At 70.7% G+C, this 98,437-nt stretch carries 68 protein-coding genes (1 of these 68 cut by a window edge); 29 read left to right on the forward strand and 39 right to left on the reverse strand.

What is annotated here, in order from left to right:
* A protein-coding gene (gene aceB / locus ACIQNG_RS18615) for a malate synthase A (protein ID WP_401486176.1) crosses the window boundary here: on the forward strand, positions 1-679 show its final stretch. Its footprint begins 947 nt before the window's first position; 679 of the gene's 1,626 nt are visible here — the last part of the coding sequence; its start codon lies off the left edge, out of view; the stop codon is at positions 677-679.
* Positions 680-791: 112 nt separating this feature from the next.
* On the opposite strand, the gene ACIQNG_RS18620 is transcribed toward aceB, so the two are convergent.
* The 4 genes from ACIQNG_RS18620 to ACIQNG_RS18635 all read right to left on the reverse strand — a co-directional run bounded on the left by ACIQNG_RS18620 (position 792) and on the right by ACIQNG_RS18635 (position 6,862).
* Positions 792-2,972, reverse strand: a complete 2,181-nt coding sequence (locus ACIQNG_RS18620) for an NPCBM/NEW2 domain-containing protein (RefSeq protein ID WP_401486178.1) — start codon at positions 2,970-2,972, stop codon at positions 792-794.
* 112 nt (positions 2,973-3,084) lie between these two features.
* A complete protein-coding gene (locus tag ACIQNG_RS18625) occupies positions 3,085-4,119 on the reverse strand; it encodes an ABC transporter permease (RefSeq protein WP_401424956.1) in 1,035 nt (344 codons plus the stop codon).
* Positions 4,116-5,711, reverse strand: a complete 1,596-nt coding sequence (locus tag ACIQNG_RS18630) for a sugar ABC transporter ATP-binding protein (protein WP_401486181.1) — start codon at positions 5,709-5,711, stop codon at positions 4,116-4,118. The genes ACIQNG_RS18625 and ACIQNG_RS18630 overlap by 4 nt, the downstream gene beginning before the upstream one ends.
* 107 nt (positions 5,712-5,818) lie before the next feature.
* Complete coding sequence (locus tag ACIQNG_RS18635) at positions 5,819-6,862, reverse strand: substrate-binding domain-containing protein (RefSeq protein WP_401486183.1); 1,044 nt, start codon at positions 6,860-6,862, stop codon at positions 5,819-5,821.
* 271 nt (positions 6,863-7,133) lie between these two features.
* Between ACIQNG_RS18635 and ACIQNG_RS18640 the strand changes: the two genes are divergently transcribed.
* From ACIQNG_RS18640 to ACIQNG_RS18675, 8 genes are read left to right on the forward strand one after another with little or no spacing between them, the layout of a single operon-like run.
* Complete coding sequence (locus tag ACIQNG_RS18640; RefSeq protein ID WP_401424965.1) at positions 7,134-7,901, forward strand: SDR family NAD(P)-dependent oxidoreductase; 768 nt, start codon at positions 7,134-7,136, stop codon at positions 7,899-7,901.
* A 58-nt stretch (positions 7,902-7,959) separates the two neighbouring features.
* Positions 7,960-8,676 carry a FadR/GntR family transcriptional regulator gene (locus tag ACIQNG_RS18645; protein WP_401486185.1) on the forward strand — a complete coding sequence of 239 codons (717 nt, stop codon included), beginning with the start codon at positions 7,960-7,962 and terminating at the stop codon, positions 8,674-8,676.
* Entirely contained in the window at positions 8,673-9,818 is a 1,146-nt protein-coding gene (gene dgoD, locus ACIQNG_RS18650) for a galactonate dehydratase (protein WP_401424969.1), read from the forward strand. Before ACIQNG_RS18645 ends, dgoD begins: the two co-directional genes overlap by 4 nt.
* Positions 9,812-10,657: a hypothetical protein gene (locus ACIQNG_RS18655; protein WP_401486187.1), complete on the forward strand. Its 846-nt coding sequence runs from the start codon at positions 9,812-9,814 to the stop codon at positions 10,655-10,657. The genes dgoD and ACIQNG_RS18655 overlap by 7 nt, the downstream gene beginning before the upstream one ends.
* Positions 10,654-11,268, forward strand: a complete 615-nt coding sequence (locus ACIQNG_RS18660; protein WP_401486189.1) for a bifunctional 4-hydroxy-2-oxoglutarate aldolase/2-dehydro-3-deoxy-phosphogluconate aldolase — start codon at positions 10,654-10,656, stop codon at positions 11,266-11,268. Before ACIQNG_RS18655 ends, ACIQNG_RS18660 begins: the two co-directional genes overlap by 4 nt.
* Positions 11,265-12,230, forward strand: coding sequence for a sugar kinase (locus tag ACIQNG_RS18665; RefSeq protein WP_401486190.1), 966 nt, complete (start codon positions 11,265-11,267; stop codon positions 12,228-12,230). Before ACIQNG_RS18660 ends, ACIQNG_RS18665 begins: the two co-directional genes overlap by 4 nt.
* Positions 12,231-12,272: 42 nt before the next feature.
* The gene (locus tag ACIQNG_RS18670) at positions 12,273-13,157 is read left to right on the forward strand and encodes an SMP-30/gluconolactonase/LRE family protein (protein ID WP_401486192.1); all 885 of its coding nucleotides are present in this window, start codon (positions 12,273-12,275) and stop codon (positions 13,155-13,157) included.
* A complete protein-coding gene (locus tag ACIQNG_RS18675) occupies positions 13,154-13,279 on the forward strand; it encodes a hypothetical protein (RefSeq protein WP_401486194.1) in 126 nt (41 codons plus the stop codon). Before ACIQNG_RS18670 ends, ACIQNG_RS18675 begins: the two co-directional genes overlap by 4 nt.
* Positions 13,280-13,322: 43 nt before the next feature.
* On the opposite strand, the gene ACIQNG_RS18680 is transcribed toward ACIQNG_RS18675, so the two are convergent.
* The 9 genes from ACIQNG_RS18680 to ACIQNG_RS18720 form a co-directional block, all read right to left on the reverse strand.
* On the reverse strand, positions 13,323-13,640 hold the full coding sequence (locus ACIQNG_RS18680) for a SelT/SelW/SelH family protein (protein WP_401486196.1): 318 nt from the start codon (positions 13,638-13,640) through the stop codon (positions 13,323-13,325).
* On the reverse strand, positions 13,637-14,551 hold the full coding sequence (locus tag ACIQNG_RS18685) for a HipA family kinase (RefSeq protein ID WP_401486198.1): 915 nt from the start codon (positions 14,549-14,551) through the stop codon (positions 13,637-13,639). The genes ACIQNG_RS18680 and ACIQNG_RS18685 overlap by 4 nt, the downstream gene beginning before the upstream one ends.
* Before the next feature lie 52 nt (positions 14,552-14,603).
* Positions 14,604-15,917 carry a hypothetical protein gene (locus ACIQNG_RS18690; protein ID WP_401486200.1) on the reverse strand — a complete coding sequence of 438 codons (1,314 nt, stop codon included), beginning with the start codon at positions 15,915-15,917 and terminating at the stop codon, positions 14,604-14,606.
* A gap of 33 nt (positions 15,918-15,950) precedes the next feature.
* A complete protein-coding gene (locus tag ACIQNG_RS18695; protein ID WP_401486201.1) occupies positions 15,951-19,742 on the reverse strand; it encodes a hypothetical protein in 3,792 nt (1,263 codons plus the stop codon).
* 30 nt (positions 19,743-19,772) lie between these two features.
* Positions 19,773-22,073, reverse strand: coding sequence for a hypothetical protein (locus ACIQNG_RS18700; RefSeq protein ID WP_401486203.1), 2,301 nt, complete (start codon positions 22,071-22,073; stop codon positions 19,773-19,775).
* A gap of 32 nt (positions 22,074-22,105) precedes the next feature.
* Entirely contained in the window at positions 22,106-26,635 is a 4,530-nt protein-coding gene (locus ACIQNG_RS18705) for a DUF6603 domain-containing protein (protein ID WP_401486206.1), read from the reverse strand.
* Positions 26,632-28,155: a hypothetical protein gene (locus ACIQNG_RS18710; RefSeq protein WP_401486209.1), complete on the reverse strand. Its 1,524-nt coding sequence runs from the start codon at positions 28,153-28,155 to the stop codon at positions 26,632-26,634. The genes ACIQNG_RS18705 and ACIQNG_RS18710 overlap by 4 nt, the downstream gene beginning before the upstream one ends.
* A gap of 643 nt (positions 28,156-28,798) precedes the next feature.
* Complete coding sequence (locus ACIQNG_RS18715; RefSeq protein WP_401486212.1) at positions 28,799-29,638, reverse strand: hypothetical protein; 840 nt, start codon at positions 29,636-29,638, stop codon at positions 28,799-28,801.
* 344 nt (positions 29,639-29,982) lie between these two features.
* Positions 29,983-30,513, reverse strand: a complete 531-nt coding sequence (locus ACIQNG_RS18720) for a hypothetical protein (protein WP_401486213.1) — start codon at positions 30,511-30,513, stop codon at positions 29,983-29,985.
* Positions 30,514-31,104: 591 nt separating this feature from the next.
* Here ACIQNG_RS18720 and ACIQNG_RS18725 point away from each other — a divergent pair.
* Both ACIQNG_RS18725 and ACIQNG_RS18730 read left to right on the forward strand, forming a co-directional pair.
* Positions 31,105-38,427, forward strand: a complete 7,323-nt coding sequence (locus ACIQNG_RS18725; RefSeq protein WP_401486215.1) for a LamG-like jellyroll fold domain-containing protein — start codon at positions 31,105-31,107, stop codon at positions 38,425-38,427.
* Between the two features lie 190 nt (positions 38,428-38,617).
* Complete coding sequence (locus ACIQNG_RS18730) at positions 38,618-39,208, forward strand: DUF4765 family protein (protein WP_401425008.1); 591 nt, start codon at positions 38,618-38,620, stop codon at positions 39,206-39,208.
* A gap of 284 nt (positions 39,209-39,492) precedes the next feature.
* Here ACIQNG_RS18730 and ACIQNG_RS18735 read toward each other — a convergent pair whose 3' ends face one another.
* Positions 39,493-40,122: a hypothetical protein gene (locus ACIQNG_RS18735; RefSeq protein WP_401425010.1), complete on the reverse strand. Its 630-nt coding sequence runs from the start codon at positions 40,120-40,122 to the stop codon at positions 39,493-39,495.
* Between the two features lie 1,071 nt (positions 40,123-41,193).
* On the opposite strand from ACIQNG_RS18735, the gene ACIQNG_RS18740 reads away from it, so the two are divergent.
* Together ACIQNG_RS18740 and ACIQNG_RS18745 are read left to right on the forward strand one after the other, a co-directional pair.
* Positions 41,194-41,613 carry a roadblock/LC7 domain-containing protein gene (locus ACIQNG_RS18740; protein ID WP_401425012.1) on the forward strand — a complete coding sequence of 140 codons (420 nt, stop codon included), beginning with the start codon at positions 41,194-41,196 and terminating at the stop codon, positions 41,611-41,613.
* Positions 41,614-41,621: 8 nt separating this feature from the next.
* Complete coding sequence (locus ACIQNG_RS18745) at positions 41,622-42,041, forward strand: hypothetical protein (RefSeq protein WP_401425014.1); 420 nt, start codon at positions 41,622-41,624, stop codon at positions 42,039-42,041.
* A gap of 15 nt (positions 42,042-42,056) precedes the next feature.
* Here ACIQNG_RS18745 and ACIQNG_RS18750 read toward each other — a convergent pair whose 3' ends face one another.
* A complete protein-coding gene (locus tag ACIQNG_RS18750) occupies positions 42,057-43,454 on the reverse strand; it encodes an RNA polymerase sigma factor (RefSeq protein ID WP_401486218.1) in 1,398 nt (465 codons plus the stop codon).
* Between the two features lie 906 nt (positions 43,455-44,360).
* On the opposite strand from ACIQNG_RS18750, the gene ACIQNG_RS18755 reads away from it, so the two are divergent.
* Both ACIQNG_RS18755 and ACIQNG_RS18760 read left to right on the forward strand, forming a co-directional pair.
* Positions 44,361-45,980: an RICIN domain-containing protein gene (locus ACIQNG_RS18755; RefSeq protein WP_401486220.1), complete on the forward strand. Its 1,620-nt coding sequence runs from the start codon at positions 44,361-44,363 to the stop codon at positions 45,978-45,980.
* 176 nt (positions 45,981-46,156) lie between these two features.
* Positions 46,157-47,170, forward strand: coding sequence for a hypothetical protein (locus ACIQNG_RS18760; RefSeq protein WP_401486222.1), 1,014 nt, complete (start codon positions 46,157-46,159; stop codon positions 47,168-47,170).
* A gap of 264 nt (positions 47,171-47,434) precedes the next feature.
* Here ACIQNG_RS18760 and ACIQNG_RS18765 read toward each other — a convergent pair whose 3' ends face one another.
* The 7 genes from ACIQNG_RS18765 to ACIQNG_RS18795 all read right to left on the reverse strand — a co-directional run bounded on the left by ACIQNG_RS18765 (position 47,435) and on the right by ACIQNG_RS18795 (position 57,986).
* Positions 47,435-49,066 (reverse strand): chitobiase/beta-hexosaminidase C-terminal domain-containing protein, encoded by a 1,632-nt coding sequence (locus ACIQNG_RS18765; protein ID WP_401486224.1) that lies wholly within the window; start codon positions 49,064-49,066, stop codon positions 47,435-47,437.
* A 303-nt stretch (positions 49,067-49,369) separates the two neighbouring features.
* Entirely contained in the window at positions 49,370-51,496 is a 2,127-nt protein-coding gene (locus tag ACIQNG_RS18770; protein ID WP_401486226.1) for a family 20 glycosylhydrolase, read from the reverse strand.
* Between the two features lie 634 nt (positions 51,497-52,130).
* Complete coding sequence (locus ACIQNG_RS18775; protein WP_401425027.1) at positions 52,131-53,126, reverse strand: ROK family protein; 996 nt, start codon at positions 53,124-53,126, stop codon at positions 52,131-52,133.
* Between the two features lie 212 nt (positions 53,127-53,338).
* On the reverse strand, positions 53,339-54,253 hold the full coding sequence (locus ACIQNG_RS18780) for a carbohydrate ABC transporter permease (RefSeq protein ID WP_401425029.1): 915 nt from the start codon (positions 54,251-54,253) through the stop codon (positions 53,339-53,341).
* Positions 54,253-55,167 carry a carbohydrate ABC transporter permease gene (locus ACIQNG_RS18785; protein ID WP_401425032.1) on the reverse strand — a complete coding sequence of 305 codons (915 nt, stop codon included), beginning with the start codon at positions 55,165-55,167 and terminating at the stop codon, positions 54,253-54,255. The genes ACIQNG_RS18780 and ACIQNG_RS18785 overlap by 1 nt, the downstream gene beginning before the upstream one ends.
* A gap of 35 nt (positions 55,168-55,202) precedes the next feature.
* A complete protein-coding gene (locus ACIQNG_RS18790; protein ID WP_401486229.1) occupies positions 55,203-56,465 on the reverse strand; it encodes an extracellular solute-binding protein in 1,263 nt (420 codons plus the stop codon).
* Between the two features lie 720 nt (positions 56,466-57,185).
* On the reverse strand, positions 57,186-57,986 hold the full coding sequence (locus ACIQNG_RS18795; RefSeq protein ID WP_401486231.1) for a DeoR/GlpR family DNA-binding transcription regulator: 801 nt from the start codon (positions 57,984-57,986) through the stop codon (positions 57,186-57,188).
* A gap of 421 nt (positions 57,987-58,407) precedes the next feature.
* On the opposite strand from ACIQNG_RS18795, the gene ACIQNG_RS18800 reads away from it, so the two are divergent.
* The 4 genes from ACIQNG_RS18800 (at position 58,408) to ACIQNG_RS18815 (ending at position 62,236) form a co-directional block, all read left to right on the forward strand.
* Positions 58,408-59,340, forward strand: coding sequence for a 1-phosphofructokinase family hexose kinase (locus ACIQNG_RS18800; protein WP_401486232.1), 933 nt, complete (start codon positions 58,408-58,410; stop codon positions 59,338-59,340).
* A 153-nt stretch (positions 59,341-59,493) separates the two neighbouring features.
* Complete coding sequence (locus tag ACIQNG_RS18805) at positions 59,494-60,444, forward strand: SIS domain-containing protein (protein WP_401486235.1); 951 nt, start codon at positions 59,494-59,496, stop codon at positions 60,442-60,444.
* 51 nt (positions 60,445-60,495) lie between these two features.
* Entirely contained in the window at positions 60,496-61,332 is an 837-nt protein-coding gene (locus tag ACIQNG_RS18810; protein WP_401486237.1) for a ketose-bisphosphate aldolase, read from the forward strand.
* 100 nt (positions 61,333-61,432) lie between these two features.
* The gene (locus ACIQNG_RS18815; protein WP_401486239.1) at positions 61,433-62,236 is read left to right on the forward strand and encodes a DUF817 domain-containing protein; all 804 of its coding nucleotides are present in this window, start codon (positions 61,433-61,435) and stop codon (positions 62,234-62,236) included.
* Between the two features lies 1 nt (position 62,237).
* On the opposite strand, the gene ACIQNG_RS18820 is transcribed toward ACIQNG_RS18815, so the two are convergent.
* From ACIQNG_RS18820 to ACIQNG_RS18860, 9 genes are all read right to left on the reverse strand, one after another.
* Positions 62,238-63,059 (reverse strand): carbohydrate ABC transporter permease, encoded by an 822-nt coding sequence (locus ACIQNG_RS18820; protein WP_401486241.1) that lies wholly within the window; start codon positions 63,057-63,059, stop codon positions 62,238-62,240.
* On the reverse strand, positions 63,056-64,006 hold the full coding sequence (locus ACIQNG_RS18825; RefSeq protein ID WP_401486243.1) for a carbohydrate ABC transporter permease: 951 nt from the start codon (positions 64,004-64,006) through the stop codon (positions 63,056-63,058). Before ACIQNG_RS18825 ends, ACIQNG_RS18820 begins: the two co-directional genes overlap by 4 nt.
* Before the next feature lie 8 nt (positions 64,007-64,014).
* On the reverse strand, positions 64,015-65,334 hold the full coding sequence (locus tag ACIQNG_RS18830; protein WP_401425052.1) for an ABC transporter substrate-binding protein: 1,320 nt from the start codon (positions 65,332-65,334) through the stop codon (positions 64,015-64,017).
* 72 nt (positions 65,335-65,406) lie between these two features.
* Complete coding sequence (locus ACIQNG_RS18835; protein ID WP_401486245.1) at positions 65,407-66,879, reverse strand: hypothetical protein; 1,473 nt, start codon at positions 66,877-66,879, stop codon at positions 65,407-65,409.
* An 83-nt stretch (positions 66,880-66,962) separates the two neighbouring features.
* Positions 66,963-68,138: a mandelate racemase/muconate lactonizing enzyme family protein gene (locus ACIQNG_RS18840; RefSeq protein WP_401486247.1), complete on the reverse strand. Its 1,176-nt coding sequence runs from the start codon at positions 68,136-68,138 to the stop codon at positions 66,963-66,965.
* Positions 68,139-68,204: 66 nt separating this feature from the next.
* Complete coding sequence (locus tag ACIQNG_RS18845; RefSeq protein WP_401486249.1) at positions 68,205-69,506, reverse strand: MFS transporter; 1,302 nt, start codon at positions 69,504-69,506, stop codon at positions 68,205-68,207.
* Positions 69,507-69,697: 191 nt separating this feature from the next.
* Positions 69,698-70,585: an SMP-30/gluconolactonase/LRE family protein gene (locus ACIQNG_RS18850; RefSeq protein WP_401486251.1), complete on the reverse strand. Its 888-nt coding sequence runs from the start codon at positions 70,583-70,585 to the stop codon at positions 69,698-69,700.
* The gene (locus tag ACIQNG_RS18855; protein ID WP_401486253.1) at positions 70,582-71,526 is read right to left on the reverse strand and encodes a sugar kinase; all 945 of its coding nucleotides are present in this window, start codon (positions 71,524-71,526) and stop codon (positions 70,582-70,584) included. Before ACIQNG_RS18855 ends, ACIQNG_RS18850 begins: the two co-directional genes overlap by 4 nt.
* Entirely contained in the window at positions 71,523-72,155 is a 633-nt protein-coding gene (locus ACIQNG_RS18860; RefSeq protein ID WP_401486255.1) for a bifunctional 4-hydroxy-2-oxoglutarate aldolase/2-dehydro-3-deoxy-phosphogluconate aldolase, read from the reverse strand. The genes ACIQNG_RS18855 and ACIQNG_RS18860 overlap by 4 nt, the downstream gene beginning before the upstream one ends.
* A gap of 132 nt (positions 72,156-72,287) precedes the next feature.
* On the opposite strand from ACIQNG_RS18860, the gene ACIQNG_RS18865 reads away from it, so the two are divergent.
* Positions 72,288-73,067 carry an SDR family NAD(P)-dependent oxidoreductase gene (locus ACIQNG_RS18865; protein WP_401486257.1) on the forward strand — a complete coding sequence of 260 codons (780 nt, stop codon included), beginning with the start codon at positions 72,288-72,290 and terminating at the stop codon, positions 73,065-73,067.
* 464 nt (positions 73,068-73,531) lie between these two features.
* On the opposite strand, the gene ACIQNG_RS18870 is transcribed toward ACIQNG_RS18865, so the two are convergent.
* Positions 73,532-74,200 (reverse strand): GntR family transcriptional regulator, encoded by a 669-nt coding sequence (locus ACIQNG_RS18870; protein ID WP_401486259.1) that lies wholly within the window; start codon positions 74,198-74,200, stop codon positions 73,532-73,534.
* Between the two features lie 69 nt (positions 74,201-74,269).
* On the reverse strand, positions 74,270-75,550 hold the full coding sequence (locus ACIQNG_RS18875; RefSeq protein ID WP_401486260.1) for an amidohydrolase family protein: 1,281 nt from the start codon (positions 75,548-75,550) through the stop codon (positions 74,270-74,272).
* A gap of 85 nt (positions 75,551-75,635) precedes the next feature.
* Between ACIQNG_RS18875 and ACIQNG_RS18880 the strand changes: the two genes are divergently transcribed.
* A complete protein-coding gene (locus ACIQNG_RS18880) occupies positions 75,636-76,082 on the forward strand; it encodes a MarR family winged helix-turn-helix transcriptional regulator (protein ID WP_401486328.1) in 447 nt (148 codons plus the stop codon).
* A 423-nt stretch (positions 76,083-76,505) separates the two neighbouring features.
* Positions 76,506-77,723, forward strand: coding sequence for a serine hydrolase domain-containing protein (locus tag ACIQNG_RS18885; protein WP_401486263.1), 1,218 nt, complete (start codon positions 76,506-76,508; stop codon positions 77,721-77,723).
* A 106-nt stretch (positions 77,724-77,829) separates the two neighbouring features.
* Here ACIQNG_RS18885 and ACIQNG_RS18890 read toward each other — a convergent pair whose 3' ends face one another.
* Positions 77,830-78,735, reverse strand: coding sequence for a S1 family peptidase (locus ACIQNG_RS18890; protein ID WP_401486265.1), 906 nt, complete (start codon positions 78,733-78,735; stop codon positions 77,830-77,832).
* A gap of 1,247 nt (positions 78,736-79,982) precedes the next feature.
* Here ACIQNG_RS18890 and ACIQNG_RS18895 point away from each other — a divergent pair.
* Both ACIQNG_RS18895 and ACIQNG_RS18900 read left to right on the forward strand, forming a co-directional pair.
* On the forward strand, positions 79,983-80,174 hold the full coding sequence (locus ACIQNG_RS18895; RefSeq protein WP_401486268.1) for a hypothetical protein: 192 nt from the start codon (positions 79,983-79,985) through the stop codon (positions 80,172-80,174).
* A 34-nt stretch (positions 80,175-80,208) separates the two neighbouring features.
* Complete coding sequence (locus tag ACIQNG_RS18900; protein WP_401486270.1) at positions 80,209-80,847, forward strand: TetR/AcrR family transcriptional regulator; 639 nt, start codon at positions 80,209-80,211, stop codon at positions 80,845-80,847.
* A 202-nt stretch (positions 80,848-81,049) separates the two neighbouring features.
* Here the strand turns inward: ACIQNG_RS18900 and ACIQNG_RS18905 are convergent, their stop codons facing one another.
* The 3 genes from ACIQNG_RS18905 to ACIQNG_RS18915 form a co-directional block, all read right to left on the reverse strand.
* Complete coding sequence (locus tag ACIQNG_RS18905) at positions 81,050-82,624, reverse strand: phytoene desaturase family protein (RefSeq protein WP_401486272.1); 1,575 nt, start codon at positions 82,622-82,624, stop codon at positions 81,050-81,052.
* A 296-nt stretch (positions 82,625-82,920) separates the two neighbouring features.
* Positions 82,921-85,899: an FG-GAP-like repeat-containing protein gene (locus tag ACIQNG_RS18910; RefSeq protein ID WP_401486274.1), complete on the reverse strand. Its 2,979-nt coding sequence runs from the start codon at positions 85,897-85,899 to the stop codon at positions 82,921-82,923.
* 283 nt (positions 85,900-86,182) lie between these two features.
* On the reverse strand, positions 86,183-86,644 hold the full coding sequence (locus tag ACIQNG_RS18915; protein ID WP_401486276.1) for a hypothetical protein: 462 nt from the start codon (positions 86,642-86,644) through the stop codon (positions 86,183-86,185).
* A gap of 121 nt (positions 86,645-86,765) precedes the next feature.
* Between ACIQNG_RS18915 and ACIQNG_RS18920 the strand changes: the two genes are divergently transcribed.
* Positions 86,766-87,941 carry a serine hydrolase domain-containing protein gene (locus ACIQNG_RS18920; RefSeq protein WP_401486278.1) on the forward strand — a complete coding sequence of 392 codons (1,176 nt, stop codon included), beginning with the start codon at positions 86,766-86,768 and terminating at the stop codon, positions 87,939-87,941.
* A 636-nt stretch (positions 87,942-88,577) separates the two neighbouring features.
* Here the strand turns inward: ACIQNG_RS18920 and ACIQNG_RS18925 are convergent.
* A complete protein-coding gene (locus tag ACIQNG_RS18925; protein ID WP_401425097.1) occupies positions 88,578-88,805 on the reverse strand; it encodes a DUF6059 family protein in 228 nt (75 codons plus the stop codon).
* A gap of 328 nt (positions 88,806-89,133) precedes the next feature.
* Here ACIQNG_RS18925 and ACIQNG_RS18930 point away from each other — a divergent pair, with 328 nt between their 5' ends.
* The 4 genes from ACIQNG_RS18930 to ACIQNG_RS18945 all read left to right on the forward strand — a co-directional run bounded on the left by ACIQNG_RS18930 (position 89,134) and on the right by ACIQNG_RS18945 (position 93,852).
* The gene (locus tag ACIQNG_RS18930) at positions 89,134-91,809 is read left to right on the forward strand and encodes a LuxR C-terminal-related transcriptional regulator (RefSeq protein ID WP_401486280.1); all 2,676 of its coding nucleotides are present in this window, start codon (positions 89,134-89,136) and stop codon (positions 91,807-91,809) included.
* Positions 91,810-91,968: 159 nt separating this feature from the next.
* Positions 91,969-92,754 (forward strand): thioesterase II family protein, encoded by a 786-nt coding sequence (locus tag ACIQNG_RS18935; protein WP_401486282.1) that lies wholly within the window; start codon positions 91,969-91,971, stop codon positions 92,752-92,754.
* A gap of 37 nt (positions 92,755-92,791) precedes the next feature.
* Positions 92,792-93,019, forward strand: coding sequence for an acyl carrier protein (locus ACIQNG_RS18940; protein WP_401425105.1), 228 nt, complete (start codon positions 92,792-92,794; stop codon positions 93,017-93,019).
* Positions 93,016-93,852, forward strand: a complete 837-nt coding sequence (locus ACIQNG_RS18945; RefSeq protein ID WP_401486285.1) for a 2-oxo acid dehydrogenase subunit E2 — start codon at positions 93,016-93,018, stop codon at positions 93,850-93,852. Before ACIQNG_RS18940 ends, ACIQNG_RS18945 begins: the two co-directional genes overlap by 4 nt.
* Before the next feature lie 85 nt (positions 93,853-93,937).
* On the opposite strand, the gene ACIQNG_RS18950 is transcribed toward ACIQNG_RS18945, so the two are convergent.
* The gene (locus ACIQNG_RS18950) at positions 93,938-98,431 is read right to left on the reverse strand and encodes an SDR family NAD(P)-dependent oxidoreductase (RefSeq protein ID WP_401486330.1); all 4,494 of its coding nucleotides are present in this window, start codon (positions 98,429-98,431) and stop codon (positions 93,938-93,940) included.
* Positions 98,432-98,437 lie beyond the last annotated feature (6 nt).

Consider the following 98,437-nt stretch of genomic DNA (forward strand, 5'->3'; position numbering starts at 1 on the left):
CACCGAACTCCTCGTCCGCACCTGCCACAAGCGGGGCGCGCACGCGATCGGCGGCATGGCGGCGTTCATCCCCTCCCGCCGGGACCCCGAGGTCAACAAGGTCGCCTTCGAGAAGGTGCGCGCGGACAAGGACCGGGAGGCGGGCGACGGCTTCGACGGCTCCTGGGTCGCCCACCCCGACCTGGTGCCGATCGCCATGGAGTCCTTCGACCGGGTTCTCGGCGACCGGCCGAACCAGAAGGACCGGCTGCGCGAGGACGTCGACGTCAAGGCGGCCGACCTGATCGCCGTCGACTCCCTCGACGCCAAGCCGACGTACGCGGGCCTGGTCAACGCGGTGCAGGTCGGCATCCGGTACATCGAGGCGTGGCTGCGCGGGCTCGGCGCGGTCGCCATCTTCAACCTCATGGAGGACGCCGCCACCGCGGAGATCTCCCGCTCGCAGATCTGGCAGTGGAGCAACGCGGGCGTCGTCCTCGACAACGGCGAGCGGGTCACCGCCGAACTGGCCCGCAAGGTCGCCGCCGAGGAACTGGCCGCCATCCGCGCGGAGATCGGCGACGAGGCGTTCACCGCCGGGCACTGGCAGCAGGCCCATGACCTGCTGCTGACCGTCGCCCTGGACGAGGACTACGCCGACTTCCTGACGCTGCCGGCGTACGAACAGCTCAAGGGCTGAGCTTGCGGCCACCCGGCGGGCGGGTCCGGCACGGGTTCGGTCGAGGATCAAGAACATGCAGGCAGACCGCCTCAGAGCGGTCTGCCTGCTGTGGTGCTCGGGCGCCGAAGAACTATGGGCAGGTGTGGACGGCGCCCGCCCAGTCGGCATGGTCGGAGTTGCCGTTGTCGCCGGCGTTGGTGGCGACGAGGCGGATCCGGCTGTGGCCAGTGGTGTCGACGTCGATGAACGCGGGCTTGTTCGGGGTGACGGTGGGGCTGGTGTAAAGGGGGGTGCCGCCGTCGCCGAGGATCTTGAACTGAACGCTGCCGTGGTCCCCTACTTCGGCGTCGACGGCGCCGACGGCGGTGAAGCGGGTGCAGCCGACCTGGTCGATGGTGATCTCGGAGTTGGCGTGCGCGCCGATGCCCTTGGGGTAGGAGACCCCGCTGACCTTGATCCGCAGGCCGTCCGTCGCGGTGATGTCGTTGTTGGACCGGTCGCGTTCCACCGGGCCCCAGCCGTTGGTCTGCGCGGCCCAGGTGCGGTCGGAGGAGAAGGACCCTGATCCCTTCGCTGTACCGGTACAGGTCACCTTGGCATCCGCCCAGTCCGCGTGGTCGGAGTCGGTGCCGTCGGCGACACCGTCGACCGGGCTGAGTGCGCGCAGTTCAAGGACCTTCACCCCTGCGGTGGGGACGTTGAGGAGAGTGGGTGCCTGTCCGCCCGTCTTCGTGTCCGTGTAGGCGAGAAGGCGACCATCGCCGTAGACACCGAATTGGGCGCTTCCCTTCCCTCTCGCGTCGTCGTCGATTCCCACCTTGGCGGAGAACTGTGAGCAGGAGCCGCCGAGCCAGTAGTTCACGTTGGCGTTGGCATGGGTGCCCAGGCCCGTGGGGTAGACGGTGCCTCCGATGGTGAGAGGCGTGCCATCACCCGCGGCCGGACCGCCGTTGGTGGTGTTGAGTTCGACCGGGCCCCGGCCGTTGACCGCGTCGAGGGGCTTCAGGGAGCTGAGCTGGTGGACTCCTGCGCCGAGAGGCCCTGCGGCCAGAGATCCGGTTCGGCTGATCCGGAAGGCGACGACGTCACGTGCGGGAACGGTGGCGGAGATGTTCCCTGTCGTGGTGGAGGTGACGCCGCTCCACAGGTTCTTGAGGTGGTACGAGGTGGAGCCGCCCAGACCCGCCTGCGCCGCGGACGTGGTGATGCCGAGAGGGCTGTCACCGCGGTTGAGGAGCGCCACGGCGATGTCACCGTTCGCAAGCGGCTTGGCCCATACGTCAGCGTTTCCTGTTCGGGCGACTCGGCGTCCGGCGGAGCCACCCCAGCTCTGGTTGACCGCGATGATGTCGGCGTTGGTCAGGATGGACTTGGTGCCGGCCTTCATGGTGGTGGGGTCGTCGGCGAAATACAGCGGGCCGCCGCTGAAGGCCCACAGGGTGAACTGGGCGCGGTCTTCGTTGACGGGCCGGCTTTCGTTGATGCCGGCCTGGACGTAGTCCCAGTCGACCCATCTGTCAGGCGCGCTGCGGAAGACCTGGTGGGAGGCCGCGTCGATGAGGTCCAGCGTTCCCAGGTGGCTTGACCCCGGCACCGCGACCCCTCTGCGCCAGTCGGTCGTGAGGTCCTCGCCGGCTCGTGTGCTGTGTCCAAAGTCGCCGAAGTCGTGCGCGATGGAGTGGGTGGCGGGCAGGAACGAGTTCGGATTGATGTTGTACACGATGGGGCGGCCGGTGGCCTTGAGCGCGTCCCGCATGACAGCGAACCGCTGCTGCACGTATGCGAGATCCTTGGGAGCGGTGTTGTCCCGGTCGCACCAGTCGTACTTGAGCAGATCAACGCCCCAGGAAGCGAACGTGTTGGCGTCCTGCTGCTCCCGGCCCAGACTTCCTTCGAAGTCCGCGCACGTCTTCCGCAAGGGCGCGGCGTAGAGGCCGAACTTCAGGCCCTTGCTGTGGATGTAGTCGCCGAGGGCCTTCATGCCGCTGGGGAACTTGGCGGGGTCGGCCTTGATGTTGCCGCCGGCGTCCCTGCCTGCCGACCAGCAGTCGTCGACGCCGATGTACTCATAGCCGGCGTCCTTCATTCCGCCGGACGCGATGGCATCCGCGGCAGCCTTGATCTTGGCTTCGTCGATGTTGCAGCCGTAGGTGTACCAGGTGTTCCAGCCCATCGTAGGGGTGGTCGCCACCCCGGGCTGCGGAGCGGCTACGGCCGGGGACTGTCCGAAGGTCGCGGTGGCACTGACGGCGGTGGCGGTGAGCGCCGCGGCCGAGAGGATCGTCAGCAGCCGGGAACGAGGCGGAGACACTGACCGTGGGGAGGGGGGAAGTGGAGTCGCTGGGGTGAACATGGCTGGTCTCCTTGGGGTCTGAGGCGGTGCGGGGCGGACCGGATGGGGTGGATGGCTGGTGTTTGGTTCGTCAGGCGGGGAGGCCGATGGGGCGCTCGCCGTTGCGGCGTTGCTGGATGACGACGGCGGCGACGAGGAGGGCGCCTTGTGCGACGTTCTGCCAGAAGGAGTTGATGCCCTGGACGGTGAGGCCGTTCTCCAGGGCGCCGAGGAGGGCGACGGCGAGGAGGGTGCCGCCGATGCCGCCCTTGCCGCCCTTGAGGGCGGCTCCGCCGAGGGCGGCGGCGGTGATGGCCTTGAGTTCGAGACCTTCGCTTCCGGAGACGGGCTGGCCGGAGCCGGTGCGGGCGGTCAGCAGGATGCCGGCGACGGCGGCGACGGTGCCGATGAGGGCGTAGACGGCGATGAGGTATTTGTTGATGCTGATGCCGGCGAGGCGGGCGGCGGTGTCGTTGCCTCCGATGGCGTAGAGATTGCGGCCGATGTCCGTGTACTTGAGCAGGACGTGGACGGCGGCGGCGGTGAGGATGAGGATCCAGACCATGACGGGGAGTCCGGCGATCTTGCCGCGGCCGAGGAAGACGAAGACGTCGTCGTTGAGGACGTAGCCCTGGGCGCGGCCGTCGGACAGGAGCTGGGCGAGGCCCTTGTAGGCGGCGAGTCCGGCGAGGGTGGCGATGGTGGGATTGACCCGGCCGTAGACGATGACCAGGCCGTTGACGACGCCGATGGCCAGTCCGACCCCGACGGCGCCGGCCATGCCGGCGAGGGCGTTGGAGCCGGTGGTGGTGAAGACCATGGCGGAGACGACGGAGGCGACCCCGGCCTGGGAGCCGACGGAGATGTCGAGCCCGGCGCAGATGATGACGACGGTCTGCACGATGGCGAGCAGGCCGGTGATGGTCGCCGCCTCGGAGATCACCTGCATGTTCGACCAGCTGAGGTAGTTGTCGTTGAGGATGCCGAACAGGGCGAGCACGAGGACCAGGGCGCCGATCAGGCTGATGTTCTGCCCGCCGATCGAGGCCAGCAGCTTCGACCTGCGGCTTCCGGCGCCGTCGGTGGGGACCTTCACGTCCGGGGAGGGGGCGCTGGTGAGGGTCATGAGGTGGCTCCGGGGGCGCTGGTGCCGGCGAGGTCGCCGGCCATGGCAAGGGCGAGGAGGGATTCCTCGGTGGCTTCGTGGTGGGCGAGTTCGCCTGTGATCCGGCCGCTCTGCATCACGACGATGCGGTCGGCGAGGCCGAGGAGTTCGGGGAGTTCGGAGGAGATGACGAGGACGGCGACGCCCTCGGCGGCGAGGTCGGCGATGATCTGGTAGATCTCGGCCTTCGCGCCGACGTCGATGCCGCGGGTCGGCTCGTCGAGGATCAGGACCTTCGGCTTGCGGGCCAGCCAGCGGGCCAGGACGACCTTCTGCTGGTTGCCTCCGGACAGTTTGCGGACCTCGTGGTCGATGGAAGGGGTGCGCACCCGCAGCCGGTCGGTGAAGCGCTGGGCGAGTTCTCGTTCGGCGCTTCTGCGCACGAAGCGGAATCGGCGCAGCCGGCCGAGTACGACGAGGGAGGTGTTCTCGCGAATGGTCTGCTGCAGGAAGAGGGCCTGGGCCTTGCGTTCCTCCGGCGCGAGTCCGAGTCCGGCGCGGATGGCCCGGCGAGGGCGGCCACTTCTCAGCGGCACCCCGTCGAGGGTGGCGCTGCCGCTGCGGACCGGCAGGTCACCGACGAGGGCCAGGGCGAGTTCGGAGCGCCCGGCGCCGATCAGACCGGCCAGGCCGACGATTTCTCCGGCATGCACGCGCAGGTCGATGTCGGTGACGTCGTCGGTGGTGAGGTTCTTGACGTCGAGGACGAGCCGGTCGGTGGCCACCCGCTGCCGTACGAACATGCCGGCCAGGTCACGCCCGACCATCAGCCGCACCAGTTCGCCCTCGTTCGTGGTGCGCGCCTGCTGGACCCCGGCGAGGCACCCGTCACGGAGCACGGCGATCCGGTCCGCGAGCTGGAAGATCTCCTGCATGCGGTGGGAGACGTAGACGATGGCGATGCCCTGGTCCCGCAGTCGACGGATGAGGGCGAACAGGGCGTCCACCTCGTGCTCCGAGAGGGAGGAGGTCGGTTCGTCGAACGCGATCGCCTTGGGCGGGACCGCACCCGTCAGTGCGCGCATGATCTCGACCAACTGGCGCTGTGCCGGGGTGAGTTCGTGGCCCCTCAGACCGGGGTCGAGAACCTCGGCGAAGCCGAGCCGGTCCAGGTCGGCGGTGATCCGGCGGCGCAGTTCCCTGCGATCCAGCAGCCGGCCGGCCTTGCGGGGCAGGGCACCGGCGTAGACGTTCTCCGCGACGGTGATGTGCGGGATGATCTCCGGTTCTTGCGGAATGATCCGGATGCCCGCCGCGCGGGCGTCCGCCGGGGAGGAGAGCGAGACGCTCTCCCCGTCGATCAGCACCCGCCCCTCGGTCGGCTGATGGTCGCCGGTGAGGATCTTCAGCAGGGTGGACTTCCCGGCGCCGTTCTCCCCCATGAGGGCGGTGACCTGACCGGCCGGGAAGTCCAGCGTCACGGCGCTGAGCGCCTGAACGGCGCCGAAACGCTGGGTGACTCCGGCCACGCCGACCATGTGTGATCGCGCTGCGACGTCGGACGGCTCGTCGGAAGGGCCGGGGGGTGCGGTCGGGTGGGGCACATGGGTCATGGGTCGGTTACCTCGAAGGGGTCGTGCTCGTGTGGTCATGGGCACCCGTCGGCCGGGGGCGGGGCAGTCGGTCGGCGGCTCCGCGGGGAGCCGCCCGCCGATGCGCTTCAGTTGCACCTGAGGCCGCTGGACTTCCAGTCGGTGCGGTCGACCATGGCGGTGGGGGCGAATGCCTCCCGCGGGAAGTCCTTGCCGTTCTTGAGCTTGTCGTACATGGTCTGGACGGCCAGCGCGCCGACGTCCTTGCCATTGATGAACAGCGCGGCCTTCATGCCGGAGGGCTTGTCGGTCTGCCATTCCTTGCAGGCGAGGTAGGCGCCCAGCCCGACGCCGACGACGTTCGCGGGCTTGATGCCGGCGTTCTGCAGTGCGGTGACGCCGCCCATGACGTTCTCGTCGTTGCAGCCCCACACGACCCAGTTCTTGACCTTCGCGTTGGCGGTGACCGTGGCGGCGATCTTGTCCTGTGCGCCGGTCGGAGTGTTGTCGGTGGGGACGTCGATGGTCTTGACGCCGGGGACGGCGGCGGTGAATGCCTTCTTCGCCGCGTTGATCCGGTCGCCGCAGACGGTGACGTCCTGCTTCCAGGCGGAGATCACACGGGTGTCCGCCGCGTCGAAGCCGGCCTTCTTGAACTCCTCGGCGGCGCGCTTGCCGACCTCGGCGCCCATCTGCTCGCCGCTGAAGCCGATCCGGGGCACCAGATCCTTGGCGTCGCACTCAACGGGGTCGGGGCCGGAGGTGCAGATCTGGTCGTCCGAGGTCAGCAAGGGGACCTTGGCGTCCTTCGCGATCTGGGCGATCTGGGGGCCGACGGCCGGGTCGGGGACGACGATGACGAGTCCGCTGGTCTTCTGCGCGATGGCGGACTGCACCTCGGAGACCGTCTTGTTGGCGTCGTTGCCGAGGTTGACCACCTTGAGGCCGATCCCGAGTTCCGCTGCCTTCGCCTTGGCGCCGGCCGCCTCGGCGACGAAGTACTCCTGGTCACCCTGCTTCTGCAGATAGGTGATCGAGATCTTGCCGTCGGCCTTGCCGACGGTGTCCTGCGTGGTCTTCTCCTTGCCGGACGAGCATGCCGTGCTCACACCCAGCGTGAGCAGCAGTCCGATCGAGGCGGCCAGGGTTCGGCGGTGCGGGGTGCTGACCATTGCGGCTCCAGAGGATGAAGGGATGTGCACGGGAGGGGAGAAGGGGAGGTGGTGCCGGCAGCGGCTGCGCCCGGCAGGCATGGCCGGTGCCTCGTGGGGTTCGGACGCGGCATCGATCCGACGTGAGCGAGGACCTGGGGCCGGACGGCGGCGCACAGCCGTGCCGTGCACCGAGGCGACCCACGGTGGTCCTGGCCGGTGATCCTGTGAGCGCGGAGGCCCCCCTGTCAAGATGTTTGCATAATTAATGCCTACGGGTACGGTGTGCGGCATGACGAAGAGGACGGGCCGCAGATTCGAGGGCCACGTAGCGGTGATCACCGGCGCGGCCACGGGCATAGGCGCCGCGGCAGCAAGGCGCCTGGCCGACGAGGGAGCGTCGGTGATCGCCGTCGACATCGCCGACGAGGCAGGCCGAGCGACCGTCGCGGCCATCACGGAGTCGGGTGGCTCGGCCGAGTACCGGCACGGTGATGTGACGTCCGCGTCGATGTGGGACGGCCTCGCCCGGCACGTCGAGACGCACTACGGCCGGCTGGACGTGCTCCACTCCAACGCCTACGCGGTGGTCGTCAAGCCCGCGCACGAACTGACCGAGGCGGAGTGGGACGGCCAGTTGGACGTCACGCTGAAGGCCGCCTGGCTGGGGATCCGGAGCTTCGCCGCGGCGCTGCGCGACAGCGAGGGCGCCGTCGTGCTCACCTCCTCGGTACACGCCCTGATCGGGCTCCCCGGCCATCCCGCCTACGCGGCGGCGAAGGGCGCACTGTGCTCGATGGGCCGTCAGCTCGCGGTCGAGTACGGACCGCAGGTTCGTGTCAACACCGTCGTGCCGGGCCCGATCATGACGGCCGCCTGGGAGCGGGTGGCCGAAGCGCGGCGGGCCGACAGCGTGGCCGCGACGGTGGCGAAGCGGTTCGGTACCCCGGAGGAGGTCGCCGCCGCGGTCGCGTTCCTCGCCTCCTCCGACGCCTCCTACGTCACCGGCACCACCCTTGTGGTGGACGGTGGTTGGTCCGTCGTCAAGGATTCCTCATGACACGTACGAAGATCACCCCGCCGTCATGCCGGCCGGGTCCAAGAGGGGGGAGCCGGCCATGAATCAGCCGACACGCAACCTGCACCAGCAGATCTTCGACATCATCGGGCAGCGGATCATCGCCGGAACGCACGCTCCCGGCGACTCGCTCCACCCGGACCGGCTGGAGCAGGAACTCGGCGTCAGCAAGACCGTGCTCCGCGAAGCGCTGCGCGTGCTGGCCTCGAAGGGCCTGATCGACTCCCGGCAGAAGCGCGGAACGTTCGTCCGCCCCCGCGCCGACTGGAACCTCCTCGACAGCGACCTGCTGCGCTGGCAGGGCGCGAGCGCCGAGGACGAGAACTTCCTCACCAACCTCGGTGAGGTCCGCTCGATCGTGGAGCCGGCCGCCGCACGGCTGGCCGCACAGCGCCGCGACGACGCCGATCTCGCCGCCCTGGCCGACGCGTTGCGCCTCATGGTGGAGGCCGGAACCGACACGCACGCCTCGGTCGAGGCGGACCTCGCCTTCCACGCGTCCCTGCTCGCCGCCGCGCACAACGAACTGCTGACCCGTATGGAGGTGGTGATCGAGGCCGGGTTGCGGGTCCGCGACCACCTCGTCCACAGCGCCGACCAGTGGGCCGACCCCGTACCCGCGCACCGCGCCGTGCTGGACGCCGTACGCGACCGGAACCCGGATGCCGCCGAACGCGCCGTGCAGCACCTGCTCGCCCAGGCCACCGCCGATGTCGACGACCTGATCCACGACCCGGACCGGGGACACCACGCATGAAGATCACATCTCTGGAGACCTTTCTCGTCGCACCGCGCTGGCTCTTCCTGCGCGTCGCCACCGACGAGGGCATCACCGGCTGGGGCGAACCGGTCGTCGAAGGCCGAGCCGAGACGGTCCGCGCCGCCGTCCACGAACTGGCCGACTACCTGGTCGGCGAGGACCCCCTGCGTATCGAGTACCACTGGCAGGTTCTCACCAAGGGGGGCTTCTACCGGGGCGGCCCCGTCCTCTCCAGCGCTGTCGCCGGTATCGACCAGGCCCTGTGGGACATCGCCGGCAAGACGTACGGCGTTCCTGTGCACCAACTGCTCGGCGGCCCGGTGCGCGACCGGCTGCGGGTGTACGCGTGGATCGGCGGGGACAGCCCCGATCACGTCGCCGAACTCGCCCGTGAACAGCTCGACGCCGGATTCACCGCCGTCAAGATGAACGGCTCCGCCCAGATGCGCGCCATCGACACCCCCGCGCAGACCCAGGCCGTCATCGACCGGGTGGCCGCCGTACGCGAGGTGCTCGGGCCCGACCACGACGTGGCGGTCGACTTCCACGGCCGGATGTCGACCGCGATGTCCCGTCGGCTGCTGCCCCTGCTGGAGCCGCTGCACCCGCTGTTCGTGGAGGAACCCGTCCTCCCGGAGAACGCCCGCGATCTACGGCAGTTGGTCGACTCCACCTCCCTCCCCCTGGCGCTGGGGGAACGGCTCTACTCGCGCTGGGACTTCCGTGACGTGCTGAGCACCGGCATCGCCGTCGCCCAGCCCGACCTGTCCCATGCCGGCGGCATCTCCGAGGTCCGCCGTATCGCCGCTCTCGCCGAGATGCACGACGTGTCCATGGCTCCGCACTGCCCGCTCGGACCGATCGCACTCGCGGCATCCCTGCAGATCGGCTTCGCCACGCCGAACTTCCTCATCCAGGAGCAGAGTCTCGGCATCCACTACAACAAGGGGAACGAACTGCTGGACTATCTGCTCGACCCGACGCCGTTCCGCTTCACCGACGGCCATGCCGACCGGCCCACCGGGCCCGGTCTCGGCATCGACATCGACGAGAACGCCGTACGGCACGCCGCCGCGACCGGGCACCGCTGGCGCAATCCCGTCTGGCACCACAGCGACGGGTCGTTCGCGGAATGGTGAACCACGTCCCGCTCACCGCCGAGACCGACGCCGGACTCGGCGGCCGGTGGACCTCCCTCACCGCCGCCGGCCGGGAATGGCTCTGGCACCGGCCGGACCCCGCCCGTCACACCGTCAGACCCGGTGACAGCTTTGTCGACGCGGGCGGCCTGGAGGAGTGCGTCCCCACCGTCCGCGGCCTGCCCGACCACGGAGACGCCTGGTCCCGCCCCTGGCGGCGGGCAGGCGACTCGGACGTGGTGGAAACCCCCGACTTCGTCCTGCACCGGAGCATCGACCACCGCGCAGGCGCCGTACACGCCCGGTACCGGCTGTCCGCGGACCCTGGCTACCGCTTTCTGTGGGCCGCCCACGCACTGCTCGACCTCGGCGCCGGCGCCCGGCTCCACGCGCCTGCGGGCACGCCCACCCGGATCTTCCCGGAGGCCGCCCACCTGATCGACAGGCCCTGGCCGGACCATGCCCCGCACCTGACCGGACCGTGGCCCGCTCCGTACGGTCTCGCCCTGGACCGCTTCGGGCCCGCCGACGGCACCGCCGCCGGCGCCGTGCTCACCAGGTGCTCGGACGTGAGGATCACCGACGGTCCGGACACACTCCGTCTGACCCTCCACACCGGCGCCGATGTCCCCGTCTCGATCGGGCTGTGGCGCAACCTCGGCGGCTACCCGGCCGCCGCCCCCTACCGCAGTATCGGCGTCGAACCCATGCTCGGCGCTGTCTTCGATCTCGCCGAGGCGGGAGAGGGCGAAGCCGCCGTCGTTCCCCGCGGCGGCGAACTGTGCTGGGAGCTGCACGTCACCGCCACACGCGCCACACCTCACGAAAGCACCCCATGAAACTGACCCGACTGCCCCACCACACCCTCGCCATCGTGCGGGGACGTGACCGTGCCGCCGCGCTGCGCACCGTGCTCACCCTCGCGGAAGAGGGCCTCACCGCGACCGAGGTGCCCCTCACGACCACCGACGCCCTGTGGGTGATCGAACAGGCCCGCCGTGAACTCGGCCCCGACGCCCTCCTCGGCGCCGGCACCGTCCTGACACCCGGCCAAGCCGCCCGCGCGGCCGACGCGGGAGCCGGCTTCCTCGTCACACCAGGCGTGGTCGAGGGCCTGGGGACCCGACTGCCCGTGCTGATGGGCGCCATGACACCCACCGAGATCATCTCCGCCACCAGCCACGGAGCCCTCGCCGTCAAACTCTTCCCCGCCTCCCTCGGCGGCCCCGCCTACCTGACGACGCTGCGCGCCCCGTTCCCCGACGTCCCCCTCCTCCCCGTCGGAGGCATCGACGCCGCTGCCGCGCGCGCGTACCTCGACGCCGGGGCCGTCGCCGTCGGCGCCGGGGCACCCTTGATCGGCGATGCCGCCGACGGCGGAGACCTCACAGCACTACGCGCCCGAGCCGCGCAGTGGCGCTCGTCCCTCGCCGAGGCAGCGACCCTATGACCACCGCCTCCGGAATCGAGATCGTCACCGTCGGAGAGGCCATGGCCGCCCTGCGGGCCACCGGCCCGATCAGGCTCGCCCCGGCCATGGAGCTGTCCGTAGCCGGCGCCGAGGCCAATGTGGCCATCGGGCTGTCCCGGCTCGGCCACCGCGTCACCTGGGCCGGGTGCCTCGGCGACGACGAGTTCGGCGCCCTGGTCCTGCGCACCCTGCGCGCCGAACAGGTCGACGTCAGCCACGCCCGCACGGACACCGACGGACGGCCCACTGGTCTCCTGGTGCGCGAGGACGGGATCGGCGACCTCGCCAAGGTCCGCTACTACCGCAGCGGATCGGCCGGCTCGTCGGTCCGGCCCGACGACGTCCTTCCCGCACTCAGGCCCGGGGTGCGCATCCTGCACCTGACCGGAATCACCCCCGCGCTCAGCTCCTCGGCCGCACACGCCGCACGCGCAGCCGCCACCCGCGCCCGGGAACTCGGGACCCTCGTCTGCCTCGACGTCAACTACCGGGCACGCCTCTGGCCGGCCGGGCAGGCGCGCGAGGCACTGCTGCCGCTGGCCCGCACGGCCGACATCCTGGTGGCCTCCGCCGATGAGCTGCACCTGGTCCAGGACGACCCGTCACTCGGCGAAGAGGAAGCCGTCGGGGCCCTGCTCGCCCAAGGCCGCAGCGAGGTGGTGGTCACCCGCGGCGGCGACGGAGCGAGCGTCACCACCCCCGGCGGGACAGTCAGTTCCCCGGTCCGGCCGGTGCCCGTCAGAGATGTGATCGGCGCCGGTGACGCGTTCGTCGCCGGCTACCTCTCCGGCTTCCTCGACGGGCTCGGCGTCCACGAGCGACTGCACCGCGCCACCACCACCGGCGCGTTCGCCGTCACCACCCGGGGCGACTGGGAAGGTCTCCCCACCCGAGCCGACCTCGCACTGTTCGACAGCCCCGCCGGCACGACCCTGCGCTGACCCGCCGAGGGCGACCCCGCGCCGACCCACCAAGGAGTCCCCATGCACCAGGACCACCCCCCGGCGGGCATCTGGGCCCACGGCGACCACGAACTGGGCGAAGGCGCCCGCTGGGTCGACGGGCGGCTGGTCTTCGTCGACATCCTCACGGGACGCCTCCTCGAAGCCCCCGGTCCCGCCCCCTGCGCCGTGCGTGAACTGCTGCGCCTGGACGTCCCGCTCGGCGCCGTCGCCCCCGTTCACGGACGCCCGGGCCACTGGATCGCCGCCGCAGGGACCGGCATCGCCCTCATCGCCCCCGACGGACACACCGAGTGGCTGGCCCGCCCCGAGGACCACACCCCCGCCCCCACCCGGATGAACGACGGTGCCTGCGACCCCCACGGCAGATTCTGGGCCGGCAGCATGCCCTACGACGCCACCCCCGGCGCGGGATCCCTCTACCGCACCGATCGCGACGGCTCCGTCCACCAGGTCCTCGACGGCCTCACCATCGTCAACGGGCCCGCGTTCACCCCCGACGGCCGTCAGCTCTACCTCGCCGACAGCGCGGCCGGTGTCATCCACCGCTGCGCTCTCGACACCGACGGGAACATCACGGCCCGCGACGAGTTCACCCGCACCGCGTCCGGCGGCTCCCCGGACGGCATGACCGTCGACACCGACGGCCACCTGTGGGTCGCGGTCTGGGGCCACGGCACCGTCCACCGCTACACACCGGACGGCACACTGCTCACGACGGTGTCCCTGCCCACCCCGCAGCCCACATCGGTCTGCCTCCCGCCACACGGCGGCAGCCTGCTGGTCACCACAGCCCGCCACGCCATGACAGGCGACCCCGGCATCGCCGGATCGGTCCTCCACCTCCCCGTCGACGCCGCAGCGCCGCCAGCCCGCGCCTACGACGATGCAACCGGGACGTCGTGAACGAGTGCCCCGGCATGTTCCCCTACGCCGAGCGGTGTTCGGACGGGCAGGTGTCCGAGGACGTCGACGTCAAGGCGGCCGACGTGATCGCCGTCGACCCCCTCGACGCCAAGCCGACGTAGGCGGGCCTGGTCAACGCGGTGCAGGTCGGCATCCGGTTGGCGGTCACCCGTCGGGCGCGTCCGGCCCGTCGGGCGCGCCCTCCCCGCCCGCCGTCCGGTCCGAGTGGCCCAGGGAACGTCCCGGGGCCACCCGGTCACGGACGAGCCGCTTGACCGCCGTGGGCTCCGGGAAGCCCTGCTCGCGGCGGTCCCACACCGCCTCGCCGTCCACGCGGACGACGAAGACGCCTCCGGTGCCGGGCCTGAGCGCCAGTTCGGTCAGCTCGGCCTCGAAGGTGGTGAGGAGTTCCTGCGCCAGCCAGGCGGCACGGGGCAGCCAGCGGCACTGGGTGCAGTACTCGATCTCGACCCGGTGGTTCATCGCGGATGCACCGTCCCGTCGGTCTCCACGGACGGCCTGCCGTGCAGATCGGGAACCTGCTGGAGCCACTTGGGACGCCCGCGACGGGTGTGTGCCGCCCGGCGCTCCTCCTCGGCGGCGATCTCCGCGCGCGAGGGGAAGCCCGTGGGCAGCCACTCCCCCGACGCGCGGACCCGGGCGTGCAGGAAGGTGACGTAGGCCGCGCGGACCGCGTCCGGGGTGGCGAAGCCCGGCTCGTCCGCCAGCCAGTCGTCGGGGACCTCGGCGACGATCCGCCGCAGCAGTTCCCCGGTCACCCGGGGCGCCAGTTCCGCGTCGGCGGCCCGGAGGTCCGGGGCGTAGTGGCCGAGGGCGTGATGGCTCAGGTCGTAGCGCCTGGCCGGGTCGGTACCGCCCCAGCGGTGGTGGAAGACCAGCGCCGCGCCGTGGTCGATGAGCCACAGCCGGGGGCGGGCGGTACCGAACGTGGGCCAGACCATCAGGTTGGAGCTGTGGATCGTACGGTCCACGTTCGCCGTGAGCGCGTCGAGCCAGACGATCCGGCCGGCCTCCAGCGGGTCGACCCGGAACTCCCCGGCGACCTCCGGGGTGAAGTCCCGGGCACCCGGCAGATAGTCCATCCCGAGGTTGCGGCCCGCGCTGGCCCGGTGCAGTTCGCGGACCTCCTGGTGAGGCTCCTCCGCGGCGATCGCCGGGTCGAAGTCGACGAACACCAGCTCAGGGAAGCGCAGTCCCAGCGCCCGGGCCAACTCCCCCACGATCACCTCGGCGACCAGCGCCTTGCGGCCCTGTGCGGAGCCGGTGAACTTGACGACGTAGGTGCCGAGGTCGTCGGCCTCCACCACACCGGGCACGGAGCCGCCGGAGCGCAGGGGTTCGAGGTAGCGGGTAGCGGTGACCTCTCTCAGCATTTCCCCAGGCTATACGGCGCGGGTCCTTGCGGATCAGGATCGGGGTCGGCCCTCAGCCGTTTCCGACCCCCAGAGAGTGCCATTCCTTCAGTATCGGCCGACCGTTCCCTCTGACGGTGTTGACGGAGTAGGAATACGTCTGGCCTTTGCGGATGGGGAGGGTCAATGAGGTCGAGAAGCCCTGCGCGGAGCCCGGAACGTCCATGGAAACGACGGTGTAGGTCTGTGAACCCACAGTGATCGTGGCACGGGTCTCCCCGTCGCCCGGAGTCTGGAACTGGGTCCCCCTCACCACGAGGAAGCCATCGGTTTTCGCGGTGATCTGCGTACGAAACGGGGTCGAGATGTTTCCTTCCCCGACGCCCGGGGACTGAAGCATCGCGACCGGCGCCTCGGCGGTGATGCCCCAGGTGCCCCGGATGGTGAGACCGGCGGTGGTGATGGTGTCGGCCTCAAGGGTGCCGGGCGTCTCCATGTTTGTCACCGACACGCTCTTGGCGGCGAGTTGCTCGGTGTAGGTCCTGGCCAGAGTGGTCTTTCCGGTCACCTTCAGGGTGTCGGCGACAGCCACGCTCGCGGGTGTGAGGGCCGGGTCGGACACGGTGAGGGTGAGGGTGTCGTAGAGGAAGACGCTTGAGCCGCCGCCCTGGGTGCCGCTGAGGGAAGCGACAAGGATCAAGGTGGTGTCACGGGTGACCACCCCCTCCGGGACGATCCAGTTCTTGTCGGAGCCCTTGTAGAGCGCTGTGGTCTTTCCCTGGCCGTAGATCTCGAAATAGGTGCCGTTGCTCTCCCATTGGAGGCGGATAGAGGCCCCCTTAGCGAACTCGGTGGAGATGGCCGTCGGTGTGGCCGGAGCCGTGGCGATGAAGTTTCTGACGTAGAAGTCGGCCGGGTTCTTGCGCACCATGAGGGTGGTCTCCTTCGTCGTGAAGGTGCTGGGGTCCGGGGAGGTGCCCGAGGTTTCCTGGATGCGGACGGGGACGTCGCCGACGCGCTGGTTCACCGTGCCGTGGAGGGCGAGGGCGAGGTTGTCGGGGACGCGGGGGTGGGTGCCGGGAGTGCTGTTGTCGAAGATGAGGGTGGTGGAGTAGTTCTGGCCGGTGCCCGGGGTGTCCCGGAGGTCGGCGTTGCTGGAGGGCGTGGTGGTCGGCGACCAGGTGTTGGTGTTGACGGAGGCGGTCGGCGGGGCCGTGAAGAGGCTCGTCTCGCCGGGGCCGACGGGCACCGAGATCATGATGCGGCTGACGTACACCGCGGGGCCGGACGGCGCGGTGACGGCGATCGCGAGCTGCGTGTCGCGGGTGCCCGTGGGGAGGTGGGCCGGGGTGGGGGTGGCGGTGTAGGTGAGCAGGGCGGGCGGCATGTCGGTGTTCCTTCGGGGCGGGTGGCGGGTGCGTCAGGACGGGGTGGGGTCGGATGCCGCCCGCTGGGGACGGAGCGGCGCGCCGGCGTCCGGGGGGCTGTCGGTGCCGGCGTCGGTGACGAACTGGAGCCGGCCCTCGCGCAGGGTGTTGGCCTCGGGGCCGGTCGTCGGGGTGGGTGAGGTCTTGGCCAGTTCGTAGCCGGTCCAGGTGCCGGACGGGTCGGGTTCCCACCAGGACCAGGTGCCGTTCTGCTCGGCCGGGGTGGGGTGGGCGATCGCCTTGGCGTGGGCGGGCGCGGTGGCGCCCTCGGCGGGCGAGGGGGTGAGCGTGGTCAGCAGCGGACCGGCCCGGAAGGTGATCTCCAGCGCGGTGAGCGCGTTCTCGATGTGCTGCTGGGGCAGGTCGTACTGCTTGACCGGGAGGATGCCGGTGTGGGCGTGGATCGCGGCGCGCGGGTCGGCCAGGACGGTGAGGTCCAGGGTGTCGGCGGGGTCGAACGACAGGGTCGGGTAGTTGCCGGCCGGGGTGGTGGTGCCGACGGGGCCGATGACCTTGACGTAGTCCTGTGCGGGGGTGGCGGGCGGGGCGGCGGTGCTGTGGAAGACCGTGTGGTCGGATCCGGTGAAGTAGCCGATCACCCCGTCCTGGCGGGTGGCCTGGTCCCCGAGGCGGACGGCGAACCGGTGGGTGAGGAAGCCGGGTGGGGCGGCGTCGAAGGTCGCGGTCCATCCGCTGTCGTCGCGGGCGGGGCCGTCGAGCTGGAAGCGGAGCCGGGTCCGCAGCAGGGCCAGGGGGCGGCCGATGAGGAGGGAGAGGTGGGTGTCGGCGCGGTTGCCGAGGGGGTCGGTGGTCCACAGGGTCGCGTCGATGGTGGCGAGGAACGCCAGGAACCCGGCTTCGGTCGCCAGCTGGGGGGAGGTGAGCACGGAGTGCAGGCGCGGCGCGCGGGTCCGGACGTCGGCCAGGGTGAGGCGGGTGTGCGGGGGCGGGGTCCAGTCGCCCTTCTTCTTTCCGTCGGCCTGGGTGTGCAGGCCGAATTCGCCGAGGGCGGTGCCGTCGGGGGCGAAGACCAGGATGCTGTTGTCGAGGTGGTTGGGCAGGATCCAGCCGGAGACCGGGTTGACGTCGGGGTCGCGTTGGAAGACCCGGTCGTCGTGGGAGTCGAGGAGGCGGATGTCGAGCCGGGCGTGCTGGAGGAGCCGGGGCGGGAGTTGGAGCACCGAGGCGATGTGCGGGACGAGGACGCGGTCGGGGGTGAGGGCCGGGTCGATCTCCAGCGGGAAGTTGGTGTAGTCGAACACTCCGCTGGACGGGTCGGACTCGATGATGTCCAGGGTGCGGCCGAAGGTGTCGTAGAGCTTCAGGTCGGTGAAGTGGAAGCCGCCGTGGACGGTGCCGTGGTAGGGCTGTGCGGGTCCGCCCGCGAGCAGGGGCGCGGTGTCGACCTGGCTGCGGGAGGCGCCGGGCAGGGCCGGGGCGGTGGGGTCGCCGCGGTGGCCGATGAGTGCGTCCAGGGGCATTCCGCCGATCCGGTCGGCGGTGGTGGGGCTGCGGAAGGGGCGTGGGTCGCGCAGGGCGAGGGAGGAGTGGAAGCCGCTGAGTTCCTGGGTGAGGAGTCTCCAGCCGTAGGTGGTGGTGATCAGTTGGTCGAGCCGCGCGATGTCGCTGTCGTTGCCGTACTGGCGGACCCAGGAGTCGAGGCGGTCGCGGAACAGGGTGCGGGTCTGCGGGCTGAGCAGGCTGATGCCGCTGACCGTGCGCTGGACGGTCGCCGACTCGGGGACGGCGGCGGTGAGCCGGTAGTCGTGGCCGTCGAAGGTCCAGTTCGGGGTGGTGCCGGTGGTGAGGGGGGCGTGGGTGTAGGTGCCGGACCACTCCAGGAACAGCGGGGTCCACGGCTGCTTCCAGCCGGTGAGGGGCTGGTGCGGGAGGGTGCCGGTCCAGCGGGACGGGTCGCGGCCGGTCATGGCTGCGGCGATCTGGTCCCTCGGGAGGCCGGTGGCCGTGGCGAGGGCGGTGGCGTTGCCGGGGTCCAGCAGCAGGGACTCGGTGAGCAGTTCCGGCGCGGCCGTGTCGGTCGGCAGTTGGGACAGCGCGCCGACCTGGGTGAGCAGGCCACTGACCGCGGTGGCGCCGATCGCGGCTCCGGCGCCGGTGGTGAACTGGGTGAGCAGCGCGGTCCGGGGACGTACCGTGAGGGGCCCGGTGCGGACGGCCGCGCGCGGGGGTTCGACGCCGGAGACGATCACCGCCGGGTTGTTGCCCTGCCAGTAGCGGGGGGCGGCGACGGCTTTGAGGGTCTTGCCGGCGTCGAGGGCGTTCTTCTTGGCGAACTCGGTGATGCCCTTGCGCAGGGCCTCCTGCGGGTCGGTGGTGTTCGGGTCCGGCCGTGGCACTCGGGTCAGCAGGCCGCGCACGGTGTTGAGTTGGGCGATGAGCTGGGCGGCGGCGCTGCCGCTCTTGGCCGGGTCGAGTTCGGCTGCCAGCTGCTGGGTGAAGGCGGCGAGGTCGGTGATGCCGTGGGGCGGGGCGGGCCAGGTGTTGGTGGCGGACGACAGGAAGCCCTGCTTGAGCCAGAGTTCGTGGACCTGGTGCTGGAGGCCGTGGAGGGTGGTGAGGGCTTGGTCGAGTGCGGTCTGGTCGTTGTTGAGCTGGTGCAGCCAGCGCTGTTCGTCGGCGGTGAGGGGGGCGTCGGCGCCGTCCTCCGCGGTGTTCTGGACGATGGTCCAGGAGTACCCGCCGGGTCTGGCCCCGTACCAGGTCCCGCGGATGGCCCGGTCGAGGAGGGCGTCGCCGTGGGCCTCGTTCAGGTGGGGCAGCAGATCGTGCTGGAAGGCTTGCAGCAGCCGGGCCGCGCCGGGGTCGCCGAGGCGCTGCTTGATCAGGGCGGTGAAGGCGTCGGTGGGGGTGTTGCCGACGCCCACGTTGAGTTCCCCGCTGTCGCGGATGGTCTCCAGGGGGTCACCGGTGGGGGCGGGGCCGGTCCGGTTCCAGTCGACGGAGAACGCGGCGGCGTGGTAGACGCTCCGGGTGGCGGGGGTGGTGGGGGCGCCGGTGGGCAGGGTCCAGTCGAGTTCCTTCAGCAGTGCGGTGTAGGCGGCGGCGTCGCCGCCCGCGCGGGCCAGGATGTCCTGGGCGGGGTCGGAGTACCAGCCGAGGACGTGGTAGCCGAGGGTGCCGGTGTCGATCTTGTCGAGGGGGTCGTGGAAGGAGAACACCCCCGCGTGGTGGGCGACATAGCCGCTGAAGAGCGGGTTGCCCGGTGCCATGGCGGTGAGGAAGAGGCGCTGTCCGGGGGCGCGTTCGGACCACTCGGCGAGCGGGAAGGCGACGCCGAGGCGGGCGGCCTGCACGGTGCCGGCGGCGGCGTCGAGAGTGACGGCCCGCCGAACCGGGTCGGCGGAGGACTTCCAGTCGGTGATGAGCCCGGGGTCGGCGAGATAGAGGCTGGTGTGCTCGGGGTCGGCGGTGAGCGGTGCCCGGGGGGTGAGGGGGCAGTCGCTCTCCAGCACCCACGCGGTCAGGGTGCGGGTGGTGGTGCCGTGGGTGCGGACGACGAGCCAGCGGTTGGGCACCAGGGGGTAGGTGTCGTGGGATGAGCCGGGGGGTGAGTGGCGCAGGGCGTCGGGCAGTGTCCAGCTCAGATGGACTCCTTCCCGGGGGCCGCCCTCGGAGCGGTCCAGGGCCGGGGGCTGGGGGCTCTGCCAGTGCGACAGGGCGAGGTAGTTGAACTGCCACCAGCGAAAGGTGTCGCGGGCGAGTACGGCCTGGTTCGCCACCAGGACGTCCAGGTGCAGGGGTACGGCGAGCGGCGCGGCGGGCATACGGGTGTCCTTGTCCGTGAGGAAGTGGGGTCAGCTCGCCTGGCTGGTGAACTGGATGGCTTCGGGGGCCTTCACCATCTGGAGGGCGAAGTCGGCGGGGCCGAAGTCCGGTACGGGAGAGCCCGCGGCGGTCAGGGATTCCCTGACGCGTCGTACGGCCGCGGTGACGTCCAGGACGCGCAGGCCGCCGGGGCGCAGGCTGTCGGGCAGGAGCGGCAGCGAGGTGGCCAGTTGGGTTCCCAGGGGGCTTCCCGGCTGTGCGGTGGGCCGGCGCATGGGCAGCTGGTCGTCGTCGTCCACGCCGAAGCGGAAACCTTCCTGGGGTTCGGCGAGTTCGACCTCGTCGGGTGTGCCCTGGAACAGGCACAGGAGGGTGTCGTCGTCGAGCCGGTCCATGCGCAGGACGGGCAGATGGCCGCTCTGGCCCTTGAGGGTGGCGCGGACGGCGAGGTTGGGCCAGCCGGAGACCGCGGCGGAGCGCAGCAGGAGGCCGCTGACCTGGTTCCCGGTGACCGGGGCGGGTGTCGGCTGGTCGATGCCGGTGCGCTGGGCGCGGAGCGCCTGGGCCGCCCTCTGTGTGGCCACCTGGATGACACCGCCGATGGTCCGGCTGAGGCGGGTGTCGCGGGCACTGTGCACGCCGATGCTGAGGGCGCCGTCGGTGAGGGCGCGGATCCAGTTGTCGTCGAGGTGGAAGAAGCGCAGGGTTTCGCGGGCGAGCATCCTCTGGTCGGGGACGAGCAGCCGGAACGGTACGGGGTAGAGCAGTTGGAGTCGGGCGAGCCAGTCGGCGACGGGGGTCAGGTGGTCCTTGGTCTCGGTGCCGATCAATTGCTGGGCCTCGGGTGCGGCGAGGAAGGCGTCGATCGCGGCGACCGGGTCGGGGGGCGGTGCGGCGGGCTGCCGGACGGTACCGGTGGGGGTGGCCGTGTCGTCGGGCGGTCGGGGGGCGACGGGGGTGGTCATCGCGGTCAGCCGGCTGGTGGTGAGCTGGCTGAGGAAGGCGTCCTGAATTCGTTGGTCGACGGTGAGTTCGGTGATCCGGTCGGCGGTGAAGGAGGGGCTGTGCAGTTGCTGGAGGAGTCGGTCGGTGAGTTGGTGGGCGCGCCGCCGGAAGTCGTGGAGGGCCTGGCCGAAGGCGCGGTCGGCGAGGGCGAGGGAGCGGCCGGTCTGCCAGGCGGTGGCGAGGGAGGCGTCGAAGACACCGAACGCGCTGTGGTAGACGAGGGCGGCGTCCGCGGTGGCGAACGGGGTGCGGCCGAACATGGGGGGCGAGGGGGTGCGGACGGGGGCGCAGGGGCCGCGGTACCAGGCGAGGGTCTGCTCACCGGTGCGCAGCCGGTAGGTGAGGGGGACGAACCCTTCGTTGAGGCGGCGCTCGGCCTCCTTCGCGGCCGGGGTGGAGGCGGCGGTCGCGGAGGCCGGGCGGGGCAGGCGCAGCCACAGGTTCCCGGGGGTGTAGGTGGTGCCGTCGTACTCCTGGCGGACCAGGTTCTTCATGAGTGCGCGGAAGTCGTGCCGGGGGTCGGCGGTGGTCTCGAAGGTCCAGGAGGCGAGGGAGACGAGGGCGACGGAGGTGTGGCCGCCGAAGTTCGGCTTGTCGATGAGCCAGGGTTCGAGGCCCTCCAGGGAGACCAGGTGGACGATGGACTTCCGGGCTCCGGGGTGGTCGCCCGTGGGGGTGGCCGGGAAGCGGTTGGCGACGACGGCGGAGAAGAGGCCGTTGGTCTCCAGTCCTTGTTCGGCCTTGTCGGCGATGTGGGACTGCCGGCAGTGGGCGAGGAACCGCAGTTCTTCCAGGCGGGGCACGATCTGGGGGAAGTGGGTCGCGGGTATCTGGACGAAGGCGCAGGGGTCGGTGTCGTTCACGTCCCCCTCGGGGGTGACGGCGGGTTTGAGGACGGCCGGGTCCGGGGCGCGGAAGGCACCGACGGTGGTGGTCTGGGTGCGGGTGGGTGAGGTGGTGCCGCCGGTGATCTCGTCGTCGGTCAGGACGAGGAGGGCCAGCCAGGGCGGGCGCCCGGAATCGGCCTTCAGGGTGCGTTCCCAGGGCAGCAGGGCGTCGTTGAGGACGATGTGCGGCAGGACCTTCCCGTACTGGCCGGTGCTGGCCGCGGGTGGTTGGCGGTTGAGGATCGCCGTGCTGTCCATGGCGAACTGCGGGGCACTGACCACCACGCGCTGGGTGGCGCCCAGGTCGCCGGTGGGGATGTCGCCGAGGGTGTGCTTGACGGTGATCTTCCAGTCCCCGGCGGCCAGGGCGGGCACATAGTTGTCGTAGAACCGCAGGTCGCCGAGGGGGAGGTTGTCGGCGGTGAGTTCGGGGGCCACGTCCGCTCCGTTCCGGTGTGCTCGGGTGGCGTTCATGTCTGTCGCAGGGGTGCGTCGCTGAACAGGTGGCCCGCGTCGGCGGCGAGGGCGGTCAGCGGGTCGTTCGGGCCGTTGAACAGGACGGAGCCGTCGGTGGCGGTGGCACGGTTCAGCACCGCGAACAGCTCGGTCCGGGCGCCGCGCACCGTGTCGCCGCTCGCCTGCCGGAGCAGACCGACGGTGCCCTGGTCCCTGGTGGGGAGGTAGTGCGGGGAGGTGCCCTGCGCGCGGGACCAGGGGGCCTGTCCGGCCGGGGAGAGGTACTCCTCCCGGAGTTCCTTCATGGCGACCGGGCCCCTGCTGGTGCCGGGGGTGGGGGCGGGGGCGGTGACGGTGAACCCGACCAGCTCACCGGGGAGTACGTCGGCCGACGGCCGGGCCGGTGTCTGGGTGAAGGGCACCGGCGGGGCGGACCAGAGCGAGGCGGGCAAGGTCTGGGTCAGCGGTTTCAGCGACCAGTGGGAGATGTCGTGGGCGACGTCGTCGGCGGGGGTCGAGCCGACCCGGTAGAGGGTGAGGGAGTGGGTGGAGGCGACCTTGGTCCGGTTCATCGGCTTGATCGCGATACCGTTCGAGGACCCGTGCGTGCGCTTGCCGTCGTAGGCGAGGGCGCTGGCGGGGATGGCCGAGCGGGTCTGGAAGGTGAACCGCTTGGCGCGGACGATCCAGCGCTTGCCGCTGCTGCTCTGCGGGTCGTCCCGGGTCTTGAACAGCCCGTCGGTCACGGCGATGCCGCAGATGTCGGTGTGGGCGGGCATCAGCTGGCTGAAGCCGGCCCAGTCGAGAGGCTGGGTCTCGGCGGCGGCGCGGTCCGAGCCGAAGCGGACGCTGAAGGAGACCAGGACCAGGTCGACCGTGACGATACCGCCGGTGGGCGGCCCCCACAGTCGCAGGGAGGCCCCGAGGGACAGGCTGATGGTGACGGTGAAGAACAGGGGGTGGATGGTCAGGGAGACACCGATGGAGACGCCGATGTCGCCGGTGTAGAAGAACGGGTGCCAGCTCACCAGGAAGTCGGCGTACGCCTTGAACCAGGCCCGCAGGCCGCCCGAGTGGAAGAGCGCTTCGAGTCCACCGCCCGCCATCGCGCTGGACGTGGTCAGCGCGAAGTAGGTCTCGCCCTTGACCGACACGGTGTCGGAGACCGCCCAGTTGAAGCCGAGCCGCGGCACCTGCGGGAAGTGGGCGGGCACCTTGAACGCGGGGTGGTAGCCGCCCAGGGTGGCCACGAACTGCCCGGCGTTGGGGTTGTCACCCCACCACAGGTTGAAGGCGAACCCGCCGGTCAGATGGCAGTCGGGGGTCAGGACATAGCTGTTCCTGGTGAGGATGGCGGAGGCCGCGAACACACCTTGCGAGGGCTGTACGACGACCCGGATCATCATCTCGACCAGGGCGAAGGGCTTCGCGGGCCCCTCGCCGGCGAGCGGCAGCCTCAGGGTGGACAGGCCCAGCAGGGCGACGCTCAGCTCGCTGCCGAAGTCGACCGCCAGCAGCGCCTTGGACTTCACCACCTTGAAGGTGTCGAACTCCAGTCCCGCGGCCAGCCAGTACTCCCCCGCCTTCGGGGTGATCCACTTCTTCTTGACACCGTTCAGCTCGGCGTCGCCCTCCAGGACCTTCAGCACCGCGTCGGGGCCCTGCGGGCCGTTCCCGGTGCCGCCCGGGGGCTGGGTGGACAGGAGCAGGAGCGGGAAGCTCGCCACCTCGTCCTGGCCCGGAACGGCCAGCTCGCGGTTGAAGCCGAAGCCGCCCATCAGCCCGGTGACGAAGAACGCGGGCGGCCCGCCGAGCGGGGCGTCCAGCTGGACGAACACGAACAGCGACGGCATTCCGTCGGAGAGCTGGGCGTACGAGCCGAGCGCGCCGAAGCCGTACGTGCCGGACTTGACGACCAGCTCACCGTCGAACTGGAACTTCACCCCGTGCGCCAGTCGGTCGTCCGGGACACGGAGGATCGCGCCGAGGATCTGGAGCGGTGGGGCGTCGTAGGAGACGCCGAGCCCGTCGAGGTGGAACTTGGGCTCGAACTTCTTCAGCGCCGAGCCGACCCCGAGGCCGTCCAGGGACAGCGCCAGCGGGCCGAAGGCGACATCGGCGTCCAGCTCGAAGAACAGCACCCCGCCGCTGTACTGGAGCCCGATCCGCTCGATGTGGAGCGGGCCGAACGACCGTCCTACGGTGATCCAGGCGCCGCCGTTGCTCTGCGGCGGCGCGGGTGGGAGCGCCCGGGCGGGGGTGGCCGGGCCGGGGGTCGCCCGGGTCGAGGCCGGTTGGGTCGGGGCCGGCTGGGTCGGGGCCGGCTGGGCGGTCGGCGTCGGTGACTTGCCCGCGTTGCGGATCGCCTCGGTCTTCGCGGCGAGAAAGGCCGCCTGGTTGGCCGACTTCGGCGACTTGCCCGCGCTGCGGATCGCCTCGACCTGCGCGACGGCAGGTGGCAGCGGGGCGCGGGGGTCGGACGCCGCACCGGGTCTGTGCAGCGGCAGGGCCAGGGTGCGGGTCTCGGTGCCCAGTCGGAGCCCGGCCGCGAGGACCAACCCGGGATCGAGCTTCGGGTAGGAGATCGGGTTCCCGTTGAGCGACTGGAGGGTGGTGTTCAACGCGGTCAGCGTGGCCTCGTCGAACCCTGCGGAGGCGTACGTGACCTCCAGCCGCTTGATGCCGACATCGACGGAGGCGGGGATCTGCGGACCGGCCACCGGAAGGTCCGACAGCGCGATGTTCAGCGGCACGTCGAGATCGACCAGGTACACCCGGCCGGAGCTGGTCTTCGAGCTGGCGAACACCAGTTGTCCGTAGTGCTCCGACAGGGCGGTCAGCACCAGTCGGCCGGTGCCGAAGTCGTAGCGGAATCCCGCGCTTCTGAGCGCCAGGTCCAGATCGCCGGGGAGGGTGGGCAGGTCGGTCCAGCCGAACGCGTCCGCGATGTCCGCGAAATCCAGCGCCTTGCCCGTCTTGGTCCAGGTGGCGTCGAGATATGTCCCAGAGGTGCCGAAGCCGATGTGGAAGGCGAAGCTCTCCTCGCCGACCACCACATGGCCGTCGAGCCGCGCGGTATGGTCCGGGCCGTTCTTCGTGACGGCCAGGTTCAGCCGCGCGGTGAGTGTCCTCTCGTGGAGGGGCAGGGCCGCTTCGACGCTGCCGTGGACGGTGTAGGAGAACGGCTGTCCCGTGGCGCCGCGTGTGGCGGTGACAGAGATGTCGGTGAGCTTGATGTCGCGCAGTTCCTGCGGAAGGTCGGCGCCGCCGGCCGCCAGGCCGATCAGGCTGCCGAGGCTGACCGAGCCCGGATAGGCGCCGCTGACGGAGGCGACCTGCCACGAGGAGCGGTGCTCCAGTACGGCGGTGAACCCGAACGGCCGGGTGAAGACCCTCGGCAGGAACCCGGCGTTCGCGGAGATCCTCACCGTGGTCCAGTTCAGGCCGGACGGATCCAGGGTCTCCACGGCCAGGCGCAGCCCGTCCAGCTCCAGCACGCCCGGGATGAGCGCCCACTTCGCCGCCGGCGCGGTGCTGATCGAGATCCCGGCGTAGGTGACCCTCGGGGGTGAGGTGCGCACCGCGAGGGTGAAGTCGTCCAGGCCGATCTCGGTGAAGACGGCCCTCAGCTCGGCGGGGAGGTGGTCGGTGACGGGCGCGCCGCCGGGCCGTGGAAGGCTGTTGAGCAGGGACGCCACCGAGCCGTCCCCGGGTTTGAGCGGCGCGGTGGAGAGCCGGTAGGCGCCACCGGTCACCGGGACGGCCACCGACACCTTCAGCTTCTGCTGGAAGGTGCCCTCGATCAGCAGGTCGACGTCCTGCACCGGGGTGAGGTCGTCGGTGGTGCCGATCTTCACGGTCGCGCGGGGATCGGTGAGCGAGAGGGCGTAGGGCTGATGGCCGACACTGAAGCCCTGGCTGCTGCCAATGGCGGCGGAGAGCGCGCCCACCGGCAGGGCCTCGCCGGTCACCGGTGAGAAGGGTCCGTGGGCGAGCCAGGTGCGCGGGCCGGTCAGGTCGCCCAGCAGTGCGCCGGCCATCGACACCCCGCCGAAGCCGAGCCGGCACAGCAGGTTCAGCCCGGGTTCCACCGCGACCGCGGCACTCTCTCCCGGCCAGGCGAACGCGCTCTGGGCGGCGGTGGAGTACACGAACAGGGCGTTGCTCACCGTCAGCACGTCGAACGGGAACATGGTGAGGGCGGGAAAACTGTGCTGGAACTTCCAGTCGCCGGGCATCTTCGCGGTGACGAGGGTCTGCAGGGTGCCGCCGGTGAAGGTGAAGGCGAGGGTGATCGGTACCCCGGTCTTCTTCAGGACGGACGCGGTTCCGGTTCCGACGGTCAGCACTCCCGCCGTGGGGCCGCTGATGTCGGCCGGGGCGACGCCCGTCAAGGTCAGTCGCTGCGTGGGCGGCAGCGCGAACGCGGTGGCCAGCGCGGCGGCCGTGCTCGCGCCGACCACGGCGTCGTCCAGTACCACCGGCTTGCCGGCTCCGGCCAGGCCGCGCAGATGCGCCGCGAGGTCGGTGAGTGTCGCCATCATGACTGCCCCCCCGTGGCCGAGGAATTCTGCACGTTGACAGGGAAGGTCGGGGTGACGCCGAAGACGGAATTCAGGACGGCGTCCTCCAGTGGGACTTGCGGCGATCCGACGGCGGTGGCGATCAGTTGCTCGACCGCCTGGCATGCGGCCTTGTCCATGTCCTGCGCGGAGAGGAGGGGTGCCTTCGCCGCGACGAACTCTCTCACCGTCTGGGCGGCGGCCCCTTCCTGCGGGGCCAGGTCGTGCACCGTGACCGGGGGCGGAAGAGCCTGTTGCGCGCCAGCGCTCTCGACATCCGCACATGTCTTGGCCAGGTTCCGGCGGAAAGCCTGGAGGAAGGCAGTTTTTTGGGTCGGGGCGTCCTCTCCCGCCAGGTGTTTTCGCACGCTGATCTGGGTGTACTGCTGGTACGGGAGCTCCCTGCGCTTGAGGTAGTTGATGAAACTGACATCCTCGGCCGACGCGATGAATGCCGGGCTGATGTTGATGTTCAGCTCCTTGAGTCTGGAGATGTTCCAGAGAACGGCCTGTTGCACGAGCCCCGGTTTCTGCTCAAGGGGCGGCAGATTCCCTGGCGATCTGACCGCCCGGGTGACGATGCCCTGGATGGTCGACCTATCCCCCGCACTGGTACCCGCCTGGAATCCCGCGCAGATATTCTTCCCGAGAGCGGCCTCCACGAGACTCAGGCCATCATGTTCCAGCTCCCCGCTCGTCTTGTTCTCCGGATCGTAGACCGGAAAGTTAGAGAGCGCGACAACATTGTCGTCGAAGATCCAGGCGGAACGCCACGCTCCATCTTGCTGTGGCATCAGTTGCTTGCAGAATTCGAGCGCCGCGAACCGGCTGGCACCAAAACCGGCCATCTGGCACCTCTTCGGGGTCGGCGCGCCGGGAAACTGCCACCCGATCACGGTCAGGTTCTCCCTCTCCGTCGCTCCTCCCGTCGCTCCTCCCGTCGCCCCCTCCGGCTCCTCCTCCGTCGCCCCCTCCGGCTCCTCCTCCTTCAACTGCTCTACGTAATGGTCGTACTCCGCAAAGTGCACCACCACATAGACACTGCGTTCCGTCCCGACCCTGCTCGGGGCGTAGATCGGCGGCATGACATTCGGGGGGCCTGCTTGGGGGCCTGCTTGGGGGCCTGTTCCCCTTCCGCCGAGGGCCCTCATGTCCCCGACACCCTGGTAGGACCCACCCAACTCGTCTGAGTACATATCGAGATGGCGCTTCGCGGCCTCTACGCCGGCTTTGATCCACTCGGCCCGGCCGCTGGACACCACCACGAGGGGCGGCTTGCGCCCCTTGGCGGCCTCACGCGTCCGCACGCCCGCCCAATCCTGCGTCGTCAGCCGCAGCCCTTGGAGAAGGTTTAGATTTCTGAGCGTATTCATCCGCAGGTTCAGCACCGCGGCCCAGTACTGCGCCGACTCGGTGTCATGTCGGATGTCCTCCAGGGGCGAGTACTTCGAGGTCACCAGCGAGCCGCCGTAATTACTCCTCCACTGTGCGGAGACAGGCATCACACCTCCAGGGATTCGTCGTCGGTCAGCGAGCGAGCGGGACCGTATATCCCGCGGATATGCGCCGGCGGGGAGAACTCGGTGGTCACGAGCGAGCCACCAAAACCCTCATTCATATGAGCAGAGACGGGCATCACAACACCTAGGAGAAGGGCGTCCATTTGGACGCGGGAGGGGCCGTGCGCACAGACACGCCGACCTGAGAAGGCGGCGCCGAGACGGCCAGGCATTTGATGAGCGGTAGCGTAGGGCGCTCTTCGGAAGACACACAAGCCAACAAGGTGCGCACCGGGAGAGGGCCGTGTACTTGGCGAATACGTGGCACACGGCGGGGCGCCATCGGGCGAATTCCCGTGTGGGCTCGCCCCCGCTATGAGGGATCGTCCCACGACCTTGCGCCTTGCCGGAACACGATGAAGACCGGCCGGTACGCAAAATTTCGCACCCGACCTCAGGGAGCGCGGGATCCGGAAAGACGAGACGCACCCGGGGTCTGGAATAAGCCGCGGACGACAACCGAAATGTGGCCAGAGTGAGCGAGCGCACTCACCCTTGCGTCCCGATTCACCCCACATCGACGGCGCGACGGCGCGACGACCCTCAGGCACAGCGGGGTGAGTTGCTGCTCGCGGACGCGATCGCGTCAGACCGGACGGATCCGTGCCCGCACGGTCTTGAAGGGGGCTCCCTCGCACGCGGGACAGCTGAGCACCACGCCCAGCAGCCGTACCTGACGCAGCCCCCCGCTCCCGGCCCCGGCGAGGGCAGCCCTGCCGAGCGGGAGGTCCGGGCGCGGATCCTGTACGTCGATCGCCAGCCCGCCGCCGATCGGCGCGGACAGCCGTACGGTCATCCGGGCCGGCGTGCCGTCGGCGGGCTGGGCGTGGGTGACGGCGTTGTGGGCGAGCCGGGACACCACCTGGATCGCCGTGACCACCTCGCCGACCTGCCCCATGAGCGTCAACTGGGCTCGTACATCGCCGCGCACCCGGCACAGACTCGCCGGGATCATGGCGTAGGAGCGCGACCAGCGATGAGTGACGACCGGTTCGGGGACGTCGGGGACATCGGGGGCGGCGGGGACGGGGACGGCGGGGAGGTCGGCGCCGGGGTCCGTGGCGCCGGTGGACAGGATGTCGGGGTGCTCGGCACCGGGATACGCGGCGAAGGCGGGCAGGCTCCCCAGCCAGGTGCGCAGCGCCTCCTGCTCCGGCGGGGTCACGGCGACCTCGCGCTCGGTCGCCATGACCAGTCCGGCGGCCCGGCGTTCGATCAGCAGCCGCTCCACCGCGCGCCAGCCGACGCGTTGCGGAGGCGGACGGTGGGCGGAGCCGATGTCGTACACCTCGTGAACGGGGTGCCAGCCCTGCCGGGTGGCGAAGTCACGCAGGTCCGTGAGGGTCCGGACCGCGCGCCTGGCGCTGGCGCCGGAGGTATAGAGCACGACGGGGGAGTCGGCCGGCCGGTCGTCGTGACCGGACACGGCGGGCAGTCGGGCGATGCCCCCGGGCGGCGTGATCAGACCGCCGGCGGCGAAGGACTCCGAGGCAGCCGGGAGTCGGGGAGGGGCGGGACGTTCGAGCGCGGCAGGAAGTCCCGGAGAGACGGGGATTTCAAAACGGGCGGGCAGTCCGGAACGGCCGGGGTTTTCGGAACCGCCGGGGTTTTCGGAACGGCCAGGGTTTTCGGAACGGCCAGGGTTTTCGGAAGAGCTGGGGAGTTGCGGGCGGGCGGGGGGATACGGATGGTCGGGGAGTTGCGGGCGGTCGGGAACCTGCCCGGGTGCGCCTTCGTCGGGCAAGCCGGGCGCGGCAGCGTGTCTCGCACTCATGGGGCTTCTCCTCTCACGGCATCCGGCACGACATCGGTCACTGCATCCGGCACTGCATCGGGTCCGACGTCCGGCACGACGACATCCGCCATGACGTCGGGCACGTAGTCCGGCACTCCATTCGATGCGGCATCCGGCACCGCATTCGGTACGGCAATCGGTCGGGCATCCAGCTCCGCATTCGGTCCGGCATCCAACTCCGTATTGGATCCGGCATCCGGCACCACGATCGACAGGGCGTCCGGCACGACTGCCGGCCCGTCCCCCGACCGCACATCGGCCCAGATGACCGCGGTCCCGTTGGACCGGACGCTGTGCCCGAAGCGGTCGGCGGTGCGTAGCAGGAAGGCGAGCACACCGAGTCGGATGCCTTCGCTGTGGGTCCCGGCCACCGGCACGGTGACCCGGATGCTGGTGCCGTGGGCCTCGGTACGGACGCCCACCGGGTCGTCACGGTTCATGGGGACGCCGAGCGCGCTGCTCAGCATCGCGGCGATCGCAGTCGCCCTGCTCACCGGCAAGTTCATGGTTCTCTCCCGAGTCGGGCGATGCGTGCGGGAAACAAGTGCCCCGCCCGGGCCGAGCGGGCGGGCCGACCGGGCGGGGCACTCCGCGGACCCATGAAGAGGGGCGGGTCCGCGGGCCTCGGCGCCTCTCGGGGCCACCGGGCACGGTGGCGACGGGACGCCGAAGTCCTCACTTCGAGGTTTCTGTGAACCGGCTTGAAGCGTACGGCGTTTCCCGATCCCGGCGAATAAAGAAAAGGAAAACCAAGGCGACGCGGGCCACTCAAATGCCGTGGTCGGCCCGCAATTCCGTCCGCGGTTTTCCGGGGAGACCTGAGCTACGCTCCTGATCAGCCGTCACCCGCTTGTGGGCCTCTGCAACATTTCGCAGAACAGCGGCTGCTCCCTCGCGAGTTCACGAGTGCGCGAGTTCACGAGCCACGCGTCCATGGATCCACGCGTCCATGGATCCGCACATCCCCGTGTCTCCGCATCCGCGTCTCCACGTCCCCGCGTCTCCACATCTCCGCACTCACTCGTCACCGCCCGCGCTTTCGCGAGCAATGTTCACGTATTCACGCATCCCTCGGAATAACGAAAAAGGCAACCGCCATGACGACCCCCGATCAGACCGTGCTGAAGACCTACGGTGATCGCACCTACACGCACACCACCATGGTCCGCCACCAGGGCACCGCTCTCGCCTTCGCCCTGGACGCGGACCGGCGGATCCTCTACTCGGTCCTCGACCTCTCCACGTACGACGAGCAGCGCGGCGAACTGGACGCCGCGTACTGGTCGGAGAACCCGGCCGAGCTGGCCTTCCCGGAGGAGATCGTCCGCGTCGGACACGCGGTGACGGGCGCGACCGCGATGCCGCTGGTGAAGAAGGGCGGACGGACCGAAGCCGGGCCCGACGACCGGCTGGGGCCCGAGGAGATCGACACCTTCCTGTCGAGCACCGCCCGCCTGACCGCCGCCGCGCCCTTCGAGGTGCTCTCCGACGGCACGCATGTCGTGCTCCTGCGCCAGGCGATCGACGCCGGCCACCCGGACGCGGTGTTCGTCAGCACCGACGCGGGTGAACTCCCCGTCGTCCAGGACACCTTGCTCGCCGACCGCTTCCTGCTGGTCGACGGTCTGCTGAAGCCGGTGAGCGAGGTCCGCTACAAGCGCAGCCGTCACCGCACCGAGCCCGACTCGGCCCATGACAGCCTCGGCGCGACCGACATGGACGGGGTGCCCTTCCACGAGCCCACGCAGGAGCTGGGCTTCATCCGCCACCTCACCGGCGGCCGGTTCACGGCAGTACTCGTCCCGACCTCGGTCCAGGATCGGCAGCGGTGGCAGTTCTTCGCCCACAACGGCCGCACCGGCCGGGTCGACTCCTTCAGTGTCGAGCAGGGCAGCGACGGCCTGTTCAACACCTACGGCACCCGCTTCTGGACCAGCCCGGACGAGTACTACCGCGACGCGGTGTTCGAACGGCAGCCGGGCACCTGCCCGTTCACCGATCTACCGCTGGTGCCCTTCACCCCGGACACCCCGCTCGCCGAGAGCGCGCTCCGGTTCGACGGCGGGACGGCCTACGTCGACCTCGGCGCCACCGACCGGCTCAAGAACAACGGCGGCTCCTACACCCTTGAGGCGTGGGTCAAGCGGGAGGCCGCCGGTGGGCCGGTGATCGCCCGCCGCGCCGGCACCGGGGCGACCGGCTTCCAACTGCGGATCACTGCCGACGGCGCGCTGGCCCTGGACCATGGGAGCGGGACCGTCGTCACCCCCGCCGGGGCCGTACGCGTAGGCGTCTACACCCATGTCGCCGCGTCCTTCGACGCGGCCACGAGGCAGGGCGCCCTCTACGTCGACGGCACCAGCAGGCTCAGCGGCGCCCTGGCGCCCGCCGAGGACGGCACGGCCGCGGTGCGGATCGGCTCGGCCGAGTCCGGCGGCTTCTTCGCCGGGGAGATCGACGAGGTCAGGTTCTGGAACCGGGCCCGCACGCAGGTGGAGTTGAGGGAGGACCGGGGTCTGCGGCTCATCGGCGACGAGCCGGGGCTCGTCGCCTACTACCGGCTGGACGAGGGCACCGGCACCACCGCCTACGACCAGACCGATTCGACGGTCCACGGCACGCTCCAGGGCACCGCCACGTGGGTCGTCTCCGGGGCGCCGGTCAACGACCACCCCGGGGTCCGCCGTGACAGCTTCACCTTCAAGGACCGTACGGTCGTCTCCGGGCTGTCGGCCTGCCTCTACCACCGGCAGGAAAACAGCGCCGCGGGCTACGACGGCTCCGTCAAGCCCGCCAAGAGCCAGGCCCGGGTGCTGCTGGCCTGCGCCACCCGGGCGAACGGCGACACCGACCCGGACGTCCGGGTCGCGACCGTCGACTTCGGTGTCGGCCTCGACGGCAGGCTGGCCGCCGTACCCGATGTCCTCACCCTGGCGGAACTCGCCGATCCGGTCGCGCAGAAGCAGGAGGCCGTCGCCGCGCAGGGGCGTGAGATCGCCCGGCTCATGGATCGACTTCTGATCCTTCCGGCGGAGATCGACCAGAAGACCGCCGAACGCACCACGGCGGAAAAGGCACTCCAGGATCTGACGAAGCGGATGGAGGCGGACCCCTACAGCTGGAACGCCCACCTCATGACCGGCGGTTCGTACATCACCATCGGCACGCAGTCCCAACCCTCCGGCTACTGGCAGGTCACGAGGGTCTCCGGCACCGACACGGCGCCCGTGGTACGGCTCGCCCACACGGCCTCGGGCGGCAACAAGCGCACCTTGATCGAGTCGGGGGGCCTGCCGTCCTTGATGTCGGGCACCGGCTTCGCGCCCACCCAGGCCCAGTGGGAGGTCCGTGGGAGCTTCCCGACGAACTTCAGGCTCAAGAGTGTCAACACCGGCCGGTGGTACACCGTCAACGCGGTCCACGCGGTCAATGAGTCGGAAGCGCCCTGGCTCTCACTGAGCCGCGACCAGCTCACCCTTACCGACGCGTTGGCTGCCGCCAGGGGCAGCGTCACGGCCCTCACCACTATGGTCGACGGGCTGAAGAGGGAGCTCAGCGAAGGGCCGGCCAGGATCAGCGCAGCCGAGGCGGCTCTCAGGACTCTCAACGAGAACGTGCTGGACACCACCGAGACCCTGCTGCCCCTCCCCTACGGCGGCATCGACGCCAACGGCCTCACCCACACCGGCGCCCTGCTCTCCTTCGCCCGCACCGTCAGCACCCCCCACCTGATGGACAGCGCGAGCGGCCGGGTGACGCTCTACTTCCAGGGCATCGGGGACGAGTTCCTGGCGGCGCACCTGGACACCGCGGCGGTCCGCGGAGTCCAGGACCTGAGCGCCGGCACGACCCGGTTCCTCACGTTCACCGCCCAGGATCCCGCGATCGATCTCGGCGCCGCCGAGGTCACGATCGGCGACAGCACCCACGACAAGCTGTGCACCCTGCGTATCGTCCGCCCGGGCGTCATCGACCGCACCTTCACCCGACTGCCCCGCAAGGCGGCCGATCTGGCCGCGTTCCTCAGCGACGCACCCCAGCGGCGGATCGGCGCGGTGTCCGGCGTCACCGACAGCAAGGTGAGGCTCGCCCAGTCCAGCCTCGTCGCCGTCACCGCGGGCGCCTGCGTCCGGATCGGCGCGAGCATCCATGTCGTGACCGCCGCCGCCCCGGCGTCCGCCACCGAAGTCCACGTCCAGCCGCCCCCGGCGTCCACGGCGATCGGGGCTGAGGTGTCCCTCGTCGGCCCCACCACCGTCGGGGCGCTCCCGTCCCGGCCGGAAGGCGTCCCGGCCGGTCTCTCCCGCTGGGCCACCGTCACCGCGGACAGCGCCGACGCCCTCGTCCCGAACGGCAGCCACAAGCTCACCACCCGGACGCAGGGACACGGCAGCCGCTGGCGCGGGGACGCACCGGGCCGTGCCCTGCACCTCACCGGCACCGCGCACCGGCCCGCTGTCGCCGCCGCCTCCCTCGGGCAGCAGCCCACCCACACGGCCGGGGACGTCACGGCGGAGGCGTGGGTCAACCCGCAGCCGACCGGTCCGGGCCTCGCCCGCGTCCTGCACGTCAACACGGCCGGCACCCGCGCCGCGCTGGCCCTGGAGGGCATCGCCGTGAGCGGCGGCATCGCCCTGGACGGCACCACGAACGCCATCACCCTCCCCGGCATCCCGCTCACCGACACCGACTTCACCGTCGAGTGCTGGCTCAAGCGCCCGAAGGACCGGAGGATCGCCGACACCGTCCTGTCCACGGCCGGTCTGGCCGTCGCATTCGACACCAACGGGAGGTTCACGGCGACCTTCGGGGACACCACGGCCCGCGCGTGGGGCCGGTACACCACCGATCAGTGGACCCACTGGGCGGTCACCTACCGCCGCGCCACCGGCAAACTGACCGTCGTGTGCGACGGCCGCAACGTCGCCGTCTCCCACGTCACCACCCCACCGCCCGTCGTCGGCACCCCGCTGACCATCGCCCCCGCCGCCGCGGACAAGCACCGCTTCGTCGGTGAGCTGGCCGAACTGCGGGTGTGGGGCGTGGCCCGCACCGCCTCCGAGATCCGCGCCGCCAAGGAACGCCGGGCCCGCGGGGACGCGGCCGACCCCGGACTGATCGGGGCGTGGGTCCTCGAAGGGGGTGCGTTCCACGACATCGGCGGAAAGAACCGCCACGGCACCGTGACCGGCACCGCCACCGCCGTCCACTCCCCCGTCGCCGCCCACCACGTGGTCGCCGCCGTATGCGACGGATACGGCGTGACCAAGGTCCTCCGGAGCAAGGACCTCCACCCCGGACGCGCCTGGGCGCATCTCGCCGCGGTGTACGAGCAGTCCTGGGCGTTGGCCTTCGACGGCACGGGCTGGGCCGAGACCCCCGACGCCGAGCGGCTCGACATCCCCGGCGACCTCACGATCGAGGTATTCGCGCGGCTCGACTCCCTGGGGACGCGGCAGGGGCTGATCTCCAAGGGGCGGCTCGGGGACGGCGAGGACGGCAGTGTCCCGTACCAGCTGTCCGTACTTCCGGACGGGAAGCTGGAGTTCGCGTTCGAGGAGGCGGGCGACACCTCCACCGCCGTGATCAAGCGGTTCACCTCCACGCAGGCGCTCACGACCGGCTTCCACCGGATCGCGGTGGTCCGCCAGGGGCGCCGCAAGATGACCGAGACGGAGGGCCCGATCGAGGTCCAGTACACCGACGCGGGCGGCGCCAGCAAGACCAAGTCCCTCACCGGTGTCAAGGCCGTCACGGTCGACGAGTGGCAGGACATCCGCTTCTTCGTCGACGGCACCGACCACGGCACCCTCCACTACGAGGGGAAGGGCCCGCGGGGCAACGACGGCGCCCTGGAGATCGGCCGGGCCCGTCAGGGGACCGACGTCCACGGATTCCACGGCGCCGTCGGCGAGGTACGGATCTGGGGCAAGGCGCGGGAGCCCAAGGATCTCGGCGCGGTGTTCCGGCCCCGCGACGAGGGCCTGCTCGCCCGCTGGACGTTCGAGGAGAACGAGGGCGTCACCGCGGCCGACCCGGTCGGCGGCTTCGACCTCACGCTGCGCGGCGCGCGCTGGACCGCGGACCCCGATCCCCGCGCGGCCACCTTCACCGTCCACCGCGACGGCCGGCCGATCCCCTGCGACACCGTGGCCGTCAAGCCCACCGACTCCCTCACCGACTGGGGGCCGGAGCAGCTCACCCTGGGCGCCCAGCAGATCCCCCCGGGCGGCGCGGGCACGCTGAGGGATGTCTTCGAGGGCAGTGTGGAGGACGTCCGTCTGTGGCGCACCGCCCGCACCCCCGAGCAGATCCTGGACCACCTCTTCACCCGTCTCAACAGCGACAAGCAGGACCTCCTCGGCTACTGGCCCTTCGACGACGGTTCCGCCACCGCCGACACGACCCTTGCCCGTGATCACTCCCTGCGCGGCAACGACCTGTCTCTGGCCCCCTCCGGAAGGACCGAGACACGGCTCGTGCTCTCCACCGCTCCGGTCTCCACCGACACCGCGGCGGTCCGCTCCGCCATCGCCGGTGTCCGCACCGACTTCCAGCAGCCCGTCTCGGCGCCGCCGGCCGCCACCGAGTACGCCGATCTGCAGTACACCCCGTCCGGGGAGACGTACGGCGTGCTCAAGCGGTGCTACAGCCATCTCCGGGACGGGGTCTGGCATCTGACCACCGGCTACAAGATCGGCGACCTGGTCAGCGAATGGGTCAGCCAGGTCCAGTACGATCCCCAGCTCATCGGCTACATCGAGGGCGCCCCGCCGGTGCCCGCCGAGAACCTCGTCGGCGCCCCCGACCCGGAGAACTGGTCGAAGGTCTCCTTCAAGGAGGCGGACGAGGTGACCTCGGTGCTCTCCTCCTCCAGGTCGCGTTCCGCCGATGTCTCCTTCCGGTTCTCGGCGGGCAACGAGGTGGACGCCGGGGCCCTGCTGATCACCGCCCCGCTCGGTATCGGCACCGCCCAGCCCGCCGCCGACGTGAAGTTCTCCGGCCGGGTCGGCGGCAGCCTGGACTTCTCCAACGCCTGGACGGACGAGGCCACCGTCCAGCAGGGCACCGGCACCGACCGGGACACCAGCGCCACCCTCACCGGCAGCCAGGAGACGACCGCCGGCAATCCGCTCATCGGCCCGCGCTATCTGCCGAAGAACCAGGGCTTCGCCCTCGTCCAGTCCGAGACCGCCGACATCTACGCCCTGCGCCTGGCCCACTCCGGGGCCCTGGTCGCCTACCGGATGACACCCAACCCGGACATCCCCAAGGACTGGAACATCATCAGCTTCCCCATCAACCCGCAGTACACCAAGCAGGGCACTCTCGACGGCTGCGCCGGCTTCGACGTGAACGGCGCCAAACTCCTCGACCCGGCCTACCCGAACGCCAAGGGACGCGGGGAGTACAGTTACTTCAAGCCGCGTGAGGCGTACGCTCTCAAGCGGGGCATCCAGCGCGAACGGCAGCTTCTGGAGTCGTACTACTCCTCCGTCTCCACCGACACCGGAACCGCCGACCCCACCCAGGAACGCGCGGCGAAGCTCCTGGAGAGGGTGGTAGGCGCCGAGCCGGGCGCACCGGTGCAGAAGCAGCCCACCGACACGGCCGGCTCCTACGCCAACCGCAACATCGTCAACACCTACGTCTGGACGGCCGACGGCGGCTTCTTCGCGGAGACCACCAACACCGTCGACGTGGTCACGGAGACGGCGGGCGGCTCGTACAGCCTCACCGGGGCCGTCACCGGCGCCCTGTCCGGCAGCTTCAAGATCGCCGGGGTGGGTCTGGGGTTCCAGCTGGACACCTCCGTCGGCGGCGGTACCACCGTCACCCGCAGCCGCACCCGGCAGGCCACCCGCTTCCACCGGCTGGACGTGACCTGCAACCCGCCCCGCGACCTGCGCAGGTACGGGGCCGACAACACCCATGACGCCACGAGCGACCAGCCCGTGGCGGGCAAGGTCGACGCCTACCGCTTCATGACCTTCTACCTGGCCCAGGACACCGCCCACTTCGACGACTTCTTCCACAAGGTCGTCGACCCCACCTGGCTGGCCAGTACCGCCGAACCGAGTGCGGCGGCCCTGCGCCAGGCCCGGCAGAGCGCCCACAAGCCCCCGTGCTGGCGGGTCATGCACCGGGTCACCTACGTCTCCCGCATCCTTCCGGCCGTGGTGCCCAGGAACGCCCCCGAACTGGACCGGGGGCTGCGCCAGGCCGACCTCGCGAGCAACTACGAACTCGTCCGCCGCCTCGACCCCTACGTCCGCGGCGCCACCGCCTCCCGCGCGCGGCTGGCCACCGCCACCGAACAGGCCCTCGCGGAGCAGCTGCCGAAGCTGCTGCCCCAGCGCGCGGTCATCACCGACTTCCTCGCGGACTACTACGGCGTTCCGGCCGACCGGAACCAGTGACCGCGGAACCACACAGAGAGGGATTGTCTTGCGCAAAGCGATGATGAGGAAAGCGCCCGCCGGCAAGGGGAGACTGCGCTCCCCGAGTCCCCGGCGCGGGGTGGCACAGAGCCACGCCAGGGGCCACACCGGCAGCACCTCGCCCGGTTCCAGCCGGACCCCCAGCCCCGAGGGAGCCGGAGCCGGCGCCGTGTCGACGCCGGCCGCCCCGACACGGAAGGCGAGCACGCCCGCCCGCCACAAGACGGGGCGGACCCGGCTGCCGGAAGACCACGACAACTACGATTCCGAGGCGGACGACTTCGACGAGACCTTCGTGGCCGGAGAGAATCCGCTCCTCCCCCGCCCCACCGAGCAGTCCTCCGTGGCGCGGCTGGTGGACAGGAAGGCGGATGAGCTGGTGACGCTGTGGCGCGCCATGAAGCTGACCGACGCGGACGAGCTGGCGCGGACCGGAGGTGCGGCACCGCGCACGGCGGACGGGGGTGTCACCGAGCCGAGCGCGGCCGAGGTCAAGGAGCAGATCGGCCGGGGCAAGGGGCTCACCATCGACGGTGTGCAGCGTCGCCTGATGGAGTTCACGACCGCTCCGTCCATAGCGGAGGGGTTCAGCGCAGGAGGGGGCGCGGTCGTCGTGGCCCAGGTGGCCGCCAAGTACCTGGTGAAGGGGAGCGAGTCCGAGGGCGGCTGGATCCCGCACTGGGGCGCACCGGTGAACGTCCTCCACATCGTCGACCGTAAGATCCTGGACCGGGGCCAGAGGCAGTTCAACGCGTCGTAGGACGCTGCGGGGACGACGGTGCGCCGCGCGGCGCACCGTCGTACGCCTGGGCACCGGCGGTGAAGGGGCACGCCCGGCGGGCGGGAAGGGACGGTCTGGGCCTCGATCCCGGCACTGGCCTGCTGTGCTTGCCGTGCTTGCCGTGCTTGCTCTGCCTGCTGTACTTGCTGTGCCTGCGCTGTGCGAAGGGGACCGCGCTCTGCAATTTTTCGCACAAACATGACCCACGCGTGGTGAGCGACGGGGCAGGATCCCCGGTTCGGCGAGGACGGTCCGCCGCCCCCTCAGGAGACCGCCATCCGCCGATCGGACGGTGGCCGGATGAGGACCGCGGACCGGGGCCCCACCGTGTAGAACACGAATTTGCCCTGCTTGCTGCGGCGCACCGCCCCCTTGGCGACCATGGCCTCCAGGGTGCTGCGTACTACGGTGATCTTGATGTTGCGATCGGGATACGCCTCGGCCAGGGCGTCGTTGACCTCCACGGCGGAGAGCGACCGGCTCTGACGACCGAGATGGCGCACGACGAGATCCCGCAGCGTCGGAGCCGAGCCGGCCTTGGGGTGTGCCGCTCCGCGGCCACCCGGCAGCGGCGGTCTGCCACCCGTCTCCTTCTCCTGCCAGGCCACACTCTTGAGGCGGGCTTCGACGCCGGTGTCGGCCTGGCGTGGGGACGGTACGTCGGCGTCGGCGGCCGGCGCGGTCCCGGCGTGCGCGGTGTCGGCGTCGCCGAGTGCCCGCTCCATACGGACCAGGAGCGATTGATTGTGCCGGAGTTTTTCCAGTTTCTCCTGAAGGACGGCTATCTCACTGGACAGACACTCTTGTTCCGTGGCGTTGCGTTCCAGGTCCTCGGCCAGTCTGGCCGCGTAGAGGGGTTTGAGGTCTCTCTCGTCGTTCACGTTGTCCGGCACGGTCACCCTTTCCTTCGGCAGAGTGTCGATTGTGCTGCTGGATAGTACTCACAACGGTTGCGGATACCACGGCGGTTGAGCGGTCCACTCATGGTTCGTCGGCGTGTCGGCCGTTGTTGGGCACCTATTCGGGTCGAAAACTGTGAGGGCCGACGATGGACTGCATGACATTACGCCGCATCACAGGGTTGTGAGTATGGGTCTGTTGATTTCTTGACGATCCGCACTCGGCGCCGTTAGATTCTGGCCCCAACTAGCCCCACGTCCTCCTCCACTTCACGGTTGACCCTGCTTCAGGCGCGGGCCGGACAGTCACCGACTTCCTCGGGTGGTTCGTTGGGCTCCGGTACAGGTACCCGACCGTAGTGGAGCTCGCGGAGCATACCCATATGAAGTGACAGAGATTGCTATGCGCTCATGGAATGACGTGCTGCAACAGGTGATGGCCATCCCCTACGTTCTCTCAGCGGGTATATATGACGTCCCATCGAAAAGCGAGGTCAGCAAAGCCGGTGACACATCATTGACGCATCCCGCAGCGGAAGAGATCCGCCGCTCGGTTCTGCGTCTCATTCATGCGGAACAGGACGGTGGAGTGGAGCAGCACGATCACTGGGAGGAATCGGTCGTCAGTGGCACCCGGCATGTTCACCTGCTCAGCTCTGTCGACTCCCGCTCCGCGCGATGCGCCGCTCTCGCCCATGTCGTCATGGCGGGACGGGGGACCAACGTCGCGATCGCCCGCCTCACCCTCCGCGCACTGACCGACCGCCCCTTACCCAGTCGTGAGCATGCCACGTCGCCGTCCGAGCGCGACGCGGCTGCCCGCCTCGACCCGCCTGGTTCCCTACCCCAGTCCCCACCTCCACCCCCGCGTCCAGCGCCACTGCCCGTCCGTACCACCCGGCGGTCGCCGGGCGTGCCGCCTCTCCCCCAGGCGGACCCGCCCAGCGAGGCGAGTATGCGCAAGCTGCTCCATTCCCTTCGTGACCTGCCATGACATTGCCCAGGCGGCCCGGAACCCCGGCATGGGTGAGGCTGCTGATCCCCCGCAGGCGGAAAGACCGTGAGATGGAAGTTGAAGCACTTGAGGCGGAGATGCACCGCTTGCAGGAGCAGGTGGCGGGAGTGATCGGAGCCGCCCTGGTCAGCGTGGACGGTATGCCGGTCGCCGCCTTCAACATGGAGGAGGCCGCGCTGGAGGGACTGGCGGCACTGGCCGCCGCCTTCCTGGGTGTCGCTCAGCGGGTCGCCATCGAGGTCTCACGCGGCACCTTCTGCGAGACCGTCATCCGGTGCGAGGCCGGCTACGTGGCGTTCTACGCGGCGGGCCGCTCGCATCTCCTCGTCGTCCTCACGGAGCAAGGACTCAACCTGGCCAGGCTGCACCTGGAGACCCGGACGTCCGTGAAGCGGATCACCGCCCTCACGGATGTTCCCGATGCCAGGAAGTCCGACTCCGGGAACCAACTCAGCACCGACAGAAAGTGATGTCATCCGTGACCGATCAGAGCATGTCCATCAAGGTCAGCAGCCTTGTCAAGGTCCTGCGAAACGAAACACCGGAGTGTGTCGCCGCCGGCGTGGTGGACATGGCCACCGGCATGCTCCTCGGCGTCGAGACGGTCGACTCGCACCCCTCCGAGGTCCTCGATCTCCTCGCCGCGGCGACGTTCGACCTGTTCCGGGGCAGAAATGTCTCCACCATCGAGGAGATCTTCAAGAAGCGCCGTGGCACCGTGAGCGATGTCCGCTACTTCCAGGAGGTCCTCGTCAACAGCGAGAACCTGGTGCACGTGTTCGTGCGCATACCGAGCAACAACGAGATCGTGGCCGTCGCCGTGGCGCGTAGGGGGGTCAATATCGGCATGCTGCTCAACGCGGCCAGGCGCGCGGTCAACCAGTACGACTTCAAGTAGAACTCCGGCGGCCCTTCACCGCCTGCCCCGGTCAGCGGTGTCATCTGCCGTCCGGAGTGCCATGAGGGGCAAGCCACAGGCGGCGGTGGTCCTGCGGGATCGCCGCCGTCTGCTGTCTCCTCCCCCGACGGCGAGAACACCGATCCGGCGGTGACCGCCCGGAACGCAGTCGGGCAACTCGGTGCGCGCGGCCGTGGCCGCGCGGCGTAAGACCGCGGCTCCACCCCGGGCTGAGCCCCTCCCACCCCTCGCCCTTCCTCGGTGCGCGGGGCGGGCCGGGGACGCCCCTGGGCGAGGGATCCCTCCGCACGCGGCGCGACCGTCTCCACCGGCACCGGGACGCGTCCGCCGACGGGTGCCTGGCGAAGTCTCCGGGACGCCGCACCGCGGGTGACCGGCGACCCCGGCGCCGCAACCGCGCCGTACCGGCCCTCCCGTCTCCGTGGACGGCGGCTCGTGGGGGGAGGCCCCTGTGTTCCTGGAGTCGGACCGGCCCCTCCATCGCCCGGCGTCACCACCGGACCGGCCGGGACCGGCGGTGGCCGCGTTCTCACGCGGGCGCTCCGGCCCGCGGCCCGGTGCCGGGCCGGTGACCCCCGCGGACCGGGCGGCCTTCTCACCCCCGTGGCCCGTGGCCACGCCGGTGACCGCGGGCTTCGATCCCAGCCCGACCAGCAGTCTCTCGGCCGGCACCAAGCCCCTCTGCAGGCCCGCGCAGTAAGCGCATTGCCGAGCGTGTCGAGCGACGCGCTTGCGCCACAGCGCCGAAGGCGTGTTGTCCCATGGCGCGGTGAGGTGGGCCAGCAGCACACAGCGCGGCTGTGCCGACAGGGTCCGCACCACCAGCCGGGCCGTCTCCAGCTGTGCCTTCATGCGCTGCACGCGCACCGCGGTGTGCTGCGGGGACAGCTTCAGCGCCGCGACCACCTCCGCCCGGGTCAGCTCCCCCCGCGCTTCCATCCCCCACAGCATCAGCAACCCCTGATCCTCGGCGCTGAGCCAGCGGGCCGCCTCGGCCGCCTCACGTCGCTGGTCCTCCAGGCCGAGCCGGAGCACCGTCACCCCCGCGACGTCGGCGCCGGGGTCGGCGAGCTGACCGACCTCGTCCTGAGCCGATCTGACCGTCGCGTCCCGGCGGTCGCGGTCGCGCCAGTGCTGGCGTATCTGGTTCATGGTGATGGCGACCAGCCAGGACTGGTAGCGGGAGGGGGCCTTCAGTGAGCCGAGGGAGCGGAGCACACGGAGCATGGTCTCCTGCACCACGTCGTCGACGTCGTGGTGACCGTTGAGGGCCCGGCCGACGATCTTGTAGACCAAGGGCAGGCAGACGGCGACCAGCTCGTCCTGGGCCCGCTGGTCACCGTTCAGTGCCGCCACGACGAGTTCGCTGCAGAGTTCTCTTGTCACAGCCATGTGGGTCGGCGCTCCTTCTCACTCCTGAACCTGCTTCTCTGCAACTGGAGACCCCCGGCCCACCTCCGGATAACCAAAATCACGTGAGCCGCGTCAATGTCGGCAGTCAGCGGGCAGTGAGAGCCCCGTATTGACTCACTCAGGGAGCCGGAAGGGTCCGCCGCGCGCCTGTCCGCTCATGTCCGCTCAGCCGGAGAATGCGGATGTCACACGCCTGTCGGTGTCTCCTGACGCAATGTCAATAATGTCGTGTGACAGGGGTGTTGAGGCTAGGACGGCGCTAGTCACTCTCGTCCGGAACAGGTCACCGCCGGAGGGGTTTCGCATCTCTGTTGAAGATCTCGGCGGGTGGCCACTTGTCAACTTCAGCTCGGGAGACGATCGTTCGGGGTGTGCCGAGTGACTCAACCCGCATCGCGGGGATGAGCACCCTCCCGTCACGCATGCCTCGGCTGCGCCCTTCACCTCCGCATGGGCGCGTTCCGCGACCCGGAAGGAATCACGTGACAACGTCACCCAGCTCTCCGCCACTGGTCAGCGGCAGGCCGAGCGGTCGGCGCGGGTCCGCAAAATGGTGCCTGCCGAAGAACTTCAGAGGAACGCACAACCCACCCCGCTGCATATGCCAGAACGAAATCGCATTACGTGAGCAGCGGGTTGATATGGGTGAGGGAACCGCGTCACCCGGCGACGGGGCCATGGAGAAGGCACAGCATCGGATCTGAAGCCGCCTGAAGTGCGACAGGCCACACAGAGAGGAGGCGTGGATCGAGGGAACCTCTTTTCTGACTGTGAAGATCCCTTCATACTATCTTTCACCAACTCCCCCACCAGGACGGCCTTAGCATGTCGACCCACCCGAATTCGTATCGCCACGGTTTCAGCGAGCAACAGCTCTATGAATGTATGCAGAGTTCGAACCCGGACACATACGCCGCCTGGCACGAGCTGAATCATCTTCACTGGTCCCGCACTTTCACCTATGCCCACGTTCTGCTGGGCCACAAGACACGCGCGGAGCAGATCGCCGACCGCGCGTGCGCCCGGATCGCCGGTGACGCCGAGGGCCGAGTGCCGCTGGCACGTCCCCTGCGGCTGCGACTGCTGGAACTCGCCGGGGAGATGGCGGGTGAGCGGGAGGCGGATCCGCCGGCGGACGGGACGGACCCGGAGCCGGAGGACTCCGACACCCTCGGCGACTTCACCCGGCCCACCGGGGTCGCCGCGATCGGGGAGCGGCTCCTGCGGGGCTTCGTCACCCGGGGCTTCGGGGCACTGTCCCTCCGGCGGCAGACCCTGCTCTGGTACTCCGTGGTCGAGCAGGAGGAGGACGCCCGGGTCGCACGGCTCACCGGCGTCCCTCGGGACATGGTCAGATCCCTGGTCGCCAAGTCCCTCACGGCGTGCTCCGAGGCTTCCCTCAACATGCACTACAACCGTCGTTCCGCGGCCGACTGCTCATCCTTCGCCCGGTTGCTCAACGCCGCCTCCCGCGGTGACGAGAGCTGGGCCGACGGCACCCTCGCCCGTCATCTCGACGCCTGCCCCTGGTGCCACGCGGCGATGGTCGGTCTGGCCGGGCTGCGGACCAACCCCCGGCTACTGCTCTCGGAGTCCCTGCTCGGACCGGTCGCCCACGCCTATCTCGTCTCCCTGCCCGCGCCCGCCCGGGCCACCGACGACACCCTGCACATCGCACTGCGTCCCGTCCGGCCCACGACCTGGCGATGGCCCGCGATCCCCCTCGGCGAATGGCTGACGCCCCTGCTGAGACGGCCTGGACTGCTGGTCGGCCTCAGCACCGTGATCGTCCTTGTCAGCGGCACGGTGCATCTGATCATGACGCACACCTCGGCCACCTCCGTGCGGACCCAGGCGCTGGCGCCACCGCCCCCGGCGCCGCAAGCACCCCCGCCCACCCCGGATCGGCCCTCGGCATCCCCGGCGCGGACCCCTCCCCCGAAGGCACTGCCCGTGGCACCGCCCCCGCCCTCCTCCAGCGCCGGTACCGCTGAGGCCCGGCAGACCTCGTCACGCACCGCGAACCCGTCCGGCCGACCGCCCCGGTCGGAACCCAAAACCATGAAACCGTTTCAGGGAAAGGATTTCGTGGCCGCCGTCCACGCCGAGAGCGGACTGTGCCTCGATGTCTCGGACGCCGGGTTCAGCAACGGGACGGACGTCGTCCTCCAACGCTGCACGGACTCGGCCGAGAGCCAGTTATGGCGATTCGAGCCCTCCGGTCTGGTGCGCAATGCAGAGCAGCCCGCTTTCTGTCTCGACGCGCGCGGTAGAAACGAGACCGGAGTCGGCATCTGGAACTGCCGGGCCATCGATACGGGTAATCCTTCGTCTCTCAATGTGAAGTTCGCTCTTGACTCCACCGGTCGTATACAACCTGCGCGGGCTCCGGGTTCAGCCGTGGCGCCGGACATCGCGCGCCCCGGGTCACCCCTGGATCTCCGTCCCGTGGACGCCGGCCCTCGTCAACGTTGGGTCGAGCCCGTCCAGGCGACGGACGACTGAGCAAGCAAAGCCCCGCCCGTTCTCCACTCTCTCTCCGACTGCCCCGCGGACGGATACATCCCGACGCGGCCCCGCACCGAGATGACCCACCCCGACCTTCCCGAGGCAGGTTCCGCCCCATGAGCGGCCAGGACAACACAGGCCACGCCACCCCTACGCCGAGCACTCCAGCCGACGTGTCCGATTCCCCCGACTTCTCGTCCGAGTTGATCCCGGCGCCGCGCGCGGTAGAGGCGCTGGGCGACCTCAACCACGACGAGATGCACAATCTGAAGGTCTGCGAGCACACCGTGGAGCGCCTGGGTACAGCCACCTGGCTGGCGGGCAAGGCCCTCCACTCCATCCAGAGCCGCAGGCTGTACCGCAGTTCGCACTCCCGCTTCGACGACTACGTCATAGAACGCTGGGAGATGAGCCCCCGCAGCGCCTACCAGTTGATCGAGGAATGGCCGCTCGCGGCCCGGATCAACGGGCAACTGGGCCGGCCCGCGGTCGGTTCACACGTACGCGCCCTGATCCCCGTGACCCGGCGCTTCGGAAACGCCGCCGCGGCCGATCTGTACCAGCAGTTGTACGTCTACGCCACCCAGGAACACGTACGGCTCACCGCCGCTGTGATCACCGAGGTGGTGAAAGCCGTGCTGGACAGCGCGGGCGGCCAGATGGAACAGACCCACGTCCGGGAGGCGGCACGTCAGATCATCACGGCGGATCCCCCGCCGTCGGCGAAACCCGCCGTGACCGCGGCCAGGTCGCCCAGGGAGAAGTCCGCGGCGTTCGTCGTCCCGACATCAAGAACACGTGTGCAAAATTTCCCGGATCCCCGGGACCGACCACCGGGACGGGAACTGACCGCGCGTCCGGGTGCGACGGGACGTCTGAGTACGGATGCGCCCCCTGACATCAGTCACAACAGAAACGACCCCCCTGATCAGGCTCCCACCCGTCCCGCACCTCCCGCACCTCCCTCGTCGTCCTCGCCTCCCTTCGCGCCCTCCGGCGCCGACTCCACCACCGCGTTCCTCCAAGGTGTCCTGGTCCGGGTCATCGGCGTGGAACGCGACCTGGCCCAGAACATTCCCGCCGGACCCGTCCGGACCCAACGCCATGACCAGCTGAGCCGGGAACTGGCCCTGCGCCTGCACCGCGCCGCACAGCATCTCCTGGCCTGGGCCGAACGCGGAGGGTGAGACCGGCCCCCACCGCCTCCACGGGTCGACCCGAGATGATCTTACGACCCGTGGACGCATCCACCCAGCGCCGGCACCGTATTCCCCGATCCGCAAACACGGATCACGCGGCCGGTACCGCGTGGACGCGAGAACGGCGACTGCCGACCACCCGTAGGGCAGTCGGCAGTCGAGGCAGATGGCGGGGGCCGGGGGCCCAGGGGCCGGTCGGCGGAGCCGCCGTGAGGACGCGGAGCCTGGGGACGGCCTCCGAGCCCGGACGGTTCACCCGCCGAACGTCAGCGACTCGGCAGGCGAGGCGTTGCCGTAGGAGTCGACGGCGACGACCCGCGCGGTGTACCGCGTGCCGGCCGTGCCCGCCGCCGCGACAGGGATGTCGAGGGAGTGGGGGCGGGGCATGAAGTAGTACTCGGAGAGCACCTTGGAGGAGACGACCTTCGCCCCGGTCGCCGTGTCCGTGACGGTCACGTCGTAGTGGTGGACCAGCTGGTCGTCCTTCGCCTGGGTGACGCGAAGCACGGTGGCGCCCTGGGCGGTGGTGACCGCCCTCAGCGGCTGCCGGGAGGTGAACTCCGGGGCGGTCTTGTTGCGGGCGGCGGCGGTGTAGCGGAAGTTCTTCTTGATCTCGTCGTCGGTCCTGCCGTCGAGCCGCACGGTCCAGGTCGGTCCACTGAGGGTACCCGAGCTGGCGTACGGCGGCTGCGGGTTGGCCGACCATTGGCCACCCTCGTAGATGTCGTGCTTGTCGGCGTTCATGTTGACGCGCGCGATCTCCGTGCGGTCCTGGTAGACCTCGATGAAGAGGGCCTGCGCGGTGGTCGCCTCGAAGCGGTCGGCGAGCCCCTTGTCGGTGATCGCCTGGTAGCCGTGCTCGACCTCCACGTACGACATCGAACCGTCGTTGACGGCCGTGAAGTCCTTCTGGGCGATGGACCGTTCGTCGTTGATGTTGAGATGCGAGTGGCCGCTGAGATAGACCGCCTGCGGGAAGTCGGCGAGGTCCTGGGTGAGCAGCGGGTTCGCCGTCTGCTGGCCGTCCATGACGGTGCCGGGGGCGGGCCGGTGGCCCTGGACGAGGATGGGCCTGTTGATGTTCCGCGGGTCGGCGGTGAGCTGTGTGAGACGGTTCTTGAGCCAGGTGCGCTGGGCGGTGTCGGCGTTGTACGTCTCGGTGTCGACCGTGAACAGGCGCACCCCGTTGACGTCCGACTCGTAGAAGCCGCCGCCCGTGTCCGGGAACCACGTGCGGGGGTATCCGGCGCGTACCGCCGCGAGACTCGCGTCGTGGTTGCCGTTCGACACGAGCACCTGGGTGTCGGTCATGCCCTTGCGGGCGAGGTTCGCCTGGAAGATCTCCGAGACGACCTTGTGGTCCGCCCCGCGACCGTCACCGTTGTCGTTGATCATGTCGCCGTTCGACAGGATGGCGTCGGGCCGCGGGAAGATCGAGCCGATGGTGTCGAAGAACGCCTCGTACCTCTTGTCACCGGTCGCGTGGCTGTCCGTGTGCACATCGGACATGACCACGAGCTGGGCGATCGGAGTCTCCCGCGTCCTGATGAGATAGCCGTACGACACCGTCGCGCTGCTCCTCCTTCCGTCGAAGGCGGCGGCCGTGAGGTTGGTGTCCGCACTGATCCGCAGCGGCTTCCCGGGGGCGTACACCGGGCTCCGGTAGGTGGGGGTGGTCCCGTCGAGCGTGTACCGGACGACGGTGCCACGCTCCGACCTCAGCTTGACCGAGACGGTCTTCTCGTAGCGCCCGCCGGGGAGGCTGACGCCGGGCGCGGCCGGCGCTCCGCTCCGGGTGCGGGCGTCGGCGGCGTGCGCGACGGTGGGCGGCACGAGGGTGGCGGACACGACGGCGATGGCGACGGCGAGGGGAGTGGATCTCACGGGAAACTTCACGGGTGGCCCTTGTCTCCGAGAGGTTTGGATAACGGTTGGATAACCGGTCTGAACCAAAGACATTAGGCCGCATGTGCGAGAGCCTCAGGGGGAGTTCGCCGTCCACCGCATGAAGAACCCGTGAACGCCACCCTCGGACCCGTGGCGGAGGATGCCCCCGCAGGGACGTCGGGATCGGCCGAGGCGATCAGCATCGCCCGGCGCCCGGAGGGGGGTCGACACAGCCCCGCCCCGGACGGCCCGAGGGGCGTCCGGGGCGGGGCGTGGGACGGTGCCTCCGCAGAGGGTCGGTCAGTCGATCGACCAGCTCTGGAGGGGCGAGCCGGTGTTCTCCTGCACGGTGACCGCGGCTCCGTTGGTGGCGGAGGCCCCGGTGAGCAGGAGGCCGCCGGTGGAGGCGAGGGTGTAGTCGCCGTCACCGCGCTCGGTGACCTTCCAGCGCTGGGCGGCCTCACTGTTGCAGGCCCGCTGCACGATGGCGGTACCGGCGCCGCCGGACGCCTGCGCGCACTTCCCGGAGGTCTTGTTGGTCAGGGTGTAGGTGCCGTCGGACTGCTTGGTGAACGTCCAGGTCTGGTTGCTGCCGCGGTTCGGTGCGTACAGGACCATGGCGGTGCCGTCGGAGGTGGAGCCCCGGTTGTCCAGCGCCTTGCCTCCGGTCACGACGCTGTGCGCGCCTTCGACGGTCTTCACGGTGCCGGGCCAGGGGATGCCCGGGGCGGGGTGGTAGCCGATTCCGGCGGCGGTCCAGCGCGGTCCGTGCTGGGCCAGGCGCTGCCGGAAGTTCTTCCAGTCACGGCCGGCCTGCGGCGTCCAGCCGACCTCGGCGAGGGCGGGCAGGCGGGGGAAGCTCATGTACTCGGCGTACTCGGTGGCGGAGGGCCAGCGGGTGGCCGGGGTCGGCAGCGCGTTGCTGCCCTCGTAGGCGCGGTCCGCCCACAGGGCGGCCTCGACGCCGGCGATCTGGTCGGCGGGGACGACGGAACCGGTGCCGTCCAGCTTGGCGGTCGCTGTCGTCGGGTCCCACTCGTAGGAGCGCTGCACCGGAACGTAGCCGGACCAGCTCAGGCCGTAGGGGGTGGACACGTCGTACTTCATGTCCAGGTAGGCGTGGTCGGACGGCGACATGACGAACTTGGCCTTCTGGGCGGCTCCGTCGCGGGCGAAGCGGATCTTCTCGCTCTCCTTGGAAGTGCCGATGGTCTCGCGGTCGTCCTCCTCGCCCCAGTACTGCATGAGGCTGCCGGCGGGGAGTTCGGCCTGGCCGAGCTGGTGCCAGCCCATCACGGTCTTCTTCTGCGCGGTGGTCGTCTCCGAGGCCGCCTTGACGTAGGTGGCGTACTGCTCCGGGGTGGCCTGCGGGGTCTCGTCGCCGCCGACGTGGATGTAGGGGCCGGGGGTGAGGTCGGCCACCGCCTTGATGACGGTCTTCAGGAAGTCGGTCATGTTCGCCGTGTGCTGCGCGTCGCTCAGACAGTAGAGGCTGACACCGACGTCGAATCCGGTGTACGGCGTTCTGGCCTTGTCGTCGCAGTTGAGTTTGGGCACGGATGCCAGCGCGGACCAGGTGTGGCCGGGGCCGTCGATCTCGGGGACCACGGTCATGAAGCGGGACTTGGCGTAGGAGACGATCTCCTTGTAGTCCTCCGCGGTGTAGTACCAGTCGGTGCCGCCGGTGTGGCCGCTCTGCGTGCTGGCACCGATCTTCGTGAGGTCGGGTATCTCATCGATGGCGATGCGCCAGCCCTGGTCGTCGGTCAGGTGCAGATGCAGGGTGTTCATCTTGTACGCGGCGGCCTGGTCGATGTAGCGCTTGACCTGGGAGACGGTGAAGAAGCGGCGGGCGACGTCCAGCATCACGCCGCGGTACCCGTAGCGGGGCCCGTCGGAGATCTTCACCGGCGGGACGGTCCAGGCACGCGACTGCCGGGTGCCGGACTCCACCGCGGCGGGCAGGAGTTGGCGCAGGGTCTGCACACCGCGGAACAGCCCCTCCGCCCCGTGCGCCTTCACGACGACGCGCTGCTTGCCGGAGAGCAGGGTGTACCCCTCGGCGCCCAGCTCCTTGGGCCCATTGGGGTCCAGGACGATGGCGTTCTTCGGTACCCGCTTGTCCTTGACGACCGGAAGGGAGTAACCGGTCGCGGGCGCGAGGGTCTTCGACAGGTAGGTGCCCACGGCGACCGCCGGCGCCTTCTTCGACAGGACGGCGATCCGGGTACGGGAGGTGAGGGTGAACTTCTGCCCCTTCACCGTCAGCTGGGAGACCGGCTTCGGTATCAGCGCGGTGGGCGCGGCGGACGGGGCAGACGGGGCGGGGCGCTTGGGGGCCGCTTGGGAGACCGCCGCCGGCAGCGGCAGGACGAGGGTGACGGCGGCGAGGACGGCGAGACGTAGGCGGAGGCGCGACGTGCGCATATCGACTCCTTAGGACGGGAAAGCAGGGCGACCGCACACGAGGTGGACGGTCGGGGGAGCGCGATCCGTGACGGCGACGGCCACGGGGGACGGTGGCGGGGGCAGGGATACGCGGAGTCTGTGCACCCGGCGCCTGACCGCTGAGGGGTTCGTCCCGGTGCACCGAGCCGGCGTGCACCGTCGCCGACATCCTGCCGCGCTGCGGGTCGCTCGTGAAGGCAGCGGAACAGGTGCCTCACGGAGGACGACGAAACAGTGATCTTGCTTGTATTTGCTTTAACTTAGCTAGTTGTGCGCAACTTCAATCAGAAGGTGTCAGGAAGGCGGGAGAAGCGTCAAGCCCTACCGAGCCGTAGCATTCTCACCTCACGGACCCCCCGACGACTGCCCGAAAACTGCGCGCGAACCGCCTCGCGGACCACACCGCAGACCACAGCGCAGACCGCACCGCGGACCGTCTCACGGCAGCGGTATGACGGCGGCATGACGGCGACGACACGGCAACGCCCGCCGTCCGAGGCGCACATGACGGCCTCACGGCCCCCGGGGCGTCCGTGAGCCACACCCGGGCGGGCCCGGACCGGCGGACCGGTCGACCTGGGCCCCCGCGGGGCAGCGGCGAACGCCACCGGAGCTACCGGGCCGTGCGCGCATCGTGCAGGTCCCTGGCCAGGAGTGCCGCGCCCATGCAGCCGACCGACTCCCCGAACCGCGCGAGCCGGAACTCGGGCACACCGTCGAAGACGAGTCGGCCGACGAGCACCTCCCGCAGCGGCAGGAGACGGTCCTGACCCACCTCGGCCAATTCACCCCCGATGACCACCCGCTGGGGCGCGTACCGGGCGACAGCCGTCGCCAGTACGTCGGCGAGCGCGTCCATGGCCGCCTCGCAGGCCGCGAGGGCGGCGAGATCCCCCGCGTCGGCCCGGTGGTAGACCTCGCGGGCGCTGATCCCGCGCCATCCGGTGGCCCGGGAGTAGCGGCGGGCGACGGCGGTGGCCGACGCCACCGTCTCCAGGCAACCGCGACTGCCGCAGTGGCACAGGTCGCCCCCCGGCCGGACCACACAGTGGCCGAGGTCCCGCGCCCCGCGAGCACCGGAGGCGGCCCGGCCGTCGAGGACGAGGGAGGCGCTGATGCCGTCACCCACCGAGACGAACAGGAAGCTGCGGCTGTCCCGGCCGGCTCCGGCACGGGCCTCGGCGAGCGCCCCGGCGCACCCGTCGTGGCCCACGGCCACGGGCAGGTCCAGGTGCTCGGCGAACCAGTCCCGGACCGGTACCCCGTGCCAGCCCAGAGCGGTGGTGCGCACCGCCCGGCCCGAGGTGTCGTCGAGGGTGCCGGGGAGGACGATGCCCGCCGCGGCCGGACGGCACCGCTCGGCCAGGGTGGCGGCATACGCGAGGATGCTCTCCAGCACGGCGTCCGGGCCGCGTTCGGGGCGGGTGAACCAGCGTTCCCGTTCCCGCAGGACCCCGTCGGGGCCCAGGGCGCAGCCCCTGATGTAGGTGCCGCCCGCCTCCAGCGCGATGACGGTTCCGTGGTCCGGGCGCCGGAGGCGGGTGGTTCGTTCCCTGGGGAGGGCCGGTGCCGTGGGCGGCCCGGACTCCCTGCGTACGGTGGTGTTCATCGTGGTCTGCCTCAGCCGTCGGCTGTCCTCGGCGCCCGTTCCCGCGCCGCGGGAGCGGTGGGCGCGCCGAGGGCGGCGGGGGCATGGCGGTGTCGCGGCACGTGGGTCCTCGTCTCTGATGCCGCCGGGTGGGCCGGGGTCAGCCGGTGGCCGGGGAGGGGACCCACCCCTTGCGTCCGGGAGGGGCGATCGCAAGGGGCGGGCGTTCGGGGTTACTTGACGGATCCGGCGGTGAGACCGGAGACGACCTTCCGCTCGATCAGGGCGAAGAGGATGACGACGGGCACGATCGCGATGATGGAGCCGGCGAACAGGTAGTTCCACTGGACGGTGTAGTTGCCGATGAAGCTGCTGATGCCGACCGTCAGGGGCTGGCTCTCCGGAATGGTGGAGAGCGTCAGACCCATGACGAACTCGTTCCACGCGGCGATGAAGGTGAAGATCATCGCGGTGACGACGCCGGGCATGGCGAGCGGCAGGGTGATCCGCAGCAGTGCCCCTCCCCGGCCCAGGCCGTCGATCATGGCCGCCTCTTCGAGGGATTCCGGGATGGAGGCGAAGTACGCGGTGAGGATCCAGATCGCGAAGGCCAGGTTGAAGGCCGCGTTGCACAGGATCAGCGTCCATACCGAGTTGAGCATGCCCAGTTGGTAGAACTCGCGGTAGAGACCGACGAGCAGTGAGGTCGGCTGGAACATCTGGGTGATGAGGACCAGCAGCAGGAAGAGCTTGCGGCCCCGGAACTTCATCCGCGCGGTGTAGTACGCGGCGGGGATGGCGACCAGCAGGACGAGCAGGGTGGATCCCGCGGCGACCAGCAGGGTGACCTGGAGGTTGTCCGCGAGGTGGGACTCGCGCCACACGTCGACGAAGTTGGCCCACTCGAACTCGGACGGCAGATAGGTGGCGTCGCGCAGTTCATGGGCCGGCCGCAGTGCCGTGACCACCATCTCCGCGTACGGCAGCAGGAACACGGCCGCGAGCAGCCAGGCGACGGCGGTGACCAGCAGGGTGCGCGGACGCAGCGTGCGCGGGGGCCGTGCGGTGCGGTGCCGGGCGCCGGTGGCGGAGCGGGAGACGTGGACGGGCCGCGCGCTCTTCGCGGGGGTGAGGGTGGGCGGGGCCATCAGCTCTCCTCCTGGTTCCAGCGGCTGGCCTTGAGGAAGACGACGACCATGACCACGACGAGGGCGAAGTTCACGACGGACATGGCCGCGGACTGGCCGATGTCGGAGTTCTTGAGCTGGTACATGAACACGGTGGTGGTGGCGGTGTCGCTGTCCGGGCCGCCGCGGGTCATGCTCCAGATGATGGGGAAGGAGTTGAAGACATTGATCAGGTTGATGACGACGCCGACGAGGAACGCCGGCCGCAGCAGCGGGAGGGTGATGCGCAGATACGTCTGCCAGTTGTTGGTGCCGTCGACCCTCGCCGCCTCGTAGACCTCGCCGGGGATGGTCTGCAGTCCGGCGAGCAGGGTGTAGGTGGTGAACGGCAGGGAGACGAAGACGGCGACGAACATCATCCAGGGCCAGGCCGTGGCGGGGTCGCCCAGCCAGTCCTTGGGGCCGTCGATGAGACCGAGGTCGGTCATGAGGGTGTTCAGGACGCCGGCGGTCTGGTTGAGCATCCATTTGAAGCCGATGGCGGTCATCACCACCGACGCGGCCCAGGGGGCGATGAGCGCCCAGCGGGTGACGCGACGGCCCGGGAACTTCTGGTTGAAGAGCTGGGCCAGCGCCAGCGAGAGCACCATGGTGGTGCCCACGACGACCAGGGTCCACACCACGGTCGCGAGGACGACCGAGGGCAGCGACGGTTCCTCGAACAGTTGCCGGTACTTGTCGAATCCGGCCGAGCCGCGGACGAATCCGCTGCTGCTGATCTTGAGGAACGAGGTGCGGACCATCTCGTAGACCGGCCAGAGCACGACCAGGACGATGAGCAGGACCGCCGGCCCGATCCAGGGCAGCGGCCCCAGCCGGGCCAGGCCGCCCCGGCGCTTGCGGCCGGGGCGCGCGGTGGATGAAGTGGTGGACACGAAGGTGCCTTCCGTGACAGGGCGGGACGCGCGGCCTACTGGTCGGAGACGGTGTCCTCGGCGTTCTTCTGCAACTGGCCCAGCACCTTGGTGGGATCCTTCACGGCCGTGCCGCCGCTCTTCTTGATCTCGGCGGAGACGGCGTCCCAGGTGGTGTCCCCCAGCGGGTAGAAGACCGCGTTCGGCAGCAGCTCGAAGAACGGTTCGAGGTCCTTGTGCTTACCGTTGCCGGTCATCTCCTGGAGGGTGTCCTCGGTGACCGGCATCAGGTTGTACGTCTCGTCGAACTTCAGCGTGTTCTCCTTCGAGTACGCGAAGTCGAGGAAGGCACGGACCTCGTCCTTGTGGCCGCCGTCCTTGAAGGCCATCATCCAGTCGGCGACGCCCAGCGTGGACCGGAGCGCGCCCTTCTTCCCGGGGATGGGCGCGACGCCGTAGTCGACCTTGCCCTCCTTGGACATCTGGATCAGGGAGGGGTGGCCGTTGAGCATCGCGGTCTTACCGGCGGCGAAGTCCGCGAAGGCGGTCTTGCGGTCCGTCGTCGCGGGGTTGGCGTAGGTCAGGCCGGGCTCGACGAGGTTCTCCTTCAGCCAGGAGAACGTCTCGATGTTGGCCGGGCTGTTCAGGGTGTACTTGCCCCCGGAGTCGGTGAAGCCACCGCCGTTGCCGAGTTCCCAGATCAGTGACTCGCCCTGGGTCTCCTCGGGGCCGAGGGGCAGCGCGTAGGGGGTCACGCCCGGCACCTTCGCCTTGATCTTCTCGGCGGCTGCCTTGATGTCGTCCCAGGTCTTCGGCGGTTCGCTGATGCCGGCCTTGGCGAAGACCTCCTTGTTGTAGAAGAAGGCCCGGGCCGAGGAGACGAACGGTATGCCGTACTGCGTGCCGTCGACCTGACCGGCCTTGGCGAAACTGTCGATCAGGTTGGCCTGTGTCTTGACCGACAGCACCTCGTCCGCCTTGTAGAGCAGGTCGTCGGCGACCTTGTCCGCGTAGCCGCCCGTCTGGAGGACGTCCGGGACGTTTCCGCTCTGGATCATCGTCTTGACCTGGGCGTCGATGTCGTTCCAGTTGATCACCTGGACGTCGACCTTGATCTTCGGATGCGCGGCGGTGAAGCGCTGCGCGACGTCCTTCCAGTAGGCGTTGGAGCTGTTGGACGCCTTGTCGCCGTAGTCCGCGGCCACCAGCTTCAGCGTCACCGTGTCACTCGACGCACCGCCGCCGTCGCCGCCGCAGGCCGAGAGGGTGAGGGCCCCGATGGTGAAGGCACAGGCCGCCACCAACAACCGCTTGTTCATCGTCAGTACCGCCTTGTCTCCTGGCCGGTCGGCTGACACGGCTCAGTGGGGTCTGGGAAATGCAGCGGATTCGGCCCCGCACCCATGCACACACCTGCATGATCTAGCCGAGTTTCGCTCACAAACGAGCATCCGCTGTGGGCAAAGTAAACACGAGGAGGGGGTTTTCAACCATGTCTGTTAGGTAAAAGATGCCAACCAGTCATGCATCAGCACCGGCAGGAGCGAGACATCGCGCAGGTCAGGACCGCAACCGGGGTCCACCACGGCGCGAACCAATTCGTGCGCCCTGACCGCCTCTTGGCGGCACGGTGACGGAGGTTCAGCCACCCCTCGGCGACACCGGTGACGGAGGTTCGGCCACCCCCTCGGAGCATGGGGGTGAGGTGTTGCCGGGGGCGGGGGCGCGGCGGTGTCCGTGAAGGCGCGGGTGCGGCGGTGTCCATGAAGGCGCGGGTGCGGCGGCGCCTCGCCACGCGGGGCAGGGAGCACCCGGGAGGCGTCCGAGGACGCGCGCGTCACGTAAGGGCGGCGACGGTCGACCCGGCCGTCGCCGGGGCGCTGTGAGACCCGGGCCGTCGACCGGGCGCTGTGAGACCCGGGCCGTCGACCGGGCGCTGTGAGACCCGGGCCGTCGACCGGGGCGCCGGTGGCGTGCGGGCCGACGGCCACGCGAAGGGATGTGTCACGCCTCCGTGGCGGCCGAGGCGTGGCGGGGTGTCAGACGCTGATGACCTCGATGCCCGCGTCGGTGAACCGCGCCGCCGCGTCGGCACCGAGGTCGGAGTCGGTGACCAGTACGTCGACCCGGTCCAGGCCGCAGATCCTCGCGAAGGCGCTCTTGCCGATCTTGGAGGAGTCCGTGACCAGGATGACCTTCCGGGCGCGCTCCGCGAAGAGCCGGCTGATACCGGCCTCGTCCTCGTGGTGTGTCATCACGCCGAGCTGCGGGTCCACTCCGTCGACACCGAGCACGGCGACATCGAGCACCACCTGGTTCAGGACCCCTTCGGCCAGCGGGCCCACCAGTTCGTAGGTCTGCGTACGGGCCACACCGCCGGTCACCACGATCTTGAACTGGGGGCGGACCGCAAGCTCGCTCGCGATGTTCAAGGCGTTGGTGACGACCGTGTACAACGGCCCGGAGAAGTTCTCGGCCCGCTCGAACACGCCCCCGCCCGTCCGCAGGACGAGGGCCCGGGCCACCTCCGTGGTGGTGGTGCCCCCGTTGAGCCCGACGACATCCCCCTCGCCCACCAACTCCGCCACCGCGCTCGCGATGCGCCGCTTCTCGGAGACCCGGCGCGAGGATTTGTAGCGCAACGGAAGCTCGTAGGACACGCCGTGCGCGATCGCCCCTCCGCGCGTGCGGACGAGCAGCTTCTGTTCGGCCAGTTCGTCGAGGTCGCGCCGGATGGTCGCCTGTGACACCGCCACCGAGACGGCCGCCTCCTCGACGTCCAGCCTGCCGTCGACCGCGAGCAGCTCCAGCAGCCTGCTCCACCGCTCCTGCTTGGACATGCGCCGCATCCCCTCCGTGCTCTGGACTGTCGAATGCCGCGCACCGGGGCCGGGACCACGGGAGGAGCCGGCCACCGATCACCGAACCCTGAAACACCGAGTCACTGATCACCGACCGGCATGCGCGAAGTTGATCGTAACGCGGAGCCTTCGCGCAGGGCGCGGGAGGGGAGATGTGCGCACGCCATGGCAGGTCCGCGCGCGGAATCTCTGGACTTTGACCGTCCTTCCATCAGATACTCCGCTCATCAGTCTTGAGTGAAACCGCTCAGATCTGGCACGTATCACGCATATTCGCGCATCGAGATGGTCAGAACTGCGATGTTCACCGACTGCGGCCCCCAGAGATCCCGGCGCCAGGCAGTCGCGGGCAGCGCGACACCCCGACAGCGCCCGGCGAGAAGGAGCAGCCAGCCACCCCATGATGCTCACCGTCACCCTCAACGCCGCCCTCGACGTCACCTGGGGCGTCGACCGGCTGCGGCCCCACGCCTCCCACCGGGTCGACAGCGTCCACGAACGCGCGGGCGGCAAGGGGATCAATGTCGCCCGCGCGCTCACCTTCCTCGGGCACTCCCCCGTGGCCACCGGCCTCGTGGGCGGCGCCACCGGCGGCCTGATCCGGCACGGACTGCGCACCGAGGGCATCCTGGACGCGTTCCTCGACGTGGCGGGCGACTCCCGGCGGACCCTCGCCGTCGTCTCCCGCGCCGACGGCGACGCCACCGTCTTCAACGGGCGGGGTCCGTCCGTCTCCCCCGCCGAGTGGGACCGGTTCACCCGGCACTACGCCGCACTGCTGGCCGGGGTGCGGGTGGTCGTGCTGAGCGGCAGCACCCCGCCCGGCCTGCCCCCGGACGCCTACGCGCAACTGATCCGCACGGCCACGGCGGCCGGAGCGCTCACGGTCCTCGACACCAGCGGCCCCGCCCTCCTCCACGCCCTCCAGGCCCGACCCGACGTGATCAAGCCCAACGCCGCCGAGATCACGGCGGCCACGGGCCGCGCCGACCTCGGACAGGCGGCCGACGCGCTGCGCGACGAGGGCGCCCGGGCGGTCGTCGCCTCGGCCGGCCCCGACGGTCTGTACGCGGTCACGCCCGACGGCGCCTGGCGGGCCGTACCCCCCGAACAACTCGCCGGGAATCCCACGGGCGCCGGCGATGCCTGCGTCGCGGCCCTCGCGTCCGGGCTGGAGGCCGGTCTCGCCTGGCCGGACATCCTGCGCACGGCGGTGGCCCTGTCGGCGGCGGCGGTCCCCTGCCCGGTCGCCGGCGAGGTCGACGCGGCCGTCCACCGACGCCTCCTCCCGAAGGTGCATGTGGAGAAAGCCGATCCGACCCACCCGAACTGACCCCGCCCCTCCCCTCTCCCTCCCCCTGAGATGTTCATTAATGCTCGTAACATCCGCTTTACGAGCAGCAATTGACACCGAAGATGTTCATGAAACAGCATGCTGCGGCACGGCGGACACCCTCCCCGGCCACCCCGAGCGCAAGGAACCCACGTGAGCACCCTCGACACTTCCCGCACCTCGCTCGAAATCAACTCGCAGCCCGAGACCTGGGAGCGGGCCGCCCGCTCCGCCGGCTCCCGCGCCGACGCGCTGCCCCGCCGAGGGGAGCGTGTCGCCGTCGTCGGCTGCGGCACCTCCTGGTTCATGGCCCATGCCTACGCCCAGTTGCGTGAAAGCGGCGGCCACGGTGAGACGGACGCGTTCGCGGCCTCCGAGTTCCCCGGCGGGCGCGCCTACGACCGGATCGTGGCCATCACCCGCTCCGGCACCACCACCGAAGTCCTGGACCTGCTGCACAAGGTCAAGGGCACCGTCGCCACCACCGCCGTCACGGCCGACCCGGCCACGCCCGTCATGACGGCCGCCGACCAGGTCGTCGTACTCGACTACGCCGACGAGGAGTCGGTGGTGCAGACCCGGTTCGCCACCACCGCGCTGGTCCTGCTGCGCGCGCACCTGGAGGCGGAAGGCGCCCTGCCGAGCGGCGTACGTCCGCTCGCCCAGGCCGTCCAGGACGCCCGGCGCGCGGTCGGCGTCGCCCTGGACCCCGACGTGAGCGGCGCCGAGCAGTTCACCTTCCTCGGCACGGGCTGGACCTACGGCCTCGCCCTCGAAGCCGGGCTGAAGATGCGCGAGGCCGCCGGAGCGTGGACCGAGGCGTACCCGGCGCTGGAGTATCGCCACGGCCCCATCAGCATCACCGGACCCGGCCGGGTCGTCTGGCTGTTCGGCCCCGCCCCGCAGGGCCTCGCCGAGGACATCGCCCGCGTCGGCGGCCTCCTGCGCTCGGCGTCGGCGGAGGCGCCCGGCGGCCTCGACCCGCTGGCCGACCTGATCGTCGCCCAGCGGTTGGCCGTCCAGGTCGCCGAGGCCCGCGGCTACGACCCCGACCGCCCCCGCAACCTCACCCGCTCCGTGATCCTCGGCCCCACCCCCGCGTAGCCGCCCGACGTCCCCGACCGGTGCTCTGACCGCCTCCGTGGAGAACCCCTCATGCCTCTGACGTCCACCGACCACATCATCGACCCCGCCTACGCGGCCGTCCGCGGCGTCGGGGCGTTCAACGTCGTACAGATCGAACACGCCGAGGCCATCGTCGCCGGCGCCGAGCAGGCGGGCCTGCCCGTCATCCTCCAGATCAGCGAGAACACGGCTCGCTATCACGGTGCGCTCGCCCCGATCGGGCTCGCCTCCCTCGCCCTCGCCCGGGCGGCCCGGGTCCCGGTGGCGGTCCACCTCGACCACGCCGAGTCCGTCGGGCTCGTCCGCGAGGCCGTGGAGATCGGCTTCACCTCCGTCATGTTCGACGCGTCGAAGCTGCCCTACGCCGCCAACGTGGCCGCCACCCGGGACATCACGGCGTACTGCCACCGGGCCGACGTCTGGGTCGAGGCCGAACTGGGTGAGGTCGGCGGCAAGGACGGTGCGCACGCCCCGGGGGTGCGCACCGACCCCGACGAAGCGGGCGCGTTCGCCGCGGCGACGGCCGTCGACGCCCTGGCCGTCGCCGTGGGCAGTTCCCACGCCATGCTCACCCGGGACGCCGTGCTCGATCTCGACCTCATAGCCCGGCTGCGGGCCTCGCTCGACGTGCCCCTGGTCCTGCACGGTTCCTCGGGGGTCGACGACACGGACCTGGCCAAGGCCGTCGCGGCCGGAATGACGAAGGTCAACATCTCCACCCACCTCAACAAGCTCTTCACCGGCACCGTGCGCGACTGTCTGCGGAAGGATCCCGGGGTCGCCGACCCGCGCAAGTACCTGGGCCCGGCACGGGACGCGGTGGCGGCCGAAGTGGCCCGGCTGCTGGGTGTCCTCGCGGCTGCCTGACCCACCCGGCCACGCCCGCCGGCCGGGTCGCGCCCTGTGTTCTGCCGCACACCAGGGCGCGGAAGGCAACTCCGCGAGCGCCGGCACTCATCTACGGGGCATGGGAAGACGCTCAAGGCGATGGGTGACCGCCGGCGGACAGGTGCTGCGGTTCGGGCTGGTGCAGGCGCGTTGCTGTGCCTTCGCGGTGGCGCTGCTCGCCGGGATGGCCGGGTCGGAATTCCTCCCCCCGCTCCCCGTGGCCCGCTACGACCTGCTGCTCGGCTACGGGATCCTCCTCACCGCGATCGGCTACGCGCTGGGCTGGGAGACCCGGCGGGAGGTGGCCGTGGTGGCGGTCTGCCATGTGCTGGGGCTCGCCTTCGAGATCGTGAAGGTGCACATGGGGTCCTGGACCTACCCCGAACCGGGGGTGGCCAGGATCGCCGACGTGCCCCTGTTCGGAGGCTTCATGTACGCGGCCGTCGGCAGCTACGTCTGCCGGTCCGGACGGCTGATGGGACTGACCCTGACCGGCTACCGCACCCGTACCGTCGGCGTGCTGGCCGCCTGTCTCTACGTCAACTTCCTCAGCCAGCACTGGCTGCCCGACGTCCGCTGGGTCCTGGGCGCCCTCCTCGTCCTGGCGACCGCCGGGACCTGGGTGTACTACAGCGTCGGGGACCGCCGGCACCGGATGCCGCTCGCCCTCTCCTTCATCCTGATCGGCTTCTTCCTCTGGCTGGCCGAGAACCTGGCCACCTACTTCGGCGCGTGGAGCTATCCGCACCAGCTGGGCGCCTGGGAACCGGTCGCCCTGTCCAAGTGGGTCTCCTGGGCCCTGCTGATCAGTGTCACCTTCGCCATCTGCGAGGGACCCCGGCGCGGGAGACCCGGTCTTGGCCGGGCCGCCCGGCCGGGGTGACTCACTCCTTCACCGCGCCGCCGGTCAGCCCGCGGACGAAGAAGCGTTGCAGCAGCACGAAGCAGAGGACGACGGGGACGGCCGCCATCACGGAGCCGGCCATGAGGAGATCCCAGCGGGGGGCGAACTGGTTCTGGAAGCGGGCCAGCCCCACCGGGAGGGTGCGCAGCAGTTCGCCGTTGGTGACCAGGCTCGGCCAGGCGAACTCGCCCCAGGTCCACATGAACTTGAGCACCGCCACCGTGCCGAGGGCCGCCCAGGAACTCGGCAGCAGCACACTGACCAGGGTGCGCATCCGGCCCGCTCCGTCCATGGCCGCCGCCTCGTCCAGTTGGAGGGGCAGGGTGACGAAGTGCTGGCGCAGCAGGAAGATGCCGGTCGGGCTGGCGAGGAACGGGACGACCAGGGCCCAGTAGGTGTCGATCCAGCCGAGGTCGCGCATCAGGAGGTAGAGCGGGACGAGGATCACCTGGGTCGGGATCATCAAGGTGGCGAGGATGAGGGTGAGGACGGCTTGGCGGCCCCGGAACCTGATGCGGCTGAGTCCGTAGGCGGCCAGGGTGTCGAACACGAGGTTTCCCGCGACGACCGCGCCCGAGACGAGCACGGAGTTGAGGAACCACCGCCAGTAGGGGAAGCGGGACAGCACCTCGCGGTAGGCGTCCAGGGAGACGGACGCGGGTATCAGGCGGGCGTCGGTGCCGAGGAGGTCCTCCATGGGCTGGAGCGAGGTCAGCACCATCCACAGCACGGGCAGTGCGGCGAACACCCCGACCAGTGCGAGCCACAGCGCTCGCGCGAGGGTGCCGGTGGGGTGTCTCATGACTCCTCCCGGGAGGTCAGGCGCAGCCGGATCAGCGTGATGGCCAGGAGGATCACAAACAGCACCACCGAGGCCGCGGAGGCCACTCCGACGTCGGTCAGCAGCTTGGTGTAGATGAAGGTCACCACGGTGAGCGTCGCGGTCCCGGGTCCGCCCTCGGTCATCACCCACACCTGGTCGAAGACCTTGAAGGAGTTGAAGACGAGCAGCAGGAACACCGCGGCGCCCGCGGGCCGGAGCATGGGCAGGGTGATGGAGCGGAACTGCCGCCAGGGTCCGGCCCGGTCGATCGTCGCGGCCTCGTACAGCTCCGCGGGGATGCGCTGGAGGCCGCCGAGGAGGATCAGGGCGTAGATCCCGAAGTCCTTCCAGATGCTGACCAGTGCCACGGCGGGCAGGGCGAGGTCCGTGTCGAACAGCCAGCGCGCACCGTCCACGCCGACGAGGGCGATGAGGTTGTTGATCAGTCCGTGGTCCGGTTCGTACAGCCATTTCCAGATCAGGCCGGCCACCACCATCGGGATGACGGCGGGCAGGACCGTGAGGGTGCGTACGATGCGGGCCGAAGCCAGTTCGCGGTTGGCGGCGAGGGCGGTGGCCAGGGCCAGGACGTAGGTGCCGGTGAGGGTGAGGGCCGTGAAGACCAGGGTGGTGAACAGGCTCTCCCGGAAGGTGCCGGGCGCGAGGAGGGTGGTGTAGTTGTCGGCGCCGACGAACTGTCTGGGACCCAGCAGGTTCCACCGGTCGGTGCTCAGCAGCATCGACTGCACCATGGGGTAGAACGTGAAGCCGACGATGATCAGCAGGGCGGGGGCGACGGACAGCCACCCGGCGAGCGCGCCGGTCGGCCTGCGCCGCCGGACGCGCCCGGTGCCACGAGGGCGGGCGTGGGTGCCGCCCTCGTGGTCCGTAGGGAGCTTCGGAGGAAGCTCGGTCGAGGTGTGCATGAGGGCTGCTACTTCTCCGCGCTCAGGGCCTGGCCGACCTGGTCGTCGATCGAGGTGAGGGCCGCGTCGACCGAGGTCTGGCCGCTGACGCCGGCGACCACGGACGCCTTCTGGGCCTCCCAGCGGGTGGCCCAGCCGTGCCGGTCCTGGAGCACCAGGTCGGGGGTGTTCCGGCTGAGCTGCTCAAGGATGGCCTTCCAGTGGGGGGCGCTGTCGACCTGCCGGTCGTAGACGGCCTTGACGGCGGGATCGACCGCGGTGGGCTTGTACGGGAAGATCGCCTGGAAGTCCATGTACTGGGCGCTGCGTTCGGGTGAGGCCAGCCACTTCATGAAGGTGCCGGCCGCCTTCAGGTCGTCGCTGCGCGCGCCGGCCACGAGGCTGTGGCCGCCGACCATGGAGCAGCCGCTGACGGGCCCCTCGGGCATCGGGGCGACGGCCCACTTGCCCTTGGTCTTGTCGCCGCCGGCCTCGACGTTGGCGATCACCGACTGGAAGAAGGGGAACATCGCCACCTTGCCGTCGATGAACCCGTTCAGCGCGCTGGTGCCGACCGGAGAGATCTTGTCGGTGTAGAAGGACTTCATGTACTCCATCGCCGTCCGGCCGGCGTCGGAGTTCTGTGTCGACTTCGTGTAGTCGGGCGAGGTGAGGCTGCCGCCCGCCTGACACAGGAAGCTCTCCCAGGTGGAGTTGATGGCATTGACGTGGTCGTCCATGCCCTTGAACTGCCAGCCGCTGACCTGGTCGCCCGCAGCGGCCGACCGGGTGGTGATGGCGTCGGCGGTCGACTTCAGCTCGTCCCAGGTCCGGGGCGGTCTGTCGTAGCCGTACCGCTTGAGGATGTCGGTGCGGTAGACCATGACGCCGACGTCGAAGTAGAGCGGTGCGCCGTAGAGCTTGCCCTCGTACGCGTTGACCTCGGCGAGATCCAGGAACCGGTCCGTGTCGGCCTCGGTGTAGCCGAGGCTGTCCAGGGGGGCCAGCGAGCCGGCCTTCAGGTAGTCCAGTTCGAGTCCGTTGTTCATCAGCCAGACGTCCGGTCCCCGGCCGGCTGCCGTCGCCTGCTTGATCTTGTCCCGGCCGTCCTTCCATTCGAGCTGGGTGAGGTTGACGGTCACCTCGTCCTGAGAGGTGTTGAACTCGTCCACCAGTTCCTCGACCTTGTCGTCCTGGCCGATCCAGTACGGCATGGACCAGAACTCGATGGTGCCCTTGCCGTCACCGGCCGAGCCGGTGCTTCCGGTGGCGGAGCAGGCGGAGGCGGTGGTCGTGCAGACGGTGATCAGGGACGCTGCGAGGAGCAGTCGGCGTCCGGGTCGTGCCATGGTGCGGTCTCCTTGAGCTGAGGTGCGGGGCGGGCGGGCACAGGGGAGGGGGCTGCGACGGACGTCGGCCGGTCACGGTGTGCGGACCCAGAACTCGATCGACAGCGGGGGGACGGTGAGGGTGAGCCGCGGGCCGGTCTTCGGCGTCAGCCGCTGGTCGGTGGTACGGGGGCCGTAGCGGTGGCCCTCGAACGTGGCGGCGGTCTGGGTGTCGACGGTGTAGGTGAACGACTCCGTGGCGGAGCGGTTGGTGATGGCGAAGACCGGTTTGCCCGCGGGGGTCTTCCAGGCCATGATCCGCTGGTCCCCCAGGCGGGTGGACTCGTCGACCGTGTACCTGACCGAGTCCCAGGGCATGTACGTCACGAAGCCCGCCACCGCGTTCCAGTTCTGCGGATTGAAGTCCCAGTGGCCGACGGGGATGTCGGGGAAGCGGGAGAAGTCGGTGTCGTGCGGCGGACGCCAGAAGCCGAGCGAGTAGCCGGGTGACTCGGCGTTCGTGGTGGGCTTGAGGGCATGCAGCCAGAACCAGGTGGGGGCTTCCTGGAACACCATCCAGTTCATGATCGACTGGGCGGTGTTGATGGTCCTGCGGTCGGAGGTCCCGCCGACGAGGTACTCGAACTCGTTGTTGAAGACCGGCTTGCCCATGGCTCCGGAGGTGAAGTCCCTGTCCATCTGCTGCGTGCTGTCGGCGCCGATGCGGTGGTACGTCCAGGCGTCGACGTAGGACAGCGCCTCGGGGTCTCGCTTGATGGACTTTCCGATGGCGCCGGACCAGCCGTCCTGGCTGTCGGCGGTGATCATCACGTCCGGATAGGCGGCACGGACCCTGGAGGCGACCGCCTTGAACGCGGCGAGGTACTCCGGGGCGGAGTAGGTGCAGGAGGAGTACGGGGTGTCTTCCAGGGGCTCGTTCTGGAGGCCCCACATCGAGACCGGTATCCCCTGGCCGGTCAGGTGGTCGAGGTCGGCGACCATCGCGTCGCCCAGGGCGGCCAGGTCGGCGGGGGCGAACGACTTCAGCTGTCCGCCGATGTAGGAGTGGTTCGACTTCCAGCCGGGCGCCGGGGACCAGTACTCGACGGAGGTCCCTTCGATGCCCGCCCGCCCGATCATGTCGGCGAGGAGTGCGGCCTGTCCCGGGTAGCGGTCCCGCATCAGCTTCTGGCTGGAGTCGAGGCCGCGGTAGTACAGGCCCATCGCGAGCCGGCAGTAGCGGAATCCGCGGTCGGAGCGGCCTCCCTTGAGCATCTGCCCGTAGAACCGGGTGCGTTCGCTCGCCGTCAGGTCGTAGGGCACCCCGGTGACGGTGTCGGGAAGGCCGTTGTTGTCGGAGCCGATGGAGTCCGACTGGATCTCGAACCCGAGCCCGAGGATGGTCTGCCGGCGGGGCTGGTCGTAGCGGATGACATAGCTGCCGGAGGTGGCCGCCTGTGCGGCGGAGAGGTTGACCAGCGGGGAGAGGGCTGTGGTGGCGCCGGCGAGGGCGGCACCCCGCAGGACGGCCCTGCGGTTCGGTCCGGCTGAGTTGTTCCGGGACATCGGGCATCTCCTTTGATGGCGTGGGCACACGGAGGGAACTTCAGAGGGGGTGACGAGGGAAGAAGGGAGTCGGAGGGAAGGGGTCAGAAGCGGGCGACGGTGTAGCGGTCGACGACGGCGTCGTCGATCTCGGCGCCGAGCCCGGGGCCTTGGGGGACGAGCAGGGCGCCGTCCCGGAACTCGGGCGGGTCGAGGAGGATCCGTTCGCGGATCGGGTTGGGCAGCCGGTTGTACTCGTAGGTCCGCAGGTTGGGGGTGGCGGCGCACAGTTGCAGTGCGGCGCACAGGCTGACGCCGGAGCCGACACCGTGCGGTGCGATGTCGACGTGGAAGGCGGAGGCGAGCGCCGAGAGCTTGGTGGCCTCGGTGATGCCGCCGCAGCGGGCGACGTTCGGCATGAAGACGTCGATCGCCCGGTGCTGGAGGGAGTCCCGCAGGTCGAACCGGGTGAAGTGGGTCTCGCCGTTGACGATGGTGAGGCCGGTCCTGCGGCGGAGTTCGGCGAGGTTGGCCAGGTCGTCCACCTGGAGGGGTTCCTCGTACCAGGAGATGCCGAGATCGTGCAGGACGGCGCCGACCCGGGTGGCCTCGTCCAGGTCGTAGGCGCAGTTGACGTCCGTGAGGATCTCGATGTCGTCGCCGACCGCCTCCCGTACGGCCGTCAGGTGGGCCCGGTCGGTACGTGCGCCCCGGCCGATCTTGACCTTCAGCGCGCGGAAGCCGTCGTCCACGAAGCCTCGGGCCTGCCGGGCGGAGTCGGCGGGGTCCGCGTGCAGGGCGACCGGGCTGGCGTAGCAGTCGACGCGTTCGCGGACCGGTCCGCCCAGCAGGCGGTGGACCGGTACGCCGGCGAGCTTGCCGCGCAGATCCCACAGGGCGAGGTCGACCCCGGCCAGTGCCTCCAGGTAGAAGCCGCGGTTGTGCCCGCCGGCGGCCTGCCCCCGGTACAGCCGTTCCCACACGGCGGTGCTCGCGGTGGCGTCCTGGCCGATCAGCAGGGGCGCCAGCACGGTGGCGACCACGGTCGCGGTCACCTCGGGCGACGGCAGTCCGTAGCACTCCCCGATGCCCGTGGAACCGTCCTCGGCATGCACTTTGACCAGGGTCGCGTACTGGCCGCGACGCGGCGCGACACGGTGGCTGGCGGCGGGGTGGCGCAGCCAGTCGGGTACCTGCTCCGGAGAGTCGTACAGGTCGTCGAAGCTGGCTGACAGGGCCAGGGCCTCGACCTTGGCGATGCGCGGGGGCTGCGAGGGCATGAGGTGGTTCTCCAGGGGGTGGTGCCGCGAGGGCGGTGGGCGGTGCGGGCGCGCTGCTGGTGCCGGTCAGTCGTGGGCGGTCTCGCGCCCGGAGAGGACCGCGACGAGGGTCAGGGCGCAGGCGGCGATGACGTAGAGGGCGACCGGGGCGATGGAGCCGGTGGACGTCTGGAGGGCGGTGCCGATGAACGGGGCCGTGCCGCCGAAGAGCGCCCCGCCGATCTCCCGGCCGGTGCTGACGCCGCTGAAGCGGACCTCGGCGTCGAACTGCTCGGCCACGAGGGCGGCCTGGGGGCCGAACACCATGTCCTTGCAGATCGGGATCGCCACGACGAAGGCGAGCAGGATCAGGGGGGTGCTGCGGGTCTCCAGCAGGGCGAAGAAGGGGAAGACGAACGCGGCGGTGCACAGGAGGCCGAGGGTGACCGTGGTGCGGCGGCCGATGCGGTCCGACAGCAGGCCCCACATCGGGATCGCGCCGATGGACAGGGTGGAGGCCAGGGCGACGGCCCACAGCATCGTCGTCTTCGACAGGCCCGGGTGGGAGGTGGCGTAGGAGAGCGCGAACGCCTGGACGAGGTAGCCCCAGACGAAGCCCGAGACGGTGATGCCCAGGGTGCGTACGACCGCGCCGGGCCGGCTGCGCAGGGTGTGCAGCAGGGGGAACCGGACCTTCTCGTTCCGCTCCTCCAGTTCGGTGAAGACGGGGGTCTCCTCCAGGCCGCGGCGGGCCCAGACGCCGAAGACGACGAGGCCGACGCTGAGCAGGAAGGGGATGCGCCAGCCCCAGGACTCGAACGCCGCGTCGGGCAGCAGGGTGACGAGGCCGAAGACGGCGCTCGCGAGGACGAATCCGGCCCCGGTGCCCATGGCCGGAATCGCTCCGTACAGGCCGCGCCTTCCCGGTGGCGCGTTCTCGACTGTCAGCAGGGTGGCACCGGCGAACTCGCCGCCGACCGCGATGCCTTGGGCGATGCGCAGGACGATGAGCAGGACGGGGGCCCAGACGCCGATGGAGGCGTGGGTCGGCAGCAGCCCGACGAGGGCGGTGGCCACGCCCATCGCGAGCATGGTGATCAGGAGGACGTGCTTGCGTCCGAGCCGGTCCCCGAGGTGGCCGAGGAGCATGCCGCCGACGGGGCGGGCGGCGAAGCCGACGGCGAAGGTGGCGAAGGACGCGAGGGTGGCTCCGGTGGAGGAGGATCCGAAGAACAGCGGGCCGAAGACCAGCGCGGACGCCAGGCCGTACAGGTTGAAGTCGTACCACTCCATGACGGTGCCGACGGTGCTCGCGACCATCGTGCGGCGGAGCTTGGCGGGGTGGGGCCGGCTCGGTGCCTGGCTCTCCGCGAGTGAGGACGTGCTCATGGGGACCTACACCACCTGGGGACAGAATCCGGACACGGGATCCGGACACAGGATCAGATCCGATCCGGACAGTGGGGCTCGACGGAGTGAAGGTATTCCATATACGAAATAACTTCCAGGGGTGTGACGGGAGAATTTCCCGGGTGTTCCCGGGCGTTTCCCCGGTAGGGAGTACTGGCCCGCACCGGGGCTTACACGGGCGGGACGCGGCCGAACGCGCGGGCGGGCGGGGCCGATACGGGGGTGGCGCCGACCAGCACGGCGCCCGCCAGCGGGCCGGGCCGTTCGAGCCGGTGCCGGGCCGTCGTCACGAACATCGAGCCGCCTCCGAAGGCGACACTGCTCGGATGCGGGGTGGGGACGGACAGGGTGCGCAGGACGTCGGCGTCGGCGCTGTAGCAGCGGACCTGCCCGCCGCCCCACAGGGCGACCCACAGATGTCCCTCGTCGTCCACGGTCATCCCGTCGGGGCGGCCTTCGTGCGGCGCCGGCGCGGCGAACGGTTCCGAGCCGGTCAGCGCGCCGGTCACGGGGTCCACGGTGTGGCGGGTGATGGTGCCGAGGGCGCTGTCCGCGAGGTACATCCGGGTTCCGTCGGCGGTGAAGGCGGGGCCGTTGGGCACGGTCAGTCCGTCCAGCACCCGGTGCACCGAGCCGTCCGGGTCGACCCGGTACAGCGAGCCCGCGCCCGCCGCGGCGCCGCGTTCCATGCTGCCCGCCCAGAAGCGGCCCGCGGGATCGCAGACTCCGTCGTTCATCCGCATGGCCCGGCCGGTCCGCCGCTCGGGGCGGGCCAGCCAGCGCGGCCGGCCGCCCGTGGCGCACAGCGCGATGCCGTCACCGGCCGCGACCACCCACTCCGTCCCGGACCCGGCCACCGGAGTCACCGCGCCGAGCGGCATCCCGAGGCCGAGAAGGGGCTCCGGTACGCCGTCGGACGCTCCGCGGCAGCGGTACAGGTCGCCCCGGAGCAGATCGACGTAGAGGAGTCCCCCCTCCCACCACCGGGCTCCTTCGGCCAGTTGGTGCCGGGCGGACGTCAAGGGCCGCCAGACGACCGGGGGTCGCGGCGCGGTCACCGGATGGCGCTGCCGGGCGCGGCCCGCAGCAGGTCGAGTTCCTCGCGCGCGGGCAGCCCTTCCCAGTCGCCCACGGACGCGACGGCGAAGGCTCCCGTGGTCACGGCCCGCTCCAGACGGCTCCCGGCCGGTGCCCCGTCGAGCAGCCCCGAGAGGTAGCCGGCGACGAAGGCGTCCCCGGCGCCCACCGTGTCCCGGACGGTGACCGGGACCGCGGGCCGTGCCGTCGAACCCGACGCGTCGAACACCTCGGCACCGTCCGCCCCGCGTTTGACGACGACCTCACGCACACCGCGTTCCAGGAGCGCCTCGACCTGTTCGGCCTCGGAGACCGCCGCGGCGGGGGCCGCGAGGGGCAGTTCGTCGTCCGAGGCGATCAGGATGTCGACGCTCGGCACGAGGGGCCGCAGCACGGCCGCCGCGGCCTCCCGGGACCAGAGCTTCGCACGGTAGTTGACGTCCAGGCACACCGTCGCCCCGGCCGCCGACGCCGACTCCACGGCCGTGCGGACCGCGCCGAGCGGACCAGGGCCGAGCGCCGCGGTGATGCCGGTCACGTGCACCACCCGCACCCGTCGGTCCCACGCCGCCGCGACCTGCGCGGGGCCGATGCGGGAGCCGGCCGAGCCCGACCGATGGTAGGAGACTCTCGTCAGATCGGCGGTCCGCGCCTCGAAGACGACGAGTCCGGTGGGTTCCCCGACCCGGGCCGCATGGCTGATGTCCACCCCCTCGGCACGGAGGGTGCGCAGGATCAGGTCGCCGAATCCGTCGGTACCGGTGAGGCCGGTCCAGCGCACCCGGTGCCCGAGACGTGCCAGGCCGATGGCGACATTGGCCTCCGCGCCCGCGACGGACATCCGCAGCGCGTCGCCCGCGCGGATCGGCCGGTCGGTCCGCAGTGACACCATGGCCTCACCGAAGGTCAGTACGTCGATCACGACGCCGCCACGCCGAGCGAACGGAACATCGCGATACGGTCGTGCAGACCTGTGGGGTCACCGTCGGCGGCGTTTCCGACCAGCGGGCTTCCGACCCCCACGGCGAGGGCCCCGGCGGCCAGGACGGCACGCGCCATGAGGGCGTCGATGCCCCCGACAGGCACGAACGGCACCTGCGGGAAAGGGCCGCGCAGCGCGCGCAGCCACTCCACCGCCCCCGGGCCGACGGGGAACAGCTTCACCGCCGTGGCGCCCTGGGCGACGGCCGAGGCCACCTCGGTGGGGGTCAGCGCCCCGGCGAGGACGGGCAGTCCGAGGGCACGCGACTCGGCGACCGCCTCGGTGACACCGGGGGTGACGGTGAAGGCGGCGCCCGCGTCGGCCGCGTGCCGGGCGTCCCGCGCGGTGAGTACCGTACCGGCGCCGAGGAGCGCCTCCGGACCGAGGACGGCGCGGGCCTTCTCGATGACCCGGAGCGCGTCGGTCCCGCTGAGGGAGACCTCGACGAGATCGATGCCGCGGCGGACCAGCGTCAGCACCGTGTCGAGGGCGGCGTCCGCGTCCTGGCCGCGCACGATGGCGACCAGGCGTCGCGTCGTGAGTGCGAAGAGGAGGTCGGAGGGGTGCAAGAAAGCCTCCCGGGCCTGCTTGAGGTTATTTAGTAGATCGTATACTTTCTCTGTCGAACTTCAACCCCGTCACCGGAACGGTCCGCCCGTGGGCGGCTGCTGCCGGGTGGCCGACCTGCGAGGTGGGAAGACATGACCCGTACCGCCCTGATCACCGGAGCCGCGGGGGGTATCGGCCGGGCCGTGGCGGCCCGGTTCGTGGCCGACGGCTTCCGGGTCGTGGGGGTGGATGTCACCGATCCCGGCCTGCCGGGGGTGACCTACCGCCGTGCGGATGTGACCGACGCCGACGACGTGGCCGCGGCGGTACGGTCCGCGGCGCCCGCCGGGCGGGCGGTGGCTGTCCTGGTCACCTGTGCGGGCGTCACCGAGGGCAAGCCGCTGCACCGGACCACGACCGAGGAGTGGGACACGGTCCTGCGGGCCAATCTCGGCTCGGTCTACCTGTGCGTGCGCGAGGTCCTGCCCGCGATGATCGCCGCGGGCTCCGGCGCCGTCGTCACCGTGGGGTCCGTCCTGCATCGCACGGCGGCGCCCGGGCTGCCCGCCTACGCGGCGGCCAAGGGGGCCGTCGCCGCGCTGACCCGTCAACTGGCCGTGGACTACGGGCAGTACGGCATCTCGTTCGTCACCGTCGCCCCCGGATGGGTACGCACGCCCGCGACGGAGTCCCGGCTCGACGGCGAGGAGGACCTGGAACGTCTGCGCCAGAGCAACCCGCTACGCCTGCTGGGGGCGCCGGAACAGATCGCCGACGCCGTCGCGTACGCGGCGGGCCCCGGCGCCGCGCTGCTGACCGGAGGCGAACTGGTACTGGACGCGGGGGCCTCGGTCGTCAGCCCGGCAAGCCTCCTACGAAACACCCCACGCCGCCGAATGGGCCTACCGCCCTTGCATGGGCCGGGTCTGTAAACGCCGGGGCTGCGGCGCCGGGGCTGTTCGCGCCGTCCTGGTGGGGGCCACGCTGGTGGGGGGCATGCCTGTGGGGGGCCTCCCCGTGGGGCCCACCCCTTGGCGGTCGCGCCCGTGGGGAGGCACGCCCGTGGGGCCGTCTTCATGGGGGCCACGCCCGTGGGGGCCACCCTGGCGTGGGCCATCCTCGTGTGGGCCACACCGGCAGGGGGAGGGCCTGACGGGGCGACCATCGCGGGGGGGGGCATCCCCTGAGGGCCCCGCCCGTGGGGACCCTGGCGGGGCCACCCTGGTCGGGGCCATCCGCGGCGGGGGCTTCCACGTGCGGGGCCACCTCCGCGGGGGCCGTCCTCGTGGAGAGCCACCCCCATGCGGGGCCACCCCGTCGGGAGGCCACCCCGACGGGAGGGCACCCCGGCGGAGGGTCGTGCTCGTGGGGGTCGCGCCTGTGCGGTGCTCGGTCGTCAGTCGGGCGGGTTCACCTCAAGTCGTGACTGGGAGGCGGTGTGCGCTCGGGCGGCGGCCGAGACCGCTTCCGGGTCGCCGCCGCGCAGGGCCTCGATGATGGTGGCGTGCTCCTCCACGACGGAGTGCCAGTCCATCCGGTCCTTGGGCGCAATCACGCGGTACCGCTGGATCGTCAGCAGCAGTTGCTCCGTGAGGTCCGCCAGGATGCGATACCCGGTCGCCGCCGCGAGCAGCCGGTGGAACTCGGTGTTGAGCTGGGACAGGGTCTGTTCACTCCCGCCCTCCAACGCCGCCCGCATAGACCGCTGAATGTCCTCCAGACCCGCGATCAGCTCCGCGTCGGCGTGCTCCGCCACCAGTCGGCCGACCAGCCCCTCGATGGCCTCACGGGCGAGGAAGACCCCGCGGATCTCGTTCTTGTCCACCTTCGCCACGGTGACCCCGGAGTGCGGCCGGGAGACGAGCAGCCCCTCCGACTCCAGCCGCTTGGTCGCCTCGCGCACCGGGATCTTGCTCACCCCGAAGGTACGCGCGAGTTCGTCCATGTTGACCCGCTCACCGGGCTGGAGTTCCCCCGACGCCACGGCGGCGCGGAGACTCTCGTAGACAAGGTCGGCCTTGCTCTTCACTACGGGCAGAGGTGCGGCCCACTTCTTCGCGGTCATCGGTTCATGGTATCCGATATCCATTGTACGGAAGAGGGTGCCAGGACCGCACCGGCGGCGCCCCGACTGTCAGGGAGAGGCGATCCGGCCCGAGCTGACGACGGCGCGGAGGTGGCGCCGGTGGACCAGGTGGGAGAGGTCCGCGAGGGGGTCGGCGTCCAGCAGGACGGCGTCGGCCACGCTGCCCACGGTGATGGTGCCCCTCGTACGGAGTCGACCGATCTTCTCCGCCGCGTGGCCGGTGGCGGCGGCGATGACCGCGGAGTTCGGCACCCCGGCCCGGGCGAACAGTTGCAGCTCACGCAGCAGGGCGCGGGCGGGTGTGGGCATGACCCTCGCGATGTCGCTCCCGGCGACGAGTGTGACGCCGGCTCGGTGGAAGACCGGCAGCGTGCGCATCGCGTGGTCGAACCGGATCCGGCACTCGTCGGCGGGGTGCTTGGGGAACGGCCGGCCGTAGGTGGGGCGCGCCATGATCTCCTCGGCCCCGTCCGGGGTGAGGATGCCGTCGGCGATGAGCTGGTCCAGGTACTCGGGGTCCGCCCCGTACGCCAGTTGTTCCCAGGTGGCGACGGTCGGGCAGTAGAGCGTTCCCGCTTCGGCCATGAGGGCGGCGAGTTGCTCGGCCTCGCTCAGGTCGTGGGGGTCCCGGGGCAGCGGGGAGTGCTCGATGCAGTCGGCGCCCGCCCGGACTGCCTCCCGCAGGTCGGTGCCGGTCGCGATGTGCACCAGCGCCTTCTTGCCGGCCTGGTGTGCGGCGGCGATGATCACCTCAAGCGCCTCCGGGGGCAGTCGCCGGCCGCCCCCGGGCCTGCTGTCGAACATGCACTTGACGTAGTCGACCTCGCCGAGCCGCACCCCTTGGAGGAGCCGGCGGGCGTGGTCGGCGTCGCCCACCTCCATGACCCCGGAGCGATGCCCCACGAGGCCGGTCACCGGCCAGCCGTCGATTCCGGTGAACGCCGCTTCGGTGGTGAACAGCGATGCCATGGCGGCGTCCGCCCGGCTCGCGTCGCGCAGCTCAGGACTCAGTTCGGGCATGCCCCCGAGGTCGCACACCGAGGTGACGCCCTCCGCGAGATACCCGGCGAGCACCTCCTTGAGGTGGGCGAACCGCTCGGGCGCCGGGAGCGACATGCCGTAGTCCCTCAGGTGGGTGTGGGCCTCCCACAGGCCGGGCAGCAGCCAGCCGCCGCGGCCGTCGAGCACCGGCTCCCCGGTCGGCACCGCGGAGGTGTCCGTGCGCGACGGGCGGATGTCCGTGAACCGTCCGTCCGTGACGAGGACGTCCATCCCGGCCCGCGGAGTCCCGCCGGTGCCGTCGATGACGGTCACGTTGCGAATGATCATCTGCGTCTCCCCTGCGTGCGGTCAATTGCATTGCATAGGTGCCTATGCACCTACGATACATAGGTCCCTATACAATGTGCGCGTGATGCTTCCGACTCCGAGTTCGCCGCCCGCTTCCCTGATCAACACCGCCGCCCGCGTACTGGCCCGGCTCAACGACCGCAGGCTCCGGCCGCTCGGGCTGAGCTTCGGTCAGATGCCGGTCCTCGCCGCCCTGGCGACGGGAGGACCGCTCCCCCAGAAGGAGCTGGTCCGGCTGGCCCGGATCGAACAGCCCTCCATGGCGCAACTGCTGGCGCGCATGGAACGCGACGGGCTGGTCGAGCGCGCGCCCGACCCCGGCGACCGGCGCGTGAGCCTGATCTCCCTCACCGACGAGGGCGTGGCGAAGCTGCCCGGGGCCCGCGCGGCGCTCCTGGCCACCAACAGCCGGGCGCTCGACGGTTTCAGCGCCCAGGAGATCGACGTGCTGCAAGGGCTGCTGCGCAGATTCCTCGCGAACCTGGACGAGGAACTCGCCGACCAGCCCTGACGCGTGGGCTGCGCATGACCCGGGGAGGTCGTGGGCGCCGGCCTGTTCAGTATGTGTGCGCGGGGCGGGGTGCGGGTGCGGGGTTCGGGGTGCGGGTGCGGGGTGCGGGGTGCGGGTGCGGGGTGCGGGTGCGGGGTGCGTTGCGGGTGCCGCCCATCCAGCGCCCGGGGGGCGAAGCCGATGCCGATCAGGTGGCCGTGATGTGCCACCCCGTGCGGGGAAGCCGGGTTCGGGTGAACGCTGGGGGCCGAGGCGGGTCGTGAGCGGGGCATGGTCCCCGGGTCGCCGAAGGGGCGGCCGGGCCGAGGTGCGGGCGGTGGGGGCAGGCCCGATGCTGGTGAGGTCCGGTCTTCACCGGGCGCGGCGGGCGGCGGGTGTGCTGTCACCGTCCGTGGCGCCCTGCTCCGGAAGAGGTGCTCCGGCATGCGTTGTGCGGCCCGCCACCGATTCTTCGCCGCGGCCCTGCTCGTGGCGTCCGTGCTCGTACCGGTCACGGCGGCTCCCGCCGCGGCCGGCCCGGGCCCGGCGGGCGTCGTCCCGCTCCACGTCCCCTGGCCGGGCACGGACGGGCTCCGGGGTGAGGGGCTGGGGTCCGATGTCGCGGCCCGCCTCGACCGGGCCGTCGAGGACGTACGGCGGCAGGCGGGGATCCCCGGTGTCGTGGTCGGGCTGTGGATGCCGGGCCGGGGGAACTACGTCCGCGCCACCGGTGTGGCCGACAAGGCCAGTGGCCAGGCGATGGCCGACGACATGTACGTCCGGATCGGCAGCGAGACCAAGACCTTCACGGTGACCGCCCTGCTCCGGCTCGTCGAGGAGGGCCGGGTCGGGCTCGACGACCCGGTCTCCGACCATGTCGACGGAGTGCCGGACGGCGGCCGGATCACCCTGCGGCAACTGGCGGAGATGCGCAGCGGGCTGTTCCCCTACAGCTCCGACCCGGGCTTCGACCACGACTTCCTCAGCGACCCGGACCGTACGTTCACCCCCGAGGAACTGCTCGCCTACGGCTACCGGCATCCGAACACCTTCCCGCCGGGTGAGCGGTTCCAGTACTCCAACAGCAACCTCATCCTGCTCGGCCTGGTCATCGAGAAGGTCACCGGGCAGGGCATCGCCGAGGTCATCGAGGAGCGGGTGGTGCGCCCGGCGGGGCTGCGGCACACGGTGTTCCCGGACGACGCGCGGATCCCCGACCCGCACCCGCAGGGCTACACCGACCAGACGCTGAACAACCAGGTCGCCGACGCCACCGGCTGGGACCCCACCTGGGCCTGGTCGGCCGGCGCGATGATCTCGAACCTGGGCGACCTGCGGAGCTGGGCGAAGACCGTCGCCACCGGCACACTGCTGAACCCGGCGACCCAGGCGGAACGGCTCAGGACACTGCCGACGGGTGTTCCCGGCACCACCTACGGCCTGGGCATCTTCGACAGCAACGGGTGGATCGGGCACAACGGCTCCCTCCCCGGCTACGAGACGGTAACCGTCTATCTGCCCTCGCGGCAGGCGACCTTGGTCGTCCTGCTCAACACGGACATCACCTACCAGGGCCAGGAGCCGTCCTCGCTGGTGGCCCGGGCCGTCACCCAGATCGTGACACCGGACCACGTGTACGGCCGCCCGGTCCAAGGGCGGTAGGCGGGCATGAGACCGCCCCCGGCGGGCCTGGGGGCCGTGCCGGGGACGGTCTGTGGAAGCGGGCGACAACCGCAGGGGGCTGCGGGGTCGGGTGCCGCCGCGGGGTCTAGAAGACGCTGTAGCCGTACAGGCTCAGCGGCCGGGTGACGGGCTCGTAGAACGTGGTGCCGCCGACGGAGCAGTTGCCGCTGCCGCCGGAGAGCAGGCCGAGCGCGGTGTTGCCGGCGAAGAGCGGGCCGCCGCTGTCGCCGGGCTGGGCGCAGGCGTTGGTCTGGATGGTGTTGTAGACCAGCTGGCCGCCTCCGTAGTTGACGGTGGCGTTCAGACCGGTGACGGTGCCGGTGCGGTAGCCGGTGGTGCTGCCCGAGCGCTCGATGCGCTGGTTGAGGGTGGCGGCGGCGGAGTTGATGATGTCGCGGTACGTGCCGTTGTACAGGTACACCCGGCCGTCGGCGGCGGCGGGGTTGGAGTGGGCGATGACTCCGTGGTCGTAGTTCGGGAAGACGGTCTGGCCCGGGACGGCGGTGCCGATGTTCCAGCTGGGCCGGCCCGAGGTGCAGTGGCCCGCGGTGAGCGCGAAGTACTGACGTGCCGAGTTGATGACGTTGAAGCCGAGGGAACAGCGGACGCCGGCCGAGGTGATGGCCTCGCCGCCGGCGATCAAGCGGCTGAACTTGCCCGGGGTGCGCTTGATCTCCAGCGCTCCGGCCTGGGCACCGGCTTCCTTCTTGATCTTGTTGATCTCGGCCGCCGAGACCGTGCTGTCGGCGGTGATGACGACCTTGCCCGACGCCTTGTCGGTGAACCAGGCGGTGCCACCGACGTCCGCGGTGAGCACGGCGTCACTGGCGGCGGCGAGCTGTGCCGCGCCGGCCTTGCTGTCCACCGGGGCCTGGGCGGCGACGGCGGTGGGGGCCACGAGCGCGGACACGGCCGCCAGGCTGGCGACGACGGTGGCGGCGCGGGCTCTCTTGGCGAGAGGGCCCGAAGACAGGAACGTCTTGACCTTCAAGATGTCCTCCGATGAGGGGTGGGAGGCCCGTTCGGTGCCCGGGCCCTCGGTCACGTCGTCGGCAGACCCCTGGGCTGTGCGGGGCGTCCTGGGGCTGCCGCGTCGATGGTTGGGATCCTGGGTGTGACCGGTCCCTGTCAACAAGTTCGGCTTTCGGACGCTCTGGCGCGGGACGTGGGGCAGTCGGCACGGTTGGCGGGAAGGCGCTCTTGCCAGGGCCCGGGGCCGGATGCGGGGCGAGCGGCGCGCTGACGGCCCGTCGGCTCCGGGGGCCGGCGCCCCACGGATTCCGCTGCGGTCCCGGATGGCAGATGCCCGGGGTAAATGCGCCAGCCGCGGCGACCTCCGAAGATCTCTGGCGATATCAAGCCAGAGTGTGGTGTGGCTGCTCAAGGTCGCGTCGGCGCCGGACGGCGGACCCGCCCGCCGGGCCCGGCGGGCGACATGGCCGGTTCGCGAAGATCGAGTGGAGCATTCCGGTACCCGTCGCGGCGGGCCCGGTGAGCCCGGACCCAGGGCAGGTTCGCCGTACGCCACCCGGCCCGGCGCGGCGCGGGGGTCCGGGTCGGCCGCTGCGCCTGGCGGCGGGAAATGTACCAGCGACCCTCGTGCGACCGAGTCCGTATGGGGCGGATTGCCCTCCTTGCCACGACGGCGCCGGTGTCCGGTTCGACGCCGTCGCGGTCCGGGGGTGCCTTCCGTTCCCCCTGGAAGCTGTACGTCCAGTCAGCGAAGGGCCGTGTCGCGACCGTACCGGAGGTGGTGTCCGGTCCTTTCAGTGGCCCCGGGTGCTCCATTCCGGTCGTACGCCATGACGCCGAGGTGACCGCGCCGGAGCCGGAGCCCGGAGGTGGTGCCCGGGTCACCCTGGCCGGCGGCGACAGCGTGCGCGCCGGGACGGTGGCCGACGCGGCGGGAGGCTGGGCCGCGGGGCTCCTGGCGGGCCGGGTCGCGCTGCCCGCGCTGACCGTCACCCAGCAGGAGACGTTCCACTTCCCCCCGGCTCGACCCCGCCCTGCCCACCTGGCCGAGCGTCCTCCACGAGGAGGGGCCCGGGATCCACCACCTCGCGGGCGGCCGGGACGGGGGCGCGGGGGACGACCGTAAGATCGGCGCGCACTACGGCGCCGACGCACCAGCGCGGCCGGGCGGAACGGTGTGGTCTGCGACCGGTCGCGGGCCCGGGTGGTCGCGTACGTCGAGCGGTGGCTGCCGGGGCTGGATCCGACGCCGCGCGGCGAGACCACGTGCCTGTTCACCTTCACCCCGAGCGAGGCTTCCTGCTCGACCGGGCCGGGCCGTTCGTCGTCTGCTCGCCGTGCTCGGGGCACGGGGCGAAGTTCGCACCGCTCATCGGTGAGCTGACCACCGACCTGGTCACCGGGGCCGGTGGCCCGCCCGCCCCGTTCCGGCCGGCCGCCGCGCGCCCGGCTTCCTGACAGGTCAGTCAGGAAGCCCCGTAAGATGTCCCCCGTGGCGCGCAAACAAGTTGTCCTCCGGCGGGAAGAGATCCTCGACGCGACGGTCGCGCAGATCAACCAGCGAGGCATCGGGACGACCCGGGTGGCCGACGTGGCGTCGGCGCTCGGCGTGAGCAGCGGTCTGCTGCACTACCACTTCGCGACGAAGGAACTGCTGATCGAGGCGGCGTTCTCCCATGCCGCGCAGCGGGAGATGGACAGCCTGCGCAGGATCGTCACGCGCTCGGGCTCCGCGCTGACCCGGCTGAAGGCGCTCCTGCGGCTGTATCTGCCGACCGGACAGGCACCGGACTGGCGGCTGTGGATCGACGGCTGGGCGGCGGGGATGCGGGACACCGGTCTCCAGGACGTGATGCGCGCGATGGACGAGCAGTGGAAGTCATCGCTGACAACCCTCATCCAGGAGGGTGTGGACAACGACGAGTTCCACTGCGCCGACCCGCGCACGGCGACCTGGCGGATCACCGTGTTCCTGGACGGCCTCGCCGTGCCGCTGGTCGCCCGGCGCGGTGTCCTCCAGAAGTCCGAGGCCGCCCAGTGGGTGCGGGAGCATGTGGCCGCCCAACTCGGCATCGAGGCGGAGGCACTGGCACCCCGCCGCGCCCCCGCGCGCGAGAGCGCCGGTTCCTGACCACCCGCTGAACGCCGCTTCCTCCACGACGTCGACCAGCCGGGCGCAGCGCAGGGCGAGGGCCAGGTGTCCTCCAGGACATCGGGGTGCGGGGGTGGGAGGGACGGGGACGCCGTCCCGGCCTGCGGACGGCGTCCCCGTCCCTCCCTCATGACTCATGGCTCATGACTCGTCACTTCTCACTGCGGTACGAGGGGTGCGCTCACTCCTCCAGTACGGCCATGGCGGCGTTGTGGCCGGGGATGCCGCTGACGCCGCCGCCGCGGATCGCGCCCGCGCCGCACAGCAGTACGTTCGGGTGGCCGGTGCCCACGCCCCAGCGCCCGGCGTCGCGGGCGGGGTCGAGGAACGGGAAGGCGAGCGACCGGTGGAAGATGTTGCCGCGGGGCAGGCACAGTTCCTTCTCCAGGTCCACCGGGGACTTGGCCTCGATGCACGGCCGTCCGTCGGCGTCCAGCGCCAGACAGTCCTCGATCGGTTCGTCGAGCACGGCGTCCAGTTCGGCCAGCGCCGACTTCGTCAGGGTGTCCCGCCTGAGGTCGTGGTCCTGGTCGAAGAGGCGGGCGGGGGCGTGCAGCCCGAACAGGGTGAGCGTGTGGTATCCGGCGGCCACGAGGTCCGGGGAGAGGATCGTCGGGTCGGTGAGGGAGTGACAGTAGATTTCCGAGGGCGGCGCCGACGGCAGCGTTCCCGCGGCGGCCTCCCGGTAGGCGGTGTCCAGTTGGGCGTACCCCTCGGAGATGTGGAAGGTGCCGGAGAACGCCTCGCGCGGGTCCACGGAGGTGTCGCGCAGCCGGGGCAGCCGGGTCAGCAGCATGTTGACCTTGAGCTGGGCGCCCTCGGCGGGCTCGGCGGGCGGCGCGTCGCCGATGAGCCGGGCGAGGGCCTCGGGGGAGGCGTTCACCAGGACCTTGCGGGCGGCGACGCTGCCCTCGCCGGTCGCCGTGCGATAGGCGACGACGCTGTGCGGTTCGCCCGGTTCGATATGGAGGGCCTCGTGGCCGGTGACGATCTCGGTGCCGGCCGCGCGGGCGGCGGCGGCCAGCGCGTCGGTGAAGGCGCCCATGCCGCCGACCGGGACGTCCCAGTCGCCGGTGCCGCCGCCGATGACGTGGTAGAGGAAGCAGATGTTCTGGGCGAGGGAGGGGTCGTGGGCGCTGCTGAAGGTGCCGATGAGGGCGTCGGTGAGGACCACGCCGCGGACCAGGTCGTCCCGGAAGCGTTCCTCGACGGTGACGCCGAGCGGCTGCTCGAACAGCATGTTCCAGGCGGTGTCGTCGCCGACGCGGGCGCGCAGCGCGTCCCGGGTGGGCAGGGGTTCGGTGAGGGTGGGGAAGATCCTGCGGGCGACGTCGCCGGTGGTGGCGTAGAACTGCCGCCAGGCGTCGTACTCGGCGTCGGAGCCGGTCAGGGCGCGGAAGGAGGCGCGGGTGCGGTCCTCTCCCCCGCCGACGAAGAGTCCCGTGGCGCGGCCGTCGCGGTCGGTGGGCGTGTAGGAGGACACCGTGCGCTTGCGGACGGCGAACTCCAGTCCGAGGTCGTCGACGATCTTCGAGGGCAGCAGGGAGACCAGGTAGGAGTAGCGCGACAGCCGGGCGTCCACGCCCACGAACGCCCGGGTGGAGACGGCGGCGCCGCCGGTGACGTCCAGTCGTTCGAGGACGAGGACGGAGCGTCCGGCGCGGGCGAGGTAGGCGGCGGCGACGAGTCCGTTGTGGCCGCCGCCGACGATGACGACGTCGTAGACGTCCTTGGAGATTTCGGCTTGTGCGGGCATGGCTCTTGGTAACACGCTCCCGTCCTGTGTGCGGCAAGATGTGTGGGGCAAGATGTGTGCGGCACGTCGTGTGCGGCACATCGTGCGGCAAGGGACTTGACTGACTCATCAGTCAATAGACAGTACTCAGTGGTCCGTGGTCAAGGGTGTGCCGATGTGTCGCCGTCGTGGCGAGACGGCCGGTACGGCGGCCAGCAGCCGGCGGCTGTACTCGTGCCGCGGGCTGCCGGTGACCTCCTCGTCCAATCGTGCTGGAGCGGGCGGGACACGGTCGGGTCAGCCGCCGGGACGCCCGGTCACATGCGTACCTGGCCGCCGGTCCACTGGGCGGAACCCGCGGCGATGGGACCGAGGTTCTCCCAGCCGCCGCGGCCGTCGCCGCCCCGGTTCAGCAGCGCCCGTACGCTGCCGTTGGCGCCCACCACCAGGTAGTCCGCCCTCCGGTCGGCGTTCAGGTCCGCGAACCGCACCTGGGCGCCGGTCCACTGGGCGGAGCCGGAGGCGACGGTGCCCAGGTCCTGCCAGCCGCCGCGGCCGTCGCCGCCCCGGTTCAGGAACGCGCGGACACTGCCGTTGGCGCCCACCACCAGGTAGTCGGCGACCCGGTCGGCGTCGAGGTCGGCGAACCGCACCTGGCCGCCGGTCCACTCGGTGGAGCCGGAGGCGAGGTGGCCGAGGTCCTCCCAGCCGCCCCGGCCGTCACCACCGCGGTTCAGGAACGCGCGGACACTGCCGTTCGCGCCCACCACCAGGTAGTCCGCCCTCCGATCGGCGTTCAGGTCGGCGAACCGCACCTGGGCGCCGGTCCACTGGGTGGAGCCGGAGGCGACGGTGCCCAGGTCCTCCCAGCCGCCGCGGCCGTCACCGCCCCGGTTCAGCAGCGCCCGTACGCTGCCGTTGGCGCCCACCACGAGATAGTCGACGGCGCCGTCGGCGTCGAGGTCGGCGAATCTGATCTGTGCCGCGGTCCACTGGGCGGAGCCCGCGGCGATGTGCCCGAGGTCCTCCCAGCCGCCGCGGCCGTCGCCGCCCCGGTTCAGGAACGCGCGGACACTGCCGTTGGCGCCCACCACCAGGTAGTCGGCGCGGCCGTCGTTGTTGAGGTCGACGTCCTGGTCGCCGATGCCGGTGCCGCCCTGCCCGGGCGGGACGGGCCTGACCACGACGTTCTCGGTGATCCAGCCGGCCGTCGCGGCCTGGGTGAGGCCGTTGAAGAAGGCCCGGGCCATCTTGCGGTAGCCGGAGTTGTTGGGGTGCAGTCCGTCGGGCAGGTCACCGCCCTTGACGGTGGAGAAGTTCACATGGCCGACCTTGAAGCCCTGGTTCCTGCGTTCCTGGACGAGGCCCGGTACCTGGGCGTTGAAGGCGTCGACCCGGGCCTGGGCGCCGGGCCGGGTGTTGGGCACCAGGGAGGCGACCAGCAGGGTGACATCGGGGGCGGCGGCGAGGATCTGGTCCATCAGGGCGCCGAGCCGGGCGGGCGCGGTGGCGCTCTGGTGGTCGCGGTTGATGTCGTTGCTGCCGAGGTGCAGGGTCACCACATTGGGTTTCGCCTGATACAGCCAGGATTCGACGTTCGCGGCGATCCCCTCGATCAGGAAGCCCGAGTGTCCCTCGTGCTCCGGGTCCGTGGTGGTCCCGTGCTGGAGGGAGCCGACGAAGTCGAGGGTGGTCGCCCGGTTCTGGAGGTGGTTGCGCAGTTCGGCGCGGTAGCCGTTGCCGGTGCTGCTGCCCACGCCCTGGGTGATGGAGTCGCCGAGCGGCATCACCGCGAGGCGCGGCACCCGCCAGGTCGGTGCCGTACCGCCGTCGCCGGGGGTGTCGCCGGAGTACGAGTAGGTGTTGAGGGCGTCGACGGCGGCCATGGGGTTGCCGTCCTTGTACTGGTCGACGGCGAGGTAGTTGGGTTTCTTGCGGGCCGCGGGCATGCAGAACCGTTCGGCCCGGTCCTGGAGTTTCGCGTTGTCGTTGCGGTAGGTCGGGGACATGGGGATGTCGCGGAAGTGGTTCATCACGAACAGCCGGCGGAACTTCCCCTCCTCCTGGGTGAGGGGGATACCGGTCCAGCGGCTGTAGCAGCTCCAGTCGGAGTTGCCGAGGCCAGCGCCCATGGACCAGTAGTTCTCGACGGTCCAGTCCTGGGCGAACATCACGCCGAAGCCCTCGCGGGTCGGCTTGTCGTCGCCCTTGTCGGAGAAGATGACGAGCCGCTTGTTCTCGTTGATCATCTCCGAGCGGCGGGGCCAGCCGTGTTCGTCCACCTTCTCGGTGCGGGGGTTGAAGACGAGCGAGCCCAGTCCGCTCTTGATGTGCGGCAGGTCGAAGACGGACTGGAGCTGGGCGGTGGTGACCTCGTCCTGGATGAAGAGGGTGACGATCTCCCGTTCGTTGCCCGCGGTCCTGAGCCAGCCCCCGAGCTGCTCCAGGACGTACTCCAGGCTGATCCAGCCCTGGACGAAGCAGTTGTCGTGGCAGACGCTGGGCCGGCCCTGGTACTGGTGGACGTCGATCATCAGACCGCGTACGCCGTCGTTGAGCTGCGTCATCATCGAGTGCGGCTGGTTGGGCGCCGCGGCGCCGCCGATGTCCTCGGTGTTCTGGAAGGCGTTGTGCGCGGTGAGGAAGGTGAGCTGGTCGAAGGTGGGGTCCTCGCGGTCCTCCGGGCTCAGCGGGGTGGTCACCGGCCGGACGGGGGTGGTGTACCAGTGGGTGGTGCGGTCGGTGGCGCTGCCGACGGTGACCGGGACGGGGTCGTCGCCGTGGACGATGCCGCCGGTCAGCCGCTCGGCGCTGCCGGGTGCGGCGTGGATGCTGTACTTCTCGCCGGCGATCTGCTGGAGCCACCAGGGGGTGGTGCTGGTTCCGCAGGGGGCGAGGATGGCCCGGGTGCCGGTGTGGGACCGGGCGAGACAGGTGTCGGTGCGGGTGGTGCTCCGGATCTGGTGCGAGCCGTCGTTCTGCGGGACGAACTCCCACTGCTGCTGGTCCTCGTCGCCCTTGGGGCGGCGGGCCTCGACCAGGCTGTCGGCGGCGGAGACGTGGTATCCGCTGCTGACGTTCTGGAGGTAGAAGCGGGCCGGTGGACCGTCCGGGGCCGCGGCGGCGGGTCCGGCGCCGGTGACCAGCGCCCCGACGCTCAGCAGCCCGGCGGCGAGCGCCATCACGAGGGTGTGGACCAGTGTGCGGGCGGTCCGGGTGCCCCGGCCGAGGCGCCCGGGGCGGGCCGGGACCGCCGCGGGGGTCGGGGGCGGGGTCGGTCTGGGGGTTCTTCGCAAGGGGAGCCCTTCCTGACGGGTCGTTCGCGGGGCCGGACAGCCCCTCTGTCTCAGGGCGACCAGGTTAGGAAGGTTGCCTGTCCATTCCACATTGACGTGATCATTTCCAGAGCTGGCGTGAACCAGGCGGCTCGGCCGCAGAAGAGTCCGGCGGTGACGGCCGAGCGCATGGTGCCCCGGCGGACGAACGCACCGGCCGGGTCGGGGCCGTTCACGACCGGGTTCCGGCACCGGACGACCAGCCGGCCCGGCACCGCTCGGACCGTCGGGCCGGCGGACTCGGTCAGGAACGCGGCACGAGAAGCGACGCCGGTGGCTGTACGACCTCCACCTCGTCGGTGAGGACACCGACCCCCGCGACCCCGGCAAGGAGCACGGTGGTGAGCGCCACGGCGGCCCCGGCCAGCACCTGGTGAGGCCGCCACGAGCGCCCGCCGCGCTTCGTCGTGGGCGCGGCCTCGGCCGGGCGACCGTACGCGATGCTCACCCGCGCGTCGAGCCACACCTGGGCTTCGTCCGCCCGCATCCCGCAGGCCGCCACGAACAGGGCGACCAGCTCCTCGCGGGGCAGACGGTCCCTGCCGAGCATGGTCGCCACCGTGGAGTGGGGCAGGACGTGGCCTGCTCGCGCCGCGCGGCGTTCCAGCTGCCGGTAGCTCAGGCCCGACCACACCTTGAGATCGCGCAGCGCCGTCATGAAGGCGGCGGCGTCGGTGTCCGGCGGTACGGGTGGTGGTGTGGTCATCGTGCTTCCCCCTGCTGACCTGGACGTACACGGTCTCGTACACGTTCGAACACCCTAACGCCTTGAGGGACGGCGGGCGCGGCGGCCAACCTGCCCACGGATCACCGACGTTGGAGGTCACATGGGGAGCGCCCTGCCGCGCCACCACCACCGCCGCACCGCGGCCGTCGCCACCGCCCTCACGATGGTGCTGATGCTCGGCGCGTGCGCCCGAGAACCCGCTGCCGGCTCACCCCCGGAGCACGCCCCGGCGGCCCCGGGTCGCGACACCGGATCGATCGGTGACTTCGTGCGGCGCACCCTGCCCGCCGGGCCCGGTGCCACCGTGATCGCCGCCCGGGGCGATCGGCTCGCGTACTGCGGCGGTTTCGGCACGTCCGACCGCGCGACCGGCACCCCCGCGAGCTGCCGGACCGTGTACGACGTCATGTCGCTCACCAAGCAGTTCACCGCGGCGGCGGTCGTGAAACTGGAGGTGATGGGCCGGCTGCGGGTGACCGATCCGATCAGCCGCCACCTCGGGGACGAACGGCCCGTACCCGAGGACGGACGCGGTATCACCATCGAGCACCTGCTCACCCACACGTCGGGGCTGCCCCAGGCGCTTGGCGACGACTACGCCCCCCTGTCCCGGACGGAGTTGATACGCCAGGCCCTGTCATCGCCGCTCCGGTCCGCTCCGGGCAGCGAGTTCCACTACTCCGACACCGGGTACGGACTGCTCGCCGCGATCATCGAGGAAGCGTCCGGGCGGAGCTACGAGGAGTTCCTGGCCCGCCACCTGTTCGCACCGGCCGGAATGCGGCAGACCGGATACGTGCTGCCCCGCTGGAAACAGCACCTGGTCGCGGTGGAGTACGACAGCAAGGGGCGCAGCAGGGGCAGGCCCTACGATCACCCCTGGGCCGCCGACGGACCCTACTGGAACCTGCGCGGCAGCGGCGGCATACTCTCCACCGCGCAGGACATCTTCCGCTGGCACCGCGCGCTCCTGGGCGACAGGATCCTGCCGGCAGAGGCGAGGCAGAAGCTCTTCCGGCCCCGTGTACGGGAGCCGGGATCAGAGAGCTTCTACGGATACGGCTGGAGCATCCGCGACACTCCCCACGGCCCCCTCGCCTGGCACGACGGCGGCAACGACTGGTCCCTGGCGCTGCTGAGCAGGTCCCTCGACGACGGCGTCCTCGTCTTCTGGATCAGCAACCAGGCTTACCGCGACGGGAAATGGGACCTGGAGGAGCGGGCGCAGGCGTTGACCCTGGGCATCACCGACCGCGTCCGCGCGCAGAAGCGCTGACGGACCCCCACCGCCGGGCGGCACCACCTGTCCGGGCCGCCTTCCGGCCGTCGGACCGGTGGATGCCCGCCCGGCGACGGCCGAAACGGACGCTCGGTCCGATCAGCGGACCGGGGACGCCGCCGATGGGTCGGCGATCGCTCCGTGCGGTGCCTGGCGACTGCCGCCACCTGCAACGTCGGCCAGGAGAGCACGCTGACGACTTCCTCGCTTTCCCCGTATTTCTCGATCACCGATCTGCGCTTCCGGAATCACCGAATGAGAGGCCGACGGAATTAAGTGATCCCTGCACGCAAGATAAAAGCTTGGTCTCGACCAACCGAGAGCCGCGCCCGGCCGACCTCCATGGGCCTCATCCACGCGGCACTCGACCTCAACACAAGCAATTGGCCGGGGACACCGAGGCCCCCACGGATGTGCGCCCTATCTCCCCTTTGCCGCCCTCTGCCGGTTTGCCGTCCTCTGCCGGTTTGCCCTCCCCTGCCCGGTCGGGCGGACAGGACAGATTTCCGGCCATCCTGCCGCCGACCCACCCATCACCTCTCTTCGGTACCGGGTCCGTCACAAGCGCGTCACCCATCGGGGCGCGTCGGGTGCCGGCCATCGTGGCGTACCGCCGGGCGGGTCCCGTTCCGGTCAGCGATCAGGCGGCGGCACCGGCGGGTCGAGGTCGGGAAAATGCCGGAGGATCTCCACCTCCACGGCGCTCAGCGGAACATCCGGACACAGCCGCTCCGGATGGCCCGGCGGCGGCCCTCCGGGGGGCGGCTCGGACTCGACGGGCGGGATCCACACCCATATCCGGCCGAAGGCGATCAGGGATTCCTGCGCCGCGCGGAGCAGCCAGGCGTACAGGGAAGCCATTCGTGCAGGATGTTCCGCCCCACCAAAGCCCGGCCAAAGCCGTCAGGTGGAGCGCACCCGGGCCGCACAAGTGGATATCCGGACTCTGGCAATCCGGATTCATCACCACAGGAGGTGCGCTCGCCGGCTCACGAAAATGCAGACAGCCCGGATAATCTAGCGAAAATCGGGCGCGGTTTTCCGCCACTGCGAGAAGGCGGCCTTGCAAATCCACCCGCGGTGGTTATCTTGTGGCCGAGATGCATGGTGCGGTCGAGCTTTTCGGCCAAGAGTTGCTCATGGCTTGCGTGCCCACAGTACGCAGGCCCACGGGGGTGAGTATTCCGTAATGGTTTTCGTGAGTCGTGAGAAAGAACTCGGATTACTGAAGGCAGCTCTTTTCAGTTGTGGCCGCGGCCCCTCTAGAACCATCGTCGTCACCGGCGACGCAGGCGCCGGAAAAAGCGCGCTGTTGCACGCCTTCACCGAACACGCCATGACCGCGAAATTCACGGTGCTCAGCGCTCAGGGCAGAGCGGTGACCGCCGACCCGCCCCTCTCCCTGTTCCACCAGCTGGCCGCGCAGTTGCCGGTGTCGCCGCCGGAGCGCGGGACCGTGCCCACCTCGCCGGCCGTGCAGTTCGCCACCGCGCTGCCCCGCGTGGCCGAGGGCGGCACCACGGTGGTCTGTGTGGACGACGTACAGGAGATTCCCTGGTCACAGCTGGATTTCCTGATCCAGACCGTCACTTGGCACCGGGACCGACGCATCCTGCTCGTCGTCACCGACCTGCCGCATCTGCCGCACCGGGAGGCGCCCGCCAAGACGGAGTTCCTGCGCCGCCCGTACACCGAGCACATCCGGCTGGGTCCGCTCGACACCCGGGCGGTCCGCGAGTTGATCGCGACGGAGAGCGACCCGCCGCACGATCGGTGGGTACGGCTGCTCCAGCATCTGAGCGGCGGCAGCCCTCTCCTGCTGAGCGCCCTGCTTGAGGACTTCAAGAACAGGGATATGACACTTCCGCCGAGCGAAACGGAACAGTCCACCGAACTGGCGATGTACGGGCAGGCAGTGATGTCCGTTCTGCGTCGTAGCGGTTGCGCTGCTGTGAAAATAGGCTGCCTGCTGTCGGTACTCGGCGATTCCGCCTCTCCGGAGCTGTTGTCCCGGATGAGCAGGATTTCCCCCTCTCTCATCGACGCGCAGCTCGCGTCTCTCCGGGATTCCGGTGTCATTGACGGAATGTCGTTCCGGCACCCGACCGCGCAGCGCACGGTTCTGTCGGACGTCGATCCGTCCGTGCGGACCAAGGTGCACATCAAGGTGGCCGCGGCCCTGTACAGCGCGGGGGCGCCCGCCACCGAAGTGGCCCGGCACCTGCTGGCCGCCCGGTCCACGAAGGAGCCGTGGCAGCGGACGGTGCTGCGCAACGCCGCGGAGACGGCCATGGGCGAGGAGGACACCCAGTTGGCCGTCCGGTGTCTCGAACTCGCCCTGGAGGACTGCCCCGAGGGAATCGACCGTATCGAGATCCACATGCGGCTGGCGCTGGTCGCCCTGCGGATGAATCCCACCACCGTGGAGGCCCGGCATCTGCCCGAGCTGATGGATGCCTTCCAGTCGGGCACGATGCCCGGCGCGGCCTGTGACGGGCTGGCGGACCTGCTCTTCGGCTGCGGCCGGCTGGAGGAGGCTTTCACCGTGCTGCAGAAGCAGGGGACGGAGACCAGCGCGGGGGACGTGCGGGCGGGCGACCATCCCAACATCGCCTGGCTGTGGGCCTGGTCCAGCTTCCGTACGCCCGTCGACGCGGACGAGCGGCCTGCCGCGTTCGCCGGTCGTACCGCGCAGGAGTCGGCCACGGCCCTCTTCCGGACCGCCGAAGGCAACTTCCTCATCGGCGACCGCGACGACTGGGCGACGGCGGCCGAGAATCTCCTGGAGGTCTCGGCCCTGTCCGACGCCACCGTCTGGTCCCTGTCCAGCGCGGTGAAGGCCCTGATCATCACCGACCGGCTGGAGTCGGCCTGGCGCTGGTGCGAGCGGATCGTCAAGGAGTCCGCCGAGCGCGAAGCCCCCGGCTGGGAGGCGGTCTTCGCCCTCCTCCAGGCTGTCGCGGCCCTGCGCCAGGGGAAGCTGACGGCCGGTCTGGACTGCGTCAGACGCGTGCAGCGCGTCATCACCGAACGCAGCAGCGCGATGGCCTGTGCCGCGGAGTCCACGCTCGCGGCCCTGTACATCGAGATGGGGCGCTACGACGAGGCCACCCGGGTGTTCGCCAAGCCGGTGCCGCCGGCGTGGGAGAAGAGCGTCTACTGGCTCAGCTATCTCCGGGCCCGCGGCTGCCTCTTCATCGCCACGAACCGGCCGCACGCGGGGCTGTCCGACTACCTGCGCATCGGCAAGCTGGCCGAGCGGTTCCATGTCGACCACCCGACGCTGGTGCCCTGGCGGCTGTTCGCCGCCGAGGCGTGGCTGGAGCTGGGGCACCCGAAGCAGGCGGCGTACCTGCTCGCGGAACACACGGCCGGCGGCCCACGCAAGTCCGGCCGGAACCAGGCCATGGCGCTGCGGCTGGAGGCGGCGCTGGCCGGGCCCCACGCACGGACGCGCCTGCTCCTCAAGGCCGTACGCGAGTTCCACGCGTCGGGCGACCGGCCGGAGCTGGCGAGAACCCTGATCGATCTGGGCGAGGCCCTGCGGGTACTCGAACACGACACGTGGGCCCAGCTCGCCCGGCGCACGGCGACAGCGATCGCCCACAGCTGTCTGCCGGGGGCCGCGCCCGTCCCCCGGCAGGAGGCGCGGCCCGAGCCGCCCGGCCCCGCGCCCCAGAAGCTCACCCGGGCCGAGCACCGGGTCGCCGAGCTGGTGGCCAAGGGGCTCACCAACCGCCAGGTGGCCCGCCGCCTCCACATCACCGCCAGCACGGTCGAGCAGCACCTGACCCGCATCTACCAGAAGCTGGGCATCACCCATCGCAAGGAGGTGGGCACCCGCCTGGGCAGTCGTACGGCGTGAACGCGCGGCCCGCGTCCGCGCGCTCGGCTCTTTAGCGGACCTTTGTCGGCCTTTCAACCGACGTCCCTACGGTCGCTGACGACAGAGGAGACCGAGTGCCCCAGGTGCGCTCTCAGCCGTGTGCCACGCGCTCTCGCACCCGGGAGGGCGGAGGAAGGCATGGCCACGGTGCCCACGGAGTTCAACGACAGGTGGCTGCGTCGCTTCGGCGCGGCCCGGCGGCCGAGCGTGCGGCTGGTCTGCCTGCCGCACGCGGGGGGCGCCGCGAGCGCGTTCCTCGCGCTGCACAGGGCACTGCCACCGTTCGTCGAAGGTGTGGCCGTCCAGTACCCGGGCCGTCAGGAGCGCCGCCACGAGCCGCCGCTTCGGGACACCCGCGCGCTGGCGGCCCGGATCGCCTCGGTGCTCGAACCGCTGACCGACCTGCCGCTGGTCCTGTTCGGGCACAGCATGGGCGCCGTCGTCGGTTTCGAGACGGCTGGGCTGCTGGAGCGCGGCGGCGTCAACGCGCCCATCGGGTTGATCGCGTCGGGCCGGCACTCCCCCGTGACACCCCGCCACGAGACGGTGCACCTGCGGGACGACGACGGGCTGATCGCCGAGATCACCGCGCTGAGCGGCACCGATCCGCAGATCCTCGCCGACCCCGACATGCGGGGCATGATCCTGCCCGCGCTGCGCGCCGACTACACGGCCGTCGAGACCTACCGCCGTGACCCGGAACTGGTCCTGCGCTGCCCGGTCACCGTCTACACCGGCATCAGCGATCCGCGGGTCACCGACGCGGAGGCACGGGCCTGGGCTCAGTTGACGACGGGCGGCTTCCGTGTCGAACGGTTCCCGGGCGGCCACTTTTACCTGGACGGCGCCGAACAGGCCGTGGCCGCCGCCCTCTCGCGCGACCTCCATGCCTTCGCGAACCACGCAGCGGCCACGACTCGTTGACCGTCCGTCGTGGGCCCGAACCCGGAAGGACCCCTTCATGAACACGATCGACGATCTTGTGGTGCTGATCCGTGACGAGCTGGGGCTGGCGGTGTCCGTCCAGGACGCCGAGCGGCCCCTCGACGAGATCGCCGGCTGGGACTCCGTGCACCTGCTGTGGCTGACCGCGGCCCTGGAACGGCGTACCGGCCGCAGCGTCTCCATGCCGGACCTGCTGGAGGCCGGGACCCTCGGGGGCATCTACCAGGTGGCGGTCGCGGCGTGAGCGGGTCACGGTTCCCCGCCGAGCGGCGGCACACCCTCTACCACTGCGACGAGATCCGCGCCGCGGCGCCCGTCTACCTCGACACCGAGGTGGACATGAGCGGCGTGCAGCGCCACCGGGAGGCGGCCCGCGACGCGGGGCACCGGTACTCGGTGGTGAGTTACGTCCTCCAGGCGGCGGGCCGGGTGCTGGCCCGCCACCCGGAGGCCAACGCGGCCGTCCGTGGCCGGCTGCGCCCCCGGATCGCGCGCTACTCCACCGTCAACGGCAAGGTGACCCTGGACAAGACCCTGGGTGGCCGACGTGTGGTGCTGGCGACCGTGGTGCCGGAACTGGAGCGGTCGAGCCTGGCGGGCGTGCAGCGGCACGTGGAGCGGTTCCGGGACGGAGATCCCGACCACATGCCGGAGTTCGCGCCGGTGCGCAAGCTGCACCGGCTGCCCGTGCCGGTCGGCCGGCTGCTGTTCCGGCTGGCCACCCGTTCCCTGGCACACCGCGGCGAGCTGGTCGGCACCGTCGCCGTCACCTCGCTCGGCCACCGGCCGGTGGACGGCTTCCAGTCGCTCGGCGGTACGACCGTCACGCTCGGCGTCGGTCGGGTGGTGGACCGTGTCGTCGTCCGTGAGGGTGCCGTCGTGGTGGCTCCGGTGATGCGGCTGAGCCTGGCGTTCGACCACCGTGTCATCGACGGTGCCGAGGCGGCCGACGTGCTGGCCGAGCTCAAGGAGTTCCTGGAGTCGTACGGGCCGCATGTCGCCGTCGGCGCGGACGGGGACGAGCCGGCCGCCTCCCGCGCGTCGGATCGCCGGCCGGCCGAGACCTCCGGCACCTGACCCCTCGTACGACCGCTCGCGCCTCGTGCCGCGGGTCCCGTTCCTGTGACGGGCCCGCGGCGTCGGTGTTTCCGGCCGCGGGCGCTCAGCCCCGGCCCAGTTCGCGGTCGATCAGCGCGAACATCTCCTCGTCACTGGCCGTGGACAGCTCGGCGTCGGCCCCGTCACCTTCCACGGCGGCGGCGTCGGGGGGTGTGTCCTCCAGCTGCCAGAGCAGCGACTTCAACCGCTTGGCGAACCTCGACCGCTCCTCCTCGCCGAGGGCACCCGCGGCCAGCTGCCCTTCGAGGGCGGCGAGGCTCTCCGTGCCGGGGGTGGGTCCGTCCTCGACGGCCGTGCCGGGCAGTTGCGTGCCGAGCAGTTCCGCGAGCGCCTCGGGCGTCGGGTTGTCGAAGACCGCGGTGGCGGAAAGACGCAGCCCGGTCGCCGAGTTGAGGCGGTTGCGCAGTTCCACCGAGGCCAGCGAATCGAAGCCGATGGTCTTGAACGTGGCATCGCGGGGCACGGTGTCCGACGACTCGTGACCGAGCACCACCGCGGCGTGCGTACGGACCAGCCGCACCAGTGCCTCGGCCCGCTCCGCCGGCGCCAGCGCGGCCAGTTGCGGGGCCTGTGTCCGGTCCCTCCCCACGGTCCCGTCCGTGCCCGCGGCGCGGCGCGCCACCGGCCGGACCACCTTGCTGAGTACGGCCGGCACGTCGGCGCCCCGCTCGGCGCGGGTGCCCAGCCGGGCCGGTACCACCACGGCCTCACCGAGCGCCATGGCGGCGTCGAAGAGCGCGAGGCCCTCGTCCGTGGCAAGCGGGAGGATGCCGCTGCGGCTCAGCCGGGCCACGTCGGCGTCGCCGAGGTGCCCCGACAGCTCGCTCTCCTGCGCCCAGTATCCCCAGCCCAGCGAGAGCGCCGGGTGACCGAGTGCCCGGCGGCGCTGGGCCAGGGCGTCCAGTCCTGCGTTGGCCGCGGCGTAGTTGCCCTGGCCCGCCGTGCCGAGGGTGCCCGCGATCGACGAGAACAGCACGAACCGGCTCAGGTCGAGGTGCCGGGTCAGCTCGTCCAGATGGCCGGCGGCCGTCACCTTGGGATCCAGGACCCGGTCCACGGCATCGGCGTCGAGCGCTTCGAGGGTGCCGTCGGCGGTCACCCCGGCCGCGTGGACGACAGCGGTCAGTGGATGCGCGTCCGGCACGCCGGCCAGCAGTCGCGCCACGTCCTCGCGTCGGGACACGTCGCACGCGGTGACCGTGACGGACGCCCCGAGCCGCGTCAGCTCGTCCCGCAGCCCGGCCGCTCCGGGCGCGTCGAGACCGCGCCGGCTGGTCAGCAGCAGCTGCCGCACACCGTGCGCCTCCACCAGGTGCCGGGCGACCTGCGCCCCCAGGGCACCCGTGCCGCCGGTGACCAGGAAGGTGCCGTCGGGGTCGGGAGGGGACGGTACGGTCAGCACGATCTTGCCGACGTGCCGTGCCTGGCTCATGAACCGGTAGACCTCGGGCGCCCGGTGTATGTCCCAGCTCCGCACGGGCAGCGGGTCGAGCACGCCCGCCTCCAGCAGCGCCACGATCTCGCCGAGCATCTGCCGGATCCGGTCCGGGCCCGCCTCCATCAGGTCGAACGCCTGATAGGTGACGCCCGGATGGCGGGCCGCGACCTCGGCGGCGTCACGGATGTCGGTCTTGCCCATCTCGATGAACCGGCCGCCCTCGGGCAGCAATCGCAGCGACGCGTCGACGAACTCCTTCGCCAGTGAGTTCAGAACGACTCGCATCCCCCCGCCGGACTCGTGCAGGAAGCGCTCGGCGAACTCCAGATCACGCGAGGACGCGATCCGCTCCTCGGCAAGGCCCATCTCCCGCAGCAGCCGCTGCTTCGCGGGGCCGGCGGTCGCGTACACCTGCGCTCCCCAGTGCCGGGCCAGCTGTACGGCGGCCATGCCCACGCCGCCGGCCGCCGCGTGCACCAGGACGGCGTCTCCTTCCTCCAGTCCACCGAGGTCGCGGAGCCCGTAGTAGGCGGTGAGGAAGACGACCGGCACGGAAGCGCTCCGCGCGAAGGTCCAGCCCTCCGGCATCCGCACGAGCAGGCGCTCGTCGGCGACCGCCACCGGCCCGAACGAGTGCGGCAGCAGCCCCAGCACGCGGTCTCCGGGAGCGAGTCCGGTCACTCCCGGCCCCACCTCCGTGACGACGCCGGCGCCCTCGCTGCCCATCACCCGCTCGCCCGGGTACATGCCGAGCGCCATCAGCACGTCCCGGAAGTTCAGCCCGGCCGCCCGCACCGCCACCCGCACGGTGCCGGGAGCGAGCGGTTCGGCCATCTCCTCGCAGGGCACCAGCTCAAGCGACTCGATGGTGCCCGGCTCCCTGGTGTCCAGCCGCCAGGTCTCGGCGTTCCGCGGCGGCGACAGGGGCGGATCCTCGTGCAGGGGAACGAGGTGGGGGGTGTGGAGGGTGGTGTCGCGGAGGGCGAGTTGGGGTGTGGCGGTGGTGAGGGCCTGGGCGAGGTGGGTGGGGTCGTCGTCGGTGTCGAGGAGGTGGATGCGGTCGGGGTTCTCGGTCTGTGCCGTGCGGGTCAGGCCCCACAGGGCGGCGTGTGCGGGGTCGACCGGGTCGCCGGGATCGAGGGCGTGGGCGTGGCGGGTCAGGACGGTCAAGGGGACGTCGGCCAGGCGGGGTTCGGTCAGGTACTGCTGGAGCAGGCTGAGCAAGGAGTGGACGGCCTCGCGCACGGGTGTGCCGGAGGGCGGGGCGTAGAGGACGGCTCGCGGCTGGTGGTCTGGGTGGTCGAGGAGAGCGGACAGGTCGGGGTAGTGGCGGGCCCCGGCCAGGCATTCCGGGGTGCCCAGGAGGGCCCAGCCGGCCAGGTCCGCCGGGTGGGTGGGCAGGGGCTGCGGGGTCCAGCGCAGGGTGTAGAGGTGGTCGGTGGCAGCCGGGGCGGCGGCCGGGGTGAGCGTCCGCAGGGTCAGTTCACCGATCTCGGCAACGAGCCCACCCTCACCGTCATACAGCGTGACCGCGACCGTGTCCTCGTCCATCTCACGTACGACCGCGCGTAGTTGAACGGCTCCCGTCGCATGCAGGGTGACGTCGGTCCATGCGAAGGGGACGCGTACGTCGGTGTGCTCGCTGTCCACGAGGAGGGTGTGCAGGGCCGCGTCGAGCAGGGCGGGGTGCAGGCCGAACATGTCGGGGCCGTGGCTGCCGGTGTGCTCCTCGGGCAGGGTGACCTCCGCACAGCGGACGGGACCGTCACGCCATACGGCGGTCAGACCCTGGAAGCCGGGGCCATAGGCATAGCCACGCTCGGCCAACTCCTCGTACGCGCCGGACAGGTCCACCGGCTGCGCGCCAGGAGGAGGCCACGCCCCCTGCCAGTCCCCGGCGGGTGTCTTCCCCTGCGGGGCGAGGCGTCCGGTGGCGCACCTGGTGTAGGGGCGTCCCTGGTCGTCGTCGGGGCGGGAATAGATCTCGACGCCTCGTCGGCCGTTCTCGTCCTCGTCAAAGGGTTCGACGGTGAGCTGGAGTTGCAGACCGCCGGCGGCCGGCAGCTCCAGTGGCGCCTCAAGGGTGAACTCCTCCAGCACCGGGCAGCCCGACTCGTCACCGGCCCGCAACGCCATCTCCACCAGCGCCGCGCCCGGCACCAACACCCGGCCCTTGACCTCGTGGTCCGCAAGCCAGCCGTGCGACGAGCGGGTGATGCGGCCCGTCAGCACCGTGGTGTCCGCGCCGGCGACCGTCACTGCCGCGCCCAGCAGACCGTGCCCGAAGGCCCCCAGCCCGAGCCCCTCCGGACCCCCGGCCGCACCCGACACCTCCAGCCAGTACCGCCGCCGCTGGAAGGCATACGTCGGCAACCCCACCCGACGCCCACCAGCACCCGCCAACACCGCACCCCAGTCCACCCCCACACCGGCCGCGAACACGGCACCCACACCCGACAACAACACCTCAGCAGCAGGCGCCCCCGCACCACGCGACAAGGCCACCCACGTCACCGACTCCTCCGGCACACACTCCTGCCCCATCACCGACAGAACCGCACCAGGACCCACCTCCACAAACACCGACACACCCGCCGAACGCGCCGCACCCACACCATCCGCGAAACGCACCGGCTCACGCACATGCCGCACCCAGTACTCCGGATCACAGGCCACGGCCGCGTCCATCAGCCCACCCGTCACATTCGACACCAACGGAACGGCCGGAGCGTGATACGTCAGCCCCCGCACCACCTCACGGAAATCCTCCAGCATCGGCTCCATCAACGACGAATGGAACGCATGCGAAACCCGCAACCTCCGCGCCCGACCACCCCCCGCCTCCCACCGGCCCACCACCTCGTCCACCACAGCACCCGACCCCGAAACCACCACCGACCGCGGCCCGTTCACCGCAGCCACCGACACCCCCGACACCCCCTCCAACAACACCTCCACCTCCCCCAGAGACCCCCGCAACGACACCATCACCCCACCCGACGGCAACGCACCCATCAACCGACCACGCGCCGCCACCAAACGACACGCATCCCCCAACGACCACACACCCGCACAGAACGCAGCCGCCACCTCACCCACCGAATG

The sequence above is a fragment of the Streptomyces sp. NPDC091377 genome (genome assembly GCF_044757045.1).
In the GTDB taxonomy this organism is placed as follows: Bacteria; Actinomycetota; Actinomycetes; order Streptomycetales; family Streptomycetaceae; genus Streptomyces.

Excerpts from the sequence above, each read along its gene's own strand:
- ACIQNG_RS18625 (WP_401424956.1), bottom strand. The coding sequence starts at position 4,119 with ATGACCCTCACCAGCGCCCCCTCCCCGGACGTGAAGGTCCCCACCGAC.
- ACIQNG_RS18630 (WP_401486181.1), bottom strand. The coding sequence starts at position 5,711 with ATGACCCATGTGCCCCACCCGACCGCACCCCCCGGCCCTTCCGACGAG.
- ACIQNG_RS18635 (WP_401486183.1), bottom strand. The coding sequence starts at position 6,862 with ATGGTCAGCACCCCGCACCGCCGAACCCTGGCCGCCTCGATCGGACTG.
- ACIQNG_RS18640 (WP_401424965.1), top strand. The coding sequence starts at position 7,134 with ATGACGAAGAGGACGGGCCGCAGATTCGAGGGCCACGTAGCGGTGATC.
- ACIQNG_RS18645 (WP_401486185.1), top strand. The coding sequence starts at position 7,960 with ATGAATCAGCCGACACGCAACCTGCACCAGCAGATCTTCGACATCATC.
- dgoD (WP_401424969.1), top strand. The coding sequence starts at position 8,673 with ATGAAGATCACATCTCTGGAGACCTTTCTCGTCGCACCGCGCTGGCTC.
- ACIQNG_RS18655 (WP_401486187.1), top strand. The coding sequence starts at position 9,812 with ATGGTGAACCACGTCCCGCTCACCGCCGAGACCGACGCCGGACTCGGC.
- ACIQNG_RS18660 (WP_401486189.1), top strand. The coding sequence starts at position 10,654 with ATGAAACTGACCCGACTGCCCCACCACACCCTCGCCATCGTGCGGGGA.
- ACIQNG_RS18665 (WP_401486190.1), top strand. The coding sequence starts at position 11,265 with ATGACCACCGCCTCCGGAATCGAGATCGTCACCGTCGGAGAGGCCATG.
- ACIQNG_RS18670 (WP_401486192.1), top strand. The coding sequence starts at position 12,273 with ATGCACCAGGACCACCCCCCGGCGGGCATCTGGGCCCACGGCGACCAC.
- ACIQNG_RS18680 (WP_401486196.1), bottom strand. The coding sequence starts at position 13,640 with ATGAACCACCGGGTCGAGATCGAGTACTGCACCCAGTGCCGCTGGCTG.
- ACIQNG_RS18685 (WP_401486198.1), bottom strand. The coding sequence starts at position 14,551 with ATGCTGAGAGAGGTCACCGCTACCCGCTACCTCGAACCCCTGCGCTCC.
- ACIQNG_RS18690 (WP_401486200.1), bottom strand. The coding sequence starts at position 15,917 with ATGCCGCCCGCCCTGCTCACCTACACCGCCACCCCCACCCCGGCCCAC.
- ACIQNG_RS18695 (WP_401486201.1), bottom strand. The coding sequence starts at position 19,742 with ATGCCCGCCGCGCCGCTCGCCGTACCCCTGCACCTGGACGTCCTGGTG.
- ACIQNG_RS18705 (WP_401486206.1), bottom strand. The coding sequence starts at position 26,635 with ATGATGGCGACACTCACCGACCTCGCGGCGCATCTGCGCGGCCTGGCC.
- ACIQNG_RS18710 (WP_401486209.1), bottom strand. The coding sequence starts at position 28,155 with ATGCCTGTCTCCGCACAGTGGAGGAGTAATTACGGCGGCTCGCTGGTG.
- ACIQNG_RS18720 (WP_401486213.1), bottom strand. The coding sequence starts at position 30,513 with ATGAACTTGCCGGTGAGCAGGGCGACTGCGATCGCCGCGATGCTGAGC.
- ACIQNG_RS18725 (WP_401486215.1), top strand. The coding sequence starts at position 31,105 with ATGACGACCCCCGATCAGACCGTGCTGAAGACCTACGGTGATCGCACC.
- ACIQNG_RS18740 (WP_401425012.1), top strand. The coding sequence starts at position 41,194 with ATGGAAGTTGAAGCACTTGAGGCGGAGATGCACCGCTTGCAGGAGCAG.
- ACIQNG_RS18750 (WP_401486218.1), bottom strand. The coding sequence starts at position 43,454 with ATGGCTGTGACAAGAGAACTCTGCAGCGAACTCGTCGTGGCGGCACTG.
- ACIQNG_RS18755 (WP_401486220.1), top strand. The coding sequence starts at position 44,361 with ATGCAGAGTTCGAACCCGGACACATACGCCGCCTGGCACGAGCTGAAT.
- ACIQNG_RS18770 (WP_401486226.1), bottom strand. The coding sequence starts at position 51,496 with ATGCGCACGTCGCGCCTCCGCCTACGTCTCGCCGTCCTCGCCGCCGTC.
- ACIQNG_RS18775 (WP_401425027.1), bottom strand. The coding sequence starts at position 53,126 with ATGAACACCACCGTACGCAGGGAGTCCGGGCCGCCCACGGCACCGGCC.
- ACIQNG_RS18780 (WP_401425029.1), bottom strand. The coding sequence starts at position 54,253 with ATGGCCCCGCCCACCCTCACCCCCGCGAAGAGCGCGCGGCCCGTCCAC.
- ACIQNG_RS18790 (WP_401486229.1), bottom strand. The coding sequence starts at position 56,465 with ATGAACAAGCGGTTGTTGGTGGCGGCCTGTGCCTTCACCATCGGGGCC.
- ACIQNG_RS18795 (WP_401486231.1), bottom strand. The coding sequence starts at position 57,986 with ATGTCCAAGCAGGAGCGGTGGAGCAGGCTGCTGGAGCTGCTCGCGGTC.
- ACIQNG_RS18800 (WP_401486232.1), top strand. The coding sequence starts at position 58,408 with ATGATGCTCACCGTCACCCTCAACGCCGCCCTCGACGTCACCTGGGGC.
- ACIQNG_RS18810 (WP_401486237.1), top strand. The coding sequence starts at position 60,496 with ATGCCTCTGACGTCCACCGACCACATCATCGACCCCGCCTACGCGGCC.
- ACIQNG_RS18815 (WP_401486239.1), top strand. The coding sequence starts at position 61,433 with ATGGGAAGACGCTCAAGGCGATGGGTGACCGCCGGCGGACAGGTGCTG.
- ACIQNG_RS18820 (WP_401486241.1), bottom strand. The coding sequence starts at position 63,059 with ATGAGACACCCCACCGGCACCCTCGCGCGAGCGCTGTGGCTCGCACTG.
- ACIQNG_RS18825 (WP_401486243.1), bottom strand. The coding sequence starts at position 64,006 with ATGCACACCTCGACCGAGCTTCCTCCGAAGCTCCCTACGGACCACGAG.
- ACIQNG_RS18830 (WP_401425052.1), bottom strand. The coding sequence starts at position 65,334 with ATGGCACGACCCGGACGCCGACTGCTCCTCGCAGCGTCCCTGATCACC.
- ACIQNG_RS18835 (WP_401486245.1), bottom strand. The coding sequence starts at position 66,879 with ATGTCCCGGAACAACTCAGCCGGACCGAACCGCAGGGCCGTCCTGCGG.
- ACIQNG_RS18840 (WP_401486247.1), bottom strand. The coding sequence starts at position 68,138 with ATGCCCTCGCAGCCCCCGCGCATCGCCAAGGTCGAGGCCCTGGCCCTG.
- ACIQNG_RS18845 (WP_401486249.1), bottom strand. The coding sequence starts at position 69,506 with ATGAGCACGTCCTCACTCGCGGAGAGCCAGGCACCGAGCCGGCCCCAC.
- ACIQNG_RS18865 (WP_401486257.1), top strand. The coding sequence starts at position 72,288 with ATGACCCGTACCGCCCTGATCACCGGAGCCGCGGGGGGTATCGGCCGG.
- ACIQNG_RS18870 (WP_401486259.1), bottom strand. The coding sequence starts at position 74,200 with ATGACCGCGAAGAAGTGGGCCGCACCTCTGCCCGTAGTGAAGAGCAAG.
- ACIQNG_RS18875 (WP_401486260.1), bottom strand. The coding sequence starts at position 75,550 with ATGATCATTCGCAACGTGACCGTCATCGACGGCACCGGCGGGACTCCG.
- ACIQNG_RS18880 (WP_401486328.1), top strand. The coding sequence starts at position 75,636 with ATGCTTCCGACTCCGAGTTCGCCGCCCGCTTCCCTGATCAACACCGCC.
- ACIQNG_RS18885 (WP_401486263.1), top strand. The coding sequence starts at position 76,506 with ATGCGTTGTGCGGCCCGCCACCGATTCTTCGCCGCGGCCCTGCTCGTG.
- ACIQNG_RS18905 (WP_401486272.1), bottom strand. The coding sequence starts at position 82,624 with ATGCCCGCACAAGCCGAAATCTCCAAGGACGTCTACGACGTCGTCATC.
- ACIQNG_RS18915 (WP_401486276.1), bottom strand. The coding sequence starts at position 86,644 with ATGACCACACCACCACCCGTACCGCCGGACACCGACGCCGCCGCCTTC.
- ACIQNG_RS18920 (WP_401486278.1), top strand. The coding sequence starts at position 86,766 with ATGGGGAGCGCCCTGCCGCGCCACCACCACCGCCGCACCGCGGCCGTC.
- ACIQNG_RS18925 (WP_401425097.1), bottom strand. The coding sequence starts at position 88,805 with ATGGCTTCCCTGTACGCCTGGCTGCTCCGCGCGGCGCAGGAATCCCTG.
- ACIQNG_RS18930 (WP_401486280.1), top strand. The coding sequence starts at position 89,134 with ATGGTTTTCGTGAGTCGTGAGAAAGAACTCGGATTACTGAAGGCAGCT.
- ACIQNG_RS18935 (WP_401486282.1), top strand. The coding sequence starts at position 91,969 with ATGGCCACGGTGCCCACGGAGTTCAACGACAGGTGGCTGCGTCGCTTC.
- ACIQNG_RS18940 (WP_401425105.1), top strand. The coding sequence starts at position 92,792 with ATGAACACGATCGACGATCTTGTGGTGCTGATCCGTGACGAGCTGGGG.